The 107269-nt window shown below is 47.5% G+C and carries 100 protein-coding genes and 1 pseudogene; 46 read left to right on the forward strand and 55 right to left on the reverse strand.

Going from position 1 to position 107269, the window contains the following annotated elements; all coding sequences use genetic code 11:
* Window positions 1-818 precede the first annotated feature (818 nt).
* The 3 genes from CHB92_RS17990 to CHB92_RS18000 all read left to right on the forward strand — a co-directional run bounded on the left by CHB92_RS17990 (window position 819) and on the right by CHB92_RS18000 (window position 3817).
* Window positions 819-1460: a hypothetical protein gene (locus CHB92_RS17990; protein WP_089320632.1), complete on the forward strand. Its 642-nt coding sequence runs from the start codon at window positions 819-821 to the stop codon at window positions 1458-1460.
* 893 nt (window positions 1461-2353) lie between these two features.
* The gene (locus CHB92_RS17995) at window positions 2354-3145 is read left to right on the forward strand and encodes a sensor histidine kinase (protein WP_089320633.1); all 792 of its coding nucleotides are present in this window, start codon (window positions 2354-2356) and stop codon (window positions 3143-3145) included.
* A 6-nt stretch (window positions 3146-3151) separates the two neighbouring features.
* A complete protein-coding gene (locus tag CHB92_RS18000; protein WP_089320634.1) occupies window positions 3152-3817 on the forward strand; it encodes a response regulator transcription factor in 666 nt (221 codons plus the stop codon).
* A 161-nt stretch (window positions 3818-3978) separates the two neighbouring features.
* Here the strand turns inward: CHB92_RS18000 and CHB92_RS18005 are convergent, their stop codons facing one another.
* Both CHB92_RS18005 and CHB92_RS18010 read right to left on the reverse strand, forming a co-directional pair.
* On the reverse strand, window positions 3979-4596 hold the full coding sequence (locus tag CHB92_RS18005) for a Fic/DOC family protein (protein WP_089320635.1): 618 nt from the start codon (window positions 4594-4596) through the stop codon (window positions 3979-3981).
* Window positions 4596-5009, reverse strand: coding sequence for an antitoxin VbhA family protein (locus CHB92_RS18010; RefSeq protein ID WP_089320636.1), 414 nt, complete (start codon window positions 5007-5009; stop codon window positions 4596-4598). Before CHB92_RS18010 ends, CHB92_RS18005 begins: the two co-directional genes overlap by 1 nt.
* Before the next feature lie 1215 nt (window positions 5010-6224).
* On the opposite strand from CHB92_RS18010, the gene CHB92_RS25900 reads away from it, so the two are divergent.
* From CHB92_RS25900 to CHB92_RS18025, 4 genes are all read left to right on the forward strand, one after another.
* Window positions 6225-6362: a hypothetical protein gene (locus tag CHB92_RS25900; RefSeq protein ID WP_179223094.1), complete on the forward strand. Its 138-nt coding sequence runs from the start codon at window positions 6225-6227 to the stop codon at window positions 6360-6362.
* A gap of 89 nt (window positions 6363-6451) precedes the next feature.
* The gene (locus tag CHB92_RS18015) at window positions 6452-7411 is read left to right on the forward strand and encodes a nucleotidyltransferase domain-containing protein (protein ID WP_089320637.1); all 960 of its coding nucleotides are present in this window, start codon (window positions 6452-6454) and stop codon (window positions 7409-7411) included.
* Window positions 7404-9539 carry a ThiF family adenylyltransferase gene (locus tag CHB92_RS18020; RefSeq protein WP_089320638.1) on the forward strand — a complete coding sequence of 712 codons (2136 nt, stop codon included), beginning with the start codon at window positions 7404-7406 and terminating at the stop codon, window positions 9537-9539. Before CHB92_RS18015 ends, CHB92_RS18020 begins: the two co-directional genes overlap by 8 nt.
* Before the next feature lie 29 nt (window positions 9540-9568).
* A complete protein-coding gene (locus CHB92_RS18025) occupies window positions 9569-10375 on the forward strand; it encodes an NARF domain-containing protein (RefSeq protein WP_089320639.1) in 807 nt (268 codons plus the stop codon).
* 50 nt (window positions 10376-10425) lie between these two features.
* Here CHB92_RS18025 and CHB92_RS18030 read toward each other — a convergent pair whose 3' ends face one another.
* Window positions 10426-11742, reverse strand: a complete 1317-nt coding sequence (locus tag CHB92_RS18030; RefSeq protein ID WP_089320640.1) for an ATP-binding protein — start codon at window positions 11740-11742, stop codon at window positions 10426-10428.
* 334 nt (window positions 11743-12076) lie between these two features.
* On the opposite strand from CHB92_RS18030, the gene CHB92_RS18035 reads away from it, so the two are divergent.
* From CHB92_RS18035 to CHB92_RS18050, 4 genes are all read left to right on the forward strand, one after another.
* A complete protein-coding gene (locus CHB92_RS18035) occupies window positions 12077-15553 on the forward strand; it encodes a class I SAM-dependent DNA methyltransferase (RefSeq protein ID WP_089320641.1) in 3477 nt (1158 codons plus the stop codon).
* Between the two features lie 264 nt (window positions 15554-15817).
* Window positions 15818-17722, forward strand: a complete 1905-nt coding sequence (locus CHB92_RS18040) for an AbiA family abortive infection protein (protein ID WP_089320642.1) — start codon at window positions 15818-15820, stop codon at window positions 17720-17722.
* Window positions 17723-17856: 134 nt separating this feature from the next.
* On the forward strand, window positions 17857-18174 hold the full coding sequence (locus CHB92_RS18045) for a hypothetical protein (RefSeq protein ID WP_089320643.1): 318 nt from the start codon (window positions 17857-17859) through the stop codon (window positions 18172-18174).
* A gap of 63 nt (window positions 18175-18237) precedes the next feature.
* Window positions 18238-19668: a hypothetical protein gene (locus CHB92_RS18050; RefSeq protein WP_089320644.1), complete on the forward strand. Its 1431-nt coding sequence runs from the start codon at window positions 18238-18240 to the stop codon at window positions 19666-19668.
* A gap of 1249 nt (window positions 19669-20917) precedes the next feature.
* Here the strand turns inward: CHB92_RS18050 and CHB92_RS18055 are convergent.
* Window positions 20918-21271 (reverse strand): helix-turn-helix domain-containing protein, encoded by a 354-nt coding sequence (locus CHB92_RS18055; RefSeq protein ID WP_089320645.1) that lies wholly within the window; start codon window positions 21269-21271, stop codon window positions 20918-20920.
* Window positions 21272-21404: 133 nt separating this feature from the next.
* Between CHB92_RS18055 and CHB92_RS18060 the strand changes: the two genes are divergently transcribed.
* Together CHB92_RS18060 and CHB92_RS18065 are read left to right on the forward strand one after the other, a co-directional pair.
* A complete protein-coding gene (locus CHB92_RS18060) occupies window positions 21405-21773 on the forward strand; it encodes a hypothetical protein (protein WP_144266341.1) in 369 nt (122 codons plus the stop codon).
* Window positions 21774-21855: 82 nt separating this feature from the next.
* Window positions 21856-22800, forward strand: a complete 945-nt coding sequence (locus CHB92_RS18065) for an ArdC family protein (protein WP_089320647.1) — start codon at window positions 21856-21858, stop codon at window positions 22798-22800.
* Between the two features lie 170 nt (window positions 22801-22970).
* Here the strand turns inward: CHB92_RS18065 and CHB92_RS18070 are convergent, their stop codons facing one another.
* The 3 genes from CHB92_RS18070 to CHB92_RS26565 form a co-directional block, all read right to left on the reverse strand.
* Window positions 22971-23156 carry a hypothetical protein gene (locus tag CHB92_RS18070; RefSeq protein WP_245842701.1) on the reverse strand — a complete coding sequence of 62 codons (186 nt, stop codon included), beginning with the start codon at window positions 23154-23156 and terminating at the stop codon, window positions 22971-22973.
* Window positions 23157-23268: 112 nt separating this feature from the next.
* Complete coding sequence (locus CHB92_RS18075; protein ID WP_179223096.1) at window positions 23269-24774, reverse strand: Fic family protein; 1506 nt, start codon at window positions 24772-24774, stop codon at window positions 23269-23271.
* A 606-nt stretch (window positions 24775-25380) separates the two neighbouring features.
* On the reverse strand, window positions 25381-26958 hold the full coding sequence (locus CHB92_RS26565; protein WP_089320649.1) for a transposase: 1578 nt from the start codon (window positions 26956-26958) through the stop codon (window positions 25381-25383).
* 140 nt (window positions 26959-27098) lie between these two features.
* Here CHB92_RS26565 and CHB92_RS18085 point away from each other — a divergent pair, with 140 nt between their 5' ends.
* Window positions 27099-27299 carry a hypothetical protein gene (locus CHB92_RS18085; RefSeq protein WP_245842703.1) on the forward strand — a complete coding sequence of 67 codons (201 nt, stop codon included), beginning with the start codon at window positions 27099-27101 and terminating at the stop codon, window positions 27297-27299.
* Window positions 27300-27334: 35 nt separating this feature from the next.
* Here CHB92_RS18085 and CHB92_RS18090 read toward each other — a convergent pair whose 3' ends face one another.
* Window positions 27335-28234: a LysR family transcriptional regulator gene (locus tag CHB92_RS18090; RefSeq protein ID WP_089320650.1), complete on the reverse strand. Its 900-nt coding sequence runs from the start codon at window positions 28232-28234 to the stop codon at window positions 27335-27337.
* A 107-nt stretch (window positions 28235-28341) separates the two neighbouring features.
* Between CHB92_RS18090 and CHB92_RS26570 the strand changes: the two genes are divergently transcribed.
* Window positions 28342-28590, forward strand: a complete 249-nt coding sequence (locus CHB92_RS26570) for a CBU_0592 family membrane protein (RefSeq protein WP_444850684.1) — start codon at window positions 28342-28344, stop codon at window positions 28588-28590.
* 550 nt (window positions 28591-29140) lie between these two features.
* Here CHB92_RS26570 and CHB92_RS18105 read toward each other — a convergent pair.
* From CHB92_RS18105 to CHB92_RS18115, 3 genes are all read right to left on the reverse strand, one after another.
* Window positions 29141-30868: an alpha/beta fold hydrolase gene (locus CHB92_RS18105; protein WP_089320652.1), complete on the reverse strand. Its 1728-nt coding sequence runs from the start codon at window positions 30866-30868 to the stop codon at window positions 29141-29143.
* A gap of 99 nt (window positions 30869-30967) precedes the next feature.
* Window positions 30968-31489: a GNAT family N-acetyltransferase gene (locus CHB92_RS18110; protein ID WP_089320653.1), complete on the reverse strand. Its 522-nt coding sequence runs from the start codon at window positions 31487-31489 to the stop codon at window positions 30968-30970.
* A gap of 103 nt (window positions 31490-31592) precedes the next feature.
* The gene (locus CHB92_RS18115) at window positions 31593-32657 is read right to left on the reverse strand and encodes a DUF5700 domain-containing putative Zn-dependent protease (protein ID WP_089320654.1); all 1065 of its coding nucleotides are present in this window, start codon (window positions 32655-32657) and stop codon (window positions 31593-31595) included.
* 860 nt (window positions 32658-33517) lie between these two features.
* On the opposite strand from CHB92_RS18115, the gene CHB92_RS18120 reads away from it, so the two are divergent.
* Together CHB92_RS18120 and CHB92_RS18125 are read left to right on the forward strand one after the other, a co-directional pair.
* Complete coding sequence (locus CHB92_RS18120) at window positions 33518-34348, forward strand: helix-turn-helix domain-containing protein (protein ID WP_089320655.1); 831 nt, start codon at window positions 33518-33520, stop codon at window positions 34346-34348.
* A gap of 72 nt (window positions 34349-34420) precedes the next feature.
* A complete protein-coding gene (locus tag CHB92_RS18125; protein WP_179223097.1) occupies window positions 34421-35050 on the forward strand; it encodes a LysE family translocator in 630 nt (209 codons plus the stop codon).
* Window positions 35051-35161: 111 nt separating this feature from the next.
* Here the strand turns inward: CHB92_RS18125 and CHB92_RS18130 are convergent, their stop codons facing one another.
* The 14 genes from CHB92_RS18130 to CHB92_RS18190 form a co-directional block, all read right to left on the reverse strand.
* Window positions 35162-35485, reverse strand: a complete 324-nt coding sequence (locus tag CHB92_RS18130) for a type II toxin-antitoxin system PemK/MazF family toxin (protein WP_089320657.1) — start codon at window positions 35483-35485, stop codon at window positions 35162-35164.
* Entirely contained in the window at window positions 35476-35721 is a 246-nt protein-coding gene (locus CHB92_RS18135; RefSeq protein WP_089320658.1) for an AbrB/MazE/SpoVT family DNA-binding domain-containing protein, read from the reverse strand. The genes CHB92_RS18130 and CHB92_RS18135 overlap by 10 nt, the downstream gene beginning before the upstream one ends.
* Before the next feature lie 104 nt (window positions 35722-35825).
* Complete coding sequence (locus tag CHB92_RS18140) at window positions 35826-36947, reverse strand: Fic family protein (protein WP_089320659.1); 1122 nt, start codon at window positions 36945-36947, stop codon at window positions 35826-35828.
* A 182-nt stretch (window positions 36948-37129) separates the two neighbouring features.
* On the reverse strand, window positions 37130-37744 hold the full coding sequence (locus CHB92_RS18145) for a hypothetical protein (protein WP_089320660.1): 615 nt from the start codon (window positions 37742-37744) through the stop codon (window positions 37130-37132).
* 88 nt (window positions 37745-37832) lie between these two features.
* Window positions 37833-38210 (reverse strand): hypothetical protein, encoded by a 378-nt coding sequence (locus tag CHB92_RS18150; RefSeq protein ID WP_089320661.1) that lies wholly within the window; start codon window positions 38208-38210, stop codon window positions 37833-37835.
* 61 nt (window positions 38211-38271) lie between these two features.
* A complete protein-coding gene (locus CHB92_RS18155; RefSeq protein WP_089320662.1) occupies window positions 38272-38922 on the reverse strand; it encodes a hypothetical protein in 651 nt (216 codons plus the stop codon).
* 80 nt (window positions 38923-39002) lie between these two features.
* Complete coding sequence (locus tag CHB92_RS18160; RefSeq protein WP_089320663.1) at window positions 39003-39380, reverse strand: hypothetical protein; 378 nt, start codon at window positions 39378-39380, stop codon at window positions 39003-39005.
* Between the two features lie 32 nt (window positions 39381-39412).
* Window positions 39413-39586, reverse strand: a complete 174-nt coding sequence (locus tag CHB92_RS25905) for a hypothetical protein (protein ID WP_179223098.1) — start codon at window positions 39584-39586, stop codon at window positions 39413-39415.
* Window positions 39587-40887: 1301 nt separating this feature from the next.
* On the reverse strand, window positions 40888-41703 hold the full coding sequence (locus tag CHB92_RS18165) for a helix-turn-helix domain-containing protein (RefSeq protein WP_179223099.1): 816 nt from the start codon (window positions 41701-41703) through the stop codon (window positions 40888-40890).
* 729 nt (window positions 41704-42432) lie between these two features.
* The gene (locus tag CHB92_RS18170; RefSeq protein WP_106219160.1) at window positions 42433-43176 is read right to left on the reverse strand and encodes a hypothetical protein; all 744 of its coding nucleotides are present in this window, start codon (window positions 43174-43176) and stop codon (window positions 42433-42435) included.
* A gap of 91 nt (window positions 43177-43267) precedes the next feature.
* Window positions 43268-43798, reverse strand: a complete 531-nt coding sequence (locus tag CHB92_RS18175; protein WP_089320666.1) for a lipid-binding protein — start codon at window positions 43796-43798, stop codon at window positions 43268-43270.
* 23 nt (window positions 43799-43821) lie between these two features.
* Window positions 43822-44457: a DUF5011 domain-containing protein gene (locus CHB92_RS18180; RefSeq protein ID WP_179223100.1), complete on the reverse strand. Its 636-nt coding sequence runs from the start codon at window positions 44455-44457 to the stop codon at window positions 43822-43824.
* A gap of 19 nt (window positions 44458-44476) precedes the next feature.
* A complete protein-coding gene (locus CHB92_RS18185; protein ID WP_089320668.1) occupies window positions 44477-45949 on the reverse strand; it encodes a SusD/RagB family nutrient-binding outer membrane lipoprotein in 1473 nt (490 codons plus the stop codon).
* Between the two features lie 33 nt (window positions 45950-45982).
* Entirely contained in the window at window positions 45983-49207 is a 3225-nt protein-coding gene (locus CHB92_RS18190) for a SusC/RagA family TonB-linked outer membrane protein (protein ID WP_089320669.1), read from the reverse strand.
* A gap of 971 nt (window positions 49208-50178) precedes the next feature.
* Here CHB92_RS18190 and CHB92_RS18200 point away from each other — a divergent pair.
* On the forward strand, window positions 50179-51108 hold the full coding sequence (locus CHB92_RS18200) for a helix-turn-helix domain-containing protein (protein ID WP_179223101.1): 930 nt from the start codon (window positions 50179-50181) through the stop codon (window positions 51106-51108).
* Window positions 51109-51321: 213 nt separating this feature from the next.
* Here CHB92_RS18200 and CHB92_RS18205 read toward each other — a convergent pair whose 3' ends face one another.
* The gene (locus CHB92_RS18205; RefSeq protein WP_089320672.1) at window positions 51322-53802 is read right to left on the reverse strand and encodes an outer membrane beta-barrel protein; all 2481 of its coding nucleotides are present in this window, start codon (window positions 53800-53802) and stop codon (window positions 51322-51324) included.
* A 467-nt stretch (window positions 53803-54269) separates the two neighbouring features.
* Here CHB92_RS18205 and CHB92_RS18210 point away from each other — a divergent pair, with 467 nt between their 5' ends.
* On the forward strand, window positions 54270-55640 hold the full coding sequence (locus CHB92_RS18210; RefSeq protein ID WP_089320673.1) for an alpha/beta fold hydrolase: 1371 nt from the start codon (window positions 54270-54272) through the stop codon (window positions 55638-55640).
* 352 nt (window positions 55641-55992) lie between these two features.
* On the opposite strand, the gene CHB92_RS18215 is transcribed toward CHB92_RS18210, so the two are convergent.
* Together CHB92_RS18215 and CHB92_RS18220 are read right to left on the reverse strand one after the other, a co-directional pair.
* Window positions 55993-56472 (reverse strand): GNAT family N-acetyltransferase, encoded by a 480-nt coding sequence (locus CHB92_RS18215; protein ID WP_089320674.1) that lies wholly within the window; start codon window positions 56470-56472, stop codon window positions 55993-55995.
* A 115-nt stretch (window positions 56473-56587) separates the two neighbouring features.
* The gene (locus CHB92_RS18220; RefSeq protein ID WP_089320675.1) at window positions 56588-56938 is read right to left on the reverse strand and encodes a hypothetical protein; all 351 of its coding nucleotides are present in this window, start codon (window positions 56936-56938) and stop codon (window positions 56588-56590) included.
* Between the two features lie 157 nt (window positions 56939-57095).
* On the opposite strand from CHB92_RS18220, the gene CHB92_RS18225 reads away from it, so the two are divergent.
* From CHB92_RS18225 to CHB92_RS18235, 3 genes are all read left to right on the forward strand, one after another.
* Entirely contained in the window at window positions 57096-57305 is a 210-nt protein-coding gene (locus tag CHB92_RS18225; protein ID WP_089320676.1) for a helix-turn-helix transcriptional regulator, read from the forward strand.
* Between the two features lie 4 nt (window positions 57306-57309).
* A complete protein-coding gene (locus CHB92_RS18230) occupies window positions 57310-57636 on the forward strand; it encodes a HipA N-terminal domain-containing protein (RefSeq protein ID WP_089320677.1) in 327 nt (108 codons plus the stop codon).
* Window positions 57637-57787: 151 nt separating this feature from the next.
* Window positions 57788-58669, forward strand: a complete 882-nt coding sequence (locus CHB92_RS18235) for a HipA domain-containing protein (protein WP_089320678.1) — start codon at window positions 57788-57790, stop codon at window positions 58667-58669.
* A 1757-nt stretch (window positions 58670-60426) separates the two neighbouring features.
* Here CHB92_RS18235 and CHB92_RS18245 read toward each other — a convergent pair.
* The 3 genes from CHB92_RS18245 to CHB92_RS18255 all read right to left on the reverse strand — a co-directional run bounded on the left by CHB92_RS18245 (window position 60427) and on the right by CHB92_RS18255 (window position 62927).
* On the reverse strand, window positions 60427-60885 hold the full coding sequence (locus CHB92_RS18245; RefSeq protein ID WP_089320680.1) for a hypothetical protein: 459 nt from the start codon (window positions 60883-60885) through the stop codon (window positions 60427-60429).
* A 98-nt stretch (window positions 60886-60983) separates the two neighbouring features.
* On the reverse strand, window positions 60984-61742 hold the full coding sequence (locus CHB92_RS18250) for a ParA family protein (RefSeq protein ID WP_089320681.1): 759 nt from the start codon (window positions 61740-61742) through the stop codon (window positions 60984-60986).
* A gap of 120 nt (window positions 61743-61862) precedes the next feature.
* A complete protein-coding gene (locus tag CHB92_RS18255; protein WP_179223102.1) occupies window positions 61863-62927 on the reverse strand; it encodes a replication initiation protein in 1065 nt (354 codons plus the stop codon).
* A 1669-nt stretch (window positions 62928-64596) separates the two neighbouring features.
* Here CHB92_RS18255 and CHB92_RS18260 point away from each other — a divergent pair.
* Entirely contained in the window at window positions 64597-64938 is a 342-nt protein-coding gene (locus CHB92_RS18260; protein WP_179223103.1) for a TlpA family protein disulfide reductase, read from the forward strand.
* 244 nt (window positions 64939-65182) lie between these two features.
* Here CHB92_RS18260 and CHB92_RS18265 read toward each other — a convergent pair whose 3' ends face one another.
* The 4 genes from CHB92_RS18265 to CHB92_RS18280 form a co-directional block, all read right to left on the reverse strand.
* On the reverse strand, window positions 65183-66460 hold the full coding sequence (locus CHB92_RS18265) for a sensor histidine kinase (RefSeq protein WP_089320684.1): 1278 nt from the start codon (window positions 66458-66460) through the stop codon (window positions 65183-65185).
* Window positions 66460-67134 (reverse strand): response regulator transcription factor, encoded by a 675-nt coding sequence (locus CHB92_RS18270; protein ID WP_089320685.1) that lies wholly within the window; start codon window positions 67132-67134, stop codon window positions 66460-66462. Before CHB92_RS18270 ends, CHB92_RS18265 begins: the two co-directional genes overlap by 1 nt.
* Window positions 67135-67265: 131 nt before the next feature.
* Entirely contained in the window at window positions 67266-68015 is a 750-nt protein-coding gene (locus CHB92_RS18275) for a TVP38/TMEM64 family protein (RefSeq protein WP_089320686.1), read from the reverse strand.
* Between the two features lie 199 nt (window positions 68016-68214).
* Window positions 68215-68667, reverse strand: a complete 453-nt coding sequence (locus tag CHB92_RS18280; RefSeq protein ID WP_245842705.1) for a PepSY-like domain-containing protein — start codon at window positions 68665-68667, stop codon at window positions 68215-68217.
* Between the two features lie 1014 nt (window positions 68668-69681).
* Between CHB92_RS18280 and CHB92_RS18285 the strand changes: the two genes are divergently transcribed.
* The 3 genes from CHB92_RS18285 to CHB92_RS18300 all read left to right on the forward strand — a co-directional run bounded on the left by CHB92_RS18285 (window position 69682) and on the right by CHB92_RS18300 (window position 72500).
* Window positions 69682-70113, forward strand: a complete 432-nt coding sequence (locus CHB92_RS18285; protein WP_089320687.1) for a plasmid mobilization protein — start codon at window positions 69682-69684, stop codon at window positions 70111-70113.
* A gap of 330 nt (window positions 70114-70443) precedes the next feature.
* A complete protein-coding gene (locus tag CHB92_RS18290) occupies window positions 70444-70815 on the forward strand; it encodes an NINE protein (protein ID WP_089320688.1) in 372 nt (123 codons plus the stop codon).
* Between the two features lie 1235 nt (window positions 70816-72050).
* Complete coding sequence (locus CHB92_RS18300; RefSeq protein ID WP_089320690.1) at window positions 72051-72500, forward strand: DUF2335 domain-containing protein; 450 nt, start codon at window positions 72051-72053, stop codon at window positions 72498-72500.
* 664 nt (window positions 72501-73164) lie between these two features.
* Here the strand turns inward: CHB92_RS18300 and CHB92_RS18305 are convergent.
* On the reverse strand, window positions 73165-73698 hold the full coding sequence (locus CHB92_RS18305; RefSeq protein ID WP_089320691.1) for a hypothetical protein: 534 nt from the start codon (window positions 73696-73698) through the stop codon (window positions 73165-73167).
* Between the two features lie 230 nt (window positions 73699-73928).
* Here CHB92_RS18305 and CHB92_RS18310 point away from each other — a divergent pair, with 230 nt between their 5' ends.
* Together CHB92_RS18310 and CHB92_RS18315 are read left to right on the forward strand one after the other, a co-directional pair.
* Window positions 73929-74084: a DUF6290 family protein gene (locus tag CHB92_RS18310; protein ID WP_106219161.1), complete on the forward strand. Its 156-nt coding sequence runs from the start codon at window positions 73929-73931 to the stop codon at window positions 74082-74084.
* Window positions 74085-74093: 9 nt separating this feature from the next.
* Window positions 74094-74369, forward strand: coding sequence for a helix-turn-helix domain-containing protein (locus tag CHB92_RS18315; RefSeq protein WP_089320693.1), 276 nt, complete (start codon window positions 74094-74096; stop codon window positions 74367-74369).
* A 42-nt stretch (window positions 74370-74411) separates the two neighbouring features.
* On the opposite strand, the gene CHB92_RS18320 is transcribed toward CHB92_RS18315, so the two are convergent.
* The 18 genes and pseudogenes from CHB92_RS18320 to CHB92_RS18410 all read right to left on the reverse strand — a co-directional run bounded on the left by CHB92_RS18320 (window position 74412) and on the right by CHB92_RS18410 (window position 89546).
* Entirely contained in the window at window positions 74412-74780 is a 369-nt protein-coding gene (locus CHB92_RS18320) for a hypothetical protein (RefSeq protein ID WP_144266342.1), read from the reverse strand.
* 19 nt (window positions 74781-74799) lie between these two features.
* Window positions 74800-79785 carry a phage tail tape measure protein gene (locus CHB92_RS18325; protein WP_089320695.1) on the reverse strand — a complete coding sequence of 1662 codons (4986 nt, stop codon included), beginning with the start codon at window positions 79783-79785 and terminating at the stop codon, window positions 74800-74802.
* A 375-nt stretch (window positions 79786-80160) separates the two neighbouring features.
* Window positions 80161-80388: a hypothetical protein gene (locus tag CHB92_RS18330; RefSeq protein ID WP_089320696.1), complete on the reverse strand. Its 228-nt coding sequence runs from the start codon at window positions 80386-80388 to the stop codon at window positions 80161-80163.
* 13 nt (window positions 80389-80401) lie between these two features.
* Complete coding sequence (locus CHB92_RS18335; protein ID WP_089320697.1) at window positions 80402-80662, reverse strand: hypothetical protein; 261 nt, start codon at window positions 80660-80662, stop codon at window positions 80402-80404.
* Window positions 80659-81183 carry a terminase small subunit gene (locus tag CHB92_RS18340; protein WP_089320698.1) on the reverse strand — a complete coding sequence of 175 codons (525 nt, stop codon included), beginning with the start codon at window positions 81181-81183 and terminating at the stop codon, window positions 80659-80661. The genes CHB92_RS18335 and CHB92_RS18340 overlap by 4 nt, the downstream gene beginning before the upstream one ends.
* On the reverse strand, window positions 81183-81422 hold the full coding sequence (locus tag CHB92_RS18345) for a hypothetical protein (protein ID WP_089320699.1): 240 nt from the start codon (window positions 81420-81422) through the stop codon (window positions 81183-81185). Before CHB92_RS18345 ends, CHB92_RS18340 begins: the two co-directional genes overlap by 1 nt.
* Before the next feature lie 65 nt (window positions 81423-81487).
* Entirely contained in the window at window positions 81488-82237 is a 750-nt protein-coding gene (locus CHB92_RS18350; RefSeq protein WP_106219162.1) for a hypothetical protein, read from the reverse strand.
* A gap of 17 nt (window positions 82238-82254) precedes the next feature.
* Entirely contained in the window at window positions 82255-82452 is a 198-nt protein-coding gene (locus CHB92_RS18355) for a hypothetical protein (protein ID WP_089320701.1), read from the reverse strand.
* A gap of 41 nt (window positions 82453-82493) precedes the next feature.
* Window positions 82494-82721, reverse strand: a complete 228-nt coding sequence (locus CHB92_RS18360) for a hypothetical protein (RefSeq protein ID WP_089320702.1) — start codon at window positions 82719-82721, stop codon at window positions 82494-82496.
* A gap of 8 nt (window positions 82722-82729) precedes the next feature.
* Window positions 82730-83404 carry a hypothetical protein gene (locus CHB92_RS18365; protein WP_144266343.1) on the reverse strand — a complete coding sequence of 225 codons (675 nt, stop codon included), beginning with the start codon at window positions 83402-83404 and terminating at the stop codon, window positions 82730-82732.
* Between the two features lie 20 nt (window positions 83405-83424).
* The gene (locus CHB92_RS18370; protein ID WP_089320704.1) at window positions 83425-83631 is read right to left on the reverse strand and encodes a hypothetical protein; all 207 of its coding nucleotides are present in this window, start codon (window positions 83629-83631) and stop codon (window positions 83425-83427) included.
* A gap of 33 nt (window positions 83632-83664) precedes the next feature.
* Window positions 83665-83883: a hypothetical protein gene (locus tag CHB92_RS18375; RefSeq protein ID WP_089320705.1), complete on the reverse strand. Its 219-nt coding sequence runs from the start codon at window positions 83881-83883 to the stop codon at window positions 83665-83667.
* 33 nt (window positions 83884-83916) lie between these two features.
* Entirely contained in the window at window positions 83917-84828 is a 912-nt protein-coding gene (locus tag CHB92_RS18380; protein WP_106219163.1) for a DUF6371 domain-containing protein, read from the reverse strand.
* Between the two features lie 108 nt (window positions 84829-84936).
* Window positions 84937-85080, reverse strand: a pseudogene (locus CHB92_RS26480) (PG0870-related protein); the annotation flags it as partial.
* Between the two features lie 93 nt (window positions 85081-85173).
* Window positions 85174-86595 (reverse strand): DUF3987 domain-containing protein, encoded by a 1422-nt coding sequence (locus CHB92_RS18390; protein ID WP_089320708.1) that lies wholly within the window; start codon window positions 86593-86595, stop codon window positions 85174-85176.
* 176 nt (window positions 86596-86771) lie between these two features.
* Window positions 86772-87137 (reverse strand): helix-turn-helix domain-containing protein, encoded by a 366-nt coding sequence (locus CHB92_RS18400; RefSeq protein ID WP_089320710.1) that lies wholly within the window; start codon window positions 87135-87137, stop codon window positions 86772-86774.
* An 86-nt stretch (window positions 87138-87223) separates the two neighbouring features.
* Complete coding sequence (locus CHB92_RS18405) at window positions 87224-88246, reverse strand: hypothetical protein (RefSeq protein ID WP_089320711.1); 1023 nt, start codon at window positions 88244-88246, stop codon at window positions 87224-87226.
* A 10-nt stretch (window positions 88247-88256) separates the two neighbouring features.
* Complete coding sequence (locus tag CHB92_RS18410) at window positions 88257-89546, reverse strand: site-specific integrase (protein ID WP_089320712.1); 1290 nt, start codon at window positions 89544-89546, stop codon at window positions 88257-88259.
* 897 nt (window positions 89547-90443) lie between these two features.
* Here CHB92_RS18410 and CHB92_RS18415 point away from each other — a divergent pair.
* From CHB92_RS18415 to CHB92_RS18490, 16 genes are all read left to right on the forward strand, one after another.
* Complete coding sequence (locus CHB92_RS18415) at window positions 90444-91997, forward strand: relaxase/mobilization nuclease domain-containing protein (protein ID WP_089320713.1); 1554 nt, start codon at window positions 90444-90446, stop codon at window positions 91995-91997.
* A gap of 9 nt (window positions 91998-92006) precedes the next feature.
* Window positions 92007-92633 carry a ParA family protein gene (locus tag CHB92_RS18420; RefSeq protein ID WP_089320714.1) on the forward strand — a complete coding sequence of 209 codons (627 nt, stop codon included), beginning with the start codon at window positions 92007-92009 and terminating at the stop codon, window positions 92631-92633.
* Window positions 92634-92764: 131 nt separating this feature from the next.
* Window positions 92765-93175 carry a hypothetical protein gene (locus CHB92_RS18425; RefSeq protein ID WP_089320715.1) on the forward strand — a complete coding sequence of 137 codons (411 nt, stop codon included), beginning with the start codon at window positions 92765-92767 and terminating at the stop codon, window positions 93173-93175.
* Window positions 93176-93240: 65 nt separating this feature from the next.
* Window positions 93241-93549, forward strand: a complete 309-nt coding sequence (locus tag CHB92_RS18430) for a hypothetical protein (RefSeq protein WP_089320716.1) — start codon at window positions 93241-93243, stop codon at window positions 93547-93549.
* Between the two features lie 35 nt (window positions 93550-93584).
* The gene (locus CHB92_RS18435; protein ID WP_089320717.1) at window positions 93585-93881 is read left to right on the forward strand and encodes a DUF4134 domain-containing protein; all 297 of its coding nucleotides are present in this window, start codon (window positions 93585-93587) and stop codon (window positions 93879-93881) included.
* A 1-nt stretch (window position 93882) separates the two neighbouring features.
* Window positions 93883-94191 carry a DUF4133 domain-containing protein gene (locus CHB92_RS18440; protein WP_089320718.1) on the forward strand — a complete coding sequence of 103 codons (309 nt, stop codon included), beginning with the start codon at window positions 93883-93885 and terminating at the stop codon, window positions 94189-94191.
* 31 nt (window positions 94192-94222) lie between these two features.
* The gene (locus CHB92_RS18445; RefSeq protein ID WP_089320719.1) at window positions 94223-96667 is read left to right on the forward strand and encodes a TraG family conjugative transposon ATPase; all 2445 of its coding nucleotides are present in this window, start codon (window positions 94223-94225) and stop codon (window positions 96665-96667) included.
* Window positions 96642-97313: a plasmid transfer protein gene (locus CHB92_RS18450; RefSeq protein ID WP_089320720.1), complete on the forward strand. Its 672-nt coding sequence runs from the start codon at window positions 96642-96644 to the stop codon at window positions 97311-97313. Before CHB92_RS18445 ends, CHB92_RS18450 begins: the two co-directional genes overlap by 26 nt.
* Window positions 97314-97317: 4 nt before the next feature.
* Window positions 97318-97968: a hypothetical protein gene (locus tag CHB92_RS18455; RefSeq protein ID WP_089320721.1), complete on the forward strand. Its 651-nt coding sequence runs from the start codon at window positions 97318-97320 to the stop codon at window positions 97966-97968.
* A complete protein-coding gene (locus CHB92_RS18460; protein WP_089320722.1) occupies window positions 97952-98947 on the forward strand; it encodes a plasmid transfer protein in 996 nt (331 codons plus the stop codon). Before CHB92_RS18455 ends, CHB92_RS18460 begins: the two co-directional genes overlap by 17 nt.
* 15 nt (window positions 98948-98962) lie before the next feature.
* Window positions 98963-99571 (forward strand): conjugative transposon protein TraK, encoded by a 609-nt coding sequence (gene traK, locus CHB92_RS18465; RefSeq protein ID WP_089320723.1) that lies wholly within the window; start codon window positions 98963-98965, stop codon window positions 99569-99571.
* Entirely contained in the window at window positions 99549-99917 is a 369-nt protein-coding gene (locus CHB92_RS18470) for a hypothetical protein (RefSeq protein ID WP_179223105.1), read from the forward strand. The genes traK and CHB92_RS18470 overlap by 23 nt, the downstream gene beginning before the upstream one ends.
* Window positions 99904-101070, forward strand: a complete 1167-nt coding sequence (traM, locus tag CHB92_RS18475) for a conjugative transposon protein TraM (protein ID WP_089320725.1) — start codon at window positions 99904-99906, stop codon at window positions 101068-101070. The genes CHB92_RS18470 and traM overlap by 14 nt, the downstream gene beginning before the upstream one ends.
* A 9-nt stretch (window positions 101071-101079) precedes the next feature.
* Window positions 101080-101874, forward strand: a complete 795-nt coding sequence (gene traN, locus CHB92_RS18480; RefSeq protein ID WP_089320726.1) for a conjugative transposon protein TraN — start codon at window positions 101080-101082, stop codon at window positions 101872-101874.
* A gap of 59 nt (window positions 101875-101933) precedes the next feature.
* On the forward strand, window positions 101934-103901 hold the full coding sequence (locus tag CHB92_RS18485) for a type IV secretory system conjugative DNA transfer family protein (protein ID WP_089320727.1): 1968 nt from the start codon (window positions 101934-101936) through the stop codon (window positions 103899-103901).
* Window positions 103898-104251 (forward strand): helix-turn-helix domain-containing protein, encoded by a 354-nt coding sequence (locus CHB92_RS18490; RefSeq protein WP_089320728.1) that lies wholly within the window; start codon window positions 103898-103900, stop codon window positions 104249-104251. The genes CHB92_RS18485 and CHB92_RS18490 overlap by 4 nt, the downstream gene beginning before the upstream one ends.
* Before the next feature lie 14 nt (window positions 104252-104265).
* Here CHB92_RS18490 and CHB92_RS18495 read toward each other — a convergent pair whose 3' ends face one another.
* On the reverse strand, window positions 104266-104583 hold the full coding sequence (locus CHB92_RS18495) for a M23 family metallopeptidase (protein ID WP_089320729.1): 318 nt from the start codon (window positions 104581-104583) through the stop codon (window positions 104266-104268).
* Between the two features lie 421 nt (window positions 104584-105004).
* Between CHB92_RS18495 and CHB92_RS18505 the strand changes: the two genes are divergently transcribed.
* Window positions 105005-105637, forward strand: a complete 633-nt coding sequence (locus CHB92_RS18505; protein ID WP_089320731.1) for a DUF4099 domain-containing protein — start codon at window positions 105005-105007, stop codon at window positions 105635-105637.
* 10 nt (window positions 105638-105647) lie between these two features.
* A complete protein-coding gene (locus CHB92_RS18510) occupies window positions 105648-106745 on the forward strand; it encodes a DUF3991 domain-containing protein (protein ID WP_089320732.1) in 1098 nt (365 codons plus the stop codon).
* Window positions 106746-107269: the final 524 nt, after the last annotated feature.

The raw sequence follows: 107269 nt of genomic DNA on the forward strand, positions 1-107269 counted from the left end.
CCTCCCCTGCGACTTGGCGCGGAGCAGCCCTGCTACCTGTTTTACCTAAAAACAGAAAGAGGCGCCCAAACGGGCACCCTTTTCTCTGCAATCAATCTTTTCCCTGATTGTTACTTATACAATGTTTTAACGGTGAGCCTGGCTATATAGTATGAAAACAGCCGTTGCCCTTCTAATATTTCCCTCTACGCCAACTAAGTTCACGCTTCCAGCCTTTCAGTTAAAGGATGTTCCCGTACGGCGTCAGTTGGTTGTGCTAAGGAGCGCTTGACTAGGTGATCGTGAGGGTGCCTTGAAACTTCCTCATCCGGTAGAGACCTACTTTAAAGAGCTGCCTTTCCGTAAGCCTGTAGCCGTTTTGCGCTTTGATTCCTAACAGGAGGCATAAAAGTAAGTAAATTATTCCCTTGCAACGGTGAGCAATGAAACCTTTTTGCTTGCATCGCGTCAACATGTAAGATTCTGGAACGCACCGAAAGTTAAGAAGTGATCGGTGCAGATATATTAAGGACATTAGCCGGGGAACTTCAAGCTCCCTTGGCTGGTGTCTTTTTTAGTTCGTGGTGTAGCCAGAGTGGGAGTTGTAGCAAAGAGGAGAGGCAAAGGTTAGGCATCGCGGGCGGTGCAAAGATTAAGGGCAGTACAGCATGCTTGCCGAGACAGGCGTAAGGGATGGCCTCGTTCGTCGGGAAGTAACTAAGTAAAGGAGCCTCTTGTCGCAGATGCGTGTAGCGGGTGGCGTTTGCGGTTAGGCAAAACGCCGGAGAAACACTCTCGTTAGGCGTACGTGGCTCACAGAAACAGAAAACAAGAGCGAAATGGAATTCAAAACGTACAGAGAAGGAAACCTTTACTGCTATCTAAGTGTGGTGCCATCCTCCTTGGTGCCCACAACTCCAGGTATCTCAGCCGGTGAAGGAGGGAGAAGTGTTTTAGGAACTTCAAGCGACAGGCTTAGCAGGTACCTGAGGTGGGCTGCCGGCCTGGCTGAGGGCAAGACCTTTTGGGCCATTATTAGGGAAACGCCCGAAAGCACACGGCAGCTAGAGCAGTTCCAGCCGGAACGAATTGCCTGGAAGTATGATGTGGTGGCAAACGATACGGAAGGGCTGGGAGTAGATAAAGGATTTATACCAACCGATACTCCCTATACTCCCCTGCGATACGATCAAAGCCCTGCCAGTTTGCTTTGCCAGTTGGATGACCTGTCTCTACTTTTGAACTTACCTGAAAACGCGCTGGGTGATAAGGACGCGCATGTAAGCCTGATTTCCCTGCAACAGAATGGGCAGGGCCTTTTAGAAGCACTCCGGCAGCACAAGACCCCACAATTGCACCAAATACTGGACGAGGAAGACCTTTTCCTAGATATCAAGGTTGGGAAAGAGCAGCAATTTTATGATTCTTTTCTAGTGAAGGCTGGTCGCGATATAGATGATGTCTTCACAGAGGAACGCTAACTTATACGGAACGTCTTCTGTAGGTTTAGAAAATAGCCTTAAATTCCCATACTGTGAAGCTCGTTTGCCCCTACTCCTGCTGTCTTCCTGCCACGTACCTCCCCAAGGCAAGAACAAAGATGCATCTGCAGACTACAAATTCAAACATAACCCTGTTGTAGCGTCATTAAGTCAAAGAACATTCGAGTTGCAAAAAATGAATAAGGAGGAAGCTGCACTACGTAGGAAATGTTACAACACTGATGCATTTTACCGGTGAAATCGGCCATTAATGGCCTTATCCTAAACTTTTAGTCTGCTGCTGCTCAAATTCCCTATGTTACAACATCGCTTTGACTAACCTTTTATTTTTCAAGTGCTGTTTCCATTTTCACGCTCAGTTGATGAACTGTTTATAGCACATCTATGAGAACAGCTAGTCACTATGGAAGGTGTCTGGCAAAGGAAGGCGAAGGCTACTGCTATGCAGCACCTAATATGCCTTTTACATCTATAGTTTGAAGGTTCGGCCCTGCACACTTTCCCTATCCCGGCGCTCTGCTGCATGTGCTCTACAGTCATGGTTCTTAAAGACTTAAAAACAGGGAAACATGTATGACTATCCTTCGCCTTTCACATAAGCTCTTTGGTAATCAGGACAACTACCTTAAGCCCCCTTACTTTAGTCCAGTACTTCCTGTTCAAAGAGTGGCTTCTCTTCCTATAGCCCCTGGTTTATAAGGCGGTGCATAAGGCGCTGAAAGCCAAAACTGCACAGTTGGTCTGGGCCAAAAGCAGGAACAGGGCTTTTTCTTGGATTATTTACGTCACTGTCCTCATCCCCTTCTATACTTTTCCTGTCATGAAGAGTCAAGTACAGACCGGATGAGGCTTCTTTACGCTACTAGGCAAACATGTTTGATGTATTACTACTCATAACTGTTGGAACCCTTCTGCTTCTACTGCTGGTCGTGGTTGTCGCCTTTCTGGTTTTAGCATACCGGAGAAACCGCTTACTACACCACGACGAAGTGAACAGGCTTGTTCAGGCTTACCAAAAGGAATTACTCAAAGCCCGCATAGAGATGCAGGAGCAAACCTTTCTTTCCATCGCCCAGGAAATACATGACAACGTAGGCCAGGTTATGGCCCTGGTACGGCTAAACCTGAGTACGCTTCCCTATTCTGTTGGAAGTGATAACGCTATCATGCAAAGGGTAACAACCTGTAAAGAACTAGTGGACCAGGCGATAGAGGACCTCCGTAACCTCTCGAAAAGGTTAAACTGCGAATATGCTTCCAGTCAAAGTCTTCCTGAGCTCCTAAAGTTTCAGTTAGGACTAATTCATAAGACTGGTGTGATACACACGCAGTTTGAGATGCAGGGAGAAGAAAGGGGGTTAGATCCCGAGAAGAAGCTAATTGTTTTCCGTATCGCGCAGGAAGCACTAAGCAATGTTATGCGACACGCGGAAGCCAGCTGTGTCAAACTGCGACTGATCTATTCTTGCGAGAAAATCGTACTCAGCATCTTGGATAACGGAAAGGGCTTTTGCGCTAAAGCCCCCTCCCTTATTGGTGCGCAAACCAAAGGAACAGGGACATTCAACATGTCTTACCGTGCAAAGCTTATCGGTGCCAAGCTTCGCATAAAAGGAAGGCCGGGCGCCGGAACCCTTGTTTTCTTAGAACTCCCTATAAACTGAAAGCCTATGCAAACAAAAAACTTAACTAAAGTAGCACTTGTTGATGACCATACGTTATTCCGAAAGGGAATCCTTGGACTAATCAATGGATTTAGAGGCTACACCACCGTACTGGAAGCAGACAATGGAAAAGAATTCACCGAAAAGCTCACAGCTGAGAACACCCCCGACATCGTACTGCTGGACATTAGCATGCCTGTCATGGATGGCTTTGAAACAGCTGCTTGGTTGCAGGAGCACTACCCTCACATCAAGATTCTGACGCTGTCCATGAACTATAATGACGAGACAGTGCTCAGAATGCTCAAGCGCGGAGTGGACGGGTATATTCTAAAGCATGCGGAGCCCTCTGAGCTGCGTACAGCGCTGGAAGCTCTCAGAAGTAATGGCACCTATTACTCCGACAGGGTAAGCGAAATATTGAAGAATGATCTGAAAGGTATTCGGCAGAGCCAGGTAGAGCTGACGGAGCAGGAGATAGCGTTTCTGCAACTTATCAGTGAAGAGCTTCCCTATAAGACCATTTCCTCTGTTTTGGACCTCGCACCCAGGTCCGTTGACACCATAAGAGACCACCTTTTCAAAAAGCTAAAAGTTCGCACCAAGACGGGCTTGGCCATCCAGGCCTTCAAGCGAGGATTACTTAAATGCAGCTGGCAGGATGCAGATTGACAGTTATGAGCTGGTGGCGCCTGCCCCCAAGAAATGTTCCTGAGCCCGCGTTGGGATCAGGAACATTGCCTGCTGATTTTAAGGCAAGGGCAGCTTATGTATCAAGTTTGTTCGGTACTGAGTGAGGTTGCGCCTGAACTCTGGTGCTCACCCGGTCTGGCTCAAATTTTGAACTGTCTTGTGACTGTAGGTTTGATTTGCTCGACGGCCCCCTGCAGCAGCGTGTAGAAAGGCGGGGGCTCTTTTCTTCCTGCTGCGAATGAATCGTGCTCGGCCTTGCTGTAGCTTTGGGCGCTTACTTTAAGCCAGTCCACGCTGTACCCGGCTTGGCGGGACAAAAGGGAGAACAGAATCTTTAGGGTCCTGGTGTTCCCCTCCCGGAAAGGGTGTATGGCGTTTAACTCTTCCAGGAAATAGGCCGCTCTGCGCAGGAAGCTTTCTTTATCCAGCCCTTTCAGGTAGTGCTCATCCTTCAGCTGACCTAAAAGCTGGTTTCCGTAGGGTACAATAACGTTTGGGGTTGCGTGGTACGCGTTCCCCTTGGATATCTTGACACTTCGGATCTCACCTGCCCAAGGATAGACGGTACCAAATGTTTCTCTATGGATGCGCTGCCAGAGCTCAAGGTTAATGACGGGTTGCTTCGGGAGTTTTGCCGAGAGCACGTTGACGTTAATCCTCCAATGGTTCAGCTCCACGAAGGACAGCTTCTCTTTGTCTCGGATATCAAACCTGTTAATCAGAACATCGGTGTCAGGATAGCAGTAAACGTCATTCATTACAGGTACATGAGATTAAACAGCTCCAGTTGCTCCTCGGCAGTGATCTTGCCTTGTACGTAGAGTTTGTCCAGCTCGGCGGTGAATTCTGTAGGCTCCCATCCCTCACAGGCCGCGATATGGTTGGCCTGTTGAACCTGTCTGCTCCGCCCCATCTCTTCCTCCATGGGTACGACGCGGCCTCTTTTTCGGTAATCCTCCAGCAGCCCCTTTACTAAATGTACCCTGTCCGCCTGTCGCAGTCTCTCCAGGTTTTTCTGCAGGCCATTGAGGTACTCTAAAACTGTTTCGTAACCCTGCCTGTTGACAGCCTCAAACGCCTGTTTCACATACAGGTCGTCGGCGTTAGTAACCTGAAAATTTTCAATAGTGATTATGGTTCCGTCTTTTAAAGTTGCTTCTAGCCTGATCATGTTCTTTCTACGTTCACTCCTTAATAAAAATAACGAAATAAACTTTCTTCCCCAAGCAATCCTGCTAGTACATCTGCTGGATAAATGAGACACAAGTAGCCTGTCTGAAGAAGACACAGGCTACACCGGGCTGCTAGTAGATACAGGAGCGCAGCCCTCTCCAAAACTGTTTGCTGACTAACTATGTGCTCTCGCCGCTAGCTTCGGAGCCCTTGCTTGTGCGGCCAGTTCTGTTATAGCACTGGAGCTAAACCAGAGGCTGGTTGTCACTTGTTGACTAAAACCACCCACATGATAGAAACGTATAATTAGTACATACTGTGTATGAGTTTTGTACAGACAGGTGACGAGCCTGAATCAAGCTTGTAGAAGCTTGCGGAAGCTAGTTCCGAGTGTTTGTTCAAGACGGAAAAGCCTGTTATAGTGAACATAGCAGGCTTTTTTGTGTCTCGTGTCCCACTCCTCCTTGAAGTATGTACTAAGGCTGATCTCTCCAGTAACTTTAGGGGAAAGCAATGGTTAGAATTTAGTCATTAGAACAGATAATTCTAGCAGGTATTGCCAGCGGTTTTCTATCCTTTGGTTGTTGATTTACACTTATTCCTCCTCTTCTGTTTGCCTGCATGGCCTACCTGATTTATCTCCCCCGTTGGTCGGAACCTGCAAAGATTTAAGAGCCGGTTTTGGCTTCTCACGATTTAAGTTCTGGCTATGTATAGTGAGATGAGTAGCCGGGGCAATAGAGGCACTGATACAAATGGAGTTTAAGGTTACCGGCATACCTACGCGCAGATCTTTACCTACGGCAGAACGTCGACAAGATGCCTATATGTTAATTCCTTATAATTTACCTTATGTTAAATAAGGTAAATTGTCATGTACTGCTGACAGGTACTAACGATTGAGGAATGGAGCCTGCCAAGAACTGACAGAAAGGCGTGATTTATATTTAATATATACTTTTTCTTTTATTATACAAATAAAAGATTGTAAATATTTAATATTATACAAGATGGCAAAGTGTACCAGAAAAATCTGGTCAAATAATTGATTCCACTAATCTAAATGGTAGATACGTAAAGCATACCATTAGGTTATATAATATTATTATCTTCTTTTTCCCGAGTGCAAAGGTAGTAAAATATATTAATCTGCAAATGCTTTCGGCAGGAAATCAGCTCACCTGCTTTGTTGAGATGAGGTAAACTTTTAGCCATGAGTAAAGAAACAAGCAGAAAAGCTGCTTCTGCTGCATCTAAAGTTTTGAGAGACGGACGTACTAGTGCGGCAAGCAAGACAGCTGCAGGAAGCGCTCTTTCTCAAAGAGAGAGCAAAGGCGGCAAGAAGAAGTAAGTAGCACATTAGTGCACTTATGAGAATGTAAATAACTGGGCAGAGCAAAATTCTGCCCAGTTATCTTTTATTACCTTATTGATTATTCCATGTCCACATACAAGAACAACCACCTCCAGTTCGTGCTCGACACGCACAACATTAACCGAGAAGAAGAGAAAGACCTCTTAGATAAATATAAAACTAAGCGGGACAAAGTTAAAGATGCTCTTTGTGAAGAGTATGGCAGTGATATAGTGAAGATCATCAATTCTGGGTCTTACAGTAAGTTCACAGCAATAAACACAAAGTTTGATCTGGATCTGTGTGTGCATTTTAAGAGAGAAAAGTTTAAAACCCTCAAAGAGATGCACGATTCAGTATATGAGTTCCTAAAGAAAGAGTACAAGAAAACCGATGATGACCTAGTAAAGGTCAGAAAGCAAAAAGTATCGGTTGGGTTAAAGTTTAACGTAGATGGAGATGATGTGCTTTTTGATGTCACACCTGGGCGGAAGCTGGCTTCAGACTCCAATTCTGATGAAAATGACATAAAACTCTATTTGAATATAGAGGATGACCCAACTTCCAAAAAAACAAACATTCATAAGCAACTGGAAAAAATCAGAGGTAGGACTAATGAAAGGGAGACTATAAAACTAATCAAGGTGTGGAAGTTCAACCACGACCATGACCTAAAATCCTTCCTGGTGGAGCTATTGACCATGGAAGCTTTCGATCAGGCGGAAGATGTGCCAAGAGGGCTCTGGGCCAGGCTAAAAATGTCCTTAGAATTCATTAGGGACAATATCAAAACAATCTCGCTTAAGGATCCTGGTAACAGCAACAATAATGTGGCAGATAGCTTAACTTCAGAGAGAAAAGATGAGCTGCACGAAGAGATTGAGGAAATGCTGGAGAAGATCGAGAAGGATGAAAAGAAAATAGAATATTACTTCCCGGCTAACCCTAAATACCCAAAAGAGGAAGAGAAAAAGAGCAGTAGCAACTCCCAGTACGAGAGAAAAAGTGAAGCTACTACGAAGTTACCCCCTACATCTTATGCATAAAAGTGACATTGAATTCTATAACAGCTATTTTGCGGGGCTGGAAAGATGTCGACTTGAACAAAATTTTAGGCTTCTTGATGAAGAGCCTTTTTACCACGGCCGAATCTGTATCGATACGGCCAAAGACCCGTTAGACTTTGAAGTGCTTCTGCCCGAAGATTACCCTTTTGGCGAAGCACACTTTTACTGCAGAACGATAAAAGGGTACAACCATCAAAATCTTACTGCCACAGAAACGCTTGGAGGAAATGCTTGCCTTAATACTCCGTTTGTAGACCACCTACATACCAGGCTCTCTTTGGATGTTGAAAAGCTATACCAGTGGATAGAGGATTTCTATATCAATGAAACCCGCCAAGAGTATGAATACCCTGCCTTCAAAACACAGGGCAAGGCTCACCTGCTTTTCTCCGAGACAGCAAATGATTTAACACCAGACAGATTTAGAGAGAACCTGTATGGGACCATGACCTATACGGTTCTTAACCAAAGGCTAACATCTAACGGAAAAGCGGAAACTTATACTCTGCTGGCTCAACAGTTAGGAGGAAAGGAATCCTCTTGGTCTAAAGCTTACAAGGGCGGTGATCTCTATCAGGGTGTTTGGGTATTTGTGGCAAAGGAGCCGGTCGTAAGGCACCGGTTGAAGATGGATTCTTGGGAACAGCTCCGAGACTTACTTCCATCGTCATTCTCTGACTTCTTCTTAGACTTCTGTAAAAAGAGTGCCAGGTATACGCTTGGTCCTGATGGGTTACGAGAGTATTTTCTTTTGGCTTTGGGCTATGCAATCCCAACCTTAGACAATAAGCAAGAAGTCCATTGGGATCTCCTGTTGGTTCCAGTCAAAGACTTTAGGAGGACAGAGTTAAAGCGGCGCCCCAAGTATATCAAGAACCTCACTGAGCCCCTGTTCTGGGATGGGACAACGAACAGTAGTTACCAAAGATTCTTTGGCCGTGGAATGCTCAGTAAGGCTTTGGTGTTCAAGAACATTCTAATAATAGGTGCGGGAGCTATAGGCAGTTCGTTGTCAGAACTGCTTGTGCGAGGAGGTCTAACAAAACTGACTTTATCTGACAGTGATACAGTTGAGCCTGGTAATGTTTGCAGGAGTAAATTAACCTTTAAGCACACGAATATAGCTAAGGTGCTGAATTTGCGTCTAAGCTTACTGGATATTTCTCCCTTCGTCGATATAGAGACAATCGCAGCGATACAGCCGACGAGTCCCAAAGGCAGATATTACGAGAACACAGCATCTGTATTAAACCAGTTTGACCTGATATTCGATTGCTCTGCCGATAATCAGGTGCTACAAATGCTGTCCTACGGAAATGTAATTTCTCCCATCGTTAGTCTTTCCATTACAAATAAAGCAAGACACCTGCTGTGCTTATCTTCATGGGACAGCCCTCGGCTTATTGAGATGAAGTCTAGACTTCTAGATTGGCTTAAAGCGGATCATTATCCAACATTTAAGCCTGGCACTGGATGCTGGCACTTTACATTCGAGGCTAGCTATCCTGAAATTAACGCGCTGCTTAATAAAGCACTAAATAATATCAACACGTCAACTTTGAACGGACAGAAACCTGAAACATTTATTCTTTCTGCCGAAACCAATTCATCTATCAGCAAGTTGTCTTTCATAAAATATCAGCAACCAGAACTTGGGCTTAAACTTAAGGTATCTTCAGCCACTGTAGAAACAGTCCTAGCTAATTCTGATTCCTTCTTTCCAAATGAATATGGAGGTCTTTTGATGGGCTCCTACTCAGATGATCTTTCGGAGGCATTAATTTTTGATGTAATATTACCTTCCAAATTTAAAAGCTCACCCACATCTTTTGTCCCTGATACAGATGAGCTTAATAAGAAGCTGAATAAATACGGGAAAGAGCATGATTCAGGGGTTGAATATTTGGGTGAGTGGCACTCTCACCCTAAAGGCAGTGGTCAGTACTCACCTCAAGACTTTGCTTCTTTGAAAAAGGTAGCGGAGGCTGGAAGTGTGGCGGTAGCTAATCCCCTTTTACTAATCGCGTCAGGGTACAAAGGAGAGATGCAGCTTAGCTTCTATGTTTTCTCTAAAAATAAATTGTATAAATTTTCACCTTATAACTGATACTTTCGGCTATCAAAAGTTAAAATAAAATGAAAAATTTAGTTCTTTTTGTTGTTCTAGTCATGATGTGTTTCTCTGTCCATGCTAAAGAACCTAATACTTCCATTGAAAACCGAGTTCAACAGTTAGAAACTTACAACCAAGAAATAATTCAAAAGAAAGTAGACAACCTGGAGAAAGAAGTACACCTGAAGCTACAGGAGAAGCAACAAGAGATCGATATACAGCTGACGGAAAAAAAGAATGAGATAGACGATAAGCTTACGCTCCTAAACACAGTAGCCGTAGTTGGTGGTCTCCTGTTAGCTCTTGGAATAGGAGGCTTAATTTACCAGTTCTTTTGGGGTATGAAAAAGCTCGCCGAAAACACTCTAAAGGAAAAACTTCAGACGTACCTGTTTGAAAACACTCAATCAATGATGGAGTTGGTGAACAGTCATAGGGTAGAAAGCAAAGTAAAGAAAGAGAAGCTCGTGAGGGTCGTTAGTGGATCTGATGATGAAACGGATCTCATGAAAACCTTGCTTAAACGAATGGGCTTTAAAAATATAGAGTGCACCACCGTTGACATCTATATACCTTTTCCTCCGTCTGATCTGCTTATATTCTGTAACATTAGGAAAAACTTAGACACAGAAACAATTGTAAGTTACCTGGAAGAAAGCAATGCAGAAGATGTGTTTGTTTACTACGGAGGAAGGCTAGAACTTCCTCAAGATAAGTCTCACTTTAGCGAGAGGCTTAATTACGCTAACAGCAGATTCACTGTTTATCATCAAATAGTAAACACACTCATATTTAAGGATATTTTGCAGGAGCAGGCACTAGATGCTTGATGCATTTTTATCCGACATTTAACCGACATTAAGGACTTTTATCCGACATACTAGCTTCTGTAAACATAGAGAGTGGCCTTCTTTTCCCCTTCTTTAGTAAGCAGCCCCTTTTCCACCAATTCGGTCAGGTCCCTTAGAGCGGTTCTGTCCGTCACGGCGAATCTCTCCTTGTACCTGCTGCTCCGAATCCTTCCCTCACCCTTCCAGTGCAGTAAAGCATCCTCCTGCCTTTCATTCAAATGGAATTCCTTCAGAAGCTCCTCTGTGTAGATGTCCTTGAAAAGCGTGACAGAAATACCGCCGGCGATGGTCTCTATGCGGGGCTCAGGAAGTCCGTGGCGTCGGCACTCCTCCATGACTTTCACAGTGCCCCTACCCCAAGCTTCGATCAGGCCACCCTTGAAGCAGACATCCGCCAGCACGGGGTTCTTGGGAAGAGACGGGTGCTTCCGCTTCAGGTCTTCTATCGACAGGTTATCCGGCAGTGTTCCCTCGTTCCAGACGGTGAGCCGGTCGCTATAGACACTCACCTGGATGGGAGCTGTCATGTACGTGCGGTGCACAATGGCGTTGAGCAGGATCTCGCGGAGTGCCTCAAACGGATACTCAGAACCCTCTATGCGGTGAAGCCCCTGGTAGGAAACAGGGGCCGTGAGGTACTTCTTCTGTAGCAGTTCCAAGGTAAGGTCAGCCAGCTGAAAGGCATTTCCCTCCACTAAGTCTTGGAAGAGCAAGTCAGCGTCAGAACTTCCGAACCGGCCAATCTTCACATAAGCCGTGGGGAAGAATGCCCGCACATCTTTCCCGAATAGCAGCAGAGCCGCTCGCTTCAGGTCATCTCCCTTCAGCAGCCTCAGGTTTCTCAGGAGCTCCTGCATGCTGTCATCCGCCGCGGAAGGTAGACGCCTGCTGTTGCTGGCTCCCCTCTTGAAAGCCTCGATGCCGGTTTCGCCTATGTCCTGCAAAGTAGCGCTGGGTTCTACTACGTCGTCCCAGGTTTTGCCCGCCTTGCGGAGCAGGAACTCGTTTAGAGCGGCTCCGTTTAACTCCTGCTTCGTGCTGCCGCTCCTGAAATGGTACTTCCCGTGGTAAGAGATCGGCACATCATAGGGATGCACCACAATTTCGATAAAGTGCCTGCCACTCTCTTCATGAAGGTTCACGTCACAGAGGATGCCGAGATGATTCAACACCTTATTAGGAATGTCCTCCATCAGCTTTTTATAGTCAGAGAGGCCGGTGACATGGCCGTCATCGTCCTTGCCAATGTAGATCCTGCCGCCCTTGGCGTTGGCAAAGCCGCAGATCCACTTCAGGTACTCGTCGCGCCAACTAACCTTCCACTCGATATTTTGACTCTCGGGCATTCAACTATCTGTTTTGTGAACTTCAAAAATAGTGGTTTACATCTATAAGCGCCAATGTGCTCTTTATAAATCAAACAGATGGCTTCTGCTGGTAAATAAGTTAAGGTTGTGAAATATTAATCTCAGTAATTGTCAAGTTTTATAACAGAAAAACTTGACAAGGCAGTGTGAGTGAGTTTTGTTCCTGGCTTTAGAATGGAGGCTGAGTTATAGGGCATATTGAAAAAGCCACTGGTTTGCAGTCATAATAGAAGTAGTACTATATATTCTCCTTCTTTTTTTATAAACTGCACTTATAAAATGACATCCCAGAAAACAAACCTTACCTTTTAATATGAGCCAAATCTCTACCGCTGCCGTTGAACAATTCATCAGCCGCTGGAAAGCCTCTGGCGCTTCGGAAAGAGCCAACTATCAGCTGTTTTTAACGGAGCTGTGCGAACTGCTGGGCGTGGAGAAGCCGATGCCGGCCACCGATAAGGTACACGAGGCGACTTATACTTTTGAGCGGCCGGTGGTGTTCGACGACGGTGAGGGCAAGACCAGCACCAACTTCATCGACCTCTACAAAAAGGACTGCTTTGTGCTGGAGGCCAAGCAGGGCTCCGACAAGGCAGATATAAGCGAGGCGGAAAAGCTGGGCGCGGAGCGTGTAAAAACAAAGACCGGCACTGCCACCCGCGACACCCGCACCTGGGAGCGTGAAATGAAAAAGGCAAAAGAGCAGGCCCTGCGTTATGCACGCTCTCTGCCGACTACCGAAGGCTGGCCGCCCTTTCTGGCGGTGGTGGATGTGGGCTACTGCATCGATCTTTATGCCGACTTTGCGCGGCAGGGAAAGACCTATGTGCCGTTCCCCGATCCGCAGAACTACCGGATTACCTTAGCCGACTTTGAAAATGAGGAAGTGCGCGAACGCCTGCGCCTGCTCTTTACCGAACCGCTAGAACTAGATCCAAGCCGACGTGCCGCGCGTGTAACTAGGCAGCTGGCTGAGCGGCTGGCAAAGCTGGCGACATCGCTGGAGCAGACTGGCTACACACCGGAACAAGTATCAGGCTTTCTGATGCGTTGCCTGTTCACAATGTTTGCCGAAGACGTAGAGCTTTTGCCAAAGGACTCTTTTAAGGAGCTTTTGAAGTTGTACCGTCAGAACATCCAGTACTTTCCTAGTGCACTAAAAGCCCTATGGGAGAGTATGGATAAAGGTGGTTTTGCACCTGCGTTACACAGAGAAATACCTCAGTTTAACGGCTACTTGTTTAAAGACCCCGAGGCGCTGCCTATTACCGAAGCCCAATTAGATTTGCTTATACTTGCTGCTGAGGCCAACTGGGCCGATGTGGAGCCTGCCATTTTCGGTACGCTGCTGGAGCGAGCTTTGCAGCCGCGCGAGCGCCACAAGCTGGGTGCCCACTACACCCCCCGCGCCTACGTAGAGCGCTTGGTGATGCCCACCGTGATTGAGCCGCTGCGCGAAGAGTGGGAAGCAGCCCGCACGGCCTCGGCCATACTCGAAGACAGCGGCGACGAAGCCGGAGCCCGCAAGGAGATCGAGAACTTTCACCGCCGGCTGTGCTCGGTGCGCGTGCTGGACCCGGCCTGCGGCAGCGGTAACTTCCTGTACGTCACCCTGGAGCACCTCAAAAGGCTGGAGGGCGAGGTAACCGAGTACCTGGAGCACTTCCCGGGGCAGCTGAAGATAGACATGACGGGCGGCTATACCGTAACACCGGCGCAGCTGCTGGGCCTGGAGGTAAACCCACGGGCAGCGGCCATCGCCGACGTGGTGCTCTGGATCGGCTACCTGCAATGGCACTTCCGGGCGCACGGCTCGGCCACCCGCCTGAGCAACCCCATCCTGCGCGAGTACGGCAACATAAAGCAGCAGGACGCGGTGCTGAGCTACTCCGACCGCAAACCGCGCCTCGACGCCAACAAGCAGCCCGTTACCCGCTGGGACGGCCACAGCACCAAGCCGCACCCGGTTACCGGACAGGAAGTGCCAGACGAAACCGCCCGAACTATAGTTTACGATTACCTCGACCCCAAACCCGCCACCTGGCCCGAAGCCGATTTTATAGTTGGCAACCCGCCGTTTATTGGTGATAAAGCCATGCGCGGAGCTTTAGGAGATGGTTATGTAGATGCGCTTCGAAAAGCCTACAAAAGTATAGTTCCGGAGAGTGCCGACTTCGTGATGTTCTGGTGGCATAAAGCCGCTGAAATTGTTCGTGCTGATAAGGCAGAACGATTTGGCTTCATTACTACAAATAGTTTAAAGCAGACATTTAACCGCCGTGTAATTCAGGAACAATTAGATGCTTCTAATGCGCTTTCTATAGTTTACGCTATACCTGATCACCCTTGGGTAGATAGTGCTGATGGTGCAGCAGTAAGAATTGCTATGACTGTCGGAGACGCTGGAAAACAAGCTGGAAGATTGAGTAAAGTAGTTGTAGAGAAAGATAATGGAGATGAAAAAATTATTTCCTTTGATGAAAGTATAGCCAAGATTCATTCTGATTTATCCGTTGGAGCAGAAATAACATCTGCTGTATCGCTTAAGTCTAATCAGAGTATAAGCAGCTTTGGGATGATGTTGGCAGGCTCAGGTTTTATAGTTACACCTGATGAAGCTAAAGCTCTTGGCTTAGGTACCATTCCAGAACTTGAACAGAGAATTAGGCCTTACAGAAATGGTCGAGATTTAACATCAACTCCACGGGGAGTTATGCTGATTGATATGTTTCCTCTTTCAGAAGTCGAACTACGCACTAAATTTCCAGAAGTATATCAGCACCTAAGTATAAAAGTAAAGCCAGAGAGAGAACAGAACAATCGAAAGCGCCTAAAAGAGCAATGGTGGCTGTTTGGCGAATGTCGTCAAGGGTTAAGAGCCGCCTTAAAAGGATTACAGAAGTATATTTCAACTCCTGAAACAGCTAAACATAGATTCTTCGTCTCCCAAGACGCTTCAATTTTGCCTGATCATAAACTGGTAAATATTGCTTTGGAAGACGCTTATCATTTAGGGGTTTTATCAAGCAAGCATCATGTTCTTTGGGCAATGGCAGCTGGTGGTAGATTAGGTGTAGGAAATGATTCTGTTTACAATAGCACCCGCTGTTTCCAAACCTTCCCCTTCCCTGCCGCCACCGAAGCGCAGCAGGAGCAGATCCGAAGTATAGCCGAGGCCCTGGACGCGCACCGCAAGCAGCGGCAGGCGCAGCACCCCACGCTCACCATCACCGACATGTATAATGTGCTGGAGAAACTGCGGTCGGGCGAGGCACTTACCCCCAAAGAGCAGAAAACCCACGAGCAGGGGCTGGTAAGTATACTTTTGCAGCTGCACCAGGAGCTCGACGCCGCCGTGGCCGCCGCCTATGGCTGGCCCGCCAACCTTCCGGAAGAAGAAATACTCGAGCGCCTCGTGGCCCTGAACAAAGAACGCGCCGCCGAAGAAGCGCGCGGCCTCATCCGCTGGCTCCGCCCCGCCTACCAGAACCCGCAAGGCACCCAGCAAGGCGATTTAGGTATGGAAAGCAAAAAGAAAGGCAAAGCCGCCGCCGTGTCCGCCAAAGAGCAGCTGGCCTGGCCTAAGAACCTGTCGGAGCAGGCACAGGCCGTGCAACGCGCCCTGCAGCTGCACGAGCGCCCGGCCACCGCACAGGAGTTACTGCACCAGTTCAAGCCCGTGGCCAAAGCCCAGCAGCCCCAGCGTCTCCAGCAAATTAACAGCCTGCTGCAAACGCTTCATGGGTTGGGCTTATTGCGAAAAACAGAGCAGGAGCAGTATGTCAAATAGTTTAGAAGAGGATTCTTTTACGTCTCCGTTGCTTATTGTCAGTAGCACACTCGCAAGCAATTATGTGAGCTCCGATGCTGAGGAAGAAGACGGATTCTGTTTAAAGAGAAGATGAAGCTGCTGACCACCGAACTGGCCACTCAGTTTGAAGAAAGCGCCTTGCTGGATAAGCGGATTCTGGGGAATCTAGAGGGAATTGGGTTTATGATGATTTATTTCAAATAGCTATGAACAACTTAAAAAAAACTTCAGTTTGGATATTTCATTGATTATGAGTTGTGGTTAGAAGCCAAAAAGCTTCTAGATTTTCAAATCAATAACAAGAAAACAAATAGATATTACAACACATTAAATTTTTTCTATTTCGAATCTATTCTGGATAAGACGAAAAAGGTTGGAACGAAGACTTACTTCAAAGAGAAAGTCCATAATAATTTATTTTATGCTCTTGAGAAGGAGTTCTTTTTCTATAAGTATACCCTCCCTAAAGATGGTATTAGTCTAAGAAGATATTTTTTCTTCGGCTATCCTATGCAAGTTTTTTACTACGCTGTTGGTATCTATTTATTAAAGGTGTCTCAACAGTTTTTAACAGATTATTCCAGAAAGAATCATCATTGCTTTTATGGAGGGAATTTAAAATTCGAAAAAGATAAGCTAAATATTAACTCAACGTCTACAACCTACTATAGTAGCTACAAGAAATTCAAAGAGAAATTAGATCAAGAGATAAGGAAGAATGCAAACAGGACAATTATAAAGGTAGATATACAAAATTATTTCGATAACATATCAATGTATAAACTTCTAACAGAAATGTTAGATAGAGTAAAATTTAGCAATAAGCAACTTTATAATTTCGATAAATCAACTGTAGACTTAATAGACTTCTATTTTAAATTCCTTAATGAAGATAGAGATTGTCTACCACAAAGTGACAATAACGTTGTCTCAAGCTTCATAGGATATTTATATTTGACTTTAGGGGATTTATATATAGAAGATTCTATCAACGAATTAAGGAGATTATCCCCAAACTTCCTTAAAGAATATAAAATCATTCGATATGTTGATGACATACATGTGTCTCTTGATTTCTTTTCTCCAAAAGATGATGCTAAAGTGCATGCAGCAAGAGAAAGCAAGTTTATTTATGATTTACTAAATATAATTTCTGATAAATTTTATAAAAATTTAAACTTAAGATTTAATTCTAAAACTGAGATTTTTGATCTAAATAAAAAGAAGGACTTCAACTTACTTAAGAACTTAGTTGAGTCTTCCTCTGCAGAATACCCAGAGCCAAATACTAACACTGGCACGAGTATACCTGATAAAGGTCAGTTAATCTTGGATACATTAGAAAGAATAAAGGCTTTAGATTTGTTGAATGTTATAGAAGGCAAGCATGAAATTGATTTAACTTATCTCAATGATATATATGATGACAAAGTTCGTGCTTTCCTGCAGTCGCCACAGAATAGAATAAGGTTAGACGCAATATTTACAGACTTTAATTTTGATCTGTTTAGATTAAAAACCAAACCGCTAATTATTATTCTAGCTCTATCTAATAGCGCAACATTGAAATTTGAAAATTTCCTTGAGTCCAAATTGCACTTAACTACATTTGATAGAGACATTATCATCAACTATTTGTGTCAGAATGGATTCAACAACAGAAGACTAATTACAAAGCTTTATAGTGACAGCCAGATAAAAGATATATTCAATGAAATTAAAGCTAAGAAAGTAGTCAATAATAAACTCCCTGGTTACTACAAGATAGAGTTTAGCAAATTAAAGAGGTTTAAAAATGAAATCAGTCTTATCGAGCAGATAAGGCTAAGGACTCATTATGAAAGAATAAATAATTACTCAATAAGCCTGAACCTGTTGTTAAATGAAATACACCTAATATGTAGCCTACTTGAATGCAAAGACATCAAGGGGTACGAAGTATCTGATGTCCGTGCGTTTCTTACAGCTGAAGGTGTAGAAAATAGCCAAGTCATAAAGATTGCTACATTATTTGACAGGCGTAATAATAATCCAATATCACATTCAGGTAGTAACATAAGAATTGCAAGTTCTATTACAAAAGAAGAGTATTTCGGCTTCAAGAATAGTGTAGACAACGTACTGGGGTATCTACTAAGTAAGAATTGATAATTGTATAAATAATATTGATAGCATAAATCAGCGACAAAAGTAAAAGTATAATTTCTCCTTAAAATGCATTTTAAATAACAATGGATTCTCTACTCAAACCCTAATTTTTGGAATTAATTTTTAGTTAGAAAATGGATAACAAAGACATTTTACCACCACTCAATTTCACAGAATCGGAGTTAGGTACAATTTTTTCATCGCTGTTGGAGAAGAATGACAAATTGAAAAAAGCAGTTGATGAGTTTGATGGTGATACTACACTACTAAAGCACCTATATGAAGCTAAGAAAGGAATAGTAAAAACTGAACTCGAGAAGCAATATGAGAAAGCAAACTGGTTACAGATGTATATTAATGAGCTGAAAGAGACAAGATCGTTGATAGGTAAAATTTCTAATTATTTTGATAAAAGAGATGGTACTATCACAGATTTAAATGAAGTTGTATAACCATATTCAACTTAAAATCAGGATAGAATAACTTATCTCAACTTCATTATCAAAAAACTACGCATGCTATTTTCTGAAGAATATAATATACCAGTTACGGAACTTGATACATGGTTTGACCCTATACTTGAGAGAGATGTTAAGCTCTTTATTGACCCGTTTCTAGTTTATCAAACTGAAAATCCATACTTCAAAAGTAGCTATAATAAAATTACTAACTTTTTTAATATAGCGTTCGAAAGAGCAGCCGAAGCCGAAGAAACATCTTCTGATCTACGCTATAAGTCACTATTAAGAATGACTCTCTTTCCTGAGGTTAAAGAAATTTGCTTGGGGTATGCCTCAAATAATACAGCAGGAGCAGGTGCAGGGCCAGGTTTCTCTAAAGCTATTGTTGGTGCAATTTACGATACTATCAGGCTTGGTCTAACTGACTTGAAGCATTTTGAGCGTATTGGCCTCTTTAATGAAGGGTTTGGTCCCGATAGGATAAGTGATATAACAGCAAATCTTATCAAAGAAGATTTAGTAACCTACACTCAGAAAATTTGTACTGACCTTAAGATTAAAATGCAGGAAGTCCTGTTAACAAATTATAAGTATGACTACACTTACGGAAGGTGGCAGGATAAGAATGTGATACTACCTTATAATTCTTATTATAAAAGAGGCGTTTTACTGGTTCCAAAAGAATTTCTAGGACGACTACCATCAATAAATACAGATGACTTTTTTGATTATTGCTGGGATAACAATAGCGAGGAAATTCGTGAACAGTTTAGCATCAGTCTCAAAAGTGAAGTTGATAAAGCTAAAATAATTCAGATTGCAAGAGAGAAACAAGAATGGGTTCGGGATTATGAAAGCTTTCTTGAAAATATGCGTCCGCTTGGTTATGATTTAGTTACAGATCCTAGAGGTGTTTATAATTGGTATAAATCCACCAAAGAATTTGCGAAGAAGTTTCCTACAGTCATTTCAGCTACAGACAATCAGTCATTCAATAAAGCTATTAAAGTTATTGTAGATCAATTTACTCATTTTATTGAGAATAATTCTGGCTATAAATTATTGTGGGATACAAACTATAAAAGGCCAAAAACAGAAGAAGCAACACAGTTACTCTTTACTGGTATTACAAAACATTACTGCCAAGCAAATAACATAGATATTTCAAGAGAAGTTAACTTAGGAAGAGGCCCAGTAGATTTTAAGTTCTCAAAAGGTTACTCTAGCCGAGCTTTGCTTGAAGTGAAGCTTGCAAGAAATACTAAATATTTACATGGGCTTGAAAAGCAACTAATCAAATATCTTGAAGTGGAAGAAATTACTTTGGGATATTTTATGATTGTATGCCACAATGAAGATGAAATGAAAAAAGCACAAGAGTTAGAACAAGTTGTTGCAGATCTACAAAGTAAGCACAGCCTTGAGCTTTCCTTAGTTATTATTGATGCTACACCATCAAAACCATCTGCATCAAATATTTTATAAATTATATGTCGTACATCATGCTGGCCGAGCTGAAGCTCAGCAAAAGCTGGAAAGACGATAGCAGCAAGTAAAGCTTCGGCTAATTTTACCCCATCCCCTACAACGAGGTGTATCAGAACGAGTTTCGAGTAATGCGGAGACACTGCGCGTGGAAAAGCGATGCCTGCCATGTCATCTGGGAGGGAAGCCGATCAACAGTAACATGAACCAGCAGACCAACTTCAATCCAAACTAACACAGAAATGCCCTGCAGGCTCCATTGATGGTTGAAGGAGGCGGCTGTTGTGAGCTATTCTTAATGACGTTGTCCGGGAGTGAGATCTTTTATTTGTTCTTTTTCCCTTTGTGGACGTTTATCCTGTCCAGCATGTAACTGCAAGGGCAGGGAAAGCGCCTCCCCTACCCGATGACTATACCATTTGGCTGCAGTCTCCCTTTAACTGGTGATTTCCGAAATCTCTGGTTGGGCAGAGGTAGTTTTACATATTTGTGCACTCATAACGTTTTACAAACGCACGTTTGAATAACGTTACTGCCTGCCATAGTTAAGCAGGTAGGCAACCCCTCTCCGGCAAGATTTGCTCCCACCGTCCAGCATTCCGCCTAATGCTACTCATTCGCCTTAAAGCTTCCCGTCGCAGGTCACCCTTCAATCGGCTGCCCCTCTCCGCTACGCTGCGTTATGCGGCTGTCTGAACAGTGACTTTCTTACCCACCCAAATCTAGCGCCTCTCTGCTATAGCTTAACAAAGATCAAATAGTAGGCATGACTAGACATACTCAATAAACAACACCATACTTGGTCAACGAATAATCTGTGTTTTTACAGAAGGGAATGGAAGGTTGGCTATGTTATCCACTCTTTGTACTGCTGATACTCCTCCTCCCTCATCAGGCCATACATACACATCAAAGGGACCCTACACCGCTTATCGTTGACGTGACTGGTTAAACCAACAAGAGTAGCACCGCTCGGAACCTTTAGCGGACATACCCCCATAAGGCCTACAAGCCACTCCTTTTAATCCCGATGCATCGGGCTAAGTTCTATGGCCCCCGATGATAGCGGTAGGTGGCGTTGGCATGATTGAAGAAAACACATCTCCACCTCATCTAGCTTCTCTAACCTGTCCTTCTGTAAGTGTTCCAGTGTGGTTCCGGGTTTTGACTTTGATCTTATCAATAAAATTAACCTCAAACATTTAAGACAGAAGGGGAAAGAAAGTATGGCCGGCACTAACACTCAACGCTAAAGCTTTATGATACCATGCTTTACGAGAAGGGCCTCCAGCGCCTCAGACTTGTTGCGCTCCGCCTTCAGTTTTTCCTTCTCCGCCTGCAGCAGAGGCCAGCAGTCGCCGTTGGAGAGGTCTTGTGATACAAGCATTTCCCCTTTCCCTGTCAGTAGCCAATTTATGTCAAGTTCAGGAAATGAAGAGGCAAGTTTAATACAGCCCTCCAATGTAGGTTGAGACTTATCGTTCTCTATACTGGACACCTGCCCTCTCCCTACTCCTATCACAGCACCAAGCTCCTCCCCACTCAGCTTTTTCGACTTTCTAAAGGCCTTGATTCGGCTTCCTAATGTAAGATGTTCGCTCATAGTTAACTATTCAATATATTTGTCCTTTATTATTAAACTTTAAGTTGTATTGTTCAATTATGCTAGATATATTTGTTCTGTAATCACGAACAAAGATAGCAAAAGCAGGTAGAAAGCAAACAAAAGTGCAGTTATGGAAACATCAGTACAGCGCAGAAACAGCAACTTGGTTGCTTCTTACACGATGACGTTCAAGTCTTTTAAGAAAGTTGAAGCAGACAAGCGCGTGAAGATGCGCGAAGTGAAGATCTACCGCAATAGTGTTTGGATTTACTGTGATGCTTATATGGAAGAGGAAAGAGAATTGCATGAGCAATGGGCAAAGAACTTCCTGCACGCAATGAAGATCAAGGACACAAAGGCGATAATGAAGGCACTAGACGAAATGTGTGGCCTAGACGGAACAACACCAGCTTATTTGAGACCATACCGATTCTCTAGTAAAGCTAAACTCATGAAAAACAAAGAAGCCTCTTGTCATTCTCTGGTACTCATCGACTAGACGCAGGACCTGGCAGACTAACTGAACAGCAGGCAAAATATTAGCAGCAAACATAAATTATCCAACCATAAGTTTTACCGCTATGAACGCATACCAGAGATTCAACCAGTTTGCAGAACAGGTGACAAACGAAGTAATTGAGCAGTTAGAGCAAGGGAAAGTGCTCTGGCAGAAGCCCTGGACCTCCTACGGCCTCCCAGAGAACTACCAGACCGGCCGACACTATGAGGGCTTTAATGCTTTTTACCTGAACTACATTACGGAGAAGAAGAATTTCACCGCGCCCTACTTTCTCACTTTTAAACAGGCGCAGGAACTTGGCGGCTATGTGAGGAAAGGCGAGAAAGGCACCACCGTTATCTATTGGAAGATCTATGAAAAGAAAGCAGGAGAAACCCCTCCAGTGCAGGCAGAAGGGGAACAGCAGGCGCCAGAGCGAAAGTTTATCCCTTTTCTATGGACGGTGTTCAACATTGATCAGATTGAAGGTGTGGACTTTGACCTGCCAGCTGCTCAAGAAAGGACAGGGCAGCAGGTGATAGCAGCCTGCCAGCATGTTGTAGATCATTACCCCCTGCCAAGCCCACAGATCACATACGGAGGTCCGCATGCGTATTATGCACCCGGAAATGACATAGTGCGGCTGCCAGATCCTAAAAGCTTTGTTTCCTCCCAGGCGTACTACGCCACGCTGTTCCATGAGCTGATCCACTCCACCGGTCATCCCGATAGGCTCAACCGCTTCACGGACGAGGAGACGGCAAGCCGCTTTGGGGATGAGAACTATAGCAAAGAGGAACTCATTGCCGAGATGGGCGCCAGTTTCCTTAGTGCCTTCACAGGCATAAAAGAAGATGTGTTCCAGAATTCGGTCGCTTACCTACAGGGTTGGGCAAGCAGGTTCAGAGACGACAAGACCATGATCATCTACACCAGCACAAAGGCTTTCAGGGCAGCCAGCTACCTACTCGACTTGAACGGGAAGGCAAGCAAAGAAGCGCTGCCTGCCATGGCCATGGCAGCTTAAAGGTAATAAGAAATGTCCTGGTGTAGAAGCTGTGGACTTAGGGATACTTCTCACGAGTTACGCATAAGTGCACAGCTTCTACACCAGGAACATTACGAGATTAAATTAATTCCTCATAAGCATAGTGCTTCTTGTCGATGACGATGATCGGCGCGTTCTAGCCCAGCTTGTCATTTCGCATCATCTGCAAGTCCATCTGCACCGTGCACCGACTCACCCCTATCAATACCCTCGTACTCGTACAAGGCATCATAACAGGCATCAATTAGGTCCGACAGTGTCCATTTTCTGTACTTGTTGCATAGGCAGTTATCAAGCGTGCGGTAACGGATCAGGGCGTTTCGGTTGACAGGCATTTGCTGCTAGCTGTATGGATAATTTTTCAGTAAGAGAAGATACCCAATAAGGTCTAATTTGTCTGGCAGTTAAAGATTAGGCTTAGAGCTGTTACAGTGCTGCACCGCCATCTTATGAATCAAGGGCTAGCGCAAACACGTCCCGGAAAGCCTGTTCCATTTTTTCAATTTCAGAATCAGTGAGCTTGGCAAAGTCTTTCCGACGGCGCTTTGGGAAAGTGCCCTTGTTCTGGTGAAGAAACAGGATCATCAGATTCAGCTCCCTGTCGGGCATATCCACAATTTGCTGCAGCTCCCTTTTCGCCTCATCATAGCGCTGGAGAAACGCGAGCTCCTGCGGCATGTCATGGGTAATGGTCGCCTGTATCGTTTGGGCAAGAAAAACACTCTGCCCCGTCAGGTCAGGATAGCGGAAATAACCTTCTACCTCTTCCCTGTTGGTCACCTCTAACGCTCCGTTGGCTGCCTTCGTATACTGTGCCAGCAGCATCAAAGGCCTGGAGTAGTTCTCTAATGCCTTGTCGTAGTCCCGCATGTGGCTCAGCATGTGAGCCGACACCGGAATGATCAGTCCTTCCGGCACCACCCCGTCACGCACGAGCATGTCATGGATGAGAAAACGGTGCAACCTGCCATTGCCGTCTTCGAAAGGATGTATAAAGACAAAGCCAAAGGAGATGATGGCGGCTCTTACCAGTGCCGTAGCTCCCTCCGATTTGATGGCGGTTTCTTTCAGTCCCTCCATCAGCGAAGGCACAAACATCGGCGGTGGACAGATATAGTGGACCAACTCCACGTAGTTTGGGAGTGTCTGCCCTATATAGTTCTGAAAATCACGGTAACCGGAGGCCACAAAACGGGGATCGACAATGGCATTTTGTAGTTTCGTCAGGTTTTCTTCACCCAGCAATTGCTCGCTTGCTTCCCTCCCTGCCATGGCCAGCAGCGCCATAAACCGCTCCATTCTTTCCGGGGTAGGCTTCTCTTTCTCTATTTCATAGGAGGAGCGGGTTTCCTTGCTATACAGGTAATGTATCGCTCTGCTGAAAGTCTCCAGGTCATAGCTTTCTTTCAACTGAGCCACCTGCTGCCTTAGGTCATGCTGAAGTACTTCCGCGAGTGAACTTGTTTTCCGAACGACAGGACAAAAAGCAGCCGTACCCAATAAGTTATCATTGATGCGCCACTTCCGGACTTTTATCACCCTGCCGGTAAAGTATTTTTCCTCTTCCAGCAGATCAACATAGTTTCCCCCTACAGCCTCAGTGAGCGCTACCTGCCTGCCGGTCAGAAACTCATACAGAAAACCTATTTTCCGTGCATACTTGCCCGTCGGGGAGCCTGCCACAAACGCTGAGATTTCTTCTGCTGAAACATGATCGAAAACAGCTTTCAAGAAGGGTAGGTTGAGATCATCGTACTTTAAGGAGAACTCCAGGTGTGCCATCACGGTGTCAGCCGCCGGGGCATACTTCGGCCCATAAACCTGGTTTACCTCACCCGCCGGTGTCAACTCCAACCTGGCATTCTGCCCGATATACGAGCGGTGCGACAGCACAAAACGTGTCAACCCGAAATGTTCCTGAAGCCATAGGCTACCGGCTGATTGCAATCTCATAAGCCTTTTTACCATAATTCGATTAAAGTTACTGTAAAACAATTACAGTATCATACTTATACTGTAAAACAATTATGCCATAGGAAAAGGCGACACTAAACGGATTAGGCAGTACAGTAAAATGGCTGAAATCAGATTGATTTGCTGTAAAACATTTACAGTTATACTATTACATGCTAAACAAGTGCAAGGGATACACGTAAGCTTCCTTCCCCTTCCCGATATGGTGTGGCAGCAGAGAAGAGTCGCTTGTATTGATAGCTGCAGATGCTACAGCTGGGGAGTAGCAATAGCAAATCAGAAAGTAAATTCTCCTGCGCAACAAGGCTAGGCAGCACACTCCTTTCTTTGTATCATCACAAAAAAACAGCTACAACTATGAGATAGGGATTCCAGTTGGCTGGAGATATGAGGTACCAGCGGATAATTCTGTGAGTCTTATCGCACTGCGGCAGAAGCAAGATGAAAGGGACATACCGAGGGAGAACTTTAACGTGAATATCCTGCACCTAGAGGAAACGGATTTAGAGCGGTCATACAAGCAGTTCCTTGAGAGCACAGGGCAAGCAAATGACTTTAACATCATCAAACAGGGCGACACATTGATCAATGGAAGGGAATACAGGTACCTAGTGGAAAAGAACAAGATAAGCCAGGATAATATGAGCAATTACGTCCTGTTCGCCAATGACGGGAGTGTAATCTAAACTGTGTGCCTGTTGCACAACATTCGTGTACCTTCTGATTCCTGTTTCTTTTTCCATGGCTGCCTCCTGGTTTGACCAAAAACAGAAGCAAAAAAAGTTCGCCTGCTCGGACCTGGGCAGCACCATGACGGCTGTCTGGCTTCTTTTTGGGGTAAAGTACAGCAATTTTTGCAGGTTGTAGGCAGCGGCGGCCACCGGCATCCCATTGTGGGCTAGCTCCAGCCCGTGGGTGTTGACCTTTCGCATACCCATGTGGTTTAACAGCGTCCCCAGCACCGGCTCCACCGTGGCCTGCCGCAGGCGTTAATGGACAGTCCCTGCAGTCCTGGCGCGAGGTCCGGTAAAGCCTGTACTGGGCCTGACCGCCCTTGGTCTTGCTGATTTGCTGGCAAAAAATAGCCTTCTTGCCCACAGGGCACAGGAAGAAGTCCCCTTCCTTCTCATAGGTAAAGCCCTCGGGGGCGCCCCTGTACTTGCCGTTGGGCGGGATAAAGGCGGCAATGCCCTCCCGCTCCAGCAGGGCGTAGTTCTGGCCCGAGGAGTAGCCCGTGTCGGCCAGCAGCGAAGTGCACCTCAAGCCCAGCCGGTAGAACCGCCGGGTGAGCCCAACGAGCAGGTCTGGTAGGCAGCGGCTGTCCTTGCGGTCGGCGTGGTCGGCCATCACATGCGTGATCACGTGGCGGGAAGCGTCGACTGAAAGCTGCATGTGGTAGCAGAGCTTGCGGGACTTGCCCGGGTTGACGGCGATGCGGGCGTCGGGGTCCACGGGTGAGTAGTGGGTCTTGTTGGAAGTGTACTTGGCCCCCTTGTTGGAGCCGACCGGACGCAGGTTTTGCTCTGCGTGCCACTTGTGGTGAAGGGTACGGAGTCCGTGCAGTTGCTGCTGGCTGGCCGTGAGGGTACGCTGCTCTGGGCGGGCCTTCTCGCGCATGGCCCGGCGGTCAGCGCTGCTGAAGGTTCTCACCTGCTGCAGGCGAGCCTCAAGCTGCTCGGTAGGAACCTTCAGCTCCAGTAAGCCCATTGAGGCGTTGGCCTTAATCAGGGCCGAATCGACTACTTGGGTATGGCCCGAGGCCATGCCGGATTCAACGCACATCGAGAGCACGCGCGTGAAGGCCTCTTCAAAAACAGAAGTTGGCAACAGCTGCCGGTTACGGGATACGGTCGAGTGCCAAGGCAGCGGCTCGTCTAACTGGTAATCGAGGAAGTAGAGCAGGTCCAGCCGGAGGCTGCAGTGCTCGATGAGACGGCGATCAGAATCGATGTTCTCCAGGTAGCTTACCAGACAAAACTTGAAGAACACCACCGGGTCGATTGACTGCTGACCGCAGCGACCGTAGTAGGGAGCCGTCAGCTCGTAGAGAAAATTAAGGTCAAGCCTGTCCTTGAGCCGTCGGTAGAAGTTGTGTCCCGGCACATGCGCCGAGAGCGAGAAGCGCAGTTCCCGCTCGTCTTCGAAAGTTTTCCTTCCCTGCATCCCACCATAGATTTAGTGCTAGCTCTTTTTACGGCTAGCTTCAGACAGTTGTGCAACAGGCACACAGTTTACTTTACAGCCTCGCCATCAATTTCGAGCAGCCGTTGTACAAGGTTCAGACCATAGCTGACATTCTTTGCGTGACCAAACCCACGGTCAACAATTGGACTCACAAACGCGGTGGTTACCTGAGGGCTTTTGAACTTCCCGGCATCGCGAAGTTCGTTTTGGAAGAAGACTTCTGTCGAAAGTATGAGGAGGTGTTTGGCCGTACCCTTATAGTTGATGACCAATTCCGCGAGAAGTATCAGTACACTCCTAATTCAAAGAAGCTGCGCTAGGCCTTGCAAGGTCAGTTATAGTCCGCAGTACATTCCTAAATCCGGTCGATTTGTGATGTGTACTCATTAGCTGCTTCCTTTGCCTGTTGCAGCATATTTCTCAGCACGGAGCTGTTGTCGTTCTTTCGCCATGTCACATAGAGGTTCATTTGATAGGGCAGCATGATAAAGCGCACATTTGGCAACTCACTGTAAGAGTAAGAGAACGGAAGGATTGTCACGCCAAGCCCCTTCGATACCAGCCCAAGCACCATCCCTCCAAAGTCCGATTCAATGCGCACATCGGGGGTAAGGTTATTGTCCTCAAAAATCTGCCTCAGGCTTGCAGTATAGAAGGTTGTCTGCGCTAGATTTGACAAGATAAACTTCTCGCCCTTCAAGTCGTGAAGCCCCGTAAAGCTCTTCTCGTTGAGTCGGTGGTCGTCAGATACGACAAGGGCAAAAGGTTCTGAGTAAAGATATTCTGAATGCAAGGCGGGGTTTTCAGCGGGGTCACGCCTGAAAGCTATATCCATCTGGTAACTCAGTAGCATCTGCTCAAAGCTGATGTCGGTTGGTTCTACTAACTCCACTTTTAGTTCAGGCATGGTGCGGGATATACTGGCAATCAAGTTAGGCATGAAGCCGTAGGCGGTAGACCCCGGATAACCGATGCGTACCAATCCGGATGCTCCCTCATGTATCTTCCTCGCCTGCAGATGGGTGCGATTTATCTCGTCGAGTAGCGGCAGCCATTGGTCTCTGAGGAATGCGCCAGCCTCGGTTAACTTTACGTTCCGTTTATTTCTTTCGAAGAGTTTAATCCCTAGCTCATCCTCTAAAGCTTTGATTTGCCTGCTGAGTGCAGACTGCGTGATGAACATCCGCTCGGCCGTATGCCAAAAATGCAGCTCTTGCGCCAGCGCCAGAAAGTACTTTATCTGCTGTAACTCCATGTACTATGATTCATCTTTAGCATTAGTCATCCCAATATTAGCATTTTTTTGCCCATGCGGATTCATTTCCTTTGCAGTTATAGAAAATGATTAATGCAATGATGTCAATGCGGAAATACATACTGGAAGGGATAGGTTGGGTAGGAGCGGTCTTTGCTCTTTTGGCTTTCAGCCTGAACAGCCTAAATTTTATCAGCAGCCAGTCATTTCAATATTTGGGGATGCAGATTTTTGGTTGCTCTTTAATGGCCTTGTACGCAGCATCAAAGAAAGCACACGCGAGCTGGGTGCTCAACGCCATCTTTCTGTTGATTGCTGTTATTGCTCTGGTTAGAGTCTATATAGTGCAGTCTTGAAGATAGTTGGAGTCCGCAGGGGAGTCGCAATGGTATCCCAGTCTACGTTTCTGATGTCCTGGTCAACGTCATAGATTTCCTCCAGTTCATATCTTAGCAACGTATAGTCTGGCTGCTTCTCTCTAGCCAAAGAGTTTGTGGTACTATCATCCTTGGATTGGCACCCTGCTAACAGTAGGAGAATAAGGAGGGGTTGAATTAGTTTCATGTTTTATCAAGGAAGCGCTAAGGATTAACATTACCGAAAGCTATATTAGATTTAGGGTTGCTGCGCGTTGATTTTATCTGATTTCTACTTGCTGGCTTGTCTTCGAATTAACAGTGGTAACTATAGTCAAACCATTTAAGTCCATTGACAAATAAAGCTTCCCGGGCTATTAGGCCATTGTAAAGTTCGTTTTCAAGTTACAACTTCTTCCAATAACTCCATCCGTGGTCGGAACTTCAGTGCCTGGTGAGGCGGTGGTTATATTCTGGCTCTAACTGCCAGCCAAAGAGTTGACGTGCATCCGATTACACTGTACACTCCTGGCTGGCCACTAAGCAATCTTCATCTGTCGGTATCTTGAGGTGCAAAAAACTGTAAGGCTGTGTTATTAAACTCGAAGGGTATTTCCTGCGGAGCATAGTGAGAGGCATCTTTAAATATTTCCAGTTTTGCTCCTTTAATATTCTCCGCTATCGCTCTGGTGTGCGATTCCAGGATCACATCGTGCTCACCTGCCATCACCAAAACAGGTACCTTGATAGCCTGCATGTCCTTAAAACTCATGTGCGGTTCTTTTAACAGCAAGCGAAGGCGCCTTGCCTGATTCAGCGATTGCTCATCCTCCTTCCCCTTCAATTCCCCAAGCTGCCTGTTGAACAGCTCCAGAAGGCCGCTCTCTATAGCCGTTTCGTCTGGAAAAAGATTGGCGCCCATAACGGCTATCTTTTTCACATAGACAGGATAGTTCAAGGCCATCTTCAGCGCCGTGTTGCCGCCGTCGCTCCACCCAAGTATATTTACCTGCTTCAGGTGCAGGGAGTCCAGCAGTAGCTTCATGTCCGATGCGAATAACTCATAGGTAAGTTCAACTGTAACCTCATCCCGGCTCTTCCCGTGGGCGCGCGTATCGACGGCAATGACTCTGAAGTTCTTCGAAAGCGCTGCTATCTGCTGCGAAAAAGCGGAGAGAGACTGACCGTTGCCATGGAGCAGCAAGAGAGGTTCTCCCTGCCCGTAGGTTTCGTAGTAAAGACTTGCGCCGTTCACGTTCACAAACTGCCCGTTCACCAGGCTGTCTCCATCATGATTTTTGTCCGACAGGGCTACAGGGTTCTCCATCGAAAGAAACCTTAGGAATTTCAGGCTATCAGGCAGCACATATTCTTCAGGGCCTGTCTCTGTTGCTGTGCTTTTGTTTCTACCCCTGTAGGAATCAGCTGTGAGATAAAAGCTTAGGTGTCCTGGGCTCACTTCTTTCCACTTGCCCTGGCTCTTGTCGCGGAAGAGGATGGCATGAGTAGGGACCGGGACTGCTGAAATGCCAAAAGATTTCCTGTTGCCTTCTATAGCTTCGCTTTTCAGCCATTGAATGGTGACAGCCACTTTATCCAGCCCTTCCAGAAAAATATGATACTTGCTAAGGTCAACCTTCACCCAGCCTTTTGGCTCCGTTACGTCAAACACAATATCCTCCTTCAGCAGGGACTGGTCTGGCAACCCATCGCTTACACTGTATATGTTCAAACGGAACTTGACATACTTGAACCTGTTGAACACGACATACATGTTAAAATCCCTTAAGAGAACCTCCTCGTCCAGCTTTATGACAGTGCCCTGTTCTTTTGCGAGTTCATCGGATACAAGATTACTTTCGGTAAACATGTTGGCCGCCATCAACGTGGCGCTCCCCGTCCTGCCGAAGGTCCTCGTTTTTACCTTGCGTGCCTTTACGGTAACTTGCTTTAAGTTAATTTGGGCAGGCGGCAGACTTATCTGCAGGTGTCCTTGTTTGAAGGCTGAGACAGTAGTTTCTACATTTTTATAACCGACGCAGGAAACAATAACCTGTTCCTCATCAGAAACTGCTGTGGTTGGGACATTAAAGCTAAACTTACCAGTCTCGTCGGCTACAGTACCAAGTCCTTTGCCTTTTATACCTATTGTGGCAAAAGGTACAGGCTTGTTTTGAAATCTGTCAACAACTTCCCCGCTTAAGAGCAGGTTTTGACCGGCAGCTGAGGCATGTAGTAGTAACAGTAACAGATAAAGGAGCAGTTTAGATGCTTTCATGAATCAGTTTAGCAGTAGACCAAGATCTGAAGGGTTAGTATATGCAGAGCCCCGGGCGGAGCAAGGGGTTTGTGTATACAGTGTTAGCCGCTGCTATTTTTACTTTAATTGTAGTTTCATCATTATGTCTGTCTGCTCGTCATACCCTAGTTTGAAGATGTGCCTATCGAATTCCACAAAACCATTTTTCTCATAAAATCGAAGGGCTCTTGGGTTCTCTTCCCAAACTCCTAGCCATACATAATCCACTCCTTTTTGTCTGGAAATCTCCATTGCTTTTTCGTAAAGGATTTGTCCAACTTTTTTTCCGTGGAATTCTTTTAAAACATAAATTCGTTCGATTTCGAGGGTATTTTCGTCCTTTATCTCTGTTTGTGATTGCCCAAAGTTGATTTTTAAATAGCCAATTACCCAGTTTTCAAAAAGAGCAAAATAAAATTCAGAGTTCTTGTTAGTCAATTCGGCTTCTAGTTTCTCTGTTGAAAACCCATTTTCTAAATACACTCTCATATTCTCCTCACTGTTGCCAGAAGAAAACGTTTCGGAAAATGTCTGTCTGCCGATCCTTTGTAATTGGTCTAACTCGTTTACCGTTACTCTTCTTATTTCAATATTTTCCATTCTTGTTTAGATGTTCTTTCTAATTTTGTTTGCAGCTAAGGGTTTTTGTACAGCCGATGTGTGAGGCGTAGTCAAACATGAAGGCTGATCCAGATTAGCAGGATTAGTTCTTTTCTTTTGCGCCTGATTCTACTTGCTTCAGATAGGCGATGGCCTTCTCAGAGAAAACATAGGGGTTAGCTTTGTCTTTCTTCGCTGCCTTGTTGTAGAGGTAAACAAACTGGAAAGGGTCCTGAATGTTCTTAATCAACTTCCTTGTCAAGCCATTTCTTTCAATGACTTCGCTCATGTAAAAGCCGGGTATGTGACCGCTTGAACCGATAAGCTTTCCCATGTCTTTGGCAGTGTATTCCTTCTCTCCTGTTGCCATTTCAGTTATGGCAGCGTCAATCATAGGCAGAGCTTTCTCCCCTGTCATCAGAAAGTACTCCCCAAATCGCATGTTCTCTGGAAAGCCAGTGGACATAGTAAACCTCTTATCGATAAGGTCAGGACCGCCTTCATTAAGAATCCTGTTAAGCAGCATCAGCAGTCCTTTGTCTTTTTCGGCGACCTCATACTGCTTAGTCTTACGAAGCACATGGTGTAGTTCGTGACCTGCCAGTGCGCCATACTTAGCCTTGTCAAAGTTGTAGGCAGCCCACAGGGTGAAAACAATGTTCCCGCTCTGGGCCACAGCATCATTCTCCATGGCAATAAAGTGCAGCTTGGTCTCTGGGCTTTTCCCCTGAAGCTTCTTCGGTAGCATCAGATAGGCGTTCTCATACATGGACTTGATGTAGGCATCCTTACTTGAAGACAATTTGTCCAAATAATCTAAGAGTTCTGACTCATGCGCTTTGTACTGATAAATCACATAGGTGAGATAGTAACGGCGAGGGTCCTTTAACTTTCTCTGAAGGGTACTGTCATTCTGAGGCATGTACACAATCTCCATCTCCTTCCGGTACTTCTCAAGATAAGCATCGCTAAAGTTCTGGTTTTTGATGTATAACCTGTTGCCATTCAGCTCCAGGAAGTTCTTCCAAGTGTCCGATTTTATTGTGTATCCTTGTTTGAGGCTGTCTGCCAGCTCGAAATAGCGAACTGCCGCTGTCTCATCAATGGTTTGAGCCTTTAGGCAGTGGCATACAGCAAAAAATACTATAAGGGTAAGTAAGTTTTTCATGTGTAAGATTATAAGTTTGTTTTCTATTTCTGCTAACGTTCCGCAAGCTGGGTGTTGGGCAACTAAGAGCACCTCAATTTCCAGTTGCTGGTAAGTTTATAAATAGCTGTGATGCCTGAATTTCCAGCTTATGCCCAATAACCTGTTTGCCTTGTGTGTGCCCAGCATGGCACGAGTTATATTTCGAAAGGAATATACTCAGATTACCCAGAGGGTGCAAGTCCCTTATCGGCAAGTTGGTGAAGCCGATTAGCAAGCCGCAAGGGCGTTACCTGTGAGGGTTGGTCTGAAGGAAGCGGGACTGCAAACACCTGAACTGACGAATACTCTTGAGCACGGGAGTGCGAAGAGAGTATTCGTAGTGCTGCATAAGAGGCATGGTAGCGCGGGTAAGCAAGCACATCTTTGCGATGCCCCTGGCCAACAAACGGCTCTTTATAGAAGCAGCAGGGTTAGGTGGAAGGATAAGTGTCTTACCTGGGGAGGGCTTGGGTTAGGTTCGGTACTCCTATGAACCAAGCAGTCAGCAGAAGCCATAGTAGCCGCCTGGAAACGAGCCGTAAGCACTGCGGAGGTCTCACAGGGCGGCGAAGGGCTGAACGTCAAGTTGCCCGAAATTCAATAAGGAGGTTCAAACGGTGGAGTTTGCTAGCCTTATCCCAAACTAAGGCGAGGGCATGGCTGGTGTGAAGAGCGGCTGTGTGGTGTGAGAGGCTCACCGTGGGCGAATTTGCTCACGGCAGCCTACGCGATTAGGGGCAGTATTTTTTATATTTTGGCAAAAACTGCTCATTAAACAATTGGCTGTTATTTAATGCAAATGTTGACTTCAGTTTCAAGTAATAAACGTAGGTAAATTTATGACTGGAAACAAAAGGCAAGAAAGTATTCCTGTACATCATTTGACTAGCTCTTCCTTTCTTGTTTTTACAATAGAAAACACGAACGACGAGACCTTTAACGGGCTTCACCGGCATGACTTTTTTGAACTGATTTGGTTTACCAAATCTGATACGAATGAAAGCGTTGAAATAGACTTCACGCCTCATCGGTTTAATGACAATGAAATCTGCCTCTTGACGCCGGGGCAGGTCTTTCAGATGGAAAAGAGCAAGCAGCAGGGTTTTGTATTGGCTTTCGCAAAAGACCTTTTCCATGAGTTGACCGGCAATCGTTCCTTTTTCACCGATGTTGGCCGCCCAATCAGTTTAGGTCAGGACTCCCTGAACGCTATTCAAAGTTTGCTTCCACTTATCATTAACGAGTACAATGGGCAAAAAAGAATAGCGCTTCTGAAGTCATACCTCCAAGCCTTTCTTTTCCATGTCCTAACCACAGTGGATGCTTTGCATGAAGCAGGCGACAGCCGACTCAATAAGTTATTTCAACTAATTGACACACACTTTCTCCAGCAGCGTGAGACAGCTTTTTATGCCGGCCACCTTAACACCAGCGCGAAATACCTTAACTCAATTCTGAAAAGAGAACGTAGTGTCACAATAAAAGAACTTGTCTCCCAGCGTTTGGTACTAGAGGCGAAACGCGAGATTTATTTTGGCGAGCTGACCCTTAAAGAAATTGCCTTTAAACTTGGGTTTAGTGACCCCGCTTATTTTTCGAGGTTCTTCAAGGTTCAAACCGGCAAAAGTGCTGAACATTTTAAAGCCTCTATTCAACGCCTCCATCTTTGAATGTGCAGTTTGTACAAGACAATCTGCACTTCATCCATTCCTGGGCGCTTATCTTATTCGCATCTTTGTATTATGGAACTGAACCTATTACTATCCTTTTTGCTGGCGTCCATGCTTTTAACCATCCTGCCGGGGCCAGATAATATTTTTGTTTTGACAGAAAGCCTGACAAAGGGTAAGCGTGACGGGCTGGCTACGGCATTTGGCCTTTCGTTAGGAGTGCTGGTACATACGGTTGCAGCAGCCACTGGTCTGTCCCTTATCATTCAGCAATCGGTGATTGCCTTCTCGGTAATTAAATACGCCGGTGCTGCTTACCTGTTTTATTTGGCATTCAAAGGATACAAAGAAACACGGCCTGGTATTACCCTTCATACGAAAGGGGAAGAACAACAGCAGAAGCTCTCTTTAGTGATTAAGAAAGGTTTTTTTATGAATGTACTGAATCCTAAAGTGGCGCTGTTTTTCATTGCATTCCTTCCACAGTTTGTCAGCAAGGATGGTTTCGCCATTACAGCCCAAATGATGGTGCTTGGTGTTGTCTTTATGGTGCAGGCAATGCTCACTTTTGGCGTCATCAGCCTATTGGCTTCAAAGCTTACGACGTATGTGAATAGTCCGAGATTCTGGCGGATTACAAAATGGAGTAAGATAGGCGTTTTATCAGTTTTGGGGCTGACGTTAGCTATCTCTAAAAAATAGTGAGAGCACCGAAAGCTGTCTAAAGTATAGTGTCCTAACGGATATGTGCAGCCGAAGCACGTGGCGTAGCAAGGGTTACGGCTGCACCGGGTTACCTATCGTCTTTTTTTATTAGTCCACAAAGGTTTCTTTTATCACACTTTTACAGGAAGCTACTTCTGAAGGGTTCAGGTTTCCTAACACTTTAACAATGCGGACTTTGTCAATAGTCCTTATCTGGTCAATTACTACCCACCCCACTTGATTATTGTGCTTCACTTTCACACGAGTAGGATAACTACGGCTCTTGGTAGTCATCGGTGCGATAACTACTGTTCTTAGGTTATGATTAATCTCATTGGGGGATATCACGACACAAGGCCTTGTTTTCTGTATTTCACTTCCTACAGTAGGGTCCAGATTCACCAGGACTATCTCATATTGGCTTATTTCCATTCGTCAAAGCTTTCATCACCAAACACATCATCCAGTAATAGCTGGTCATCACCGTTCTCGTGCATTTTCCTGAAGGCCTTGTCCCAACCCTTCCTTGGATGCTCGACTGGTTTTAAAATAATCTGACCTTTTTCCAGTATCAGCTCAACTTTATCTTTAATGTTATACCTATCCAGAATGGACTTAGTCAGCCGTAGTCCCTTGGAATTCCCTATTTGAATGATTGATACTTCCATATGATTTTTATTTAACGTAATTACAAAGTTATTACATTAACGCTCATTTACAAGACAAAGTTCGATAGATTACTATGATAGGTAACGGTTGGGCTATGGTGCGTTTATGCACTATAGCTGGTGTTGTGCTTTCGTGCTTTTTCCTTGTTCTCTAGTACTTCCATTAACCGCTGGTTTAGGTAGAGTTTTTCTTTTCCTACCTTAGTTGCCCTTAAAAAACCTTCATGCTCAAGCGCTATCAGATAATTCCCCACAGTCTTTGGTGTTCCCATGTTCGCGTCGATCAGAAACTGGCGTTTAGTATAGGGCAGTCTGAACAAGATTTCTATCAGCTCTTTTGAGTATACTTTGGGCAGTTTCTCCTTAATTTCTTCCGAAGTGGCCTCCATAACAGCCATGATCTCCCCTAGTTTTTTAAGTCCGCTGGTAGCTGTTTTTTCGATCATGTCCAGCATGTAGAGTATCCAGCCCTCCCAGTCTTCAGCTTCCGTAACGGCTCTTAGCTTCTGATAATAAGCCGCCTTATGATGGATGATATACTCACTTAAGTATAGCGCAGGCACATCCAACAATTTCTCCATTTTCAGGTAGAGTAGAAGCAGGATTCTCCCTGTACGTCCGTTGCCATCAATGAACGGGTGTATAGCCTCGAACTGGTAGTGCATTACGCCCATTTTGATGAGCGGGTCCAGGGTGCTTTCCTCATTAATGAAGCGCTCCAGGTTTGCCAGTTTCTCGCGAATTACTGCTTCCCCTGCCGGCGGCGTGTAGATCACTTCGCCCTGCGTGTTGGATAAGGTCGTGCCCGGTGTGGCTCTGGTACCCGATGTATTCTGCTTTATGCATTGCATGATCTCCACACAGAGGTTTGTTGTGATGAAAGGCCGCTCTTTAAGCTTTTCCAAGCCGTACCACAAAGCCTCTTTGTAGCTTATCACCTCTTTTGCTGCCGTAGATTCATACTTCTTTTCGGCAACCACCGATTTATAGAGATCATCATTGGTGGTGATAATGTTCTCTATTTCGGAGCTTGCCTTGGCCTCCTGCAAATGGATAGTGTCCAGGAAAAGGCTTGGGTTGGGCAGGTTGATAATAGCGCCATTCAACTGCGCTAAGGCCCTGCTTGCCTTAACGTTCTTTCGCATGACTTCCTTTGTTTCCAGGTCTATCTCCGGAGGAAGCAGGGGTAAATCATTATACGGTTTTTCTCTGTGAAATGGAGCCATAACGAGGGTAACAGTTACGCTTGTTCTAAAAACAAAGGTAAAAATAGCAATTAATTACACCTGTTGTCTGTTCATAGGTAATTATTACTCCTGTGGGTTCATTTAGTACATTGCATGAAGTACAACGGACTGGGCTTTACGGTGGCATTGCTACCGTAAAGGTGTAGTTGACAAGATTAATTTTAACAAGGGAACCAGTCGTCTGTCCTAATTAACTTCCCATTCTGAAACATTAACAGCCAATGTCCATCTGAAAGACCTTTAGACGGCGGTAGTGCTATGGCGTCAACTTCACCTATTTCATAGACATCCATCTTCTCAATGTCCTTTGCAGCATTGGGAAAACGCGTCTTTATTTCTTCCAAGGTAGTAGAGGAGTTTAGCTTCAAGTCATTGCTGTGAAGAAACAGACCCTTGCTTTTCCGAAAGTCGACACTTTGGAAATCCAAAGAATCCCCGAACTGCTCAAAATGATAACCGCTGTAATAAGCAAGTTTTGATTCTTCACTCCTGAAATCAGATGAGCAGGTTTCATCCCAATTTATTGAATTAACACTGTCTGGCTTTCCCAGTAGTCCATTAATATTTTGTACTGTAGTTGTTAAAGGAAACTTCCCGTTGATGCGGACACTCTTCCAGTCTAAATATTCAACATTTTTCCCTGTCACAACAGCTTGAGCTACAGGGTTAGAGGATTCTATAGGTAAAGCGTTTTCTTGTTGTTCGGCTTCGGTACTGTGTGTATTACAACTCAAAATTGAAACCAGTAAGATTGGTAGTAAAAGTTTGTTTTCCATGCTTTTTATTTTTGTCAACGTTACTCGTGCAGCCGAAGCCCGAAGCGAAGTGAGGGTTAAGGCTGAACTGTGTTGTAAAATAGTTTTTTTACCCTTGCCATACTTGGTAATCGACTACTCTACCTTCTGCATCAAATTTTATAATCAGACTTCCCGTGTTGATTCCATTTTTGGAATAGCCTAAATAGTATCTGAATGTAGAATTAGTTTTTGATTCTGGTTCACCAAGTAATTCGATAATCTCACTCTTACTTTTTCCAACAAGCTTATGGTTATTTCTTAAGCTATTCATCATATCCCAGCGAAGGGACCAATTAGCTTCACTATTTAAGTCTGCTGTTTTCCATTTTGTAGAGTCGAATCGTTCGTGTGGAATATTTCCTTTCATCAGAAGGACAAGTATAACTACAACTCCGACTATCAAAGCTGTAATTTTTACACTCTTATACTTCTGAAGGAAATTCATACTTTGAAATTATTTACAACGTTTTGTGCATAGTATGGGCAAGGCGTAGCCACAGCCTAAACTATGAACCGTGTTGTACTTTGTCTTTTTTCCTTCTTAGACTTGTGAAGACAGAGAGAATTAAAAGCATGGCTAAAGCCAATGATATCCCGAGCAGCCAATTATTCGTGTTGCTTAGCTCTTCTGTAGCATTGCTCAATTCATTTATTTTTGCTTTTGCCACTCCTAACTCTCGTTCTGCTACGCTTTTTTCAATGATTAAAGCTGTACCCTTTTCTTCACCATAGTCCTTAGTCAATCGTCTAAGTTCTTCTAACTCATTTTCATTGACTTCTTCTATCGGGGCTGTTCTAGAGCATATGTTAGTTGACAGTTTACCATTATCGCTGTAGGCATAGATGAGGTACTTTTTACCGACTTCAAAGGTATAGTCACAAGAGCCGTGGCTAATCTTTTCAAAAGTCCGCAACCTATACTTTGGATGATAGTTGCCTTTTAGGGGTTCAATCACCTGAATGGTGTAATAGGTATAGCTCAGCCCACTTGCCAAGTAAAGCTTATCAGGTGATGATTCCAGTACTTCGCCCACAAATACCTGATAAGCCCCTTTCCAATTCTCTTCTATGTTAGCAGAAGGTCCGATGCATTGGCATGCAAAGGACTTGCTGGCAAGCAACAAACAGATTATGGAAATGGAGAAAAATTTACTCATTTAAGATGTAGTACAACGGATTAGGCCATAAGGCGGCGCAGCTGGCTTATGGGTGTGGTTAGCACAGTGTCGTTTTTCTTCTATTTTACAAAGTAGTTGAACTGAATTGGGTGCACCTGTCCATGCAGAGTTACTTTTGCCTCGAAAGTATTAATTCCTTTCTTTGGTGCTTTGGCTCTATAAAGGTACCTAATTCCGTAATCTCCCTCTTCCTGCTTAACTGTATAGGCTTCTTCATTTTTTATACTTATAGATGCGTTTTTTATGTCAGCAGGATTCAGGTAAACAGAAGCCTCAAAAGGAGCCGACGCCGACGCAGTATCATTGTTAAAGCTTACTGATAAGTCTTCTTTTCTATAGTCATACTTGAAGACTTCCTTCTTTTCATAACCTCTATCCTCACCTTGGGCAAGCCTATAAAAGACATCCCAATTCAATGGGCTGTTTACCAGTTCCACAGATTCGCTTACCTTGTCTCTTCTTGTAAATATCAGTTTCCCGTTTTCATCTTAACCTCAACCACAGAACTGTCAGCCATCATTTCTTTTAATAATTCTTCAGAGGAGCCTTCATAGAACTCTACATTCCTGTTGGGCCTTAAAAGGTAAAACAAGAGTAGCGACAAAAAACCTACAAAGACAATCGCAATTATTACCTTCTTCATCAATTATCTATATGTGCTAACTACTGGCTAATAGGAGTACCTACTCCTACTATCTGCACTATGTATGGAAGTCCTCCTGCCTGCTCTTTTAACAGTTTTGATGCTTTTAGTACTGTTTTAGTGACTTCCTCCATAGTATCTTGCTTATTCAATATAAGAAATACTATGAAAAATCCAGCTTCTTTCACTTTATTTCAGGTACACCAGGCTTAAAGGTGAGAGTGGATTCAACCCTAACTTGTTCAAACTTCGCTTTACCACCTTCTACATAGCTCATGGACTCTATTTATTGGTCTAAATCACCTTAATATGGCAATACTAAGGATAAACTCCCATCATTGATAGTCCAATTCCTTTAATCGTAGTTACCCGTATATAAGCGGGTAATAACACGGATAAACAGGGATACCAGTCTATAAAGTATATGTTCCAGAAGCTAAACTGAATCAGTTCAGTAATTAATATAGCTTGCAACTGCTCAGAAGATGAAGCATTCAGTCCAATTCGATGATGGGAGGTAGAACAGGGTTAGAAGAGGCTCTCTACCCCTATAAAAAGGAAAAGGGCAGCGGTTAAGCTACCCTTTCTTGTTGGCAACATCCCCACGTGCTTGCCAACTTCCATGTGTGTCTTAAAGTCTCCGCTTCTTTTGTCTATGTTGGTTCATCGGTACTTTAAGCCCAGCTTTAACAAATCAGTCTTATGATACAGTTAAACTAAAAGAGGTCGCTCCACAAACTAGAGGCTACAGTACTCCTGTACTTTCGCCTGATCTCCTCCCTCAAAAGTTCTACACCTAGCCTACCTGTACACGATGTGACCACCAACAGACTTGAGGTTACGAAAGTACTCATCTTCATCATTTAGACAAAATAAAAGCAACTGCCGAAGCTATGAGCACACTTACACAAAGTTTGGGAATAATCTCGTATAGTAAGCTTCAATACAGCCTAGATAAGAAGCCAGCAAATTTTTTAAACTTCTGTTTGCACGCCTTTTTATCAATTCTGAATACATACCCCTTTTTCTAGCCGTTCCAAATGGGACTATCTGTATTATGGTCTGGTTTCTTGATCTTCTCCTGACCTGCCTTCTTCTCAATCATTGTCACCTTCCATCTTGCCATGTAGGTCTTCGACCAATACCAGAGAACAGCAGACGCTTATATGAAAGAGATGCAATCCTATCTGCTTTTATTAAGCTCAACGACAATGGGTGTAGGCTTCCTGGCTGGCCCATGTGCTCTCTTCAAATAAAGTGCTTTCCGCTTACTGTCCCGTCCGCTCTTACAGCAGGGATGATTATGATATAACAGCTTTTGAAGGGGATACTCCTTTGATTTTCTTAAAGCTTTTGCTGAAGGCGGCCAGGTCGGTGAAGTTCAGGGTGTAGGCGATCTCGCTCCAGCTTAAGCCCTGTTTCCTCAGCCCTACGCTCTCCCCTATTCTTTTCCTAAGCAGGTAGTTGTAGGGGCTGTCACCGAAGCACTGCCGAAACAGCCTATAGAACCTGAACTCGGACAGGCAGCAGGCCTCCGCCACCTGCTTCATGCTCAGGTCCGTGAAAAGACTGTCGTCCAGCACCTCCTTGCCCAGGAGTAAGCGGCGGAACAGTTCCTTTCGAGTGGACAGCCTGGAGGTCTTCAGATTGTAATAGGAGCTGATCGCCTCTCTGTTCTCCTGCACAAGGAGGGTGATAAGCTCATAAATAACCTCTATGGCAGGCCTTTCAATTTTGTGTGAGGCAGATGCGTAAACAAGGTTATTTAAAAGGCTCTGTAGCTGCTTGCCAGCCACAGCCTCCCTTAAAAACAGATCTGGCGTTAACAAATACCTGCTAATGTTATGATAGCTGTCAAGCTCATCTGGATTTAGCATCTGCAGTAACACCTCATTCACAAGCTTCACATCCACATCAACGCACACGCTCCATGTCATTGCATTTTGTATCCCAACATCGAGGGTGTCCACGGAATCGTTGACAAGAAAGTATTTTCCATCTGAAACACTATAGTGCTTTCCCTGCAGCCAATAACTCTCCTTTCCTTCTGCCGCAAACTTTAAGCCCAGTCCACGAGGTCGGACCTCATCCTCAAAAGAGGTGAAACAAGAACTCATAACCCGGTTCTCGCTTGTTGTCCGCTTCAAACTATGATAGTTTGTCGCATCCACATGTACTACCTCACAACTACTACTATAGGCTGTGGCACCCGCCCGAAAAGGAATTTGTACTCCTGTATTCATTGATACTCTAAACTGATAAGCTAAATATAAAAAGAGTTAACTACAGGCAGCATACTCTGAGGTAAAACAGCAGGATAATACAAGATAGCACTGCAGAAAGATGCCTTCCTTTGTAATGTAGAACGAAAGGAATCTGTAGCTCCATAAGCAGTACTCAATACTTTCTTGAAAAGGAGTCTTAGCGTTTGAGGCCGGTTCCTTCTGTTATATGTACTATAAAGCATTTAAAAAAGAAGATAGCAATTTCTTAGCCTGCACACTTTGCTGCCTCTTCTAGGCAAGTGTAGCCGTAGTGGTCCCTCCAGGGTTACTGTTTGTTTAAAGTGAGATGAAAATATCAGTTTCCACTGCGGCTACACCTGTTCCTTTAACCCTTAACCTATGACTTCTAAGTGTTTCTTTAAGCACAACACCAGCAAATCAATCTCTTTGAACCAGTAACTTTGCACAAAGGCAGGGAAAACCAGTTTTAAAACCAGCATTCATTTTCGAGAGCTTAAAGTTTGACTCCTTAGCCCTGACAAGAAGCACCCAAAGGCTTAACCTACTTCCTGTCCTTGGGGAACCTGAAATTAATTATTCCTTTCATACTGGCTTCAGAAGTTAACTCTGTGGGAAAGAGTTGTAGTAATTAATCAGCCTGACAGCATCTTCCCTTTTTTTCAACTTCAGCTTATTGCTCTTAGCGTAGCGTTTCATATCATCCTGGTAAGTCCCAAAGAGGTTATAAATGTCCTTGTCTTTGACTTCAACTACCTGGCTGTTGCTCTCCATACAGAGCGTTTCTTTCTTCCTGAAGCCAGACCTCTTGCTGCCTACATCCATAATGGGGGAGTAGTTTGGCTTTTCCCTTATCAATTCAATCCGCACAAGTAACTGTGCTCTTGCCCCTGAGGTGAGTATCTCGTAAAACCCAGTGTGAGTATCAGAAGGCCCCCCCAGGCTTTTACTGTTTATGAAACGGGTCTTAGGGGCTGTGTTACCCTCTTTCAGCTCGAACTGCCTGACGTAATTTCCACTCAGTACTTTTGTCCCCTCTTGTGTGGCAAGCTCAAGCACGTTGTTTTTAATGTCATACTTGATCAAAACATTGGCTAATTCGTGTCCAGAGCTGGTCAATATGGTTCCCTCACTCCAGTCGTCCCGTAAGTACACGGCTGCTTCTACAGCACCTGCTTTTTCACTGATCTCCTGAATGTTATCGTACATAACTATTCCCACCTGCTGCATTTTAGCAATATCCACTGGAGGTGTAACGAGCATGGGAGCCCCCCTTTGGGCGTGCGCCCATGCTGTGAACAGCACCGGGATGATAGTGAGCATTATTTTGATTCCTCCATTTTTCATAGTCGTGTTCACGGGTTAAAGGCTAAAAGCTTTGCAGTTGTTAAGGAAGAGAAAAAGGGAGTGTTAGGCTCCCTTTTTACTAGTATCATATTTAGTCTTTGTAATCGTCTTCTGGGAAACCAGTTCTTCTGTGACCAGATACATGATAGGTAGTACCTGGGTCATCGCTAAACTCAACCCGGAAGTAAATACTGTCTGTCTTTACTTTAGATCTGGATAAGCCGCTTCCGATGAATACCTTTCCGTCCTGGATGGTCACATTGCCATCAACTGGCTTTGCGTCCTCATCCAGCGCCGTGTTCACAGCCTCATTCACCGCAAAAGATAGTTTGCTCATGTCCAGGCCGGACCTAACCTTGTAGTTTTTAAAATTGCCCCGGTCATCGACCCATATTTGGCTCGCTGTGTTAGCTGCTGTGTTGTATGTTAAGAGAGGGGTATAGCCCACATGCTCTACGTCTTCAAACACGCCCGGGCTTGTTTCCACCTTGTAGGTCACCCACCATTCTCCTGATACAGGGTAAGTGGCTGTATATGTCACTTCAGGGTCCTCCTTCTCACAGGAGCTCAGCGCGCCCAGCAACAAGAAAAGGGAAAGACCAGGTATAAGTTTAAGTTTCATGGTGTTGTCTCTATGTGTTCTACTTATTGTTTCTGCCAGATTCTTTCTCTACCCATGATGCCATAGTCTAGCAGGTTCACTTTTAGGGTCATTTTGCCGTTACTGTCAATTTTCCCAGTACCACTCACAGTACCATAAACACTAAGAGCTGATTCTGGCAAGACAAGGTTCTCTCCGTCTGTGGTAAGGATATAAGCACCAATGGTGCTCCCTCCCCAAACGTTAGGCTGTAGGTATAAACCTGGCGCCAGCTTTTTAACAGTGACCTTGGGAGATCCGGAACTGTAAACATAGTCCCCCGAGATGTCTACGCCTTCCTGCTCAGCAGCTGACAACACCGCCACAGTTCGCGTCACCTTACTGCTGAAGCCGTCTTTGTTTGTTGCTGTGTAGGTGATATCGTACACCCCTGGGGTATGGATGTCCACTGTGCCGGCTGCTGTTACTTCTATTTCATCCCCTTCTTCTGTGGCTGTGACGCCTGCCTCGTTGTAAGCCTCTCCCACGACCAGCGACATATACTGCTCTCCCTTCATCGTAAAGTCTGGGAAGTAAGTAGTTCTTGACAGCCCTTCCGAATCAAGTTCTTTCTCGCAGCCGCAAAAGAAGAAAGCTGAGAACAATAGAAGCAGTAAACAGGAAATATTTGTTCTTTTCATAAGCAATGCTTTGTTTGAGTTATTTAACATCCCACCAAACAGGTTTCGTAATCGGTTCAGGTGTCTGTGGTGCGTTCGGGTTGCGCTGTACTTCATCCTGGGGCCACGGCAACCGGGTTGGGAAAAGCTTCCCAGACGTGATACCCTCTACAGGATAAGTAAACTCCCCCGGCTGATAAGCAGCATTTGTGGCAGCGACCTCGCTGGTTTCCGGATACCCTGTTCTGTTTCGTTCCAGGAAAGCCTCCAGGCCCTGGTAAGTGCCCGCGAAGGAAGCCCATTTCTGCACGATGATCGTCTCTAACCTGTCCTCGAATGAACCGTTTGCCGGATATGGATACAGATTCATCCTCTCGGAGCCGATCTGCTCAAAAGCAGCATCTACCCCTTTGCTGTAAAGAGCAGCCGCATCTCCTGTACCGAAGCCACGTAAAGCGGCCTCCGCCTGCAGAAAATAGCTCTCTGCCTCAGAGATGAAATACACAGGGGCTGTGGGCAGGATCAAGGCTCTTGAGACAGTAGCAGGCACCAACTGTGAGGTTGATATGCCGGATGTCCCCTGTACCATCGCCTTTTGTCCTCCGGAACCCGGCAAATATACTTTGTCCAGGCGGGGGTCATTGTTAACCTGCAGGAACGAAAAGAAAGTATTACTTGCTTTCAGGTTCTGGTTTGAGTTCAAAGCGGTAGTCTGATCCATTTCATACAGCGGGTTCCGCTTGCTGGTCGCGTCCGTAAAAATGGCCATGTCCGCAGCTTCGTCTAAGAACTCAGCCCCTGATGCATATAGTGCTTTTATGCCGGCCTCTGCCACTTGTGGGCGCGCGTAGACCTGGCGCATGTAAATCTTCAGTTTCAGGGTATTGGCAAAGCGTACCCACTGCTGCATGTCTCCGTTGAAGACTACGTCTCCCTTACCTAGCTTGGCATCCACGCCACCGCTAACCGGTAGCGCCAGCGCTTTATCGATTCTTACTACCAGGGAGTCATACACTGCTTGACCGTCACGGAAAGCAGGACTTAGGTTTTGCTTTGTCTCACCCTGCCCCGCCTCATCGAACGGAATCCGATCATAGAGGTCGACCAGCACCTGGTAGTTGTAAGCTTCCATCACGGTTGCCATCAGGTAGGCGTTCCATTCTTTAGCAGCAGCGGCCTTTTCCTTTACAAACCTGTAGTCGTTTAAGGCACCCGCATATTGCTCTGTCCACCTGTTGTTGAAGGAGGTAGGCTGGATGTTAAACTGGTCTATGCTAATATACTGGCTGGAGCCATTGTTCTGGGTGTAGTACTGGGACCAGATTCCTCCCAGTATGGCATATTCTCCACCTACGGCACTTGCAGTAGAGGTAATTGCCGCAGGCAGCACATACTCTACCGGAGCGACCACCGGGTTATTAGGATCTTCATTCACATCCAGAAACTCTTTGTCGCAGGACGAGGTGGAGAGTAGCGCAAGCGCTACCCCTATAGTTAAAAATGTCTTCTTCATAATGATGCTTATTAGTCTGGTAAGTGATTCCGGTTAAAAACCGACTTTGAGGCTGACTCCGAAGCTCCTGGTGGTAGGGCCGGAGGCAAACTCTCCGACTTCGCTTGTCAGATCGTTTCCAAATGTGGTGGACTCGGGGTCAATGATGTTGTTGTTCTCCGGAGTCCACATCAACAGGTTTCTACCCACCAGGCTGATGTTTACAGAACTGAAAGGGGTTTTTGCTATAAGAGCGGAAGGCAGGCTATAGCCAAGTACCACTTCCCTCAGCTTCACAAAGCTCCGGTCCCGCAGGTGCTCCCGCTCGACAGGAGGGTTATAGCTATCGTTCCAGTAGTTGGCAACGTTCTCCATGTCGATGGCGGTCGTATTTTCCCTCGTGATCAAGTTGCCGTTCTCATCCTGATCGATCTTTCCATCTCCGTCTGCGTCCACACCTACCACTGAGTTGGGCACGATAAAGGGCTGGCGGTCATTGTAGAGTGTGTTCGTGGTGTTACCAACAAATTGGGTCAGACGCTGCGTATAGGAGTAAAACAGGCCACCCTGCCTGTAATCAAGGCCCACCGAAAGGTTGACACCTTTGTAATCGAAGGTATTGTACAAGCCCATCAGGTATTTGGCCTGTGCATTGCCCAGGATCTCTTTCTGCGTCGTCTGCAATGGGAAACCAGTGGACTCATTCACAATGATATGCCCTTCAGCATCCTTCAGGTAACCCGGCCCTTTAAATACGCCAAGCGGTTGGCCTTCAATAGCCACGAAGTCCGTGTCATAGTTATCCGAGAGTAGCACTTGCTCCAGCCCATCTCGCAGCTTTAACACTTTGTTGCGGTTATTGGAGAAGGTATAGCGCACATCCCAGCGGAAGTCATTGGTTTGCAACGGGGTAGCACTTAGCAACAGCTCCAGGCCCTTGTTCTCCACCTTTCCGATGTTCATTACCTGAGTGGTGTAGCCTGAAGAGGCGGCAATAGGCACTTCCAGAATCTGATCTGTCGTGGTTCGGTTATAGTAAGCCACATCCACATTGATGCGGTTTCTTAAAAAGCTTAAACTCGCCCCGACCTCATATTCGGAAGTGATCTCCGGCTGAAGTAAGCCGTTGCCGATCTTGTTGTCTAACTCATATGCGTTTCTGCCGTCGATCGGGAACAGAATGTTACCGAAGCCTAAGCCAATATCACCCGGTATAAGCACAGAACTAATACTATAGGGCTCTGCATCGTTGCCTGTCTGCCCCCATGCCGCTCTCAGCTTACCATAGGAGAGGACGCTTGGTAGGAATTCCGGGAATACCTCAGAAAACACAAAGCTGGTGTTGACCCCTGGATAGAAGAACGAGTTGTTGTTCTTAGGCAAGGTGGAGGACCAGTCATTGCGGGCGTTCAGGCTTAAGAACAGGTAGTCTCTGTAAGAGAACTCTGCCTGCGCATAGGCTCCGTACAGCCTTCTGAGGGACTCTGTGGTAGACACGGTGGCAGGGTCCGAGGAGTTAGACAGGTTGTAATAGCCTGGTATGCTCAGGTTTGTTATGTAGGCAAAGTTCTCCTTGCTGTACCGCTCGTTCACGTTATACCCCAGGATGCCGTTTAAGTGCAGGTCTTCCGTTAAGTCGTTATTCGAGGAAAGGATAAAGTCTGCATTCAGCTCGCGCGCAAACCTTGTTCGTTCGTTTACGCGACCGGGGGAATTGGTACCACCACCTGCTAACACGGGGCTGTCTTCTGCCAGGGTATAGGCAGCGATCCAGTCTTTCAGCTGCCCGTTCGAGATGTCACCGCCTCCGCGCGCCGTTGCCGTCAGCCAGTCCCTCAGTTTGTAATTGATACTAACGTTACCGTAGATGCGGTTTTCCTCATAATCGTTGCCGTTCGCTGAAAGTACATAGTAAGGGTTCTGTGCATATCCTGTAAAGAAGTTATCTAGGTTATTAAACTTATTATGTATGTCCTTAAAATCCACGATGCTTATGTCCCTGGGAATCTGGATCAGTTCCTGGAACAGAGTGGCACCGCCGCCGTCCCCCTGCCCAGTGGTAACAACCGATGCATCCTTGCGGGCAAAGTTTATGCTTGAAGAAGCGGACAGTCTCTTCCCCTGTGTTGACCCCCTGAAGGAGAGGGTGTTTCGTTTGTAGGAGTCCGCATCAGTGGGAACAATACCGTCTTCAGTGGCATTGCCGTACGATAGGTAATAGGAAGACTTTTCGGTGCCCCCGCTGATAGCCAAGGTATTCAGGAAAGACGTACCTGTCTCGTAGAAGTCTCTCAGGTTACTCTCCTGTGCTTTAAAAAGCTTCAGCTGCTGGGAGTTGTCCACCACGTTGCCCCACAGGTGCTCTTTGCCATGCAGTTTGGGCCCCCAGCTACCGTTCTCGTTGGTCAGGAACTCGCCGCTCCAACCCTGTCCAAAGGTGTTCTGCAGCTGTGGCAGGAACGCAGGCGCAGAAACAGTAGCAGAAGTTGTGAAATCAACGCTCAACTTCTCTCCGACTTTTCCCTTTTTCGTGGTAATTAGAATGACACCGTTTGCAGCCCTCGATCCATATAGGGACGTAGCCGAAGCCCCCTTCAGGATAGAGATAGAGGCGATATCATCGGGGTTAATGTCGTTTGCGCGGTTACCAAAGTCCTGTGTTCGGTCCACCGATCCTTCCTTACCAGCCTGGAAGTTCCCGGCACCGTTGTCAATCGGCACACCGTCCACCACATAGAGGGGGTTGTTGTTACCGCCAATAGACGAGTAACCCCGCAGGATTACTTTCGTGGAGGCACCCGGCGCGCCCGAGGCGGTGGAAATGTTCACGCCGGCCACTTTTCCCTGTAGGGCGTTCATCGGGCTGGAAGCCCTGGCTTTCGTGATTTCCGCTGCCTGTACTGTGCTTGCGGCATAGCCAAGAGACTTCTCCTCCCTTTCCACGCCCAGAGCAGTAACAATCACTTCCTGAAGCTGCTTGGTGTCCGATCCTAAAGCCACATCGACCGTGGAAGCCTCCCCCACCACTTTCTCAACGCTAGCGTACCCAATAAACCGGAATTGCAGCGTTGCCCCGGTTGCAGGAATGTTGATTGTATAACTTCCGTCACCGTCTGTAGCTGTTCCTATGGTAGTTCCTTTTACCACCACACTTACTCCGGGTAAGGGTTGGCCTGTTTCCGCCTCCGTCACCCTTCCTGAAACAGCCCGGTTCTGTGCCCAGGCCTGGCTGATAAGCGCCAGGAACAGAACCAGGTTCAATAAAATAGTTTTTCTCATAGAACTAGTTTAGGATAAATAATTATTGATTAATTGGTAATTACATGCTGCTTCGGCATCGAAACACCGATTTAGGGACAGTCAGACAGGGCTTTGTGCATGGACGATTCCCACTTCCATGAAACTAAAGGAGAAGGAACGCTGACCTTAAAAGATGGGATAAACACCCCGCAGTGAGGCTGAGAGAACTACTACTTAAATATTATCTACTTTATTTACCACGTTAATTTTCTAACCAATTTAACTCTGTGGCTCAGCTGTTCACTGCGGAGGTGTTATTCCATTTTATTTTATGTCGTGTTTGGATCGTGAAGCCCGGTAAAGCCAATCGCTTTTCCGCTCTATTTACACCTGCAAAGAAACCGGTCTTTTTTAGAGGAATCTTGTACAATCCTGCCTATTATAATATCCAGCTAAAATTGTAAGGTGTCCTGATATGAAGAGGTGCCTGGCCAGGACGGCCACACATGTTACAGCAGAGGGTGTATCTTGCTAAATCAAGTTTAGTCCAATAATGGCTAGTAGATAAAAACGCATTCTTCATCTAGGAAAAATACCTGTCCCTATAAATGGTTTTGTGGCTTCCGGAAATATAGGGTAATTCACAAACTGCCTCTTTCTGTTAAACGATCAGGACGCTTTAAGTAGCCTGTCCTACTTTCTTGTAAAGACTGACGCTTGCCTGTCAAGAGCCATCAGAGCTTAACTAGCAAACAGGAGCACGGGCAATCTATCAAAAGGACTGAACCCGCATCAGGGCCCCAATATTGGCAAGCGCTTCTACAATACCTGAAGCAGGCACAGAAACAAGGCCAGGGTAGCGTAAAGGCGCCGGGGTTGTTTAGAAAAGCCTGTTTTTAATATCGGAGCCAGGGGGTTCCCAGGAGGAAGTATCGGTGAGCTTAAACTGAAAACAGGTTCTCTCCAATAGGGAGGCACCGCTACATGCTTGTAATTATATGGAGGATAAAGTGAGACAGAACAAAACAACTTCCGGGAACTCCCTTTACAGCGGAAACTGTGAGATTCTGCATGTGAACGACAACAACTGCAACATACTCGAAAAGATTAAGAGCGAAAACTGCATTATGAGCACCCTCTCTACCTCACTCGAGTCTGAGTTGCGCCCAAAGGGGCTTGCGCTCAAGTTCACTGCCGAGGGCTTAGAAACCTACTGGTTTCAAAAGAAACACTTCCATGTCTCCAGCGGAAAGTACCTTCTGGTCAATGAGACCATTCCTGCCATGGATGTGGTCATCAAAGGGGTGCCTACCTGGGGTATGTGCGTTGATATTGACATGCAACTTGTAAACGATGCCCTGTACCAGTTGCTATACCCCGACGATCTGGACGGGTATAACAGCATAAGCCGTTTCTTGCTCTCGCCCGAGCTATTCGTGCGGGAAGCTGTCGCGGGTGCTCAGCTCAAAAGCCTCTTAAATAAGTTTATCTCCATCTCTGTCTCAAAGGAGTACAAGGCACCAGGGCTGGAGCTAATTTACGAGCTCATAACATTGCTTATACAGGAGAACAGAGAAATGGTCAGCTCCTATTATAGCCTTCAGACGTCAAAGTTATCTACCCGTCAGGAGCTGTTCCGCCGCTTACTCCTGGGCAAGGAGGTACTGGATGACAGCCTTTTCACGGACCTGAGCATGAAGCAGGTGGCGGAGGCCTGCTGCCTGTCCGAGTTCAGGTTTTACAGGTTATTCAAGCAGTGCTTTGGCCATAGCCCCTACAACTACCTGTTTAAGAAAAGAATCGAGAAGAGCATGGAAATGAAGAAGCAGGGCTTAAGCTGGAGCGAGATCGCCTACACCCTAAACTTCACCGACCTGGCCGCCTTCAGCAAAAGCTTTAAGAAAATCAAAGGACTTCCCCCCTCAAGGTACCCGCTTTAACCCTTGACACTCCATGTGGAAGAGAGAGAAGGTTGTGCGCTTGCCGTCGCATGAGACGCTGGCTCCGCCATGCAAGAAAGGACAGCAAGCGCACTACCCATCACAAAAGGCAAGATTATGAACACAGAAAAAATCATATCCGCATAAAACCTTTTTCGCCCGAACCTGTCTTTTTTAGTTACAATTTATCAACTAACCTTCTTGCTCCTATCTCTACTGGCCACCTGCCCTGTTTAACTCCTCCAGGTGGGACTTTCGGCTTTTCATTTTAAAGTCCTGGCCACGCTGGAAATTGTACCGGAGGTCTATTTTGATGCTTCTGGCCATAAAGTAGTTCACAAATGAAAAAGTGTTGCCATGGTAACTGGCATCTCCCTGGATCTCTCTTGTCCTAAAGATGTCTGTACCGCCCAGGGTCACATCCAGTTTCTCATTCAAAAAGGATCTCTTCAGCCCCGCGTCCAGCCACCATTGTGCTTTAAAACGATAAATACCATAGGTGGAAGGAGAACTGTAGTTAGCCGAGGCTTGTAAGGAAAGCCCCAGTGGGAGTAACACATGATGGGATGACTGCGCCGTAAATATAAACTGCTGGTTCTCGATCACTTTGTCTTTCAAAAGAAGTCTGTTATTTTGATGACCTGCCACTATGTTGTTGCTCACCTCCCAGCTTGGAAAAATTTTAACAGGGGCTATCAGGGTAGCGCTAAAGTTTTCTGCTTTGTCTATGTTTCGCTCTTTATATACAGTCGTATTATCCTCTGAGCGCTGCTCCGGTACTTCCGCAAAGAAGTCCTTTGTCTGCGCGTAACCCAGCATTAGGCTATAGGTGCTGTTTAAGGTTTGTGTAACCTGAAAGGAGTTGGTGTATTGTGGTCTCAGGTCAGGATTTCCCTCTGCCCAGCTATAGGGATCCAAATAAAAGATGAACGGGTTAAGCGCGCGGTAGTTGGGCCGATCCACTCTCCGACTGTAATTATAGGTTACCTGGTAGTGCTCACTGACCTTTTGTGTCAGAAAGAAGCTGGGGAACAAGTCAAAGTATCTTTTTTTGATGGCTTCACCTTCTCCTACAGGCTTCCCTTTTCCGGAAGTTTGCTCACCACGCAGCCCTGCCTGCAGGGTCCACTTCTCCCCTATCCCAACGTTAAAGTTGACATAGCCTGCGAAGATGCGCTCTGTGTAGCGGTAATGGTTGCTCCTTTCTTTATCCAGTTGCTCTCTTTCATTAGTTACGATATAAAAGTCCAGCTCATTACCCGATACTACATGGCTTGCTTTAACGCCCAGCTCCAGCTTCCCTTTCGCCAATAACCGTCTCTCAAAATCCACCTTTGCAGAGTAAATGTCATAATAGCCCGGATTGTGCGTTCTTAGCAGTTCTTCTGCTTTAGCATCGCTACCCATATCAACATAACGGTTCTCGTACCGGGCATCTGTCCCGTTGCTCAGCTTTATGTAGTCTACGTTCGCGCTCAGGTTAGTCCCTAGTGAATCAAGTAAGCCGCTATAGTGCAGGTTGAAAGCTCCGCTAGTGTGCTTCACATCATTAAAGTTGCCCGCCTTTACAAAAACGTGCTCACCTTTCTGCTCATCGTCTAAATAGGAATCCGAAAGAAATTGGCGGTCTGTATCGCTATAGCTGAGGCTGGCGCTGGCGCCAAGACTGTGCCGTTCGTTCAGCTCATAATCGGTACCCAAACGCAACATTGGCGTCTGCATTGTCATTTTTTCGTTCCGCAGCTGGTGAAAACGGGCGTTCGCTCCATTTTCATGGAATTCCCGGATCATCACGCCTTCCCGCAAGCGCGGCCGCTCCGCCATATCGGCACTCATGTAGGAGTTCCAGCCGCCCTTTTTATAGTTCAGGTTGGCACCCACCGAATAGCCAGAAGCCTTATTGTACTGGTAGCCCGCATACACGCTGCCGTTCATTCCCAGGCTGGTGTTTTGTTTGAGCCTTATGTTAATAAGGCCGGAGCTTCCGGCTGCCTCATACTTTGCCGAAGGGTTTGTAATAACCTCTATGCTTTTAACGTTTTCAGCTGACATGGCCTCCAGCATGCTTTGAAGCTCCTTGCCTGTCAGGTAAGAGGGCCTGCCGTCGATCATGACCCTTACGCCTGCCTTCCCGTTTAGCTGAATATTTCCTTCCTGGTCCAGCCAAACGCCCGGGGATCTTTCCAGCACTTCATAGGCCGTACTCCCGGCAGCCAGAGCTGTCCCCTCCACACTCACCACTATTTTGTCAGCTTCAACCATCACGCTCGGCCGGAGCGCTTTTATTGTTACCTCGCCCAGTTCAGTTGCATTTAGTGCCAGCGCAAGGGGCCCTACACTCACTTCCTTACTGTCTGCAGTTACTTCTACGGGTACTGTCTGCTGCCGGTATCCCAGGAAACTTACCTGCAGTATGTACTCCCCCAGGCCTACGTTGTTCAAAGCAAAACGGCCTTCATTGTCTGTCATGGTCCCCTTCACCTGCCTGCCCGTACCAGGATGCACAAGGACGACAGTAGCAAAAGCTATTGGTTCCCTGGTGTCTGCATCAAGCACGTTTCCTTTTACAAGAGCACTCCCTTCCAGGGAGCTGCCTGTGGATGGTTGCTGATAGGCGAAAGCAAGGTTGCCAGACGGTTGCAAAAAGAACGGGCCACAACAAGCCAATAAAAGCACAAGCACACTTTTTCTCATATAAAGCTGAGGAACTACAGGTTAAGTTAAACAGTGTCGGGTATGTAATGACGGTATCTTCCGTATGACCTTATTCCATCTCAAGTCCTATTCATGGCACAGCCGTTTAGTGCCATGAGCTCTAAACCCTGTGGAGCAGGCACTCTGCAGATATAGCTCATGCGGCCTGCCTTGACTGTGTATGACCGAGCTTGCCGCTGCTACCGGGAAGCGCCCGCTTTACATAGACTCAAAGTAACTACTCTGCCCCTATTGGTTACTTGTAAAATACTGCCTTTTTACTAGCCGCTGGGGGATTGGTACCAGCTCTAAGCCTAGCGCAATTCCTAAGCTTACCCACATTTGCAGAATCTGTACTGCCTTGTTTGGTCACTTGTAAATTCCTGCCTTTTTTAGTTTCCCTCTGGCTTTAAAGCGCAATGCTCGCTTTTTTGCACTTACAATTTAATCCATCACTCACGCGATAAATGAAACTAAGCTACGCACTCCTCTTCCTGTTTTGTGTGTTTTCTGCCTTCAAAGCTGAGGCACAAGACCTGAAACGACGGGCCTATCTAGGCCTCCATGCAACCTCGTTACCCGACTCTTTGGCTAAAAGGCATGGGCTTAGCAATGGCTTACTTGTGGCAGGCGTTGCGCCAAAGTCTACTGCTGAAACAATGGGAATCAGGAAAGGAGATGTTCTACTGTCCATAAACAAAAGGCAACTAAACAAAACAAGCGATCTCACAGAGCTTGCGAAGACACTTTATCCAGGCCAGGCACTGGCAACACAACTAGTTCAGAATGGCAAGAGAAACAGCATCAAGGGCACTGCTATTGCCAGGCCGCTGGAGGTAGCCCCCAACACAGAGGTTGTCTTTAGCCAGGTCCCTTTCCAGGATGGGCTGTTGCGGACCATAACCTATAAGCCTAGAAAAGAAGGGAAGCATCCGGCGATCCTGTTTATTCCTGGATTCCCCTGCCGCTCTATTGATGATTATGGCAGTTCTTCTTACAGTCAACTTGTGAAGGGCTGGAGTGAGTTGGGATACATCGTGATGCTGGTAGAGAAGCCAGGCCTGGGAGACAATGTGAATACACCAGACTGCTTACAAATCGATCTTTACGCTGAGATAGAGGCTTTCGAACAGGGGCTTAAGGGGCTGCAGAACCTCCCTGAGGTAGACAAAGAGAACGTGTTTATCTTCGGGCACTCCATGGGAGGAATCATCGCCCCTGTGCTCACTCAAAAGTATCAGCTGAAAGGCGTGATGGTATACGGCAGCCCATACCGCCCCTGGTTTGAGTTCGCAGCTGACATGTTCCGCTTCCAGAAACCGGTTACAGGCACAGACTACGTCGCACATGAGGAAACAATGAGGCACCTACACCACGTCCTGTATCGCTTTTTTGTGCTAGGGCAGCACCCTGATACCATCGCTACCGCTGACCCTGCTTATAAGAAAATTCTTCAGGAGGAGTTCCAGCATACCGGTGGCGATATGTTTTGGTCACGAGACTACCGCTACTGGCAGGAAATTGACGAACTCAACCTCACGAAGGCATGGGCGGAGACCGATGAAGCTGTGCTATCTATTTGGGGCGAGTACGATTTTGAAGTTGTCCATGCGGAAGATCACAAACGCATCGTAGAGGTTGTAAACCACTATCATCCAGGTAACGCCACTTTTTTAACTATGCCAAAAACAAACCATTCTTTAATAGAGGTTTCGGGTATGGCAGAAGGTGTTAAACAAATGAGCAAACGTGACTTACAGTACAATAAATCTCACTTCAACACCAAAATTGTGACAGACACAGATCAGTGGATGCGTGCCGTCATGACGACGAAGTGACCATTACGTTTGGCATGGCTTTCTCTCCCTACAGTTGATGCCTAAACCTCATAGCCGCCATATGGTGGAGTTGACACAGGACTTGTTCCTACCTCTGCGTACCTTTACCCTAACCACCCTTAACCGAACCTGCGCTGGTAGCAGGCTTACTTTAGCACTGGATTAGGCCTACTTACAAAATGGTGGCAAGGAAAAACACCAACTATGAGGGAGAAAGGGATGAAAGAGGCTTAAACAGTGCCTGAGTGCATTTTCAGGAAGACGACCATGCCAAGCACCTTAGAGGAACGCTCAAAAGTGAAAAGAGGTCTGCAGGGGACGACTTAGCTGCCAAACTCAAAGGCCTTGGCAGTCAGGTTAAAGTTTTTAAATCTTTTTCCAAAACTATCATGTGCTTACACTGGATTCCGTTCTCAAAAATTAGCTCATCGTAGTGCTTGAGGAAGAAGTCCTTTTCTACACTTTTGATCTCAAACCCTTCTTTTTGATACAGAGCAAGTTGCCCAATACTTGAATTGCCGGTTCCTATTCTTAAGTTTTTATATCCGCTTTCCCGACTGATTGTAGCTGCATGTTTAAGCAAGGCCTTGCCAATCCCCTTTCCCTGGTCCGTTTCTTTTATGGCAATGTTTTTAATTTCAATAGTGGAAGAATCAACTTCCTTCAATACCATTACGCCTATTAGCTCAGAATTTACCTTAGCTATATAACAAGCTCCTGATTCCAAATATGCATTGATATGTGCTTTAGAGGGGTCAGCCAGTTCAAGTAAATCAAATGGGGTTTGTTGGCTGTCAGTTAGAGGTTCTATTTGTAGCGATAACTCTGCCAAGGGGTCAACTTTATTTTGGTACTGTGTCCTTTAAAATCCTGACTAACGTTTATTATTCAGGCCGTTGCAAAGCCTATTTCTTCAGGTCTAAGGTCCAATTTAACTATGTTTTTCCTTATCCGCTGTACCAGCTGAAGCTTTCTTTTTCACCGAGGAACAGGTACTGGGTGGGCGGGTTGTAGGGAACACGGTAAGTGAGCATGTGCCAGATGATCACCGCCAGCTTGCGAGCCGTGACACTCACGGCTGCCAGCCTTCCCTTACGGAAAGCCAACCTTTTGAGGAAGTCCGACAGGTGCGTCTCCTTTAGGTTGCCGATGACATTGGCCGCGTTCCGCAGGGCGATCTTAAAGTGGTTGCTGCCCTTCGGAGTATGGGAGCTGAGTACTCTGCCGCCGCTCACCTTCGTATTGGGGCAGTTGTGAGATGGATTATGTTCGATACCTGCCCCTGCGTTGCCAGACATTCATCTTCTCTTGTCTACAGTTTGCTTACACCCCCTTAGGCTTTACAATCACAGCCTCATTCTTTCAGAAGCTGACGGAGTCTGCATGTGCATTATAATGCGCTATCTATTGGTTTTTAGACAAAGATTAGTTTTTTTACCTAAAAAGGGCAGTATAATGCACCAACAACTAGGAGAAGTGGTTAAAGAGCGAAGGAGCTCACTGCATCTGACGCAAGAAGACTTGGCTGACATGGCCGGCGTAGCGGTACGTACGCTAAAAGCTATTGAGGTTGGAAAGGGCAATCCTTCTCTCAGCACCCTGCAGAAGCTCGCGGAGGTGCTGGGAATGGAGATACGGTTAGAAATCAAAAAGCTGAACAAGTAAAACTATGAGGACGGCAGAGGTGTTCCGAAACAGGGCGCTAGCAGGTTTACTAACAGAGGTAAGCCCAAAGGAATATGTTTTCCGCTACGAAGACGCTGACTTATCGCTACTAGCTATAAGCCTGACCCTTCCGAAAACGCAACAAGAGTACCGGAGCCCTTACTTGTTCCCTTTCTTTTTCAATATCCTTGCGGAAGGAGTTAACCGAAACCTACAGAGCCGGCAGTTACGGATTGATGAACACGATTATTTTGGTCTTCTGGTCGCAACAGCACAGTATGACACCATCGGGGCCGTTACACTCAAACCAAAACAAGAGAGAAACGCATGAGCCTACCGGAGATCAACCGTTGCCCGGGCACATTAACCCCGGGCTACCATTCTTATAGTCCTGCCTGCGGAGGGTTTTTGATGGCAAGAAAGCAGGCCATATCCTCCCCTATCTGCCTGCGCAGGAAAGCGAGGAGGACGCTGCCAGGTTCATGGAGAACCGGAAGCGGATATCTATCTCCGGGGTACAGGAAGAGCTTTCACTGCTACTGGAAAAAAATCAACTGCGCCTTACGGTCGCGGGCAAACAGGGACAGTATTTACTCAAGCCCATTCCAAGGGACGTAAAGCGGCCGGACCAGGTATCGGCTAATGAGCACTTGACAATGCAGGTGGCGCACCAGGTGTATAAGATACAATTGGCTGGAAATGCCCTTATCCTCTTTCAAAACGGCGAACCGGCCTACATTACCAAGCGCTTCGACCATAAGCTTGACGGCACCAAACATAGCCAGGAGGACTTTGCCTCACTAGCTGGGAGAACCAGCTATACCGCCGGCAGAGGCTTCAAGTATGAAGGCAGCTATGAAGATGTCGCCCTCATCATCAAAGAAACAGTGCCGGTCTACCAGGTGGAACTCGAAAAGCTGTTTACGTTAGTTCTGTTTAATTACCTTTTTCCCAATGGGGATACTCTCCTTAAGAACTTCTCCTTTATAGATACCTCCTATGGTGACTATGTCCTTAGCCCGGCCTACGATCTCATCTGTACGCGCCTGCACGTAGAGGATACCAACTTTGCCCTTAAGGACGGTCTTTTCTATGATGAGCACGAGACGGAAAGCTTTAAGGCGAGCAGCTTCTGCGCTTATAATGACTTCTACGCCTTTGCACTGAGAATAGGCATCAAGGAGACACGAGCAGTAAGAATACTCCATGCCTTCCAACAAGACTATCCGGCTGCTCATGACTTAAATGACCGCTCCTTCTTGAGAGACGAGGTGAAGGAGGAGTACAGAAAGTATTATATGCAGCGACTGGAAGTGCTTAACTACTCCATGACAGGAAAGCTACCACAGGAGCGTAAACTTTGAACGTAAGAAGCTGTTCCTGCCTTGCTTGAAAGATACAAGTAAACATCGAGGGGCTGAAGAAGTATCTGGAGCGGTCCCTATCCACTTTCACTACTTTCATTACATTCATTAACCTCACGCGACTACTATAGTAATTACCTTCGTGAAACGCATGAAACACATTACAGGCATGGAGGTCATATACTCCATTAGTCTCATGTCATTCATTAACCTAAGGAAACAGCCTGTTTTACCCTCCGGACGTTCCGTATGCTTACCCATACCTGGTTGTGCAAATCTTGCTCGGTATGTGTGTCGTTTGTTTTTCTTATGACACCTCTCCCTTTTACTAAGCAACACCTACTACTGGTAAGCTCTGCACAGGAGACGGTCCGACAGGGCAGTTTTCCCAAGCCCATGCTTCAGCCTCCCCTGTCCCTGCTTGTTATTTACCCCACAACCTTGAGCTGGCCGAAGGGTCTGTTCCCTTTGACAAGCCCTGTTGCTCCCTCGAAAACAAGGCCACGCCTAATGTTGATTGCTCCTCCCCTTCCCTTTCGACCGTATCTGCCATGTCCATAAGACAGTACAGGTAGCAGCTACGTAATTCTTCATTAGCCAGGCTCTCGATTCCCTTTTAAGAAACCATGCCCGGAATTCCTACCCCGAAGCATAAGTGAAAGAAGTCAATAGAAAAGGGAGTTGACTCACTAATGATCCTCATAAACCTCATCACATCCGTTATACTCATGACCCAGATGAATTTCATGGCCGGCATTATGTTAATGAGCCTCATGATCCTAACGACTCTATTGTGTTTGATGAACACCATGAACATCGTGAAGTCAATGTCCGTCGTGACGACAACTATCCTAATGAAATCAATCAATACCATGAAAAGAATGATTATAACGAGCTCCATCAGGGTAATGAAGGCGTACTTGGGGTTGAAGACCCGCTGTCCACAAGTAAACTGTTAAGGCTATACCATAGCTTATTTGTGTGTCTTTCCTACAACACTAGTCTTTCAATGGGATCCGGATCAGAACAAAAAGCGAAAGCGTGAAGCTCATATTGCATGCTGGTATCAAGAGGGATTAAGCGGCGCTTTTTACGCGGCTACTACGATGCCTCTCTCCTTCCGTTGTACACCGCTTTAAAGCCCTGTTATGGCACTGTTCTGGTTCGATCGTAGCAGCCTAAGCAAACCACAAAAACAGCGCTTGGCAACCCAGGATTGGCCACTTCCCCTATTACGATATATGATCAAGGGTTTTCCTCATAACTGGCACTGTGGAGATGCTTGGCAAGAACTTACAATAGCTTTTCCATCCTCCATACACTTTAAAACGGTTCCATTAACTTCATTGCCTTCATTAACCTATTTAAATGCATTACCTTCATACCCAACATTAAACACATTATACTACCAGGCTTTCATGAGGTTAATGACAGGGGCGACTAAAAAAGAAGGCCCATGTCAACGCTCTGTGTTTTCTTTAGTTAGCATGCAAAAAGATGGCTTAGAACCTTGAAAGGCTCTTTCGTTCAGTTTATGCTTCCGGATAGGAGAAGAGAACCTTCACAGTTGCCCCTCGATCCTCAGTAGAGGAACTGGGTTGAATCTCCCCGAAAGGTTTTAGGGACCGGGTATGTACCTGCGCGCTCAGAGTGGCGAGAGTGTAACAAATCTTCTTGACACGAATTAGCCTCACTAGGTTAACAAGGTTAATTAACGTAGTGAGGCTAATTCAACAAATGGCACTTATGCCTAATCCTTACTCTTCTTTCCGGCGCTTGGCAGCGCCCTCTTTCCTGTAATCCCAGGGCCTTTTCAGGGCCTTCAACTTCTTGCGCTCTTTTACCGGTAGGGGTGTAGTGGTCGAAGTCCTATCCTTCAGATAATCCTCTAGCGCGTTCTCTAATATTTCACGCAGCGATGTCCTGTCCCAATACTCCACGCGTTTGGCCTTTAAGTAAAGATCAGCCCTGAGGATGGTCGAAAAGGGTAGGAGCACGTCTGCCGCGTTTAGGTAGTCATCTTCACTTATCCCACTGGCGTCACTTTGTGCTTTTGGCGCGGGGGCTTCTGCCGGCACCTCTGCCTTCACTTCAGGTTCTGCCTTAACCTCTGGCTCGGCTTTTACTTTGTCCTTCGAGTAAATCAGCTCGCTAAGGGACTTGCCTGTTCCTGTTTTAAGTCCAGACGTTAAGTTCAGTTTCTCTTTTTTTGCCATGGTTGCCTCTGTTTACACTTGTTTGTTATTCATTAGAGGAATTAGGTTAATGATAGGGGCGTAGTTCATTAACCTAATTATTTAAATTAATGTAACGATCAGGTTCTTTCCAAGACTTCCTCGGTAAGTTTTTTGTAATCTGTAGCACCATTTGCACTTGGCTCATAGGAAAAGATATCCTGTGCCTGCACAATCGCCACGTTTAGGGCGGTGTTTTCCCTGATCGTAGTGTCCAACAGCTTGCTGCCCAGCTCAACGCTCAGGTGGCTGTACACATCCCGATCAATTATCTTGTTACTAGACTTATTAAACCGAGTCAGGAATGCCCCCACAAACTCAAGTCCCTCATTGAACTGGCTGATAGTGGCTGCCGACTCCAGGATCGTCTTGACCCCCTGAATGGAGAAGAAGTCTGCTTGAAGGGGGATAAGGTAGTAGTTGGTAAAAAGCAGGGCGTTGATCGTCAGTACGCCTAAGGCGGGAGGGGTGTCGATGACGATGTAATCGTAAGCATGCACCTGGGGCAAGTCCAGCCTTTTTTTAAGGACAAACTCAGAGAACTTCTCCTTGGCGATCTGGATCTCGAACTGGTTGAGCTCAAAGCTGGCCCCGATCATGTCTATACCGATTGAGGTTTTCAACAAGGCCTGGTCAAAGGATGCCTCCCCAACCAGAACATGGCCTATAGTAAACTCTAGCTCTTCCCTGTGCAGAGCCAGGGTCAGGTTAGCCTGCGAATCCAGGTCGATAAGCAGGACTTTGTTGCCCAGGTCCCTTAAGGCCCCGGCGATGTTAAGGGCCGATGTGCTTTTTGCTACCCCGCCTTTGTGATTGACTAAAGAGATGATTTTTGCCATAGTGGTACAATGATACTGATTAGTTTAATCAGCACAAATAGGCTAATTATTATTATTAGGTTAATGAATGTCATGATGTAATAGTAAACAGCTGATTGTCTGCTGCCTACCTAAGGGATCTTATAGGGCTAACTTCCCCTGCTCTGAGGACTCCTTAGCAGCCCACTTCAACAGGTGCCCGAAATGCTTTTTTAACAGCGTCATGGACCAGGCACCTGCCGTGACAGGGGGTTGCCGCCTTTCATGAAGTTTGTTGGTAACAATATCCAAGTTCAGCTGCTTCATCACCGGCCATAGCTCCTCCTGTGGGACTTTATCCACAACCTCACTAGCCTGTTCCGGGCTAAGGCCATAGGTAAGCGTAAGCCGGTTGTATGCGGTCTCTTTCTTACCTTCATATTTGGGTAAGAGCTTCCCGGATTCGGCAGGGGAGAGCTGCGCCCCCTCTGAAATCTTCTTCCTGGAGTTTGCTGACTTGATGTCGGTGAAGCGTACACCAATCACTTTCTTGCCGGATTTGAGCAACTCCATGTTAAAGGTAAGGGGGTTACCTGCTTCAGCTGACACCTCCTTCACTTCTGCTACCGCCGGCTCCAGTACGTACCGTTTGAAATCGTTCCACTGCGTGTACTTATCCGGCTTACCTTCTTCCTGCTTCACCAGGATCGTCTTCAGGTTATCAATGGAGTCTTCGTACCTGGTAAGCGACTCATAGCTCCGCAGCAGCCAGTACAGCTTATAGGAATGTCCGGACTTAAGCTTAAGCAGGATTTCCAGCTCGCCGAGTGTAAACCCTTTCTTTAACTGTATCAGGTAAGGCTGAATCTTCCGTCCCCACTCCCCACGGATCAGGTTCTGCCCAACCTTCATCTCCATGTTATCGAACAAACCGCAGCTGTCATAGTCATAAGGGCCTGCATCAACTTTAAGAAGATTGATTCTCCGCTTATCCAGGCTTTTGACAGCCTCGTGGAGCAGCTTGTACATCTTCCCAGACCCTCCAGTGCCTATAACGTCGCTTATCTTAATATTAACTTCCCCAAGCTTTTGGGCATCTTTGGGGATTGTCTCAAGGAGCTTTGTAAAGACCTTAGCCTCTAAATGGGTGAAGGCTAAGTCAGAGCGCACCAGGTTGTTATGCTGGGCTACTGTCAGAATGTTATCAACCTTCTTTAGTCTTTTCATTCCATTTATATATCTTGATGGGTAAATATATAAAATAAAAACAGAATAAAGAGAGAAGGTGCTCTTTATTCTGTTTTTTTCGTATCGTACTTTTCTCTGTATCATTCGTACCTTTCTCTGCCTGAGACGTACTTTTCTCTGTTTACAAACGTACTTTTCTCTGCATAGACACGTACTTTTCTCTGTATATAACCGTACTTTCCTCTGTTTTACCTACTGTACTCTACTTTGTATCAAGTACTTACAGCGCCTTGAATTAATAGAATAATAGAATAAAAAGAAAGGAGGAATAGACTCCACTTTTAAGAAGTCTTGGTTTAAGAGTGAGGAAGTTAGGAGAAAAGGTGACATAAATGTGTCGCGCCCCGACAACCGCTTCTCATTCTTGCGCAAAGAGTCCTTCAACTTTCCAGCTTTAACTTCCAAAAAGAACAAACATATCTGGCAGGAACGTACTTTTCTCTGTTTTATAAAGAGAAAAGTACGTTTTGAGGCCATATAGATAGTTTTTCGAATATATAAGATGGCTTATAAAGAGAAAAGTACGATACGCCTGTTTGGGAAAACAGAGAAAAGTACGATTGCCTGAAAAGGAAAACAGAGAAAAGTACGATAGGCCTGAAGTGATAGTCTGCAAAGACCGGAATATACGGTATACAGCCCCCTTTTATCCATTAAAAGGGGGTAAAAAGACAGAAAACTGTGTGACCTTTACCCGAAATGGACAGCTGGGATAAGGTAGGGTTGCAGTATGTGAGAAAGTAGCGCACCTTTCTCTTTATTGCTCATTCTTTCTCGTCAACCTTCGTGAGGTTCATCACTGCTATGAGTTTAATATGCTTCATTAACTTCATGAGTGTTATTAAACTCATAGGAAAACAAAGTAGCGTTGTGATTAGTGTTTGGCTGTAAGGAGTTTAGATGCGAAAGGCTTCTGGTGTACATCGTAAGTCCTATCAAGGAATCAATAAAGCTATCTTGTTACAGGCTGGAGCGACAACCTGCAGTTGGCAGCAGGAGGCGCAGGCGATCGCCACAAGCTGTTTTACACTTAGAACATACTCCCAAGTATCAAGCGTCATCCAGGTGCTAGGTGACTGGCTACACGTCATAAGTTCTGTTCATCTCCTACACCCTTGCTTCGTGTACCTGCACTTTACTTAAGACTTATCCTTTGAAGTAGCATAGGGAAGGGGCAGGTACTACAAATTTTCTTCAGAATCGATTCGTAAGTTTAAAACACAGGTTAAACAAGGTATGCTTCATGTTATCTCTTCAGCTCTAAATCTATATTTTTTGCGAATGAGGGTGTGGCAATTGAAGCCTCAAGTTTTTTACTCATGAACGGTTCATGAGTAAAAAACTTGAGCGGCCGTTGCTTTCCTTGTTTGCTGCTAAATCTGGCCCTAAAGGATGAATAGTCAGTGTCTTACTACTGAAAGTCACGCGAACGAGGAAAAGCAGTGAGGCCTTATAGCGTACGAATACAGAAATAATGAAAAAAGGAATTTACATATGTTTAGGCACAGTTCTGGTGCTGTTCGCCATATACATCCTGGATACTCAATTCTTGTCTAAAGAAAGGATGCCTGGTATAGGAGCAGTTGAAAATGACTCCACTAGCCTTATAAGCTTCCCTCTGTTACAGCTGGACGGATCCAGGTTGACAATGAGTGAGCTAGAAGGAGGGAAGATACTAGTGCTGATCAGGCCTGACTGTGCTCCCTGCCAAAGAAAGGCCTTGCAAATACAGGAAAACGCAGGCGCGTTTGAGGAATATGAAATTCTATTTGTTTCTGATGCCTCCTTGCCACAGCTAAGGCAGATTGCCAGCAGCTATAACAGAGCGGGCCAGCGCAACATTTATATCGCACAGGCCGCCACAAAGGATATTCTTCATCTGTTCGGATCTGCCGAGGCTCCCTCCATTCTGGTTTTTTCAAAGGAGGGACGTCTGGTCGATACTTTCTCGGGAAGGACTCCAATACAGGAAATCCTGGCTTCTTTGTAAGCTGCAAGGGTAGGGGCTGCATCTCTCCTAGCCGGGGGCCGGTAACATCTCGTGCTTTAGAAACAATAAAATCGCATGGTACTAGACTCTGGCTGTGTTCTGTACCAAGGTGATCCCAAGGCCTGGGACTGGCAGCCGGATTATGCAGGGGGAACAGCCCCCTGCTTGCGCTTCGCTCGGGTGCCAGATTTGGCCATTGGGGTACCCTATCATGAAGAGTAGCTGAAGGCCTGGCTCTTTTCTTTCATGAGCTTCCTTGAAGGGAGAAGCGAATGCAAAGCCGGTGCATTCCGCCAGAGAAGCTGTAAGTGGGTTTTATGTTGTAGAGGTCGCAGATCTTCTTGACAAGCGCTAGGCCAATGCCCAACGAGCCGCCGGCGTCGCTGCCGCTCATAAACCTGCCAAACAACTGGTCTGCCGGCCCTTGTAGCACCTTTCCCGTGTTCCGCACGCAAAGTTCGCCGTTTCGCAGCAGTACGCTTATATTGCCGCCATCGTAGTTATGGCGGATGGCGTTAACCAGCAGGTTTGAAACCAGCACCTCTGCCAAGCCCCGGTTCATGTATACCCTGGTAGGTTCCAGCGCTGGCGGTAGTAGCTCCAGCCCGCGCATCGAAGCCATTTCCTCGAGTTGTTCCAGCTGCTCGGCAATAAGTTCATGCAACGGAATCTCCTCGTGCTCCTTAAACTCGCGGTTTCCGATGCGGGTAAGGAGAATAAGGGATTTGTTTAGGCGTGATAGCCTGCTGGTGGAGGCGTACATTTCCTCCACCAGCAAGGCTTGCTGCTCAGTCAGGTTCTCGGACTGCATGAAAAGCTCCAGCTTGCTGTTAACAATGGCCAAGGGTGTCTGTATCTCGTGGGAGGCGTTCTCGGTAAATTCCTTTAGGTTGTAGTAGTCGCTCTGGATTTTTTCCGTCATCGCCAGCAACACTTCGTTCAGCTCCTGAAACTCTGTGGTTGTGCTGCTTTTTAACTGTAGGGGCTTATACTGGGACAAGCTATAGCGCTTAACTTTATGTAGCGTCTGGTAAAAGTGACGCCAGATGTATTTATTGATCAGGTAGTTCACCGCCCCAAGGCCTACCAGCAACAAGAGGAAGATCCACCCCATCGCTAACATCGTACTCTCGAACAGGTCCTGGAAGTCAATGAGTGACTTTAGGATAGTGTATTCGTAGGGCTTGTCGTTTTGATAGGCAGTGAAGGTCAGATACCGGAAGGGTACGAGTTCCTCGTCGTAGCTGCTGAAGATCAGTGTATCGGCCAGCTCCTCTATGGTAGGGGAGACTGCCTGCGCTTCGCGCACAATGATTGCCTCTGAAATGCCGGAAGTAACGCTTGGGAGCCGATCGTGTTCCCGAATAAAGGCGATGATGTTCTCCTTATCAGTGAAGAGCTGATCGTCCACTTCATCGTAAATCTCAGCCTGCATGATTTTATAGAAACTGAAGCCCCCCACCATGAACACCACGAAGGAGACCAGCAGGTAATAGAGGCTGGTTTTAGTTAATATTCGCATTAGCAGCTAAACTTATAGCCCAGGCCGTAGACAGATTGGATGTAGTCCCCTCCGCCTGCAGCTTGCAGCTTCCGGCGAAGGTTCTTGATGTGCGTGTACACGAAGTCCAGAGAATCCAACCCATCCACGTGATCACCCCACAGGTGCTCTGCAATGGATTCCTTCGTGAGGACCCGTTTTCTATTAGCGATAAAGTAGAGCAGCAAGTCGTACTCCTTTTTGGTGAGGTTAAGCTTGCTATCTTCTACGGAGGCCTCCGCCGCATCCGGGAAAACCTTGATGGCACCTGCCTGCACTACTTTCTGTCCATTGAAGTTTCGCCTCCTGATGACGGATTTCAAGCGCGCATTCAATTCAGAGAGATGGAAGGGCTTGGTCAGGTAATCGTCCGCCCCTACTTCCAGTCCTGTAATCTTATCGTCCAGTGCGTTTTTTGCTGAAATTATGATGATACCAGTGTCTGGATAGTTCTCCTTTAGTTGACGTACAATTTCAAGCCCATTTCCGCCGGGCAGGGTGAGGTCCACAATCACACAGACGTAACTATAGTCCGAAGTTTTCAAACTTGCGTCCCTGAAGTTGTCTGCTGATTCACACACATAGCCCTCTTGTCGAAGGTAGGTAAGGATAGATTCCTTTAGTGCGCGTTCGTCTTCTACTACTAGTACTTTCATGAATACTTTTACGTGCCTGTTGTGGAATAATACAGCCTGTCAGGATCACGTTATCCTGAGCTTAGGTTGTTAAAGATACACGATCAAGTAGCAACGCTTAATAATCAGATGCTTACTGTTTGTGCTTCGGCTCAGGTACTACTTTCTTTGCTGAGATACTTCCTGTAAACGACGTAGCCAATGAAAGCTGCCAGGCTAATGGTGGATACCCAGATAAGCCCTGTTTTCAAGCGTTCATTGTTTTCCCCAAGCCATGCCAAGAGTACAGTTAGAGGCACTATACCGGCCAAAGTAGCTGAAAGAAACCTGACGTACCTCATGCCGGCCAGCCCAGCCACAAAGCTAACGGCATCATTGGAGAGAAATGGCGAAACACGTGCAATAACAATGGCCCACGCGCCATACCTTTCCATAAACTGGTAGATCTTATGCTCTGCTTTGTTGCCTATTAGCTTGCGCACACCGGCTTCTCCAACTTTTCTGCCGATAATAAAGCCGACGGTAGAGGCAACAAGTACCGCTAGGATGGCTATCACAGATCCCCAGAGCGGGCCGTAGGCAATTATTGCTACAAGCATCAGGGCCACTACGTTTACCACAAGCAGGAACATTTGTGCTACCATAGCCAACACGATGAAAAAAGGGCCCCACAAGCCAAACTGGCTTACCCAATTCGATATTCGCTCTTCTTCTCCGCTAGTCAGCACTTGCCAAGCCTCATGTACTGTATTCTCAAATTCAGGGAACATAAAGTAGGAAGCAACCAAGCTGCCAATCAGCAGTAGGGTGAGCAGGAGGGGCCATTTGCTTTGTTGGTCATCCTGTTCTTTGGTATTCTTCCGGAAGCGCTTAGACGAGGTGCCTTTGTGCTTTTCAGTCATATTAGGGGCGTTCTAACTCATTTGGTGCCTGTTACAGCAGATTCTCTTTTGATAAGTACAGAGTTCCCAGGGGCAGTTGAAATAAAAGGGGCTTGTTTGACTGAGTTCTCCTGATTCTCAATGCCCTTGTAGCAGGCATACCATGATTAGCGCGCCTGTTGAACATGTACAGGCGCGCTATTTAAATCACTTGAGGCGACTAGTCCCAGTAGGCCGGTTCCGTCTGCTCCTGTCCGTCAGGTGAGAAAACCAGATGAAGGCCAGTGCCCTTGTTGTCTAAATCCACCTGGTAAAACTCTGCATTTCCCTGGTACAGCCTCTCTGCATCGTCTATTTGCCCGTCACTGTAGTTTTGGTGGATTGCCGCGGAGACCGCGTCTGGGAGCTCCGACTCGGGTATATCATATTTGTATAACAGCAATTGACCAGATGGGTCGATCAAAGCATCGTACTCATTCCCTGTCACCTCAAATTCTGCAACGTAGTTATCGCCAACTTTTTCCCATTCCACATTCATTGCATTTGAAAAGCTGGCTGTGAGTGTACTTTTAACAGCTTCCGGAACATCGTTGGGAGCAACATCATCGTCATCATTGTTACAGGAGAGAAGAAACAGGCTCAGCAAAAGGAGAAAGTGCCCTGGTAGTTTCATGATTCTTAAAGGTTAGGTTTAACTTATAACTGGTGCTAAGGTCAGATGCGATTCTGTTCAGAATCTGAAGTTTGGCACAACCTCCAGGAGATTTAGCCCAAGGTTAGCCTGGAGGTGCTGCAAGTCTTGCCGAGGAAATACCTATTGGTTAAGCGCCCTGCGAAAGGGCAAGTGGCGACTGGTTGATTCGTAGGCAAAGCGTTACGGGAATTGAGAGAGGAGTTCTCACGTAGTCGAACCCAACCTAAGGCTTAAGAAGCATTGGTTCTTTCTGGCAAAAAGGGTATCCTCAGGACTGGTAATCTATCGATGTTCATGTTTGTCTTCTCATGCGTTGAAGGAACTCCTTGCCTTCGAACAGAGAGTTGAAGACAGTGCTAAATATAATGCACTGTGTACATTGCATTTAGCGCTTTACATGAGATGCCTTACTTCATGTACCTTGTACAAGGCAGGATGAATAAAGAGAAAAGTACGTTGAATTGCGATGAATAAAGAGAAAAGTACGTTCTGTTTTTAGCGGTTAACCAGAAACTAAATGGAGAACTTGACCTAAGCCTGCGTCTTCTCTTGTCCTGATTCCTTATATCCCACGTTAGTTCCTAAACTGGTTTAAGTGCCTGTTTGTAACTCGCTGCCTATCTGGTGCTATTGTCGCTTCTTTTCTGTTTTAGATCTAAGCACTGTTGCGGCTCAGTTGTTGTCCCTGTCCTTCTTGAGCAGCTATACAGAAGGTGGGCTAGGGGAAAGGGTATGTTCGTGTTTGTACCTCTACTCCTTTAAGCGTATGAATGATAAATGGTAGCATCCCTATCCACTGTTTTTCCCTTTTGTTCTCTCTTTTGGGTGTGTTACTCAAGGCTTTCTTGCCTCTGTTGTTAGAAGTTTTTTATATTTCCGGAATTTCCTTTGCAAGATGTGTTTTTGTGTGTACAAAAACCTCTTGCCCAGCTTCGCCTCGGAGGCGAGCGGGAGGCAGATCATTCGCAACTCATCATCTGATAAAACCACAAAATGGAAGAAGAAAAACAAGCCGGTAACTGGAAGCCTAAAGGCGGCAGGCCCAAGGTCAGGGACGAGGAGCGTCGGGACCAGACATTCAAAATACGCTTGAATGCCGGGGAGCGCAAAGAGCTGGATGAGCAAGCCGCGGCTGCGGGGTACCAAGACCTGAGTACCTTCATGCGTGTTAAGCTGTTCTCCCAGAATGGGGCGGCTGTGCATAATCCCAAAGAGTTGTTTCACGCCATTGACAAGACGGGGGCTGCCTTGAATAAGATAGGCGCAAACATCAACCAGATTGCACGCTATGTACATTATTTGGAGAAGAACAACATGGTCAGTGAGCAGGTACTGGCCGAGTATAACCAGCAGTGCCAGCAACTGATCAAGGTGGAGGATGAGTATGTGAAAGCAATCAGGGCATACCTGCGCACCACGCGTTGATGCATGTGTACTTGGCAGCTGGTATCATGTACAAGATAAAATGCGTTTTAATACTTTGTTAATGTGCTAAAAGTCAGTTTGTTATAAGTGTATTTTAGCAAACTAATGTTTAAGGTGCATACGATTTGCATACAAGTAGCTTCTATAGCCCCTCAACTACTTCTCTCTATCCTGGCCATTTTACTTTATGGTGTCCACTGCCTTGTTCAAGCAGCCCTGTATTATCCTTTGGCACTTGGCACAAGCGGCACAAGTGGCACATATTTTTAAGGCAAAGCGCGACACAATTAAAAATATTATATATATTGTTAAAACTATATATGAACAAGCATGAAAAACAAAACCACCGCCGCGTTGCTGGCCTTCTTCCTTGGGGGCTTCGGTGCCCAGTTCTTTTACCTGGGCAAGGCCGGCAGGGGCGTGCTCTGCCTCCTTTTCTTTTGGACCTTCATCCCGGCCATTATTGCCATCATTGACTTTATCCGCTTCCTGGTAATGTCGGAGGATGAGTTCAACAGAAAGTATAACAGCCATTTGTATCCTGCGCACTCGCCTGTCGTTGTGCAGGTAAACCAAACCTCCAACGTGAGCTCTGTAGACGTGCTCGGGGAGCTGGAGAAGCTCCACAGACTGAAGGAGAGTGGTGTGCTGACCGAGGAGGAGTTTAGCCAGCGAAAGGAAAGGATGCTGCTCAGCAACTAAGTACCCAAAAGTAAGGGCTACCTGGTAATAGGGTAGCCCTTATGCTTAAAGCACAATGTCCATGATGGTGTAGCGTGCTACGCCTTTCTAGGGTGTTGCTGCTGCCAACTGTTGAGCAGGATAATTCCACTGTTCGTCGAAAATGCACCGCAGAGCACGGGTTAAACACTAACTTTGGGAAGCTATGAAATCAAACAGTGTTTGTTTAAGGTGAGATATAAACAAGTTCTAGCTGTGAAGCCACGCTCTGCAAGGGGTGTGGCTTCTGTGTTTTAGCTGTTTGCTAAATATTGGGGAAAGGCACGCGTAAGTAGTCCTAGGAGTTGATAAGCCCTTTTAAGCACCTAAATTGAGAACTTACACCATGTGTGAATACAGAAGGGGAAGCGGAAGATCCGCTTGTCCGTGATCAGCATGCGCAGATTAATTACTGTTTGTATTTGTCCTCGGCTAACTTCTCCGCATCGGAGAGGGTCACGATGTCGGGCTCAATGGCGGGGCGTGACACAAAGGAAACCAGTAAACGCCTTTGGTCTCATCAGTATCGTTGGTTGAGATTTTGAATTCCGGGGCTTTGTCCTTCCGCTTCATAAAGGAGTAATGCAGAAGGGACGTTTTGGGACGGGGGAAGGAGAAAAGTTTTACTGCTTGCCGGCTGTGAGAGGCCTTTTAGACGGCAGCATACCCGGAAATTTTTGGAGTGTGGATAACTTTTTTAGCCTGGCGCACTATCCAATAGGGATTAATCTGATACACTCGTGCGGGCGCACAACACAGGAATAATCCTATAAAAACAACAACTTGCAAGGCGATTCCCCCTTGTATAGTACTATTCAATAGGGGTTAAAAAAGAGACAGTAGTTGTAGTTGTTGTCGTTACTTTTTATGTTTGATAAGTAATCATCATCATCGATGTGGATAAGTACTCCTTGCGCGAGGCCTTTTGAATCAAAATAAACTGGCCTGCGTTGAAGTATACAGAAACAGAAAGCGAATAATTATGGCAATAGGCAAGAAAGATAAAAAGTTTAAGTCTGCTCTGACTGGCGCCGCTAGCTCGCTAAATCTTTATGGCTCTACAAAATCAGTTAGCGCCATACAGGAGCGCCTTAAGAAGGTAGGCAGCAGAGTTCAGGGTGGCAGAGCAACAGATTATAATAATATTAACCAAGACTGGCGCAATATCGGATCAGATATTCGGTCTGCGATAACCAAAACAAGACACTTCGCTAATTGTGACTAAACCGGCCAAGCAGCAACAGCAGCAACAGAACAAAGCCCTGCCTGGAAACGGACAGGGCTTTTATATGTCGCAACAAAAATTCCACGCTGGCCCAATCCCTTCAGCCGAGGAACTAGCGCGATTAGAGCAAGTAAGCCCTGGCCTTGCCTTAGAAGTCATTAATATGGCCAAGAAGGAGCAGGACCACCGCCATGAAACAAACCAAACTTTGGTAGATGCAGAAGTTCAGCTTTTAAAGGACGAGTCACGCTTAAAGTTTAGAGGGCAGTGGATGACACTTTTTGGTATCGTGTTAACACTTGGGCTCTGCGCGTACGGATTTTACTTAGGGTTTGACTCCTCCGCCGCCACTATTACGGTCTCGGTAATCGTTGCGCTTGTTGGAGCCTTCGCCTTTAGCAGGCAAGTAGATAAGGACAAGGAAAAAGAAGAGAAGAAATAATATTACAAAAAGCCCCTCCGGAGGGGCTTTTTTATTGCTTTTACAATCTGCGTTCCGCTATTATAGTAGCACAACCACATGGTAAAATACCAGAAGAGGGAAGGGGCGCGTTTCAAACGCGACCCCTGCAAATCCTTGTTTAACTACGGGGAATCCCGTAGTTAAACCTGATTGCGTTTGAAAACGTGGTGCCTGATAATTAGAGTTTATGCCGCAAAGAGTGCCCCTCAATTCCGCTATTTTGAGACCTTGCTCAAGGGTATAGTCCTCCCAAGACGGGATTCCCGTTTTTTCTATAGCCAAGGCAACAGAGATAATACATGCTTAGCAAACTTGGAATTCCAAGTTTGCTAAGCATGTATTATGGGAAATCCCATAATACCCATTATCGGAACCCCGATAGGGTATGCTAAATCATATAGCGAATTGCGAGAATGTAACCAGCTACACTTTTTCGGGAAACCCCGGAAAAAGGGCAAGCGCGTTTCAAACGGGATCGGAGCCAGGAGGAGAGGCAAGGGCTGCTCCAGCAAGCCCGCGTTTCAAACGCGAAGTCAGCATTATGAAACCAATAGCGTCACGCGTTTCAGACGCCCAACGCAAACCGAAATAAAAAAGCCGAAGCATTGCCCCGGCCCTTTTCGCTATGTAGTAATTTTTCTTGCTATTCAAAGTCATAAACCCTTACATACACCCTCCCCATTTTCCCTTTCTCATAAAGGGAACCAGCCGCATACATCCGGTATGATCCGTCCAGAATACGCCCCTCTCTGTCTACACAGATAGGGTTGTTCTTGTCGAACTTGCAAACGGAGAAGATCATCTCAAACTTAGCGTGGTGGACCATGTTGCCATAGGGTTTTTGCCTGCGCGGGTTCACGCGGCAGTAAAGGTCCTTTGACGGTCTTAGCCACCCTTCCCAAATAACGGGGGCATTCTCAAAAACGCTGTGATCATTGAGTACATTTTGGCTATCAGGCAGGTCGTTGTGCCGCAGGAACGCTTGCAGGTTATGCTGGATGGAGGTGTTTGCCCATTTTTTGTTGCTGCTTACCTGGGGCAATGTATTGTCTATCACCTGCTTGAAGTACGGGTTTTTAAGAGCACTGATCTGCGTCATTCTTTGCATTTGCTGCTCCTTCTCAAGCTGGTTGATCAGGAACAGGTTTAAAGTCGTGGATTGGGAGTTAGTCTGCATGTTTGCTATTGTTATGATGTTATTTGTATATCGTTATGATGTAAAAGTAACACCTATATTGATATCCACAAAACTTTTAGATACTTTTATGATATACATTGCATATCTTTATGGTGTTAGAACAATACACATTTACCAAAGCAAGCCCGGACAGGTAAAAGCGCCAACAACCACCAAAACAAAGCCGCCCGAAAGCGGCCATGCGTCCGGGCTTTTACCTTTATAAAAAGATGGCATCTGAAAAGAAGAAAACCGCATTCCCTATCCGATTAGAGGAGGAGCTTTTGGAAAAAGGCAAGAAACTGGCAGAGCGCAAGGGCATCAGCCTGGCGGGTCTTTTCCGTCAGCTGCTCTTAGAGAAACTTGAGGAGGAGGAAAAGAAATAAGCCTGGGCCATGGGGATATTCGAAGAGCAACAACAGCGGTTATACAAACTGGAGAAGGCCTTTGAAGATTTCAAAAGCTATGTGCTGGACTACTTTGAGGATATAGACGACGAGATCAAAGGCTACGAGCGTGCGGCCAGATTCATTGGGGTATCGATCTCTACCCTTGAGCGGCTGGTACGGCAGAAGCGCATCCCCTACAAGAAAGACGGCAAAGCAGTCTCCTTCTCCCGAAAGGAACTTTTCGAATACAAACGCCGACGCCGGATCGGGAAAAGCAAATAGCTGTAAAAAAGGGAGGTCAATTGTAGCCTCCCTTTTCCTTTTCTATTCCTCCTTCTCTTCGCCAGGTATCGGACCAATATCAAAGCCAGCTTCTTTCAGGACCTTGGCAAGCTGGATGCTGTATTGAACATGCTGTTGATTTATTTTTGCAAGTTCCTCCACGCGTTTAAAGAGATCGTCCATAAGATTATTGCTCCGTTCTAGGTAGCTGCAATGGGCGGTAGCTCCGTCCTGATAGTACATGGCTAAGTCAAGAATGACGGATTCAACCTCTTTTGGCATTTGACCCCTATATACCCTGATAGTGGTCGCTACTAAATCAGAAACATTCTCTGAGGCCTGTTTTATATGATCCTTACTCTGTTCTTGGATATCCTTGTATTCCCTTACCTGTTGATTAAAGTCTTTCATATTCATATTGCTTTTCTTTTTAACCGCCTAAGCCCATATCCCTGGAACTTTGCCCCGGGTTTGTATTCGTAATTATCCTTTCCAGCTTACTCTCTATCCGGATAGAACTTTCAGCGTTTTTCAGAGTATTGCTGGCTATCTGCTGCTGATAATAAAGCTGCTGCTTCCCTATATCTAGCATCTCTCCCATGCTGAGATACGACCCCTCCTGCATCTTCAATAGCTGCTCCTGCACGGCCAGCTGCTGCTTGTTCAACCCGAAGATACCCTGGTAGATACCTGCCAGCTTGCCGCCCGTTTCCTCCGTAAGCTGCCCACGAATAGCACCCGTCAACGTGTCCTGGCTCTGCTCCTCGACGATAGCCCCGACATCCGTGCCCGCGATCTTGTTCAGGTTCTCCAACTCGGCCCGGGCCGCATCCATTTTCTCCAGGTAGGTCTTCCGCAGCTCCTCGATCTCCTCTTCGGTGAGGCCATCCCCGGCAGCCGTCGCGAACTCTTCATAGAACTCCTGCATCTGCTTTTCAATGGCTTTGCGCTGGAAACTTCTGATAACAGCCGCCTCCATTTTCTCTTCGAAGAATTTGGCGAAGTCCTCCGCAGCCACTTTCCCCTCGGCAAACATGCTTGTTATTTCATCAATCAGGCTGGAAAAGCTGATACCGGTCACCTCTTCCTGCAGCTCCTGCTTCAGGCTCTCCAGTTGATTCTCCAACTGCTCATACTGCTCCAGCAAGGTTCTAAGCTGGTCCGTGTCTCCCACCAGTTTGCCGGATGCTAGGTCCTGGTAAATTTTCTCTATGTTCTGCCTGTTGTCTTTCAGGGCATCTTCCAGCGCTTTAAGCAATTCTTCGTCAGACGGATTTATGTCCTTGCTAGGCCCGCCGTTACGGTCGCGCTGCCGCCCTTCTACCTGGCCCAGCAGGCTTTCGTAGCTGGTCAGGTCAATGCTATAGTCCAGTGGGCCGCCACGCTCCCTTCTAGTGGCAAGATTCAGCGCCTCTAACTTTTGAATAGTGCTGGAAATGTCTGTCGCCAAAAGCTGCATCTGCCTTCTGTAGGCATCAATCCTGTCTGTCCCCAGGGCTTTTTCAATGATCTCAGCCTGCCGGGCCAGGGCTCGGTTCATTTCTTCTATGGCCTCTTGTGTCCGCTCCAGCGCCCACTGTCTTCGCTCCGCCGCCGCAGCCTCCCGCTCAGCAGAGCGATCAAAGAGGCTGAAAAGGGCACCAACTGCGCCGATCGCCCCGCTGATCATAGACATCGGGTCGCCACTGGCAAACCCCGCTGCGATGTTGGCCACGCTGCCCGCCAAATCCGCCACGGTGTTTACTGTTTTGGCCGCCGCTGCGTCGAACTTCCCGATAAGTGAGGCTGCCTCACGCAAGCCATTTGACATATTAGCGATGCTTTCAGCTGTCTCCATCGCTAAGTCTTCCTGCAGCTGCTTCCGCCTACGCAAAAGCTCTTCCCGTTCTTTCTCGCTGAGTTTCTCGGTTTTCAGAACTTCGTCTATAGCTGTAATCTGAGCCTTTACCTGCTTCCGGGTAAAGTTGGTAATGTCCGCCGTGGCTTTCTTATAGATGTTTGTCCGCTTGATCTCCTCATCGTAGGCTGCCTGTATGCGAAGGTTCTTCTCTTCAGTGACGCGGGCTGTGGCTGCCGCCAGCGCTTCCGGGTCATTGGCGTAATGCTTCCGCAGCTGCGCCAAGTCCTTCTGGTACTGCTCCTCGATCAGCAATTCCTGCTGTTTAGCGGTGCGAGTGGCCTCCAAGATCCGCTGTAGGTTCTTCACCTGCTCGTCAAATTCTTTGTCCCGGGCCTCTTTCTCAGCCTTCTGTATGGCAGGGGTCAGTGCTTCTAGCATGCGGGTGGCCAGCACGCTTTTATCCGAAGCATCGGGCACCAGCGACTTGAGGTAGGCAACATAACTCTCAAATTCCCCGATCTCGTCTTTAAAGCGCTCACGGGCCTTTGCTTCTCCGAATTCAGAGACGTACTGCTGGTATTCTGCGTAAAGCTGTTTCCGCTCGGCAAGGGAAGCCTTTAATGCGTCCACCTGCTGTCTAGCGGCAACATCCTCTACCTCTTTCTGCTCGGAGGCCTTTAAACCGGAGGTGTCCACCTTCAGTCCGGCATTCTTCGGATCTTTGTAGAAGGCCTCCACCTCTTCGCGCATCTTGGCGTACTTGTCTCTTACCGCTTGTATTTCTGCCTCGTTCTGATCCAACTGCTTGCGATTAGCCTCCTGATTGAGAGCATCTATCTTCTCCTGCAGGGCACGCCGGGCCTTTACGTTCTCCATGGCGGTATCCGCCGCCTGCCTGGCTTTGGTGGCCGCGTCCGCTGCCTTCTGAGCCGCTGCATTCGCCTCTGTCTTCGCTTCCTCGCTGGCAACGGCCGCTTCAGCTGCTGCTCTCTTCGCTGCCTCCTCAGCACGCTTGGCAGCTGCTTCGGCATCCTTAAACTTGTTCTTAGAGGCGGCAGACATTGCCTCTGCAGCGGCCAACTCTGCTTCATTGGCCGCTGCCAACGCCCCGTTCAGTCCTTTGGTGGCTGCGTCCACTACAGCTTGCTCCCCCTCCTCCACAGCGGCAGTGGCTGCATCATAGCGATCACGGAACAACTGAATGTACTTCTCGTTTTCTTCCCTGGCCGCATCTAAGATAACCCTATTAGACTCCCTGGTCTGCCGCTCATACGCTTTGTACAATTCAGAAATGTTACTGGCTGACACGCCACGCTCAAACGGATTCAGGGCACTCATGAAGTAGTTGCCAATATCCTTGCTGGCAGTGGAAATAAACTTCACAAAACCGGTAACCTTGTTTACAAAAGCTTCAATATGCGCGCCGCCTGTTCGTATGGCATTGGGTATTTGGACCGTAAAAGTGAAGATGAAGCTGCGCAGGGAGATATCGCTAAGGAAGTCCAGTATCGTCTTAAGGACATCAGCATACTGCATGTTCATTTCCCCGGCTTCCTGCGCTTTCGGGGTATAATCCGCCAGGAACTGGCCTGCCACTTTGAAAGCGATACCCAATTCATCGATCACGCCCTTGGTGGATACCAGGAGGTCAGCGAACTCATTGCCGATGTAGGAGCCCACCCTGGCAAAGACGCCCTGCCCGTTCTCAATGGAGAGCACCAGGTTGTCCCAGGCAATGCCGATGCGCTTGCCCACGTTCTCCAGTTTCTTGTTGGCCGTATCGAACTCCTTCTGCATGGAGCCGCTGGCATCCCCAGCCAATTTCAGCGCGTCGGTCAGTACACCGTAGTTCGTAGCTAAGGAAGCTATTACTCGCTGATCCTCAACTGATGTAATGTTAAGGCTTTGTAGTACACCTTGCACGCTGCCGCCGCTTTCAGCCACACCGTTCAGTCCTTTCACAAAGTCTTTGAAGATACCGGAGGCGTCATCTTTGAAGCTCGCCTTCAGGTCCTCCACGGAGCGGCCCGTTACGGACGCGAAAGTCTCAATATTCTTTCCGGTGCGGATAGCAGCCTCTATGCTGCCAAAGGTCCTGCTGAAGGAGGATCCCACTACTTCCGCCTGCAGGCCCACAGCCTTGGTGGCTGCGGCATAAGCCAGCACATCCTGCCTGCCAACTTTATACAGGGTGGTCGCCTGAGCTATTCGGGTGGCGTTGCCCAGTATCTCATTCTCTGTGGCGGCCATGTTGTTGCCCAGGTTGACGATCTCGTCTCCGAAGGCCTGCACGTTCTCCACGCCATGATCAGTAAGCTCCAGCAGACGTGCAATAGCGGCCGGGCCACCCTCGCTATCTACATCCGAGGCTGTGTCCAGCATCGCCATCGTCTCGGCAAAGCGCAGGATGTTCTGGGAGCCTTTTACCCCCAGCTGACCAGCCGCCTGCGCATAGTCCAGCAGCTGCTTAGAGGACACGCTTTTGAGGTTGTTCGACAGTTTAATGACACTGTCCCCCAGCCGTTCCAACTCTTCATCTGCCAAGCCGGTTGTTTTGCCTACCCCTTTCAGAGCCGCGTCAAACTCAATTACTGTTTGCTTATTAGAGGAAATGAGCGCGTACAGACCTCCGAGCAGGGCAAGTATAGCGCCCACCGGCGTAGCCAGGAAAGCCAAAGTAGCCCGCCCGAACGCCATCAGCGAAGTGCCCAGCGCCTTGAACGGGTCGGGCCGGGTGGCAATATCATCCAGTGAGGTGCCGAAGTTGCCCAACTGCTGCTCTATGGCGGCAAAGATCGGGCTGATACCGGCCAGCGCAGAGCCGTAGTTACCGACGTTGCGCTGGTGCAGCCCGAGGGACGCATCGATGCGCTTGACACCCTGATCCAGTACCTGTGTTTGAGTGGTGAGGGCCTTGGAGCGGATCTCCAGCTGACGATAGGCATCAGACGCTTTCAGTCCCTCGCGCTCGAGGCGGAACATCTCGGCCTGCACGTCCTTTGCCTCTTTGCGCACCTTGCCGAGAGCTTGGGTAAGCTTATAGTATTCACTGGACTCTTTCTCCAGCTGGCGGCGGTTGCGCTCGGCCTGCTTTTCCTGCTCTTTCTGCAGGCGCACCTGCTCTTTGAGGGTGCGCTCGGCCTCCCGCTGCTGGCGTGTCGCCTCCCGCTGGGCATCGGCTATCTTTCGCTGCTCCAGCATGTACTGCTGCAGGGCCACCTTGCCTTCCTTGTACTCCAGGTTCAGCGCCTGCTCCGAGCGCTTCAGGCGCTCCGCCTCGGCCCGGTGCTCGGCGGCAACGGCGCGGCTTTTCTCCAGTTCCACCCGTTGCGCTGCCTGCTCCTCTTTCAGCTTCTGCAGGGCCAGCCGGGAATCAGCTAAGGCCTTCTGAATGGCCACCTGCTCTTTGCGGTAGGCCTCATCCACGGCTGCCTTGCTAGAGAGCGCGTTCGTCTGGTTCTGCAACTTAGCAAAGGTGTCAATGATTTGTTTTGCTTTTTTCTCTACTTCGGAGATGTCGCAGGTCACTACGAAATTGAGGCCGCCGCTCCCGCTCCCGTTCATTTTTACTCCCATTTGTCTGTTTTTTCTTGTGTCTAAATTACCCGTATGGGACTTTTCAAAGGAACACAGGGTGTATTGAACATAAGACTACTTATCAGATAAATCCCCTCTACTGCCTGTATTCCTGCCCTTTTTAGTGTGAGTGTCATTGTACTTTTCCCGCTTCAGCTCTTTTTAAGGTATCAGAAAACTCAGTTTTGACCGATCCCTCAGGTAGCGCTTAAAACAGAGACTGTACGCGGAGTTCTTCCCCTGGCCGGGGTTACTCTCTAGAGGCAAGCGTTACCGCCTCCTCTATGCTCCGAGTTCCGGACTTCTCCAGCACCTCGGCCTCCGCCGCTCAGCAGCCCCCCTTAATGTTGCTCTGATGTCTGTGTTTTTCATCTGTTAGTCCCTCCCGTTATGGGGTAGTAGAAAGATGGTGCCGGTGGCCCTTTCTAGCACCTGTGTCTTGCTTAGCCCCCGCTCTTCTCCGAAGGAATAAAGCCCGTCAGGGTAGCAGATAGCCACGTTCGAGGCAATACGGCAGGCTTTCTTGAGCTCTAAGGCCGCCGCAGGGCCTGGCAGTGTGCCGGCCAGTACTTGCTTTAAGATGCTTCGTCTATTGTCTTTCATAAAAAGTAGTCGCTTAATATTTTTTCTCTAAGTTGGCGGTCATTGCCTCAAACTCTTCCCGGTTGATCAGGAGGAGAGTCACCTGGCGAAGAGGATTATCCTTGCGTATCTGCTCAATGTAGGCGGGCACGTTTTCCTTTAACAAGCACTCCATTTTCTCACCTATTACCCAAGTGCGGGTGTCACTGAACTCTACCACTGCCAGTTCCAGCTTGGGCTTGTTCCCTTTCAGGAGCTGCTTAAGCAATTCTCGGGTTTGACTAGATTTTTTCATCGCTTCAGCTTTTCCATAATCTCATCCACCAGCTGCGCCAAACGCTCCTCCGGAAGTCTGTCGATCAGATCCGAGGCTGTTACATAACCGCCCAGGTTCTTCATCAGCATGTCGATCGCCGTAAGTTTGCTGTGGGTCTTGATGGTTCTGGTCACAGAACCATCCTTACCCCTGGTCTCCTTGATCTCCAGGATGGAAGCCCGCTGCGCCTCAGTAAGATTGCCAAGGTTCTTTACTTTCAGGGTAGTGCCTGTTTCGAGCAGATCCGGAAGGTTTGTGAAAGCTACCTTGGCAAGCTCCTTCACCAAGTCCTTCACCTGAACATTGGTTTCCTCTGCGACGATGGCCTGTAGGCGGGAGATTTCCTTTTGAACTGAAGTTTTCTGAAGTAGTTGGTAGCCTTGCTCCATGGCTGTTTTCTCACTGTAGCCAGCCCTCACCGCTGCCGCTTTTGCGTTGCTGTCCTTTAGGTACTCCAGGCAAAACCGCTGCTGTTTCTGTGTTAGTTGATATTTTGCCATTAACTCCCTTGTGTTAGCGCGTTATACAGTTTAGCGTCTGTGAGGATCTCGGCTCTTGTGGGCTCTTCGTCCCAAGTGGAGTAGATCAGGACCTCAAAGAAGTTTTCCAGTACAAGAAGCTCCTTCCTGTTTGCTTCCGCTGCTTGCTTCATCTGCTGAAGAATATGCCCTTGCTTGTTTGTGATGGCAGCTAGTAGCATCTCTTTGTGTTCCTGGCTGCATGATTCAATCACTCTCATTTTTTCAGCATTTAAGTTTGAAGATGGGCGGCAGGTGCAGATGCCCACCGCCCCATTAGTTGAACTTAGAAGCGCCGCCCGATCCGCTCACGCTCCGCATCGGCGGTGATAGCCCACTTCACAAAAGGGACTTGTGCGTACAGCTTGCCTTCTTTCTGTTCAAACGCCTGTTTAAACAAAGCTTCTACCGGGTGGGTACCAAAGGCTCCTGTAGGAATCGGGGTGTTATGCTTTTCAAGCTCCTCCCTCAGTTCATTCAAAACCGAGGCTGCGTTCTGCAGTTTTCCGAACAGGGCAACTTCCTCTGGCGTGTTCAAATACAACCGGCACATCTCCCGCATCTCTTCCTCAGCCTGTGCAGTGATCTCCGGAACACCGTTCTCAGAAATGGTGATCAGTCTGAGTGGAAAGGAGGTACTGTAGAGGTCGCCAACGGTGCCGCTTCTGGCCGAATCCTTGAGCAAAGCCACAGCTCCTTTCAGCTTGTTGAATAGGGCATAGGCTGCCTCCAGCGTCTCCCTGCGCATGCTCTCGTTGCGCAGTCTCATGGATTCAAAAGTAGTGTTTGTTTCCTCCTCCAGCCTGTTCTTTATGGCAGACAGCCCGCCGGCGATCAGGCTCTGATAAACCGCGTTATCAAACTTGCCGATGTTCAGGGCTTCGTAAGCCTGCGCCACCTGCCCGATTTTCGTCAAGCTGGATTTGGCCCGGCTCTGCAGATGGTTTAGCTTGTGCTTGTCCTCATACACCATTGCCGGTTTTGCCAATACACCCTTTGGCGCTTCTACTATATTTTCCATATCTAGTATACTCATTTATCCTGTGTTATGAATTAATTAATTAGCCGGGAAATCTCCTCTATTTCCTGCTGGGTGGCCTCATCTCCTGAAGAGAACTCAAGGAGGTCCGCCGTGTTGAAGTCAAGGCTCTGGTTCTTATCCTGCTTTTTCTTGGCTAACTCTGTTAGCTCCCGGGCTACCTGGGCGCGTTGGTGCGATGGCACCGATTGTATAAATTGCTTTAAGGTCATGTTTGAAGTTTTTGATTTGATGAAATGCGGGTTGGCCGCTGTTAGTCCAACCGGGTAACAACTACATCCCAAATAGGCGGCATGCGCTGCCTGATCTTCTCGATGTAGGCGTCCACTTCCTCGTTAGGGAGAACTGTTACCTCTTCTCTCGACTCTAACAGGGTTGAAGACGCGCTCTTAACTGAGAGCTTGATTTCTAACTTCGGCCTGTAGCCTGAGCCTATATGCTTGGCCAGGCCTTCCTTCGTGATTCTTCCGCTTCTTGCCATCGTTTTAGTTAGTTAAAGCGGCAGTTCCGGGCCAGACTCTTTACTGCTTCAGGCTTCAGTGTTGCCATGTTGTTATCACTGTAGGAGAAGGCTTGGCTCACTGGGTTAAAGCTCGCGCGAATCCCGGCATAAGAGCTGCTCTGAAGGGCCTCCTGTACTCCGTTGAAGGCTTGCTCCAGCGCTTTCAGCTTATGATATAGGTTTCTCTCTAGGGGTGTTTCTGCGTAAACCCTGCTTGTCTCCCGCAGCAGCTCCTGGCCCTGTGCGTTTATCTCCGGCAGGCCCTGCTCGTTAACAGTGATCGCCTCCAGCGGGAACTTGCCTTCGAAGGGTAAGGGATGAAGTTCGCGGCGAAGCCTCTCCACTGTTCCGTAGAACACTCTTAGGTTGTAGGCGGCTGTTTCCTGCAAGTCCTGCTGCAGGATCTTTGAAGGAATGCTGAGCTCGGCAATTTTGCTTTCCACCTGGTCCATTACCTTGGACTGGACCGCATTCCGGTTTGCCATGGCCTGGGCAAGAGCCTCGTTGTCGAAAGCACCTATCTCAAGCGCCGCCCAGGCTTCGGCTATTTTTTCTACCACTGCACAAACCTCTTTGCCTCGCTGTCGCAGACTGTTAAAGCCGGCCTCATTCTCGTCCATTAACAGACGATGTTCATTCTGATTCTCTATCGTTTTTTCCATTTCTGTTTATTGTGATAGTGTTACTTGCTTTTTTTTCTGCTTTCCAGAAAGGACTTCATGTCTTCAGAAACTTCATTTGTGTTCGCGACTTCCTCGTCGTTGAAATCCTCCTCTGTCAGGTCCATTTCCTGAGCTGAGCCGGGGTACTTTTTTCGCAGTGTGTCTAGCACTTCCTGCACTACTTCTTTGCGTTGGTAGGCTGTGAGCCTGCTCATCATCTTTGTCATAATTCTAGTTCAGTATAAGTTAAGTAATATATTTTAATGTGCATCCTGTGTTACGGAGCAAGAAAATATTTTGTCTTGGGCGGTCTGTAGAGCATGGTACTCTTCCTGAGAAAAGGCGAATAGCTCACTCTCCAGGTCTTCTGGGCCAAAGCCCACTGCTTGTGTCTTAAGTCCGATAACTGCCGCATGATTGAGGGCTTTCAGCTCTTCTGGTGAAAAGTTGATACTGTGTTGGTTCTTTTTAATGTCCATGGTTATATATTTAAATTAACAATACATCTTGTGTTACAGTGTAGGTGATACTGCGGCCTTCTCGTGCTGTAGCTGGTTATAACTTTGAAGAAGTGGGCAGTTGTGCACCACGAAGTTTTTGCAGCTCTGGTACTGTTTCGATAGCTCCGCATACTGCTGAACCTTCTTCAGCGCTTCTTCTTCGCCATAAGCCTCCGTAAGCTCCTTGTAACTGTAGTGGTAATGTTCTTTGTCTAGCACTCGATCAGGTTGTGAGGCAGCTGAGTCTATAAAAGTCCGATGGTTAAACCTAATCAGGTAATCAGCCAAGTCTAACCCTTGCGCCCGCTCGTCCTCGGTTGCTTTTTTCTCCAGCAGCTCAGACAGCGTGAAGGCTGCGATACCGCTTAGCTCCATAGCTTTACACTTCCAGCTGTCAAATGCATTCAGGTCAGGGAATAACACGACTTTGCGCCCCTGCAGGGCCAGGCATTTCTCAGCGTTCAACCCTCCCTTGCCTCCAGTTGCCAGCCAAGTAAACTGAGGTAGGTACACACTTGCGATAATGGCGGTCTTCTCGCTTTCCACAACGGCTACTGGTTTCCCCTTTTCCACCTGCAGGAGATGCTCCCCGAAGAAGCACTGCTTAAGGTTAAAGTTCTTTAGCTTTAGCGCGGTGTGCACCCAGGTAGGGTATTTTCCAGTGTCCTTGCTCCTCTTCCCCGTGACAGGATTATAGAGCATAATTTTCCCAGACCTAATACATCCTGTGTTATCTATTTGCCAAAAAACAGTTGCCCCGTCCCAATATTTTGAGGTGCCGATAAAGTAGCGCTCGATTAGTTGGCTCGCAATGTCATACCCGAAATGATCTGCCAGGTAAACGGTGAACCGGTTGCTGGCGTACCCGCTCAGGCTCGCTCTAAAAACCGACGGGTCTATGGTGCTGGCAGGTTTTGGAGGCATGTTTGGACGATGTTGTTGGGTTTGGCTGGACCTCTCCTGATGAGGGCCAGGATTATCTTCAAAGAACTGCTTGGGGGGATAATGATAGCCGCAGTTATCTTCCCGGTTACACCTGCCGACATGATCGGCAATGTACTCGCCTGTGTCAGGATTAATATAGCGGGAAAATACCCTTTGCTTCTTGCAACCCGGGCAGGAGTGCCGAGTGGATTTGCCTTTGTAGGGCTCCAGAACTGGGTGTGAGTATAGCATAGTCTAATTTATAGTTGCTGGCACAAGTGGCATCTTTGGCAAGGTAGAACGCGTGCGGGTGGCTTGTGCCGTTCGTGCCATAAATGCCAAAAGCTAAAGGCGCTTCTCGTACTCTCCTCTTCTAGGTTTCTCAAACAATTCTTTGTCGTTGAGCAGCCTTTTGAATGTTCTTTCCGGCACCCCGCACCTCTCTGCTATCTGCACGCCTGTTGCAGTTGTAAAAGCAGCTGGCAAGGCATCGTATAGTCTCTGTTGATCCGTTGGCAGTTTGTCCAGTGGGTTATCGTTAGAGACAGTGGCATGCGCGCAAAGGGCAGTTTTTCTAAAGTACTCTATCAGCAGGATAGCCCCATTCACCGCTTTTGTCTCCACCGCCTGCTTATCAGACTCGCCTGTGGCCCAGTGCAGTAACTGCAGGATGAGCGAGAGTCTGACCGCATAAATCTCCAGCTTGCTATAGATGCCTGCAACCGCTTCATTGGAAGCATTGTTGCACAGGTCTGTGTTTCTCATTTGCCACTCCTTTAGCGCGGCTTTGGCCTCTGGAGTGAACTGCAGGATAGTGGAAACCGGCGTATCTGTATCATCCATTGTTAAGCGCAAGTCCAGGAGGTTAGAGACAATGATGTCCCAGTTTTGGTTGTACTCCTCCGGTAGCTCGGTCTCACTCCAGTAATCTTTCTTCAGTTCCGAAGGCATGGCAAAAAGGATCCTGTCGATAAATCCATTCTGACTTCGGTTATCTTTTGCCATCTCCTCTAAGAGAGCATTTTGGATGGTGCCGGTTACCGGAATAAAGGGCTGGGAGATGAACGTAGGCTCTCCGGTTTTCCGGTCAACTACTATAGGCTTGCTGCTCCAGTTGCTCAGCCAGAACTCCTGTTCGCTCCCCTTGGTGTACCGGTTAAAGTTCTTGGTCCAGGTGGCCAGCTCGTCAACGAATACCCCTATGCCGCGTTTGTTGTGCCTCTTTAACTCGGTGAGCCCTTCAAGAGTGAAGTCAGAAACAATAAACTTCCTCCAAACAGGTTTCGCAGGATCTTCCATAACGCCTTGTTCCTTCCGCTCCTGCTTTGAAAGTCCGACGACACGCTGATACTCCTTCCACTCCTGTTCAAACTGTTTGTAGCTGGCCTTGTCCTTCGCAAAGATGGGCTGGATATACCAGCTGAGGGGATGGCTCTTGTTGGTACCTGGGCGCCCCACCAGCGTAATGTAAAGCAATGCAGACTCTAACCATCCCTTCATCACCTCAACACGGTGGGTGTTGCCAATGGCCAGCGATACAGAGTAGAGGACTGCGGCGCCCGCAAAATCTACGGGAAAGTTCAGGCTCTCATTCGTTGCCCTGATGATCTGCTGCACAGCTACGGGAAATGCCTCCACCGGAAAAGGGTTTTTCTCCTTGCGGTCTGTCTCGTCAAACTTGCTACATATCTGCTGGGCCTCGGCAACGATATTATCCCCATCGATGCCATAAGACTGTAGGTCGAATTGTGGGTTAAAGCTACTCATCAAGTAGCCCCTCCCTGGCGCCAAAGCAATGGACGATACTGGAAAGCCCGGTGTCTAAGAGGAAGGTTAAGGGTATGGCCTTGAGGCGTTTTGAAAACTTCGTATCTTTGATCTGGTTAAATGCTAGTTCCTGCCCCGGCCTGGTCAGAGAATGTAGAGGAGGATCGCTGAGGTGTTCATGCATCGTGCTTTCCTCCTTTCTGTTTGCGCCTGGCACTCCTGGCTAAGGTAAGAGTCACCTCATCATCATTCCCTGGGCTCGCTGTTTGGTTTTCGATCCAGTGTAGTAGCTCTTCCCGGGAGAATACGAGCTTATTGTTGAACTTCTGGTAAGGAATCCCCCTTGATGCCGTCAGTTTGTAGAGGTGTGATTCACTAATAATTATTCCCTGATCCTTAAGGAAGTTCAGCGCCTGCTTCTTGGTCAGGCGCGCCGGAAGTTCTGTTTGTTTAGGCTGTCCAGAAGCTGCTTTAAGATCTAATAACAGAGCCTCCAACCGGTTGAGCCTTCTTTCTAATACTGCAAATGGATTATCCATCATGGCCTTTACTTTAATGTATAAGCCAAAATTGCTAAAGAAAGAAGTTGTAACTTTTGCTAATAAGTTGCACAACTTACTAGCAACTTTTAAGACTTCATGAAATTCCTGATGATCCGGCCCTCTGCTGATATTTTAGCTTCTTCTTTTGACGATGTTCCTTTACTCATTCTCTCAAAATGCTTTCGATAGGCTTCCCTCGACCAGGAGCCACCAAAACTATTCAGTAATGCTTTGTGGAAATCAGACAACTCACTTTCACAATTCTTTTTGATGACTTCAAAGCCTTTTAGCGCCATAATCATGTATACCTGCCTGGTTGGCTTTGTGCCCCAGTATTCTTCCTGTAGTCTTTGGTATATGTCTGCCCCTTCACCTATTAAGTAATCAGAGAGACATATAGGGGGCTGCTCGTTTATGCCACTTGTGCCACAAATGCTACTTGTGCCACTAGAGGAAATAGTAATACTGCCTTTTGCTGTATCCTCCGGTGCGAAGCGGTTCAGTTCTATGCAGGCTGCACTAGTATAATGATCCTTTCTTTCCAGGTATTTAAGGCAGCGAGAAATGAAGTTCTTCGTACGCAGCAACTCATCCGGAACGCCCTCTTCTAACGCGTTGTACTCATCCTCTTTCACCTCAATCCGGAACATCCCCTCATTTATATACATTAAGGCATCCCTTATGTCAGCGTCTGTAATAGAATCTTGGAAATGCTGGAACCATCTATTCGTTACCTTAACTGTAAACTTCTCAACAAACCTATCCAGCCTCCCAAAAAGGACCTCATCGCTCCCCTCATAGCCTGTTAAGTTTATCAAAGTATACCATTTCAAACTATCAAGTTGGGCAGATGTAATCCGCTCCCTTATTTCGCTAGGAAGGACATAAGCCAAGAGAAAAGGAGCAACATACTCTCTCACGGCGTCAATGACACATTCACTGGCTGCTGAACAAAGGTGCTTTATTTCCTCATTCGTATACTCCTCCTCAACCCCAAGCTCCCTCACCCTCTTTACTAGGAATTTCGCGCTTTCCTGCTCAGGTAACTGCTTTAAGTATTTGGTAAGCTCGTAATCCCTCTCGATCCTTTCGCGGTCTCTCTCGATCATGATGTTAACGCTAGAAGTTTGTCAATAAAGCTGCATTCTTTACCCGCTCTTCCTGCTCAAAGGAAGCTAAGTAGTTCTCTGTTGTTTTCAGATCATTATGGCCCAGGCTTTCTGAGATGAAGGCGATGTTGGCCCCAGATCGTTTGAGCACACTAGCGTAGCTATGGCGGGCGGTGTAAGTGGTGATGTGGCCTATGCCCAACTTCTCCCCAATGGCTTTCATCCTGTAATTCATCAGATGGGTGATGTTCTTGATAATGCGACGTTCGTCTGTGGGTGTTTCGTTACCTTTCAGGAAAGGGAATATAAAGTCTTCCGGAGCCCGGGACTTATTCCCCCACTTGGCGATGACCTCCTGCATTTCGGGCGTGATGAAAGCACAGATCAGCTTTTTCCTTTTGGCTTTAGCCACTGTCTTCTGCCTGTAAAAGCAGATTTCTCCATTCCGGATGTTGGAGTACCTAAGCTTACAGATATCGGTAATATTAGCTCCATTGCATAAATAGGAGAAGAACCACAGGTCCCGGCACATAGAGACGGTGTCGGTTTCGCATTCGTATTTGACGATCTTTCCAATATCAGCAATAGTCAAAGCAATGTTTCGTCCCTCAGGCTGGGGTATCTCATACTTGCCTTTGCCGAAAGGGTACTGAGAGGCCTTGATGAAACCAGTGCTCTTGGCATAGTTTATTACCACCTGCAGCGCCCGAATGTAAATTGATATCGTTGTGTAGCTCTTGCCCAGGCCTAGCAAATGGTTCTCATAACGCTTTAACCAAGTAGGGGTGATTTGTGCAAAACTGACTCTGTTAGCCCCTGACATGGCCGTGTCCTTAAACTTTTCCCCTTTAAATAGCTTCAGATCTATATCGCTACGTTCAAACAGTATTATGCTCCTTAGGGTATAGCGGTACCAGTCGGCGGTACCGACCTTGCCACTCTTCTGCAGTTCTTCTATCTTAGCAATGAAAACCGTATTCAGTGTGTTGCTCAGGCCTTTCCCCAAGCGGTTGTTGAGGTTGTCGAAAGAGAAGTTGTCCTGCTTGATGAGGTCTTTCACCTGATCTTTCACCCTGTCAGTCGTCAACTGGATCTCATTTCGAATACCAATCCATGTTTTGCTCTTCGTCACCGGCAGCTTTTCCCAATCCACCAGAGACATAGTCTTACCCGTGGAGTAGTATTTCTGTATCCTCCTGTAGGTAACTCTTACTTTGACTGGATACAGGCCTTCTTTGGTATCCCTACGGGTATCTAAAACTGTGGTAAGGGTAACGCCACTATCTGAGTAGTCAAACATAATGCATTCTTAATATTTGTATGCAAATTAAAAGGGGACATACAATTTGCATACAAATATAGTGAAAGAATGCCACAGGAAGAAAAGGAATGAAAGGGTAAACCACGCAAAAACAGGCTTATATGGTATAAAATACACTGAAAGCAGAAAGAAGAAAAACAGAGAAACACCCCTGTTCTTGTATCATGTACAAGGTATCTTGTACCTTGTACATGATACCAGGTGTAAAGCTCCAGTTGTTCATGCTGGAAATTTAGCCGGTAACAGCAGGAGGTGGGATGTGCTTGGCAACAAGGTTAGCAAAGGTAGATGCAGTAGCCCGCCCTTTCAAAAGCTTATCAGCGTAGCCACTACGCTGGAATGGTGATACAAGGGGCGCGTGTATGCAGGTGTTAGCACTTGCTTTTGAAAAGAGGTAAGAAGCCTCTTTGCCTTCGGGGCTTTTCGGTTTTCGACAACCTGTTATAACTATAGGTCTTACACTTTTCTATACAAAAGCGTGTGACCTATAGCTTTAGGCCTCCGTCTTTTAGCCGAACGTCTAGTTTTTTACTTTATTTCTGCCTGTGATTTTTCTCAGGAGCCAGTGTTTTTATTTCGGGACGTTCTAAAAACTGCCCGTGCCTCTCGTGTTTACTGCCCACAGGAATGCCTGTTTTATCACCGTGCTCTAAGTAATAAGGAAGCAGAGAAAGGTGTAAAGGTGGCTTATAACAGCTGTACAGGCGCAAATTAGAGCATAAGTTGAGCCATTACGGCTCGCCGGTTTTTCAATTAGGGGCCGGAAGCACCTTTACATGCATCCTGTACATTCCATCATGTACCTTGTACACGATACATGGCACCTGGTACCATGCGCCCGTATAATAATTAGTTGAGGTTACAACTTACACATAAATGATAGTAAAGATTCTTTCTTCCTCTGCCACTTTCTCCGGTGTCGTCTACAATGAAGACAAAGTGGAAAAAGGCACAGCCGAGTTACTTGCAGCGGAGAACTTTGGTATGTTGCAGCCTGGCCGCAGTGGTATAGGTGACACAGACTATAAAAGCTACTTCCAGTCCTGGTCCAAGGCAGACGGCAACATACAAAAGGTGAAGCAGCCACAGTTTCATGCTGTTATTTCCTGTGAGGGTAGGGGCAAAGACGCCGTGCAGTTGCAGGAGATCGCGGAGCAGTACCTTCGGAAGATGGGCTACGGGGATAACCCTTACCTTATTTATTTTCATACGGATACCCCAAACAATCATGTGCACCTTGTCTCCACGCGCATCAACCGTGAGGGAAAGAAAATCGACGACTCTTTTGAGCGGACGCGGTCTCAGAAGGCTATGAAGGAGATCCTGCTGCAGGACGTAGGGGAAGAGGTGCGGAAGCACTTGCAGGTAGCGCTGGGCTACAACTTCTCCACCGCGGCTCAACTGAAGTTGCTGCTGGAGCGGGAGGGGGTGAAAGTGAAAGAGACTGCAACAGGGTACAGTTTCATTAAGTACGGTAGCCATATCCACTCCATGGGGCGAGACGCCATCGCTAAGAGAACAGAAGCTTACGTGGCACCAAAAGCGCGTATCCATCAGTTGCGCGCTATCCTAAGCAAATACAAAGCAGGGCTTAGCCCTCAGGAACTAAAGGACTTTCTGCAGCATAAGTTTGGGGTGGAGCTAGTCTTCCACCAGACAAAGGGGAAGCCGGAGCCTTACGGTTACACGATCCTGGACCATGGGAAGAAAGAGGTGTTCAAAGGGGCTCAGGTCATGAAGCTCAATGAACTGCTGCTTCGTACAAGCGACGCAGACCGTATAGCCTCTGCACAAGCCATCGTCTCGACCCTAACCAAAAACAGCGGAGTATCTTACGGAGAGCTTAAAGGGGAGCTCCAGGCACTGGGCTTTACCCTTACCAGGAAGGGAGAAGTCCGGCTCAGGGGCGGCGAGACGCCTATCCTCCAAGTGACGCCTGAAACAATGCGTGCTGTCCATTACAACGAGCGCCTGCAGCATGCCAGGCTCTTTTCTACTAGCAGTATGGAAGAAGCACAGGCGCTCGCCCGCGTTTTCTACCTAAGGCCTGGCAGCCTTCGGATCAATACAGGACCGGATGAGGGGGCAAGGGAGTACACGGCAGACAAGCTCAACAGTATGCTGGCAAACGGCATCCCGTTCTCAGATATAATAGAGCGCAATGGTTGGAGCCTTGTACGAGTGGAAGGGGAGCACTACCTGATTGACAAAGGGGAGAAGACGATTCACAAGATAGGGGAGCTTACAGACCGGAACCTGGAATACAGTCGTGTGAACGTGCTAGAGGTAGACAGCCGCATAGGGGTAGCAGTTGAATACGATAACGGCGCGATCAGCGAAATGCTTTTGTCAGTGGCTTCCATGGTACAGACAGGTAACCGGCAGCTGACACCAGCGGAGAAAAGAAACAAACGAAGAATAAAACGCTAGATATTATAAATGAAAATTGTAGTTGCTAACCAAAAAGGAGGCGTGGGGAAATCTACTACCTGCATTTTGCTGGCCAACTACCTGGCCCTGGAAAAAAGTGAGAGCGTTGTCATTTTTGACATGGACCTTCAGGAGACGGTCTACTCTAAATGGGAGCGGGACCGGGAGCTGTATGCCAACGAGCCCCTGTACGAGGTTGTCAAACTAGAGCTAGAGGACTACCCTGGGTTTGCCAAAGACCTGGATGAGTTGAAAGGCAGTACGCAAGTCATTATCGATATGCCAGGCCGACTTGATGATGACAGCATCCTGGCCGTGATCAAGGATGCAGATCTTATTATCTGCCCTATTGCCTATGAGCGGTCCGTGTTCGAGTCCTCGCATGTTTTTGCACGCGTGGCCCGGCACCTCAATCCCCATAACAGAATTGTGTTCCTCCCCACCAGGCTCAACAAGAGCGTCAAGTACGAAATAAAGGAGAAGGTTAGAGAGGCGATGTCGCAGCTAGGTGAGATTGCCCCCGAGATAGCAGAGCGGGTATCCCTGCAACGGATTGACACCGTGTCGCTCAGCCCTGAGGCGAAGGATGTCATTCAAAACTCCTTTGATTTCATCTACGAGCATTACCTCCAATAAAATTTTTATTCTTCAGGAACTATAACGTATAAGAATATAGTTAGGCTGTAAATTGCTTAAAAAGGTTAATGCGTTATAACGGTAGAAAAGCTGGTTATAAGGTAGTATAACCTTATACAGGTAGTGTTTTTATGAAAAACAACAGGAACAACGCTGTACTGGAGAGAATAAAAGCTAACCTTCTAAATGGTGAACCGAAGGCAGGTGAACCTGTGGAGGAGGAAGCTTCTGCGGAAGATAAGATTGTCCTCAAAAGGCCCTTGCAGGAAGCGTGCTCAGAAGTTGAAATAAGCAATATACTCTCATTAGGGGGCTTTACACAGCTTTACGAAACCTTAGAGAGGGCCAGAGGGGAGATGGGGTTTGACCGGCGGATTGTGTACATAGACAGTGAAAGCGCAGAGGTATTGGACCTGCTGCGGAGAAAGGCAAAGATCAAATCTAACCTGTTGGTAAGCTGCCTGCTCCACGAGTTCTTTAGCAAGCATAAGGAGCTTATACAGGAACTGGTTGAGAAAAGAAATAATAAATTATTAGACTAACCGTATATGCTTAATAATAATAATTTGTTTGTATTTAAGCAGTACGGCAATAAACGTGTTTGATTATGGCATGGAGCGTATTCTTTGGGGTTGTTTTTACATGTTATGCCATATACTACGTGCTAAACATGCTCTTTGACCTGTACAGGGGGCGTAAGCAGAAAAAGGCCCCCGAACAAGTGGTGCAGTATAACCTGCGTGAGCTAGTGGAGCAGGAGGAGAAGCCCAAAGAGGTAACAGACGAACCAGGCAGCAAGGCTGGACCGGCCGATCAGGAAGAGGCGGAAGAACCTGTTCTGCGGGTAGAGGGGCAGGGCATCCCACTAGAAGACTTCCTCCGGGACGCCAAATCATATTCGAGTTCTATTTTTTAATTTTTATTCAATACATTTTATTCTTTTCGCATTTTATGAAAAAGAGGTTTTCATTATCGGCAGTGGCGCTACTAGCGGTAGTGCAGGGGAGCATGGCACAGGGAGTAGCCGGTATAGACGCTGCCTCCTCTGAGCTCACCACTTACGTGGATCCGATCGGCACGCTTATCATTGTGATTGGCGCCATTGTAGGGCTTGTGGGCGGAATCAGGGTCTTTATTAAGTGGAACTCGGGCGACCAGGACGTGCAGAAATCTATCATGGGCTGGATGGGCTCCTGTGTTTTTCTGATGCTGGTAGGGGTGGTCGTTCGGGCGTTCTTTGGGGTATAGCATGAACTCTGACAGACCCTTTAGTGGGTATGCCGTGTACAAGGGGCTGCAACAGCCCCTTGTCTTTAAATCCTTTAAAGGCAGGTACATTTATTGGGGGTTGGCCAGCGTGCTGGCCGGCTTCCTCTCTGCCGCCGCGCTCACCGTCATTTTTAATTTTCTGCTAGGCTTCACCAGCCTGCTGGCAGTTTCCCTTTCCGGGCTGGTTTATACGAACGCGCGTCAGCGGAAAGGGCTGCACAGCAAGACAAAATCAGCAGGGATTTATATAGTCCCTGCCCGTTTCCGTGCGCTAAAAGGGACGAGATAAGCCCCTTTTCGGCTACGAGGCTACTTAGTACATGAAGAACAAGACATTCGCTATGCCATACCTTGGCGTAGGCAGCCACGCCTATGACGTGCTGTATCATGAGACAGGAGACTATTCTGTCATTATTCGCATTATGAACCCCGTGCTTCAATATGCTGCGGACCCGGACGCCTACAAAGCCTTTCACCAGGTATTCTCCAATATAGTGAAGATCCTGGGCGCAGGTTACACCCTGCAAAAGCTGGATGTCTTTGCCCAAAAGCAGTTTGTAAGCAGGAAGGCATCCGACTTTCTCAGCCAAAAGTACAATGAGGCCTTTAGGGGGAGGGAGTACCGGGCTATCACTACTTACCTTGTTGTAACAAAGGATGTACGACGCTCAAGCTTCTTTACCTACGATGAGCAAGACTTCACTACCTTTTTGCGGAATGTCACCAAAGTCGTGGATTTGCTGGAGGCAAAGGCCTTTCATCCGCATGTATTGACTGAGAAAGAAATCAAAGAGCTTACAGGTCGGCTGCTGGCTTTTAACTTCTCAGACAGGGGCTATGCCTTGAACAACTTCTACGCGACGGAGGAGGGGATAAGGCTAGGGGACAGGACCATTAAGAGCATTTCCTTAGTGGATGTAGATGAGATCAACTTCCCGGCTTCTGTCTCTCCCTACACTGAGCTGAACCTGGGTTTTACCCTGCCGGTGGACACGATGCACTTTCTGCACCAGGTGCCCGCCACTGACTGCCTCATCTATCACCAGGTGATACAGATCCCTGATCAGCGGGTGGAGATGGGTAAGCTGATGGCCAAGCGGAAGCGCCATACCTCGATGCCGGACCCAGCCAATGATATGGCAGTGGAAGACATTGACCGTGTCATGGCTGACATTGCCAAAGAAAACCAGCTGCTGGTGTTGGGGCACTACAATATCCTGCTGTCCGCCAGGGAACAGGAATTGGAGAGGGCGGTGAATTACATCGAGAGCGCACTGTTTTCACTGGGCATTATTCCTTCGCATAACGCGCATAACCAGATGGAGCTTTTCCGCTGCATGCTGCCAGGGAATGCCTCCGAGCTAAAAGCGTACGATAAGTTCCAGACGACCTCTGACGCCGCGCTGTGCCTGCTGTTCAAGGAGGGGCTGCTCCAGGATGAGGAATCAGCCTTCCAAGTGTTCTTTTCCGATCGTCAGGGGGTGCCGGTGGCCATAGACACGAGCGACATGCCGGTCCACACAAACCGTATGAATAACCGAAACAAGTTCGTGCTGGGCCCTTCTGGCTCTGGTAAGTCCTTTTTTATGAACCACCTGATTCGCCAGTATGCCCTGCAGGACACCGACGTGATCCTGGTGGACACGGGGCACAGCTACAGCGGCCTTTGCGCCTACTACGGGGGGAGGTACATCACTTATTCAGAGGGAGAGCCTATCACGATGAACCCTTTCCGGATAGCAAGAGAGGAGTTTAACGAAGAAAAGCGGGAGTTCCTAAAGTCCCTTGTCAGCCTTCTGTGGAAAGGCGCCGATGGCATGGTGAATCAAATAGAGGACAGCGTACTTTCCTCTGTGATCTCAGCTTATTATGAAGATTACTTTCAAACGGGTAAGGAGGGTAGCTACCTTAGCTTTCAGTCATTTTATGACTTCTCTATCCAGAAAATAGGGGAGATCGCAAAAGCAGAGTCGATTTCGTTTGACATCAGGAGCTACCGGTTTATTCTAAAGAAGTTTTGCCTCGGCGGGGAGTACGGCTCTGTCCTCAACAATGCCATGGATACCACCCTGTTTGATGAGAGGTTTATCGTCTTTGAGATAGACGCCATCAAAGAGCATAAGATCCTCTTTCCCATTACGACCATCATCATCATGGATGTATTTCTCCAGAAGATGCGCCAGAAGAAAAACCGCAAGGCGCTTATCATCGAGGAGGCCTGGAAAGCCATCGCTTCCCCGCTGATGGCAGGGTATATCCTGTACGTGTACAAGACGGTGCGCAAATTTTGGGGCGAAGCCGTGGTGGTGACCCAGGAGCTGGACGATATCATTGGCAATGCCGTCGTCAAGAACAGTATCATTAACAACTCGGACACGGTCTGTCTGCTCGACCAGACAAAGTTCAAGGACAACTTCTCAGACATCGCGGCGCTGCTTTCGCTCAGTCCGGTCGAGCAGACGAAGATCTTCACGATCAATAACCTGCCTAACAAGGAGGGCCGCGACCGCTTTAAGGAAGTGTACATCAAGCGAGGGGCAAGCGGAGAGGTGTATGGCGTGGAGGTGTCGCTGTATGAGTACCTCACCTTTACCACGGAGCGAAGGGAGAAAGAGGCCTTGCAGGTCTACGTGGGCCGCTACGGCGACTTCCGCCATGCCTTGGAGGTGTTTGTCAGCGATCTGCGGGCTTCAGGTCTGAAGCTAAACGAGTTTATTAGCACTATTAACAAAAACACACATGAGAAAATACCTGTGCTTGGTTAGTGCCCTGCTGCTTAGCGGGGCCACGTCACAGGCCCAGCAACTGGTTTTTGACCCGGCGGTGGTCTCCACCCTCGTGGTAAACCACACGGCCCAGCAGGCGGCGCTGAAGGACATCAAAGAAAAGGAAGGGGAGATTGCCACCCTGCAGCAAACAATTACTTTTAAAATGATCCAGATCAAGGAGCTGGAGGAGAAGATGTACAATTCCCTTAAGACTGTTCAGAGCATTGTGGGGCAGAGTAAGAACATCATTTACGCCTCCCGCATCGCCCAGGATATCGGCAAGTACCAGGGTGAGATGCTGGATCTCGCGCAAGGGGACCCGGAGCTGATGCTGATTGCCGCCAAGACAGAGCTGGAGCTGATTAACCGTACAGCCGACCTGTTCACCTATATCTACCAGGTGGCCGTGGTCGGGACGGACATGAACCTGATGAGCAATGCAGACCGCCTTTCCCTGATTCGCCACGTGGTGGATGAGCTGCGGATCATGCGTGGGTTGTCTTACTCTATCACCAGAAGGATGCGGGTGGCTAAATACGCGGGCCTGTTCAAGACGCTAAACCCGCTAGGGCTCAGGTACCCCAACAACAGCCAGGCGATCATACGCTCCCTGATCGATGAGTACAAGACCCTTAAAAAGTAAGGCCATGCGGAAGAGTAATCTACCTGTACCTCTCCTGTGTGCGCTCCTAAGTGTGGTGGCGTTGCAGAGCGCGCGCGCCCAGGCCCCGGGTGTGACCATCGTGGACGGAAAATACGTGCGGCACCAGCTGGAGCGGGAGGTCGTCACGCGCTGGGGCAAGTTTGACCCCAAGTGGTACTTTATTCTCTTCCACAATAAGTACCGGAAAGGCCCTGACAGACGCAACATGCTCCAGCTCCTTCCTGCTATGGCTGCCGTCATGGCTAACAAAGAGCAGGCGGAGCGGGAAGAGGAGGAGGTAAACACCATTTGGGAGCAGGAAATGTTCAAAGCCGCTGATCGCAGCCTGAACAAAAGCTTCCACCTCCTTTATGGCAGGAAGATCAAGGGTTTAAATGAACAACTGGAGGCGCTGCACCTGGAGGGGGTGACAGCTGGGGTGTCACCTGACATGCTGCTTAAGCTCAGGGGGGAGCATGAGAGGATCAACGCAGACATAGAACTGACCAAAGAGGCCTACGAGGATGATGCCGTGAAAGCGGCTTCTTTCCGGGGCTACCTGGCTGACCTGGTTTCTCTCAGAGGGTATTACCGTCGCATCATCACTTTATTTAAAACTACTAATCGCTTGTCCCACCATGAGGGAGCTAATTGACAAGGCGATCTTCGATCTGTTCGATGCCTTGTTCCTGAACATAAGAGACCTTGCCGGCAGCTTCATAGCTGACGCGCAGGCAGTGGCGGCCATCGCCATGATGCTGTATTTCGCACTGGAGGCGTATAAAATGATGGCAGGGGACGAGCCGGTGCGCTATATGGCCCTGTTCCGGCCCTTCGCCCTGGCTTTGGTAATCATTTCCTGGGGCGGCTTTGTGGACGCGCTGAACTTTCCCCTTACGGTTGTGAAAGACAGTGCCAGGGGCATGTACCAGGGACAGGTGGAGCAGGTGGAGGACCTGCACCGGGAAAGGGTGGCGCTGATTGACAGCGTGGCCCGCAAGCTCTCAGACAGCAGTGCTGACTTTGAGCAGGTGCAGGCCCAGACGCAGGATAAAGACTGGATGGAGACGATGGGCATCGACCTGGAGCCGATGTTTAACAAGATGAAGGGCTACTACCTCATGCTCATGGCCAAGATGCATTTCACCATGATGCGGGTAGTGGAGTACATCGTCATTCTGATCTTTCAGGTGTGCACCTACATCATCTTCTTCCTGCAGATCATCTTCGCCGGCATCCTGGTAATACTGGGACCCTTTGCCTTTGCCATGAGTATCTTCCCCGGCTTCCGGGATTCTTACCTGACGTGGATAGGGCGCTACATCTCCGTAGGCCTTTACTCTACGATCGGCTACATCATTATGTCCATCTCCTTTGTGCTCGTTAAGTACGGCCTGATGAAAGAGATTGAGGTACTCAAGGCGGTTATGGAGAACGAGGAGATGTTCATCGCCTATGTCTCATACCCCTCGGGCAATGTAAGCTTCTATATCGTGAGCCTGATCATCGGAGGGCTGGCCATGCTGACCATACCGGTTATTTCCACCTGGATAGTAAACACCAGCGGTGTCGGCAATGCCATTGGCTCCATGGCCTCCGGCACGAGCAGAGCGGTGCGCACCGTCTCGAGGTAAACTTTTAAAACAATCATGATTCTAAACATCGAAAAGAAAATAAAGCTGGCCTTTGCGATCAGCGCGGGCAGCTTTTTGACCTCTGTTGCCCTGGTGGCCGTAGTTTGCGTGTTCGCCTATGGGCTGGTGAACGAGCAGCGCAAGAGTATTTATGTGCTGGACCACAACGTGCCGGTACTGGTCAGGCAAAGTGAGCAGGGCACAAACCGGGAGGTGGAGTACAAGTCCCACGTGAACATGTTTCACTTGCTCTTCTTCACCCTGCCACCGGACGATGAGTACATCAAGGCCAACCTGGCGAAGGCCATGTACCTGATCGACGACACCGGACTGGCCCAGTACAACAACCTGAAGGAGAAAGGCTATTACAACTCCATCCTGGCCAGTTCTGCCTTGCTGACAATTCAGACGGACAGTATTACGGTGGATGAGAAGCTCCACTTTACCTATTATGCCAGGCAGCGCATCGAGCGTAATACCTCCATAGCCACACGGGCACTCATAACAGAAGGCGACCTGCAGGAGGTGCCCCGCACGGATAACAACCCGCACGGATTGATTATCAAGAACTGGAAGACGGTGCTCAACAAGGACCTGGAGTATGTGGAGAAGAAAAGCTTTTAACAGGCTCCGGCGGCTGGGAAGGCAGGGCAGGGCGTGGGCAGACCGAAATCCCCGACCCATGGTAGCGCTTATGTTTGGCGTGATGGTGACAGGGCTCACGTGGCAGCTCTACGCCCGCAGTAGCAGGCAGGAAAGTTACTTTAGCCCCCTTGCGAAGGCTTACGGGGAGTTCGGGAGGCTACAAACACGCAGCCATGATAAGGCCCTAACAGGGGATGTACTGGAGCTTATGGGGCTCTACACGAGGGCACAAGCCATACACCCGGACAGCCTGACGGCCAGGGACAGCACTTTCCTGGTAGACCTTGACAAACAGCTAAACAGCATTATTAATGAGAAAGATTGATTTCAGGAACGGACGCTATGTCGTACCGCTTATCGTGCTCCCCTTCCTGTTTATTTTCAATTACCTGTACCTGGATACCTTCCAGGCCACGGCACAGCCAGCAGGGGCAGGAACCGCACTAGCTGCCGACAGCACTACCTTTAACGCTTCGCTGCCTGTAGCCAACCTGGAGAAGCGCCAGGTGAAGGACAAGTTCGGGGCGGCCAGGGATGAGTATAAGTACAGGACGGATTACTCCGCCATACGGGAGTTGGGAGAAAACACCAGCACGGAGCAGGAGTACGGAAGCGTCTACACAGAGGAGGAGCGGGCCATGCTCGACAGCCTGAACAACCAGGTCCTGTCTAACCAGAAGCCTGCCGGCTTCATGGAGCGCGTGATCCAGCGCCAGGACCGCAACCGCTATGCATCTGGGGGCACAGCTACACGAAGGGCAGCCCGGAAGCAGGAGTCTGACTACGAGCGGGAGATGCGCCTGTTCAAAGAGCAGATGGCCTACGTCGACAGCCTTAGCAGGGCCGGGGATGAGCCGGAGACAGTCCCGCAAAAGCCCGTTAGCGCAGCACGTGCCGCTGGGCCCGAAGAGCAGGAGTCAGAGGCTCTTGCTGTTAGTAAGACCGCTAACCCCAATGCGTCCTACTTCAACACAATCGCCAGTAACCCCAGAGAGCAATTGATCAAAGCCATCCTGGATGAGGGGTTGAAGGTGCAGGAGGGTGGCCGGGTGCGTGTCAGGCTGCTAGACAACATTTATATTGCAGGAACGGAGTTACCCAAAGGAACTTACCTCTATGGTCTGGTTACGGGCTTTAGTGCCCAGCGGATAGACATTACCATTGGTTCTGTTCTTTTAGATGAGCAAGTGGTCCCGGTGAGCCTGAGCGTCTATGACAATGACGGCATGAAAGGACTGTATGTGCCCGACTCACAGTTCCGGGACTTCACGAAGGAACTGGCAGGCAGGGCCACCCAGGAACAGCCCCTGAACTTTGAGCAGAACCCGGAGAACTCAGCCCAGGTGCTTTACTCTATGGCGGACCGCATGGCGCAGACGGCTTCCAGGGCGGCAGGCAACGCCATCAGGAAGAACAAAGCCACTCTTAAATACAATACCGTCGTGTACTTGATTGACAACAAAGCAAAACGCAGATAAGCAAACATCATGAAACGCCTTTTAACCTTTTTATACTTTACCCTGCTCTCCTTTATTTCCTCAGCGCAAACGCAGGAGCCGCAGGTTATCTTTGTGCACGAAGACATCTCCACGCATATCATCAGCCCGGAACCCATCATGTATGTGGATATTTCCACTGATGATGTGGCAGGGGATATTCCGGTCACCAATATCCTTCGCATCAAGCCTAAGAGCGGGGCTCCCGCTTTAGGCGTCGTAACGGTGGTGGGAGAGCGGTTTATGGTCCAGTACCGACTTCGATATGCCTCATCCTCCCAAGGGGCCGACACAGAGATCAGGATAGACCCGACACAGGTGGATGAGTACCTCAACCCGGCGGTACCCATGAGCAGGGCAGATATGAAGCGCCTCTCGCTGCAGGCCTTGCAGCAGGCTCCGGGGATAAAGCACAGGTACACCCGAAAGCACAAGATGGAGCTCACGCTTAACAATGTTTTCATGGTAGGGGACTACTTCTTCGTAGATGTGTCGATGAAGAACAGGGCGAACATTCCCTATAGCATTGACCAAGTGCGCTTCAAGATCGAGGATAAGAAAGTGGTGAAAGCCACTAACTTTCAGCAGACGGAGATCAAGCCTGTCTTTGCGCTCCATGGCACAGGAAGCTTCAAGCGCAAGTACCGCAATGTCTTTGTGTTTCGGAAGTTCACATTTCCTGAAGAGAAGGTTTTGAGGATGGAGGTGTCAGAGCAGCAGGTGTCTGGCCGCTGCCTGACCCTGGAAGTGGACTACAAAGACGTCCTAGACGCGGACATACTGTAGTTCTGATGAAGATCATGAGGTTAATGACGTTAATGCTGTTTAGCTGTATCTGGTAAAAGATGGAGGAATCTAGCGAGATAAAGCGGCTGTACTCGTTCCTGCAGGGGTTGGTCTACTTTTCCCTCTTTGTAGAGTTTGGGGTGCTGCTGTTTTCCGGGGCTCCCTTTCTCTCCGCTATAAGACCGGTGGTAGAAAGGTTGGCACGGCTGCCGATCTATGACAACATTTACTTCTCCAAAGCTTTCACCTTTGCGCTCATTCTGATTGTGTCCATTGGCACGAAAGCAAGGAAGGATCTGAACCACAACCCCAAGAGGCACATCATGTTGCCGCTTCTCCTGGGCGGTGTCCTGTTTCTCTCATCCGGTCTTTTCTACTTTTATGTCCATGGCACGGCGTTGTTTTGCGGCGTTACCCTGTTTGACCTGCTCTACTGTTTGTTTTCACTGATAGGTGCCCTCCTCATGCACATTGCCCTGGACAATGTCTCCAAACACGTCCAAAGCGGGCTGATGAAGGACAGGTTCAACGTGGAGAATGAGTCCTTTGAGCAGTCAAAGGATCTGGTGAGCAGCCCTTACTCGGTAAACATTCCCATGCGCTACTATCATAACAGAAAGGTAAACAAGGGTTGGCTGAACGTGGTGAACCCTTTTCGGGCAACGCTTCTGATCGGGACCCCTGGTTCCGGGAAGTCTTTTTCGGTCGTGAACCCCTTTATCAAGCAGATGTTGGCCAAGGGGTTCTCTATGGCGCTGTATGATTTTAAATTCCCGGACCTGGGGAGGATCGCGTACTACCATTACCTGGTGAACAAGAAGAAGGGGGCCTTAAGGAACCACCGCTTCCATGTCATCAACTTCAACAGCGTGGAGCACAGCCGCCGTTTTAACCCGCTCAAGCCAGCATACCTGCCTACCCTGGCAGATGCCATAGAGACGGCGGAGGCTCTCCTGCAGTCGCTTACCAAGAATGACAAGGAGAGCGGTGCGGCCCAGTTTTTTACCCAGTCGGCGGTTAACTTTCTGGCTAGCTGTATTTTTTTTCTGAGCCGTTACCAGGAAGGCCGTTACTCTACTTTCCCCCATGTGATGGCACTTGTTAACCTGGGTTACGATGAGATCTTTGACTTGCTGTTTACCGAGCCACAGCTGATGAGCCTGCTTTCTCCCTTTCGCACGGCTTACCGGAACAAGGCCTTTGACCAGTTGGAGGGACAGATCGGCACGCTAAAGATCAACATCGGGCGGCTGGCGACAAAGGAAACCTTTTGGGTGCTTTCAGGAGACGACTTTGACTTGAAGATAAGTAACCCGGCAGAACCATCGGTCCTGGTGATCGCCAATGATCCCTCGACGCAAAGTATTAATAGTGCGTGCAACGCGTTGATCCTAAACCGTATGACCAAACTGATCAACTCTAAGGGGAACCTGCCCTGTGGCCTGATTGTGGATGAGTCCCCGACCCTTTATGTGCACAAGGTGGAGAACCTGATAGCCACCGCGCGGAGCAATAAGATAGCCGTCTTGTTAGGGCTCCAGGAACTCCCGCAGCTAAAGCAGCAGTATGGCAGGGAAACGGCCGATACCATCTGCTCTGTCGCTGCCAATGTGCTGAGCGGGTCCGTGCGGAACAAGGAGACGCTGGACTGGCTGGAGAAAATATTCGGTAAGGTAAGGCAGCAGAAGCAGGGGGTGAGCATTGACCGAAACCGTACCTCTGTTAGCCTAAACGAGGAAATGGGAGCCCTTATTCCTGCCTCCAAGATAGCTAACCTCCGGGCGGGAGAACTAGTCGGACAGGTGGCCACTGACAGTACCGATTATGATGGCAGGCACGTAAGCAGTACCTACAACTGTAAAATTGACCTCGATATAGAGGCCATAGCAAAGGAAGAAGCGTTATATGTAGATATGCCTAGATTTTATACTTTTGGAAAAGACACCGAGCGGGTTTCTAAACTTGAAAACAACTTTATAAAAATCAACAAAGACATCGCCTCACTTATAGCCGAATTTCAAGTATGAAGATAGCCCTTAGCGATATTGGGGAGAAGCTGAGCTCCTTCCGTAAGACCCTGAACCTTTCTCAGAAGGAAGTTGCCGTGGCAATGGGCGTGCACCAGACACAGATCTCGAAGATAGAAAACGGAGAAGGGGGCAGTATTGAGCTGCTGCTACTTGTCCTGAACTATTACGGTAACAATTACAACGTCAAGTTCGTGCTGGGGGATGAGTTTGAAGTGATTGTCAATTCCCCGGGAGACTCTTTGACCAGCCCTTACAATAAAATAGCCGTTGAAAAGCTGACGATGCTGGAGGGGGAGATTTCCTCCCAGTTGGCTGACATCAGGAAGCTATTAAGCAGCTCCTCCTGAGTGGAGGCATGGCGCTACCGCCTTGCTTTCGCTATTTCACGGTATATCAGATCAAGGTAAGGAGTAGGGTCTACTACGCGGGCTCCATGCTTTAGTGAAAAGTGAAGGTGTTCTCCTGTGCTTCGCCCGGTGCTCCCCGTGATGGCGAGCACGGTGCCAGCCTGCACCAGCGCTTCCTCCCGAACAAGAATAGTGGACAGGTGACCGTATACGCTTCTGTAAGCCCCGTGTGCTACCTCTATGTAGTTGCCAAGCCCCTTGCTGTAGCCGACCTTGCTGACCTTCCCAGGCATGATTGCCAGTACGGAATCCTGGCTGGCTTTGAAGTCTATTCCTTTGTGAAGAGAGGTTTAGCCCGTAAAGGGATCCACCCTCATGCCATAGGGGCTATTAAGAAGGAGGCTTGACAGCGGCATAGAGACAGGAGGACGTTTCATTGTAAGCGCAGCCGGAACTATGGGAGGTAAGGCTTCAGGCCTTTCTGCTGCAGCCTCTTCTGCCTCCCTTGTTTGAACCTGCACGGAAGGCAGGGGGGCAGCTTTCCTAATGGTGTTAAACTGGCTGTAGGCGGGGAGGGCAAAAAGGACAAGGGGTGCTAACAAGCAGAGCTTTAACATGGGATAATAAAAGCAGTAATAAAGCCCAACACCAGTATTCTATAAAAGGTTTAAAACAGCAAATTTGTTGCTATTGGCACTGCAAATTTAGTTATATTACATAATGCCAAGATAAGTATACGTTATACGCATTGATATGAACTTTGACATCAAGGATCTTCCGTTTGCACAGTTCGAGAAGCTGGGATTGAGCAGGAAGGACGTTCTGAACATGAAGCCTGAGGACCTTGCCAACTTGCTTTCAGGCAACCGGACAAGTCTTCTCACGCTTTCTGTAGAATTGACAAACGGACAGCGGTTCGAGACGGAGGCCAAGCTTTCGCTTTACAGAAACCCGGACAAGTCTGTGTCGATTTACGTGCACCCGGTACGTGCGCAACTAAAGAATGATATCGGTGCTACCGCTGAGGAGCTCTCACATCTTAAGCAGGGAGGGTTGCTTGTTAAGGACCATACTGCCCTGAACGGGGAGAGAGAACCGCATTTCTTTCAGTTGGACAGAGACACAAACGAGATCCTGCGGGCGAGGGTCCGGGACTTTGTGGTACCGAGCGCTATCAGGGATGCAGTCCTCAGCCCGGACCAGAAGGAGCAGCTCCGTCAAGGAAAGATGATTGAGCTGGAGGCAAAAGGAGGAAAGGAAGTCATCCGCGCCCGCGTGGACTTAAATGAACCGCGGGGCTTTACGACTAATCCGGAGATTCTTGGGCAAAAAGAAAACAGGGGATTCAGCCCTGAGAAGGTGAAGCCCTCCGGCCTGAAGCGCTAAAGCAAGACAAATGACGACTTTCAGAGAGTATAAGGATAAAGTGCCTATCATACAGGTAGCAGAGGCCCTGGGCTACGTGGTGAACCTAAAGAAAGGCAGGCGAAGGCTGGAGTACAAGCATCCAGACGGGGACACTGTTATCATCAACAATCCGAATGACAGTGCCAAGCAGCTTTACTTTAACCGTAACGGCAGCGTGGACAGGGGCTCTGTTGTTGATTTTGTGGCCAATAGGCTCTACAGGTTCAATGAAAGCTATCAGTCGGACACGGAGGGCATCAATAAAGTCCTCGCACGGTTTGCGGGGGAACCCTACACCTTTAAGCCTGTCTTTATGCCTGCACCCGCAAAGCCCTTTGTGGAAGGACGTTATGAGGTGATGCCGTTGTCAGTGGCCAAGCTCCATTACCTGACGAAAGAGCGTGGCCTGAGCTGGGAGACTGTGGAGAAGTTCCTCCCCTTTATCCGGCTTGTAAAGGACACTCACAAAGAGCCGTCGCAGCAATTCCCTAACATTGCGTTCCCGCTAACAAGGCCGGGCGCTTCGGACATTGTCGGCTATGACCTGAGAAACTACGGGTTTAAGCGGGTCGCCCCTGGCAGCGATCGCCAGAGTGGCATGTGGATCGCAGACTTCGCCGGGGATCCTGCCCGTACGAGGAATGTTTATTTTGGAGAAAACCCCATAGACATGATGAGCTTCTACCAGCTCAAAAGAAAGGAGCTGGACATCGGGTCGTCGGCCTTTGTTTCCTTTGGCGGAGGCATTTCACGAAACCAGATACGCCTGGCCCTCGAGCACTGGCCGCAGGCAGCGAAGAACACCCTCTTTGACAATGACTACCAGGGCAAGGTCTACGACATCACCTTGGCCGCTGCCATATCCGGTAAAGAAAGTTCCTTCAGAAAAGAGGGCGATGACCTGCTGTTTAAGGCCAATGGAAGGAACTTTACCATTCACGCAACGAAGCTTAACCTAAGTGTATTTGAGCGGGAATCGGGCATAAGGTCCGGGCTTCATGTTCATAAGTCGAGAGGCGTTAAAGACTTCAATGAGATCATACGCTCTCCTGCGCATGAAAAACAAAGCCTTCAGCTGAAAAGGTAAGACTCCATATCTCTGTTCCTGTACGACGGCAAAGGTTTTCAGCCAAGTGCCTGGAGAAGGAGACTTACAACAAATTTATGGTTGAAAAGATGCTCTTAGCCCTTGTTTCATTAGGTTAATGAGGCCCATGATGCCCATGATGATCAGTAGCTTTGTAGATCCCCACAGGCCTGATGGCGAATTAGTTTTCATGCCATGTGCTTCAGAAACTGCTCCTGCCTTGTGTTACTATTGGGCCTGGAGTACTCTCAAATCTACCAGGCAGATCACGATCTCCTGTTGCAATGCATAGAATCTTTTCGTCCACTTATTCATTCTGGGCTCTATGTCCCTATGTCCGCAAAGAGTGGAAATCTCCTCCAGGTCCCTCATCCGTTTTTGGAGCTTTGCATAAAGCAGACAAGAATAATTAGGATTACATATATTTGCAGTGCCAGCCCCTAAATACGCCAAGGCCGATGAGGAGCAGGAGGTTTATTCTGTAACCAGATGCTTATGAAGCGATGACCGAAAGTAAAAAGGTA

Origin of the sequence: Pontibacter ummariensis (assembly GCF_900188175.1) — a bacterium.
Classification (GTDB): Bacteria; Bacteroidota; Bacteroidia; order Cytophagales; family Hymenobacteraceae; genus Pontibacter; species Pontibacter ummariensis.

Bases quoted from the DNA above. Each gene is read 5' to 3' on its own strand.
- CHB92_RS18505 (WP_089320731.1), top strand. From the start codon at position 105,005: ATGAACTTTGACATCAAGGATCTTCCGTTTGCACAGTTCGAGAAGCTG.
- traM (WP_089320725.1), top strand. From the start codon at position 99,904: ATGAGAAAGATTGATTTCAGGAACGGACGCTATGTCGTACCGCTTATC.
- CHB92_RS18470 (WP_179223105.1), top strand. From the start codon at position 99,549: ATGTGGAGAAGAAAAGCTTTTAACAGGCTCCGGCGGCTGGGAAGGCAG.
- CHB92_RS18180 (WP_179223100.1), bottom strand. From the start codon at position 44,457: ATGAAAAGAACAAATATTTCCTGTTTACTGCTTCTATTGTTCTCAGCT.
- CHB92_RS25905 (WP_179223098.1), bottom strand. From the start codon at position 39,586: ATGAAGAAGGTAATAATTGCGATTGTCTTTGTAGGTTTTTTGTCGCTA.
- CHB92_RS18025 (WP_089320639.1), top strand. From the start codon at position 9,569: ATGAAAAATTTAGTTCTTTTTGTTGTTCTAGTCATGATGTGTTTCTCT.
- CHB92_RS18305 (WP_089320691.1), bottom strand. From the start codon at position 73,698: ATGCAGACTAACTCCCAATCCACGACTTTAAACCTGTTCCTGATCAAC.
- CHB92_RS18290 (WP_089320688.1), top strand. From the start codon at position 70,444: ATGAAAAACAAAACCACCGCCGCGTTGCTGGCCTTCTTCCTTGGGGGC.
- CHB92_RS18070 (WP_245842701.1), bottom strand. From the start codon at position 23,156: ATGCCTGTCAACCGAAACGCCCTGATCCGTTACCGCACGCTTGATAAC.
- CHB92_RS18105 (WP_089320652.1), bottom strand. From the start codon at position 30,868: ATGAAAGCATCTAAACTGCTCCTTTATCTGTTACTGTTACTACTACAT.
- CHB92_RS18035 (WP_089320641.1), top strand. From the start codon at position 12,077: ATGAGCCAAATCTCTACCGCTGCCGTTGAACAATTCATCAGCCGCTGG.
- CHB92_RS18170 (WP_106219160.1), bottom strand. From the start codon at position 43,176: ATGAAAAATGGAGGAATCAAAATAATGCTCACTATCATCCCGGTGCTG.
- CHB92_RS18460 (WP_089320722.1), top strand. From the start codon at position 97,952: ATGAGGGAGCTAATTGACAAGGCGATCTTCGATCTGTTCGATGCCTTG.
- CHB92_RS18130 (WP_089320657.1), bottom strand. From the start codon at position 35,485: ATGGAAATAAGCCAATATGAGATAGTCCTGGTGAATCTGGACCCTACT.
- CHB92_RS18285 (WP_089320687.1), top strand. From the start codon at position 69,682: ATGGAAGAAGAAAAACAAGCCGGTAACTGGAAGCCTAAAGGCGGCAGG.
- CHB92_RS26565 (WP_089320649.1), bottom strand. From the start codon at position 26,958: ATGCAGGGAAGGAAAACTTTCGAAGACGAGCGGGAACTGCGCTTCTCG.
- traN (WP_089320726.1), top strand. From the start codon at position 101,080: ATGAAACGCCTTTTAACCTTTTTATACTTTACCCTGCTCTCCTTTATT.
- CHB92_RS18245 (WP_089320680.1), bottom strand. From the start codon at position 60,885: ATGGCAAAAAAAGAGAAACTGAACTTAACGTCTGGACTTAAAACAGGA.
- CHB92_RS26570 (WP_444850684.1), top strand. From the start codon at position 28,342: ATGCGGAAATACATACTGGAAGGGATAGGTTGGGTAGGAGCGGTCTTT.
- CHB92_RS18010 (WP_089320636.1), bottom strand. From the start codon at position 5,009: ATGATCAGGCTAGAAGCAACTTTAAAAGACGGAACCATAATCACTATT.
- CHB92_RS18405 (WP_089320711.1), bottom strand. From the start codon at position 88,246: ATGATCGAGAGAGACCGCGAAAGGATCGAGAGGGATTACGAGCTTACC.
- CHB92_RS18335 (WP_089320697.1), bottom strand. From the start codon at position 80,662: ATGAAAAAATCTAGTCAAACCCGAGAATTGCTTAAGCAGCTCCTGAAA.
- CHB92_RS25900 (WP_179223094.1), top strand. From the start codon at position 6,225: ATGAGTAAAGAAACAAGCAGAAAAGCTGCTTCTGCTGCATCTAAAGTT.
- CHB92_RS18450 (WP_089320720.1), top strand. From the start codon at position 96,642: ATGAGAAAATACCTGTGCTTGGTTAGTGCCCTGCTGCTTAGCGGGGCC.
- CHB92_RS18400 (WP_089320710.1), bottom strand. From the start codon at position 87,137: ATGATGGATAATCCATTTGCAGTATTAGAAAGAAGGCTCAACCGGTTG.
- CHB92_RS18420 (WP_089320714.1), top strand. From the start codon at position 92,007: ATGAAAATTGTAGTTGCTAACCAAAAAGGAGGCGTGGGGAAATCTACT.
- CHB92_RS18090 (WP_089320650.1), bottom strand. From the start codon at position 28,234: ATGGAGTTACAGCAGATAAAGTACTTTCTGGCGCTGGCGCAAGAGCTG.
- CHB92_RS18280 (WP_245842705.1), bottom strand. From the start codon at position 68,667: ATGAAACTACCAGGGCACTTTCTCCTTTTGCTGAGCCTGTTTCTTCTC.
- CHB92_RS18255 (WP_179223102.1), bottom strand. From the start codon at position 62,927: ATGAAAAGACTAAAGAAGGTTGATAACATTCTGACAGTAGCCCAGCAT.
- CHB92_RS18455 (WP_089320721.1), top strand. From the start codon at position 97,318: ATGCGGAAGAGTAATCTACCTGTACCTCTCCTGTGTGCGCTCCTAAGT.
- CHB92_RS18050 (WP_089320644.1), top strand. From the start codon at position 18,238: ATGCTATTTTCTGAAGAATATAATATACCAGTTACGGAACTTGATACA.
- CHB92_RS18175 (WP_089320666.1), bottom strand. From the start codon at position 43,798: ATGAAACTTAAACTTATACCTGGTCTTTCCCTTTTCTTGTTGCTGGGC.
- CHB92_RS18435 (WP_089320717.1), top strand. From the start codon at position 93,585: ATGAAAAAGAGGTTTTCATTATCGGCAGTGGCGCTACTAGCGGTAGTG.
- CHB92_RS18235 (WP_089320678.1), top strand. From the start codon at position 57,788: ATGGAGAACCGGAAGCGGATATCTATCTCCGGGGTACAGGAAGAGCTT.
- CHB92_RS18220 (WP_089320675.1), bottom strand. From the start codon at position 56,938: ATGTCTGGCAACGCAGGGGCAGGTATCGAACATAATCCATCTCACAAC.
- CHB92_RS18350 (WP_106219162.1), bottom strand. From the start codon at position 82,237: ATGAGTATACTAGATATGGAAAATATAGTAGAAGCGCCAAAGGGTGTA.
- CHB92_RS18260 (WP_179223103.1), top strand. From the start codon at position 64,597: ATGAGTGAGCTAGAAGGAGGGAAGATACTAGTGCTGATCAGGCCTGAC.
- CHB92_RS18185 (WP_089320668.1), bottom strand. From the start codon at position 45,949: ATGAAGAAGACATTTTTAACTATAGGGGTAGCGCTTGCGCTACTCTCC.
- CHB92_RS18120 (WP_089320655.1), top strand. From the start codon at position 33,518: ATGACTGGAAACAAAAGGCAAGAAAGTATTCCTGTACATCATTTGACT.
- CHB92_RS18490 (WP_089320728.1), top strand. From the start codon at position 103,898: ATGAAGATAGCCCTTAGCGATATTGGGGAGAAGCTGAGCTCCTTCCGT.
- CHB92_RS18370 (WP_089320704.1), bottom strand. From the start codon at position 83,631: ATGACAAAGATGATGAGCAGGCTCACAGCCTACCAACGCAAAGAAGTA.
- CHB92_RS18365 (WP_144266343.1), bottom strand. From the start codon at position 83,404: ATGGAAAAAACGATAGAGAATCAGAATGAACATCGTCTGTTAATGGAC.
- traK (WP_089320723.1), top strand. From the start codon at position 98,963: ATGATTCTAAACATCGAAAAGAAAATAAAGCTGGCCTTTGCGATCAGC.
- CHB92_RS18005 (WP_089320635.1), bottom strand. From the start codon at position 4,596: ATGAATGACGTTTACTGCTATCCTGACACCGATGTTCTGATTAACAGG.
- CHB92_RS18045 (WP_089320643.1), top strand. From the start codon at position 17,857: ATGGATAACAAAGACATTTTACCACCACTCAATTTCACAGAATCGGAG.
- CHB92_RS18345 (WP_089320699.1), bottom strand. From the start codon at position 81,422: ATGAGAGTGATTGAATCATGCAGCCAGGAACACAAAGAGATGCTACTA.
- CHB92_RS18270 (WP_089320685.1), bottom strand. From the start codon at position 67,134: ATGAAAGTACTAGTAGTAGAAGACGAACGCGCACTAAAGGAATCTATC.
- CHB92_RS18275 (WP_089320686.1), bottom strand. From the start codon at position 68,015: ATGACTGAAAAGCACAAAGGCACCTCGTCTAAGCGCTTCCGGAAGAAT.
- CHB92_RS18485 (WP_089320727.1), top strand. From the start codon at position 101,934: ATGGAGGAATCTAGCGAGATAAAGCGGCTGTACTCGTTCCTGCAGGGG.
- CHB92_RS18410 (WP_089320712.1), bottom strand. From the start codon at position 89,546: ATGTTTGACTACTCAGATAGTGGCGTTACCCTTACCACAGTTTTAGAT.
- CHB92_RS18015 (WP_089320637.1), top strand. From the start codon at position 6,452: ATGTCCACATACAAGAACAACCACCTCCAGTTCGTGCTCGACACGCAC.
- CHB92_RS18325 (WP_089320695.1), bottom strand. From the start codon at position 79,785: ATGGGAGTAAAAATGAACGGGAGCGGGAGCGGCGGCCTCAATTTCGTA.
- CHB92_RS18115 (WP_089320654.1), bottom strand. From the start codon at position 32,657: ATGAAAAACTTACTTACCCTTATAGTATTTTTTGCTGTATGCCACTGC.
- CHB92_RS18135 (WP_089320658.1), bottom strand. From the start codon at position 35,721: ATGGAAGTATCAATCATTCAAATAGGGAATTCCAAGGGACTACGGCTG.
- CHB92_RS18425 (WP_089320715.1), top strand. From the start codon at position 92,765: ATGAAAAACAACAGGAACAACGCTGTACTGGAGAGAATAAAAGCTAAC.
- CHB92_RS18055 (WP_089320645.1), bottom strand. From the start codon at position 21,271: ATGAGCGAACATCTTACATTAGGAAGCCGAATCAAGGCCTTTAGAAAG.
- CHB92_RS18065 (WP_089320647.1), top strand. From the start codon at position 21,856: ATGAACGCATACCAGAGATTCAACCAGTTTGCAGAACAGGTGACAAAC.
- CHB92_RS18210 (WP_089320673.1), top strand. From the start codon at position 54,270: ATGAAACTAAGCTACGCACTCCTCTTCCTGTTTTGTGTGTTTTCTGCC.
- CHB92_RS18150 (WP_089320661.1), bottom strand. From the start codon at position 38,210: ATGAATTTCCTTCAGAAGTATAAGAGTGTAAAAATTACAGCTTTGATA.
- CHB92_RS18315 (WP_089320693.1), top strand. From the start codon at position 74,094: ATGGGGATATTCGAAGAGCAACAACAGCGGTTATACAAACTGGAGAAG.
- CHB92_RS18360 (WP_089320702.1), bottom strand. From the start codon at position 82,721: ATGGCAAGAAGCGGAAGAATCACGAAGGAAGGCCTGGCCAAGCATATA.
- CHB92_RS18415 (WP_089320713.1), top strand. From the start codon at position 90,444: ATGATAGTAAAGATTCTTTCTTCCTCTGCCACTTTCTCCGGTGTCGTC.
- CHB92_RS18320 (WP_144266342.1), bottom strand. From the start codon at position 74,780: ATGAAAGACTTTAATCAACAGGTAAGGGAATACAAGGATATCCAAGAA.
- CHB92_RS18250 (WP_089320681.1), bottom strand. From the start codon at position 61,742: ATGGCAAAAATCATCTCTTTAGTCAATCACAAAGGCGGGGTAGCAAAA.
- CHB92_RS18075 (WP_179223096.1), bottom strand. From the start codon at position 24,774: ATGAGATTGCAATCAGCCGGTAGCCTATGGCTTCAGGAACATTTCGGG.
- CHB92_RS18440 (WP_089320718.1), top strand. From the start codon at position 93,883: ATGAACTCTGACAGACCCTTTAGTGGGTATGCCGTGTACAAGGGGCTG.
- CHB92_RS18140 (WP_089320659.1), bottom strand. From the start codon at position 36,947: ATGGCTCCATTTCACAGAGAAAAACCGTATAATGATTTACCCCTGCTT.
- CHB92_RS18165 (WP_179223099.1), bottom strand. From the start codon at position 41,703: ATGAGTTCTTGTTTCACCTCTTTTGAGGATGAGGTCCGACCTCGTGGA.
- CHB92_RS18190 (WP_089320669.1), bottom strand. From the start codon at position 49,207: ATGAGAAAAACTATTTTATTGAACCTGGTTCTGTTCCTGGCGCTTATC.
- CHB92_RS18225 (WP_089320676.1), top strand. From the start codon at position 57,096: ATGCACCAACAACTAGGAGAAGTGGTTAAAGAGCGAAGGAGCTCACTG.
- CHB92_RS18125 (WP_179223097.1), top strand. From the start codon at position 34,421: ATGGAACTGAACCTATTACTATCCTTTTTGCTGGCGTCCATGCTTTTA.
- CHB92_RS18340 (WP_089320698.1), bottom strand. From the start codon at position 81,183: ATGGCAAAATATCAACTAACACAGAAACAGCAGCGGTTTTGCCTGGAG.
- CHB92_RS18030 (WP_089320640.1), bottom strand. From the start codon at position 11,742: ATGCCCGAGAGTCAAAATATCGAGTGGAAGGTTAGTTGGCGCGACGAG.
- CHB92_RS18510 (WP_089320732.1), top strand. From the start codon at position 105,648: ATGACGACTTTCAGAGAGTATAAGGATAAAGTGCCTATCATACAGGTA.
- CHB92_RS18155 (WP_089320662.1), bottom strand. From the start codon at position 38,922: ATGAGTAAATTTTTCTCCATTTCCATAATCTGTTTGTTGCTTGCCAGC.
- CHB92_RS18375 (WP_089320705.1), bottom strand. From the start codon at position 83,883: ATGGACATTAAAAAGAACCAACACAGTATCAACTTTTCACCAGAAGAG.
- CHB92_RS17990 (WP_089320632.1), top strand. From the start codon at position 819: ATGGAATTCAAAACGTACAGAGAAGGAAACCTTTACTGCTATCTAAGT.
- CHB92_RS18390 (WP_089320708.1), bottom strand. From the start codon at position 86,595: ATGAGTAGCTTTAACCCACAATTCGACCTACAGTCTTATGGCATCGAT.
- CHB92_RS18445 (WP_089320719.1), top strand. From the start codon at position 94,223: ATGAAGAACAAGACATTCGCTATGCCATACCTTGGCGTAGGCAGCCAC.
- CHB92_RS17995 (WP_089320633.1), top strand. From the start codon at position 2,354: ATGTTTGATGTATTACTACTCATAACTGTTGGAACCCTTCTGCTTCTA.
- CHB92_RS18000 (WP_089320634.1), top strand. From the start codon at position 3,152: ATGCAAACAAAAAACTTAACTAAAGTAGCACTTGTTGATGACCATACG.
- CHB92_RS18310 (WP_106219161.1), top strand. From the start codon at position 73,929: ATGGCATCTGAAAAGAAGAAAACCGCATTCCCTATCCGATTAGAGGAG.
- CHB92_RS18330 (WP_089320696.1), bottom strand. From the start codon at position 80,388: ATGAAAGACAATAGACGAAGCATCTTAAAGCAAGTACTGGCCGGCACA.
- CHB92_RS18355 (WP_089320701.1), bottom strand. From the start codon at position 82,452: ATGACCTTAAAGCAATTTATACAATCGGTGCCATCGCACCAACGCGCC.
- CHB92_RS18145 (WP_089320660.1), bottom strand. From the start codon at position 37,744: ATGGAAAACAAACTTTTACTACCAATCTTACTGGTTTCAATTTTGAGT.
- CHB92_RS18060 (WP_144266341.1), top strand. From the start codon at position 21,405: ATGGAAACATCAGTACAGCGCAGAAACAGCAACTTGGTTGCTTCTTAC.
- CHB92_RS18205 (WP_089320672.1), bottom strand. From the start codon at position 53,802: ATGAGAAAAAGTGTGCTTGTGCTTTTATTGGCTTGTTGTGGCCCGTTC.
- CHB92_RS18430 (WP_089320716.1), top strand. From the start codon at position 93,241: ATGGCATGGAGCGTATTCTTTGGGGTTGTTTTTACATGTTATGCCATA.
- CHB92_RS18110 (WP_089320653.1), bottom strand. From the start codon at position 31,489: ATGGAAAATATTGAAATAAGAAGAGTAACGGTAAACGAGTTAGACCAA.
- CHB92_RS18230 (WP_089320677.1), top strand. From the start codon at position 57,310: ATGAGGACGGCAGAGGTGTTCCGAAACAGGGCGCTAGCAGGTTTACTA.
- CHB92_RS18020 (WP_089320638.1), top strand. From the start codon at position 7,404: ATGCATAAAAGTGACATTGAATTCTATAACAGCTATTTTGCGGGGCTG.
- CHB92_RS18265 (WP_089320684.1), bottom strand. From the start codon at position 66,460: ATGCGAATATTAACTAAAACCAGCCTCTATTACCTGCTGGTCTCCTTC.
- CHB92_RS18380 (WP_106219163.1), bottom strand. From the start codon at position 84,828: ATGCCTCCAAAACCTGCCAGCACCATAGACCCGTCGGTTTTTAGAGCG.